At 63.6% G+C, this 110,779-nt stretch carries 107 protein-coding genes and 2 riboswitches (1 of these 109 cut by a window edge); of the genes, 36 read left to right on the top strand and 71 right to left on the bottom strand.

The genetic code is table 11. The features are described from left to right. The first annotated feature begins 121 nt into the window (after positions 1–121). From J1C52_RS03635 to J1C52_RS03620, 4 genes are all read left to right on the top strand, one after another. The gene (locus J1C52_RS03635) at positions 122–661 is read left to right on the top strand and encodes a hypothetical protein (protein WP_255618362.1); all 540 of its coding nucleotides are present in this window, start codon (positions 122–124) and stop codon (positions 659–661) included. Positions 662–753: 92 nt separating this feature from the next. Then, positions 754–1,932 carry a 23S rRNA (adenine(2503)-C(2))-methyltransferase RlmN gene (gene rlmN / locus J1C52_RS03630; protein ID WP_227426564.1) on the top strand — a complete coding sequence of 393 codons (1,179 nt, stop codon included), beginning with the start codon at positions 754–756 and terminating at the stop codon, positions 1,930–1,932. Beyond that, positions 1,933–2,172, top strand: coding sequence for a GlsB/YeaQ/YmgE family stress response membrane protein (locus J1C52_RS03625; protein WP_227426563.1), 240 nt, complete (start codon positions 1,933–1,935; stop codon positions 2,170–2,172). It abuts the gene before it with no gap. Positions 2,173–2,242: 70 nt separating this feature from the next. After that, positions 2,243–2,482: a YdcH family protein gene (locus tag J1C52_RS03620; RefSeq protein WP_227426562.1), complete on the top strand. Its 240-nt coding sequence runs from the start codon at positions 2,243–2,245 to the stop codon at positions 2,480–2,482. Between the two features lie 18 nt (positions 2,483–2,500). Here the strand turns inward: J1C52_RS03620 and J1C52_RS03615 are convergent, their stop codons facing one another. Together J1C52_RS03615 and J1C52_RS03610 are read right to left on the bottom strand one after the other, a co-directional pair. Further along, positions 2,501–3,343, bottom strand: a complete 843-nt coding sequence (locus J1C52_RS03615) for a fumarylacetoacetate hydrolase family protein (protein ID WP_227426561.1) — start codon at positions 3,341–3,343, stop codon at positions 2,501–2,503. A 70-nt stretch (positions 3,344–3,413) separates the two neighbouring features. Beyond that, a complete protein-coding gene (locus J1C52_RS03610; protein WP_227426560.1) occupies positions 3,414–3,875 on the bottom strand; it encodes a universal stress protein in 462 nt (153 codons plus the stop codon). A 150-nt stretch (positions 3,876–4,025) separates the two neighbouring features. Here J1C52_RS03610 and J1C52_RS03605 point away from each other — a divergent pair, with 150 nt between their 5' ends. From J1C52_RS03605 to J1C52_RS03585, 5 genes are all read left to right on the top strand, one after another. Then, positions 4,026–4,511, top strand: coding sequence for a (2Fe-2S)-binding protein (locus J1C52_RS03605; RefSeq protein ID WP_227426559.1), 486 nt, complete (start codon positions 4,026–4,028; stop codon positions 4,509–4,511). A 26-nt stretch (positions 4,512–4,537) separates the two neighbouring features. Continuing rightward, complete coding sequence (locus J1C52_RS03600; protein ID WP_227426558.1) at positions 4,538–6,910, top strand: xanthine dehydrogenase family protein molybdopterin-binding subunit; 2,373 nt, start codon at positions 4,538–4,540, stop codon at positions 6,908–6,910. A 13-nt stretch (positions 6,911–6,923) separates the two neighbouring features. Beyond that, entirely contained in the window at positions 6,924–7,712 is a 789-nt protein-coding gene (locus J1C52_RS03595; RefSeq protein WP_227426557.1) for an FAD binding domain-containing protein, read from the top strand. A gap of 98 nt (positions 7,713–7,810) precedes the next feature. Beyond that, the gene (locus tag J1C52_RS03590; RefSeq protein ID WP_227426556.1) at positions 7,811–8,443 is read left to right on the top strand and encodes a DUF2726 domain-containing protein; all 633 of its coding nucleotides are present in this window, start codon (positions 7,811–7,813) and stop codon (positions 8,441–8,443) included. 109 nt (positions 8,444–8,552) lie between these two features. Beyond that, the gene (locus J1C52_RS03585; RefSeq protein ID WP_227426555.1) at positions 8,553–9,254 is read left to right on the top strand and encodes a glutathione S-transferase N-terminal domain-containing protein; all 702 of its coding nucleotides are present in this window, start codon (positions 8,553–8,555) and stop codon (positions 9,252–9,254) included. Here the strand turns inward: J1C52_RS03585 and J1C52_RS03580 are convergent. The 7 genes from J1C52_RS03580 to guaA form a co-directional block, all read right to left on the bottom strand. Further along, complete coding sequence (locus J1C52_RS03580) at positions 9,251–9,832, bottom strand: nucleotidyltransferase family protein (RefSeq protein WP_227426554.1); 582 nt, start codon at positions 9,830–9,832, stop codon at positions 9,251–9,253. The genes J1C52_RS03585 and J1C52_RS03580 overlap by 4 nt on opposite strands. After that, positions 9,829–11,127 carry a branched-chain amino acid ABC transporter permease gene (locus J1C52_RS03575; RefSeq protein WP_227426553.1) on the bottom strand — a complete coding sequence of 433 codons (1,299 nt, stop codon included), beginning with the start codon at positions 11,125–11,127 and terminating at the stop codon, positions 9,829–9,831. The genes J1C52_RS03580 and J1C52_RS03575 overlap by 4 nt, the downstream gene beginning before the upstream one ends. Continuing rightward, positions 11,124–12,134 (bottom strand): branched-chain amino acid ABC transporter permease, encoded by a 1,011-nt coding sequence (locus J1C52_RS03570; protein ID WP_227426552.1) that lies wholly within the window; start codon positions 12,132–12,134, stop codon positions 11,124–11,126. The genes J1C52_RS03575 and J1C52_RS03570 overlap by 4 nt, the downstream gene beginning before the upstream one ends. Positions 12,135–12,137: 3 nt before the next feature. Continuing rightward, positions 12,138–12,848 (bottom strand): ABC transporter ATP-binding protein, encoded by a 711-nt coding sequence (locus tag J1C52_RS03565; protein ID WP_227426551.1) that lies wholly within the window; start codon positions 12,846–12,848, stop codon positions 12,138–12,140. 69 nt (positions 12,849–12,917) lie between these two features. Beyond that, the gene (locus J1C52_RS03560; RefSeq protein ID WP_227426666.1) at positions 12,918–13,703 is read right to left on the bottom strand and encodes an ABC transporter ATP-binding protein; all 786 of its coding nucleotides are present in this window, start codon (positions 13,701–13,703) and stop codon (positions 12,918–12,920) included. A gap of 96 nt (positions 13,704–13,799) precedes the next feature. Further along, positions 13,800–14,981 carry an ABC transporter substrate-binding protein gene (locus J1C52_RS03555; RefSeq protein ID WP_227426550.1) on the bottom strand — a complete coding sequence of 394 codons (1,182 nt, stop codon included), beginning with the start codon at positions 14,979–14,981 and terminating at the stop codon, positions 13,800–13,802. A gap of 254 nt (positions 14,982–15,235) precedes the next feature. Beyond that, positions 15,236–16,795 (bottom strand): glutamine-hydrolyzing GMP synthase, encoded by a 1,560-nt coding sequence (gene guaA / locus J1C52_RS03550; protein ID WP_227426549.1) that lies wholly within the window; start codon positions 16,793–16,795, stop codon positions 15,236–15,238. 205 nt (positions 16,796–17,000) lie between these two features. On the opposite strand from guaA, the gene J1C52_RS03545 reads away from it, so the two are divergent. Then, positions 17,001–17,375, top strand: coding sequence for a DUF4189 domain-containing protein (locus J1C52_RS03545; protein ID WP_227426548.1), 375 nt, complete (start codon positions 17,001–17,003; stop codon positions 17,373–17,375). Here the strand turns inward: J1C52_RS03545 and J1C52_RS03540 are convergent. Continuing rightward, the gene (locus J1C52_RS03540; protein ID WP_227426547.1) at positions 17,368–18,597 is read right to left on the bottom strand and encodes a glycerate kinase type-2 family protein; all 1,230 of its coding nucleotides are present in this window, start codon (positions 18,595–18,597) and stop codon (positions 17,368–17,370) included. The two genes, J1C52_RS03545 and J1C52_RS03540, sit on opposite strands and share 8 nt — an antisense overlap. A gap of 92 nt (positions 18,598–18,689) precedes the next feature. Here J1C52_RS03540 and fabG point away from each other — a divergent pair, with 92 nt between their 5' ends. Continuing rightward, positions 18,690–19,427, top strand: coding sequence for a 3-oxoacyl-[acyl-carrier-protein] reductase (gene fabG / locus J1C52_RS03535; protein ID WP_227426546.1), 738 nt, complete (start codon positions 18,690–18,692; stop codon positions 19,425–19,427). Between the two features lie 118 nt (positions 19,428–19,545). Continuing rightward, the gene (locus tag J1C52_RS03530) at positions 19,546–19,779 is read left to right on the top strand and encodes an acyl carrier protein (RefSeq protein ID WP_072245938.1); all 234 of its coding nucleotides are present in this window, start codon (positions 19,546–19,548) and stop codon (positions 19,777–19,779) included. A gap of 92 nt (positions 19,780–19,871) precedes the next feature. Here the strand turns inward: J1C52_RS03530 and J1C52_RS03525 are convergent, their stop codons facing one another. From J1C52_RS03525 to J1C52_RS03510, 4 genes are all read right to left on the bottom strand, one after another. Further along, on the bottom strand, positions 19,872–20,405 hold the full coding sequence (locus J1C52_RS03525; RefSeq protein ID WP_227426545.1) for a cytochrome b: 534 nt from the start codon (positions 20,403–20,405) through the stop codon (positions 19,872–19,874). Positions 20,406–20,511: 106 nt separating this feature from the next. Next, the gene (locus tag J1C52_RS03520; protein ID WP_227426544.1) at positions 20,512–22,275 is read right to left on the bottom strand and encodes a SulP family inorganic anion transporter; all 1,764 of its coding nucleotides are present in this window, start codon (positions 22,273–22,275) and stop codon (positions 20,512–20,514) included. A gap of 125 nt (positions 22,276–22,400) precedes the next feature. Then, complete coding sequence (locus tag J1C52_RS03515) at positions 22,401–23,171, bottom strand: polysaccharide deacetylase family protein (protein WP_227426543.1); 771 nt, start codon at positions 23,169–23,171, stop codon at positions 22,401–22,403. After that, the gene (locus J1C52_RS03510; protein ID WP_227426542.1) at positions 23,158–24,102 is read right to left on the bottom strand and encodes a glycosyltransferase family 2 protein; all 945 of its coding nucleotides are present in this window, start codon (positions 24,100–24,102) and stop codon (positions 23,158–23,160) included. Before J1C52_RS03510 ends, J1C52_RS03515 begins: the two co-directional genes overlap by 14 nt. Positions 24,103–24,281: 179 nt before the next feature. Between J1C52_RS03510 and purB the strand changes: the two genes are divergently transcribed. The 3 genes from purB (at position 24,282) to J1C52_RS03495 (ending at position 27,032) form a co-directional block, all read left to right on the top strand. Next, positions 24,282–25,586 carry an adenylosuccinate lyase gene (purB, locus tag J1C52_RS03505; RefSeq protein ID WP_227426541.1) on the top strand — a complete coding sequence of 435 codons (1,305 nt, stop codon included), beginning with the start codon at positions 24,282–24,284 and terminating at the stop codon, positions 25,584–25,586. Positions 25,587–25,655: 69 nt separating this feature from the next. Then, the gene (locus tag J1C52_RS03500) at positions 25,656–25,820 is read left to right on the top strand and encodes a hypothetical protein (protein WP_227426540.1); all 165 of its coding nucleotides are present in this window, start codon (positions 25,656–25,658) and stop codon (positions 25,818–25,820) included. 102 nt (positions 25,821–25,922) lie between these two features. After that, on the top strand, positions 25,923–27,032 hold the full coding sequence (locus tag J1C52_RS03495) for a FliG C-terminal domain-containing protein (RefSeq protein WP_227426539.1): 1,110 nt from the start codon (positions 25,923–25,925) through the stop codon (positions 27,030–27,032). Here the strand turns inward: J1C52_RS03495 and J1C52_RS03490 are convergent. From J1C52_RS03490 to J1C52_RS03440, 11 genes are all read right to left on the bottom strand, one after another. Further along, positions 27,029–28,738 carry a peptidoglycan -binding protein gene (locus J1C52_RS03490; RefSeq protein ID WP_227426538.1) on the bottom strand — a complete coding sequence of 570 codons (1,710 nt, stop codon included), beginning with the start codon at positions 28,736–28,738 and terminating at the stop codon, positions 27,029–27,031. The two genes, J1C52_RS03495 and J1C52_RS03490, sit on opposite strands and share 4 nt — an antisense overlap. A 2-nt stretch (positions 28,739–28,740) precedes the next feature. After that, positions 28,741–29,943 (bottom strand): biopolymer transporter ExbB, encoded by a 1,203-nt coding sequence (locus J1C52_RS03485; protein WP_227426537.1) that lies wholly within the window; start codon positions 29,941–29,943, stop codon positions 28,741–28,743. Positions 29,944–30,108: 165 nt separating this feature from the next. Then, positions 30,109–30,513: a DUF2852 domain-containing protein gene (locus tag J1C52_RS03480; RefSeq protein WP_227426536.1), complete on the bottom strand. Its 405-nt coding sequence runs from the start codon at positions 30,511–30,513 to the stop codon at positions 30,109–30,111. 405 nt (positions 30,514–30,918) lie between these two features. Beyond that, on the bottom strand, positions 30,919–33,642 hold the full coding sequence (metH, locus tag J1C52_RS03475; protein WP_227426535.1) for a methionine synthase: 2,724 nt from the start codon (positions 33,640–33,642) through the stop codon (positions 30,919–30,921). Further along, complete coding sequence (locus tag J1C52_RS03470; protein WP_227426534.1) at positions 33,639–34,688, bottom strand: homocysteine S-methyltransferase family protein; 1,050 nt, start codon at positions 34,686–34,688, stop codon at positions 33,639–33,641. Before J1C52_RS03470 ends, metH begins: the two co-directional genes overlap by 4 nt. Before the next feature lie 139 nt (positions 34,689–34,827). Further along, positions 34,828–35,514: an ABC transporter ATP-binding protein gene (locus J1C52_RS03465; RefSeq protein WP_227426533.1), complete on the bottom strand. Its 687-nt coding sequence runs from the start codon at positions 35,512–35,514 to the stop codon at positions 34,828–34,830. After that, on the bottom strand, positions 35,511–36,260 hold the full coding sequence (locus J1C52_RS03460; RefSeq protein WP_227426532.1) for an ABC transporter ATP-binding protein: 750 nt from the start codon (positions 36,258–36,260) through the stop codon (positions 35,511–35,513). Before J1C52_RS03460 ends, J1C52_RS03465 begins: the two co-directional genes overlap by 4 nt. Next, the gene (locus tag J1C52_RS03455) at positions 36,257–37,237 is read right to left on the bottom strand and encodes a branched-chain amino acid ABC transporter permease (RefSeq protein ID WP_227426531.1); all 981 of its coding nucleotides are present in this window, start codon (positions 37,235–37,237) and stop codon (positions 36,257–36,259) included. Before J1C52_RS03455 ends, J1C52_RS03460 begins: the two co-directional genes overlap by 4 nt. Further along, entirely contained in the window at positions 37,234–38,154 is a 921-nt protein-coding gene (locus tag J1C52_RS03450; RefSeq protein WP_227426530.1) for a branched-chain amino acid ABC transporter permease, read from the bottom strand. Before J1C52_RS03450 ends, J1C52_RS03455 begins: the two co-directional genes overlap by 4 nt. Before the next feature lie 99 nt (positions 38,155–38,253). After that, on the bottom strand, positions 38,254–39,384 hold the full coding sequence (locus J1C52_RS03445; protein WP_227426529.1) for an ABC transporter substrate-binding protein: 1,131 nt from the start codon (positions 39,382–39,384) through the stop codon (positions 38,254–38,256). Positions 39,385–39,437: 53 nt separating this feature from the next. Continuing rightward, positions 39,438–40,526, bottom strand: coding sequence for an anhydro-N-acetylmuramic acid kinase (locus J1C52_RS03440; protein WP_227426528.1), 1,089 nt, complete (start codon positions 40,524–40,526; stop codon positions 39,438–39,440). Between the two features lie 65 nt (positions 40,527–40,591). Between J1C52_RS03440 and tyrS the strand changes: the two genes are divergently transcribed. Further along, on the top strand, positions 40,592–41,842 hold the full coding sequence (gene tyrS / locus J1C52_RS03435) for a tyrosine--tRNA ligase (protein ID WP_227426527.1): 1,251 nt from the start codon (positions 40,592–40,594) through the stop codon (positions 41,840–41,842). Between the two features lie 268 nt (positions 41,843–42,110). On the opposite strand, the gene J1C52_RS03430 is transcribed toward tyrS, so the two are convergent. From J1C52_RS03430 to J1C52_RS03405, 6 genes are all read right to left on the bottom strand, one after another. Further along, on the bottom strand, positions 42,111–42,506 hold the full coding sequence (locus tag J1C52_RS03430; RefSeq protein ID WP_227426526.1) for a F0F1 ATP synthase subunit epsilon: 396 nt from the start codon (positions 42,504–42,506) through the stop codon (positions 42,111–42,113). A gap of 57 nt (positions 42,507–42,563) precedes the next feature. Next, complete coding sequence (atpD, locus tag J1C52_RS03425) at positions 42,564–43,982, bottom strand: F0F1 ATP synthase subunit beta (RefSeq protein ID WP_227426525.1); 1,419 nt, start codon at positions 43,980–43,982, stop codon at positions 42,564–42,566. A gap of 20 nt (positions 43,983–44,002) precedes the next feature. Further along, positions 44,003–44,872: a F0F1 ATP synthase subunit gamma gene (locus tag J1C52_RS03420; protein WP_227426524.1), complete on the bottom strand. Its 870-nt coding sequence runs from the start codon at positions 44,870–44,872 to the stop codon at positions 44,003–44,005. Between the two features lie 21 nt (positions 44,873–44,893). Then, positions 44,894–46,432, bottom strand: coding sequence for a F0F1 ATP synthase subunit alpha (gene atpA, locus J1C52_RS03415; RefSeq protein ID WP_227426523.1), 1,539 nt, complete (start codon positions 46,430–46,432; stop codon positions 44,894–44,896). Further along, positions 46,433–46,999, bottom strand: a complete 567-nt coding sequence (locus J1C52_RS03410; protein WP_227426522.1) for a F0F1 ATP synthase subunit delta — start codon at positions 46,997–46,999, stop codon at positions 46,433–46,435. Positions 47,000–47,257: 258 nt separating this feature from the next. Then, positions 47,258–48,019, bottom strand: a complete 762-nt coding sequence (locus tag J1C52_RS03405; RefSeq protein WP_227426665.1) for a methyltransferase domain-containing protein — start codon at positions 48,017–48,019, stop codon at positions 47,258–47,260. Between the two features lie 85 nt (positions 48,020–48,104). On the opposite strand from J1C52_RS03405, the gene gloB reads away from it, so the two are divergent. The 3 genes from gloB to J1C52_RS03390 all read left to right on the top strand — a co-directional run bounded on the left by gloB (position 48,105) and on the right by J1C52_RS03390 (position 52,166). Further along, positions 48,105–48,872, top strand: coding sequence for a hydroxyacylglutathione hydrolase (gene gloB, locus J1C52_RS03400; protein ID WP_227426521.1), 768 nt, complete (start codon positions 48,105–48,107; stop codon positions 48,870–48,872). Positions 48,873–49,021: 149 nt separating this feature from the next. Beyond that, positions 49,022–51,340, top strand: coding sequence for an ATP-dependent Clp protease ATP-binding subunit ClpA (gene clpA / locus J1C52_RS03395; RefSeq protein WP_227426520.1), 2,319 nt, complete (start codon positions 49,022–49,024; stop codon positions 51,338–51,340). Positions 51,341–51,401: 61 nt separating this feature from the next. Next, complete coding sequence (locus J1C52_RS03390; protein WP_227426519.1) at positions 51,402–52,166, top strand: rhomboid family intramembrane serine protease; 765 nt, start codon at positions 51,402–51,404, stop codon at positions 52,164–52,166. On the opposite strand, the gene J1C52_RS03385 is transcribed toward J1C52_RS03390, so the two are convergent. From J1C52_RS03385 to J1C52_RS03350, 8 genes are all read right to left on the bottom strand, one after another. Beyond that, positions 52,163–54,643: a DUF3772 domain-containing protein gene (locus J1C52_RS03385; RefSeq protein ID WP_227426518.1), complete on the bottom strand. Its 2,481-nt coding sequence runs from the start codon at positions 54,641–54,643 to the stop codon at positions 52,163–52,165. The genes J1C52_RS03390 and J1C52_RS03385 overlap by 4 nt on opposite strands. Positions 54,644–54,645: 2 nt before the next feature. After that, positions 54,646–55,680, bottom strand: a complete 1,035-nt coding sequence (locus J1C52_RS03380; RefSeq protein ID WP_227426517.1) for a cysteine synthase A — start codon at positions 55,678–55,680, stop codon at positions 54,646–54,648. An 81-nt stretch (positions 55,681–55,761) separates the two neighbouring features. Next, complete coding sequence (locus tag J1C52_RS03375; RefSeq protein ID WP_227426516.1) at positions 55,762–56,202, bottom strand: hypothetical protein; 441 nt, start codon at positions 56,200–56,202, stop codon at positions 55,762–55,764. A gap of 146 nt (positions 56,203–56,348) precedes the next feature. After that, complete coding sequence (locus tag J1C52_RS03370; RefSeq protein WP_227426515.1) at positions 56,349–57,437, bottom strand: Hint domain-containing protein; 1,089 nt, start codon at positions 57,435–57,437, stop codon at positions 56,349–56,351. A 255-nt stretch (positions 57,438–57,692) separates the two neighbouring features. After that, positions 57,693–58,475: a DUF2189 domain-containing protein gene (locus J1C52_RS03365; protein ID WP_227426514.1), complete on the bottom strand. Its 783-nt coding sequence runs from the start codon at positions 58,473–58,475 to the stop codon at positions 57,693–57,695. Positions 58,476–58,570: 95 nt separating this feature from the next. Further along, positions 58,571–59,341, bottom strand: a complete 771-nt coding sequence (locus J1C52_RS03360) for a DUF2189 domain-containing protein (protein WP_227426513.1) — start codon at positions 59,339–59,341, stop codon at positions 58,571–58,573. 51 nt (positions 59,342–59,392) lie between these two features. After that, the gene (prfB, locus tag J1C52_RS03355) at positions 59,393–60,520 is read right to left on the bottom strand and encodes a peptide chain release factor 2 (RefSeq protein WP_227426512.1); all 1,128 of its coding nucleotides are present in this window, start codon (positions 60,518–60,520) and stop codon (positions 59,393–59,395) included. Positions 60,521–60,604: 84 nt separating this feature from the next. Beyond that, positions 60,605–63,124 carry a penicillin-binding protein 1A gene (locus tag J1C52_RS03350; RefSeq protein ID WP_227426511.1) on the bottom strand — a complete coding sequence of 840 codons (2,520 nt, stop codon included), beginning with the start codon at positions 63,122–63,124 and terminating at the stop codon, positions 60,605–60,607. A gap of 261 nt (positions 63,125–63,385) precedes the next feature. Here J1C52_RS03350 and J1C52_RS03345 point away from each other — a divergent pair, with 261 nt between their 5' ends. Together J1C52_RS03345 and J1C52_RS03340 are read left to right on the top strand one after the other, a co-directional pair. Continuing rightward, positions 63,386–63,550, top strand: a complete 165-nt coding sequence (locus J1C52_RS03345; RefSeq protein WP_227426510.1) for a hypothetical protein — start codon at positions 63,386–63,388, stop codon at positions 63,548–63,550. Between the two features lie 176 nt (positions 63,551–63,726). After that, a complete protein-coding gene (locus tag J1C52_RS03340) occupies positions 63,727–63,960 on the top strand; it encodes a hypothetical protein (RefSeq protein WP_227426509.1) in 234 nt (77 codons plus the stop codon). A 52-nt stretch (positions 63,961–64,012) separates the two neighbouring features. Here the strand turns inward: J1C52_RS03340 and J1C52_RS03335 are convergent, their stop codons facing one another. Further along, a complete protein-coding gene (locus J1C52_RS03335) occupies positions 64,013–65,236 on the bottom strand; it encodes an N-acetylmuramoyl-L-alanine amidase (protein ID WP_227426508.1) in 1,224 nt (407 codons plus the stop codon). Between the two features lie 207 nt (positions 65,237–65,443). Between J1C52_RS03335 and J1C52_RS03330 the strand changes: the two genes are divergently transcribed. Next, on the top strand, positions 65,444–66,283 hold the full coding sequence (locus tag J1C52_RS03330) for a DsbA family protein (protein ID WP_227426507.1): 840 nt from the start codon (positions 65,444–65,446) through the stop codon (positions 66,281–66,283). A gap of 57 nt (positions 66,284–66,340) precedes the next feature. On the opposite strand, the gene J1C52_RS03325 is transcribed toward J1C52_RS03330, so the two are convergent. From J1C52_RS03325 to J1C52_RS03315, 3 genes are all read right to left on the bottom strand, one after another. After that, a complete protein-coding gene (locus tag J1C52_RS03325) occupies positions 66,341–66,763 on the bottom strand; it encodes a GlcG/HbpS family heme-binding protein (protein WP_227426506.1) in 423 nt (140 codons plus the stop codon). Positions 66,764–66,810: 47 nt separating this feature from the next. After that, positions 66,811–67,968: an acetyl-CoA C-acyltransferase gene (locus J1C52_RS03320; protein ID WP_227426505.1), complete on the bottom strand. Its 1,158-nt coding sequence runs from the start codon at positions 67,966–67,968 to the stop codon at positions 66,811–66,813. A gap of 104 nt (positions 67,969–68,072) precedes the next feature. After that, positions 68,073–69,107, bottom strand: coding sequence for a patatin-like phospholipase family protein (locus tag J1C52_RS03315; protein ID WP_227426504.1), 1,035 nt, complete (start codon positions 69,105–69,107; stop codon positions 68,073–68,075). A gap of 448 nt (positions 69,108–69,555) precedes the next feature. Here J1C52_RS03315 and J1C52_RS03310 point away from each other — a divergent pair, with 448 nt between their 5' ends. Next, positions 69,556–69,792, top strand: coding sequence for a hypothetical protein (locus tag J1C52_RS03310; protein WP_227426503.1), 237 nt, complete (start codon positions 69,556–69,558; stop codon positions 69,790–69,792). A gap of 65 nt (positions 69,793–69,857) precedes the next feature. On the opposite strand, the gene J1C52_RS03305 is transcribed toward J1C52_RS03310, so the two are convergent. Next, positions 69,858–70,631, bottom strand: a complete 774-nt coding sequence (locus J1C52_RS03305; RefSeq protein WP_227426502.1) for a 3-hydroxybutyrate dehydrogenase — start codon at positions 70,629–70,631, stop codon at positions 69,858–69,860. Between the two features lie 285 nt (positions 70,632–70,916). On the opposite strand from J1C52_RS03305, the gene J1C52_RS03300 reads away from it, so the two are divergent. Both J1C52_RS03300 and J1C52_RS03295 read left to right on the top strand, forming a co-directional pair. Continuing rightward, a complete protein-coding gene (locus J1C52_RS03300; RefSeq protein WP_227426664.1) occupies positions 70,917–72,734 on the top strand; it encodes an extracellular solute-binding protein in 1,818 nt (605 codons plus the stop codon). Positions 72,735–72,839: 105 nt separating this feature from the next. Next, complete coding sequence (locus tag J1C52_RS03295; RefSeq protein WP_227426501.1) at positions 72,840–73,280, top strand: DsrE family protein; 441 nt, start codon at positions 72,840–72,842, stop codon at positions 73,278–73,280. Between the two features lie 182 nt (positions 73,281–73,462). On the opposite strand, the gene J1C52_RS03290 is transcribed toward J1C52_RS03295, so the two are convergent. From J1C52_RS03290 to serS, 4 genes are all read right to left on the bottom strand, one after another. Continuing rightward, positions 73,463–73,951, bottom strand: a complete 489-nt coding sequence (locus J1C52_RS03290; RefSeq protein WP_227426500.1) for a transglycosylase SLT domain-containing protein — start codon at positions 73,949–73,951, stop codon at positions 73,463–73,465. Beyond that, a complete protein-coding gene (locus tag J1C52_RS03285; protein WP_227426499.1) occupies positions 73,948–74,289 on the bottom strand; it encodes a TfoX/Sxy family protein in 342 nt (113 codons plus the stop codon). The genes J1C52_RS03290 and J1C52_RS03285 overlap by 4 nt, the downstream gene beginning before the upstream one ends. Before the next feature lie 38 nt (positions 74,290–74,327). Beyond that, the gene (locus tag J1C52_RS03280) at positions 74,328–74,480 is read right to left on the bottom strand and encodes a hypothetical protein (protein WP_227426498.1); all 153 of its coding nucleotides are present in this window, start codon (positions 74,478–74,480) and stop codon (positions 74,328–74,330) included. Positions 74,481–74,598: 118 nt separating this feature from the next. Next, positions 74,599–75,891 carry a serine--tRNA ligase gene (gene serS / locus J1C52_RS03275; RefSeq protein ID WP_227426497.1) on the bottom strand — a complete coding sequence of 431 codons (1,293 nt, stop codon included), beginning with the start codon at positions 75,889–75,891 and terminating at the stop codon, positions 74,599–74,601. A gap of 153 nt (positions 75,892–76,044) precedes the next feature. Between serS and J1C52_RS03270 the strand changes: the two genes are divergently transcribed. After that, the gene (locus J1C52_RS03270) at positions 76,045–77,685 is read left to right on the top strand and encodes a Ppx/GppA family phosphatase (protein WP_370633222.1); all 1,641 of its coding nucleotides are present in this window, start codon (positions 76,045–76,047) and stop codon (positions 77,683–77,685) included. On the opposite strand, the gene J1C52_RS03265 is transcribed toward J1C52_RS03270, so the two are convergent. The 3 genes from J1C52_RS03265 to J1C52_RS03255 are packed head-to-tail and all read right to left on the bottom strand — an operon-like array spanning position 77,601 to position 79,239. After that, the gene (locus J1C52_RS03265) at positions 77,601–77,957 is read right to left on the bottom strand and encodes an AAA+ family ATPase (protein ID WP_227426495.1); all 357 of its coding nucleotides are present in this window, start codon (positions 77,955–77,957) and stop codon (positions 77,601–77,603) included. The genes J1C52_RS03270 and J1C52_RS03265 overlap by 85 nt on opposite strands. 32 nt (positions 77,958–77,989) lie before the next feature. Continuing rightward, positions 77,990–78,673 (bottom strand): molecular chaperone DjiA, encoded by a 684-nt coding sequence (locus J1C52_RS03260; RefSeq protein ID WP_227426494.1) that lies wholly within the window; start codon positions 78,671–78,673, stop codon positions 77,990–77,992. 32 nt (positions 78,674–78,705) lie between these two features. Then, positions 78,706–79,239, bottom strand: a complete 534-nt coding sequence (locus tag J1C52_RS03255; protein WP_227426493.1) for a GNAT family N-acetyltransferase — start codon at positions 79,237–79,239, stop codon at positions 78,706–78,708. Between the two features lie 133 nt (positions 79,240–79,372). Between J1C52_RS03255 and J1C52_RS03250 the strand changes: the two genes are divergently transcribed. Continuing rightward, the gene (locus J1C52_RS03250; RefSeq protein WP_227426492.1) at positions 79,373–79,768 is read left to right on the top strand and encodes a DoxX family protein; all 396 of its coding nucleotides are present in this window, start codon (positions 79,373–79,375) and stop codon (positions 79,766–79,768) included. An 81-nt stretch (positions 79,769–79,849) separates the two neighbouring features. Here the strand turns inward: J1C52_RS03250 and scpA are convergent, their stop codons facing one another. Next, positions 79,850–81,985 carry a methylmalonyl-CoA mutase gene (scpA, locus tag J1C52_RS03245; protein ID WP_227426491.1) on the bottom strand — a complete coding sequence of 712 codons (2,136 nt, stop codon included), beginning with the start codon at positions 81,983–81,985 and terminating at the stop codon, positions 79,850–79,852. A 105-nt stretch (positions 81,986–82,090) separates the two neighbouring features. Between scpA and J1C52_RS03240 the strand changes: the two genes are divergently transcribed. Continuing rightward, positions 82,091–82,612 (top strand): DUF4174 domain-containing protein, encoded by a 522-nt coding sequence (locus J1C52_RS03240; protein WP_227426490.1) that lies wholly within the window; start codon positions 82,091–82,093, stop codon positions 82,610–82,612. A gap of 64 nt (positions 82,613–82,676) precedes the next feature. On the opposite strand, the gene J1C52_RS03235 is transcribed toward J1C52_RS03240, so the two are convergent. The 7 genes from J1C52_RS03235 to J1C52_RS03210 form a co-directional block, all read right to left on the bottom strand. Further along, positions 82,677–83,054 (bottom strand): hypothetical protein, encoded by a 378-nt coding sequence (locus J1C52_RS03235; protein ID WP_227426489.1) that lies wholly within the window; start codon positions 83,052–83,054, stop codon positions 82,677–82,679. Continuing rightward, positions 83,051–85,051, bottom strand: a complete 2,001-nt coding sequence (locus J1C52_RS03230) for an acetyl-CoA carboxylase biotin carboxylase subunit (protein ID WP_227426488.1) — start codon at positions 85,049–85,051, stop codon at positions 83,051–83,053. The genes J1C52_RS03235 and J1C52_RS03230 overlap by 4 nt, the downstream gene beginning before the upstream one ends. Before the next feature lie 41 nt (positions 85,052–85,092). Beyond that, positions 85,093–85,473, bottom strand: coding sequence for a hypothetical protein (locus J1C52_RS03225; protein WP_227426487.1), 381 nt, complete (start codon positions 85,471–85,473; stop codon positions 85,093–85,095). 75 nt (positions 85,474–85,548) lie between these two features. Next, positions 85,549–85,680 carry a hypothetical protein gene (locus tag J1C52_RS15075; RefSeq protein ID WP_255618359.1) on the bottom strand — a complete coding sequence of 44 codons (132 nt, stop codon included), beginning with the start codon at positions 85,678–85,680 and terminating at the stop codon, positions 85,549–85,551. A 231-nt stretch (positions 85,681–85,911) separates the two neighbouring features. Next, entirely contained in the window at positions 85,912–86,058 is a 147-nt protein-coding gene (locus J1C52_RS03220; protein ID WP_227426486.1) for a hypothetical protein, read from the bottom strand. A 189-nt stretch (positions 86,059–86,247) separates the two neighbouring features. Continuing rightward, positions 86,248–86,634, bottom strand: a complete 387-nt coding sequence (locus J1C52_RS03215; protein WP_227426485.1) for a DUF6497 family protein — start codon at positions 86,632–86,634, stop codon at positions 86,248–86,250. 10 nt (positions 86,635–86,644) lie between these two features. After that, on the bottom strand, positions 86,645–88,177 hold the full coding sequence (locus J1C52_RS03210; protein ID WP_227426484.1) for an acyl-CoA carboxylase subunit beta: 1,533 nt from the start codon (positions 88,175–88,177) through the stop codon (positions 86,645–86,647). 199 nt (positions 88,178–88,376) lie between these two features. Here J1C52_RS03210 and J1C52_RS03205 point away from each other — a divergent pair, with 199 nt between their 5' ends. Both J1C52_RS03205 and J1C52_RS03200 read left to right on the top strand, forming a co-directional pair. Next, the gene (locus J1C52_RS03205) at positions 88,377–89,588 is read left to right on the top strand and encodes a multidrug effflux MFS transporter (RefSeq protein ID WP_227426483.1); all 1,212 of its coding nucleotides are present in this window, start codon (positions 88,377–88,379) and stop codon (positions 89,586–89,588) included. A gap of 53 nt (positions 89,589–89,641) precedes the next feature. Further along, positions 89,642–91,036, top strand: coding sequence for a helix-turn-helix transcriptional regulator (locus J1C52_RS03200; RefSeq protein WP_227426482.1), 1,395 nt, complete (start codon positions 89,642–89,644; stop codon positions 91,034–91,036). Between the two features lie 27 nt (positions 91,037–91,063). On the opposite strand, the gene lysM is transcribed toward J1C52_RS03200, so the two are convergent. The 4 genes from lysM to gcvT all read right to left on the bottom strand — a co-directional run bounded on the left by lysM (position 91,064) and on the right by gcvT (position 95,982). Then, positions 91,064–91,492, bottom strand: a complete 429-nt coding sequence (lysM, locus tag J1C52_RS03195; RefSeq protein WP_227426481.1) for a peptidoglycan-binding protein LysM — start codon at positions 91,490–91,492, stop codon at positions 91,064–91,066. A gap of 107 nt (positions 91,493–91,599) precedes the next feature. Continuing rightward, on the bottom strand, positions 91,600–94,440 hold the full coding sequence (gene gcvP, locus J1C52_RS03190) for an aminomethyl-transferring glycine dehydrogenase (protein ID WP_227426480.1): 2,841 nt from the start codon (positions 94,438–94,440) through the stop codon (positions 91,600–91,602). 54 nt (positions 94,441–94,494) lie between these two features. Continuing rightward, the gene (gene gcvH / locus J1C52_RS03185) at positions 94,495–94,854 is read right to left on the bottom strand and encodes a glycine cleavage system protein GcvH (protein ID WP_227426479.1); all 360 of its coding nucleotides are present in this window, start codon (positions 94,852–94,854) and stop codon (positions 94,495–94,497) included. A gap of 12 nt (positions 94,855–94,866) precedes the next feature. After that, positions 94,867–95,982, bottom strand: a complete 1,116-nt coding sequence (gcvT, locus tag J1C52_RS03180) for a glycine cleavage system aminomethyltransferase GcvT (RefSeq protein ID WP_227426478.1) — start codon at positions 95,980–95,982, stop codon at positions 94,867–94,869. Between the two features lie 34 nt (positions 95,983–96,016). Next, a riboswitch (glycine riboswitch) is annotated at positions 96,017–96,093 on the bottom strand. Continuing rightward, a riboswitch (glycine riboswitch) is annotated at positions 96,094–96,183 on the bottom strand. Positions 96,184–96,267: 84 nt separating this feature from the next. On the opposite strand from gcvT, the gene J1C52_RS03175 reads away from it, so the two are divergent. Next, positions 96,268–96,855 carry a gamma-glutamylcyclotransferase family protein gene (locus J1C52_RS03175; protein WP_227426477.1) on the top strand — a complete coding sequence of 196 codons (588 nt, stop codon included), beginning with the start codon at positions 96,268–96,270 and terminating at the stop codon, positions 96,853–96,855. Here J1C52_RS03175 and glmM read toward each other — a convergent pair. The 8 genes from glmM to deoD all read right to left on the bottom strand — a co-directional run bounded on the left by glmM (position 96,824) and on the right by deoD (position 106,336). Continuing rightward, positions 96,824–98,170, bottom strand: coding sequence for a phosphoglucosamine mutase (gene glmM / locus J1C52_RS03170; protein ID WP_227426476.1), 1,347 nt, complete (start codon positions 98,168–98,170; stop codon positions 96,824–96,826). The genes J1C52_RS03175 and glmM overlap by 32 nt on opposite strands. Next, complete coding sequence (folP, locus tag J1C52_RS03165) at positions 98,167–99,183, bottom strand: dihydropteroate synthase (RefSeq protein WP_227426475.1); 1,017 nt, start codon at positions 99,181–99,183, stop codon at positions 98,167–98,169. Before folP ends, glmM begins: the two co-directional genes overlap by 4 nt. Before the next feature lie 41 nt (positions 99,184–99,224). Then, positions 99,225–100,139 (bottom strand): dihydroneopterin aldolase, encoded by a 915-nt coding sequence (locus J1C52_RS03160; protein ID WP_227426474.1) that lies wholly within the window; start codon positions 100,137–100,139, stop codon positions 99,225–99,227. Positions 100,140–100,277: 138 nt separating this feature from the next. Beyond that, on the bottom strand, positions 100,278–101,285 hold the full coding sequence (locus J1C52_RS03155) for a cell wall hydrolase (protein WP_227426473.1): 1,008 nt from the start codon (positions 101,283–101,285) through the stop codon (positions 100,278–100,280). 219 nt (positions 101,286–101,504) lie between these two features. Beyond that, entirely contained in the window at positions 101,505–104,033 is a 2,529-nt protein-coding gene (locus tag J1C52_RS03150; RefSeq protein ID WP_227426472.1) for a putative PEP-binding protein, read from the bottom strand. 68 nt (positions 104,034–104,101) lie between these two features. Further along, a complete protein-coding gene (locus J1C52_RS03145) occupies positions 104,102–104,734 on the bottom strand; it encodes a L,D-transpeptidase (protein WP_227426471.1) in 633 nt (210 codons plus the stop codon). 44 nt (positions 104,735–104,778) lie between these two features. After that, on the bottom strand, positions 104,779–105,486 hold the full coding sequence (locus J1C52_RS03140; protein ID WP_227426470.1) for a L,D-transpeptidase: 708 nt from the start codon (positions 105,484–105,486) through the stop codon (positions 104,779–104,781). A 142-nt stretch (positions 105,487–105,628) separates the two neighbouring features. Next, on the bottom strand, positions 105,629–106,336 hold the full coding sequence (gene deoD, locus J1C52_RS03135; RefSeq protein ID WP_227426469.1) for a purine-nucleoside phosphorylase: 708 nt from the start codon (positions 106,334–106,336) through the stop codon (positions 105,629–105,631). A gap of 96 nt (positions 106,337–106,432) precedes the next feature. Between deoD and hisB the strand changes: the two genes are divergently transcribed. From hisB to J1C52_RS03110, 5 genes are all read left to right on the top strand, one after another. Continuing rightward, entirely contained in the window at positions 106,433–107,020 is a 588-nt protein-coding gene (gene hisB / locus J1C52_RS03130) for an imidazoleglycerol-phosphate dehydratase HisB (protein ID WP_227426468.1), read from the top strand. Positions 107,021–107,027: 7 nt separating this feature from the next. Beyond that, the gene (hisH, locus tag J1C52_RS03125) at positions 107,028–107,666 is read left to right on the top strand and encodes an imidazole glycerol phosphate synthase subunit HisH (protein ID WP_227426467.1); all 639 of its coding nucleotides are present in this window, start codon (positions 107,028–107,030) and stop codon (positions 107,664–107,666) included. A gap of 85 nt (positions 107,667–107,751) precedes the next feature. Further along, the gene (locus J1C52_RS03120) at positions 107,752–108,642 is read left to right on the top strand and encodes a pseudouridine synthase (protein ID WP_227426466.1); all 891 of its coding nucleotides are present in this window, start codon (positions 107,752–107,754) and stop codon (positions 108,640–108,642) included. A gap of 200 nt (positions 108,643–108,842) precedes the next feature. Next, positions 108,843–109,727: a 5-bromo-4-chloroindolyl phosphate hydrolysis family protein gene (locus J1C52_RS03115; protein WP_227426465.1), complete on the top strand. Its 885-nt coding sequence runs from the start codon at positions 108,843–108,845 to the stop codon at positions 109,725–109,727. Between the two features lie 48 nt (positions 109,728–109,775). Continuing rightward, positions 109,776–110,779, top strand: the 5' portion of a protein-coding gene (locus tag J1C52_RS03110; protein WP_227426464.1) for a toxic anion resistance protein. It continues 178 nt past the right edge of the window; the window shows 1,004 of its 1,182 coding nt (coding positions 1–1,004); it begins with the start codon at positions 109,776–109,778; the stop codon falls past the right edge of the window.

Here is a 110,779-nt window from a genome sequence, read left to right as displayed (position 1 = left end):
GGCTTTGAACTTTGGGCCGGTAAGGGTTAGAAAACCCGTGAAAAGTAAAAGCCTTGCGCGACAGCAGGGCAAGTGTCAGGCATGATCTAGAAGATCATTCAGTTCGGAGGCAAGCGACCAGATGGTGTTTCACGCAAGAAACCGGGCGGTAATGGCGGCAGGGGCGGTTCTGGCCGCGGTCGTCGCAGGTGGCGCGGCACAGGCGCAGGAATCGACCAACCGGGTCGCGGCCGACACGGCCTGGAGCGTGTTTGTCGAACCCAGCCCCAAGGAATGCTGGGCCGTGTCCGCCCCGCGCGAGACGGTCAACACCCGTGGCGGCAACCCTGTGCAGGTGCGGCGCGGCGACATCCTGTTGTTCGCCACCTATCGCCCCGGACAAACCACGCCCGAAATTTCGTTCACGGGCGGTTATCCATTCGCGCCGGATTCGACCGTTGGTCTGACCGTCGGCACAACCGAATACCAGTTGTTCGTCGATGGCGAATGGGCATGGTCGGGCTCGGCCGAGGATGACGCGCGCATCTTCGCCACGCTGCGCGCCGGGGCCGAAGCGGTGCTGACCGCCCGTTCGTCGCGCGGGACCGATACGCGTGATACCTTCTCGCTGTTCGGCTTTACCGCCGCCACGGAAGAAGCGCAGCGCCAATGCGCTGAGTAACGCTGCCACGTTCCACGATTGACGCCGCCCGGACTGTCCTTTCCGGGCGGTTTTGCTATATTACGGACCAGATTTATCCGGAAAGCCCCGCCATGAGCCCGCACGCCCCCATCACCCAAGATGTTCTGACCATCCCGCGCAAACTGCCAGAGGGCGGCAAGCGCAACCTTGTGGGGCTGACCCGCGCGCAACTGGCCGATGCGCTGACCGAGATCGGCACGCCCGAGCGGCAGGTCAAGATGCGCGTGGGGCAGATCTGGCAATGGATCTACCATTGGGGCGTGCAGGATTTCGCGGCCATGACCAATTTGGCCAAAGCCTACCGCGAGCAACTGGATGCCGCTTTCACCATCGCCCGGCCCGAAATCGTGACGCGGCAGATTTCCGAGGACGGCACGCGTAAATACCTGTTGCGCATTGCCGGCGGGCACGAGGTGGAAGCGGTCTACATACCTGAAGAAAATCGTGGAACCCTTTGTATTTCCAGCCAAGTTGGCTGCACGCTGACCTGCTCTTTCTGCCACACTGGCACGCAAAAACTGGTGCGCAATCTGACCGCGGCGGAAATCGTGGGGCAGGTTCTGGTCGCGCGCGACGATCTGAACGAATGGCCCGAACCCGGCCAGCCCAAGGATGAAACCCGCCTTGTCAGCAACGTGGTGCTGATGGGCATGGGAGAGCCGCTGTACAATTTCGACAATGTCCGCGATGCGATGAAGGTCGTGATGGATGGCGAGGGGCTGTCGATCTCGCGCCGCCGGATCACGCTGTCCACATCGGGCGTTGTGCCAGAGATCGCACGCACCGCCGAAGAAATCGGTTGCCTTCTGGCGATCAGCTTTCACGCCACCACGGACGAGGTGCGCGACAAGCTGGTGCCTATCAACAAACGCTGGAATATCAAGACATTGCTGGACGCATTGCGCGATTATCCACGGCTGTCGAATTCCGAGCGGATCACGTTCGAATATGTCATGCTGAAGGATGTGAACGATACCGATGCCGATGCGCGCCGCCTTGTGCGGCTGATCGCGGGCATTCCGGCCAAGATCAACCTGATCCCGTTCAACGAATGGCCCGGCGCGCCGTATCAGCGTTCTGACTGGGCGCGGATAGAGGCCTTTGCCGATATCGTCCACAAGGCGGGCTATGCCAGCCCCATCCGCACCCCGCGCGGCGAAGACATCATGGCCGCTTGCGGGCAGTTGAAATCCGCGACCGAACGCGGCCGCCAGACCCGCGCAGAGATCGCCGCGCAGACGGGCGCCTAGATGCCTGTCGTGCTGCTTATTGTCGTGGGGGCGCTGGCAGGTGTGCTGGCCACGCGGCTGATGCGGATGAATACCGATTTGCCCACCGCGATGGTGATCGGCGTTCTGGGCGCGGTTATCGGCGGATTGGGCTTTCGCTTCCTGATGACCTCGGCTGGGTGGATCGGTGGCTTCGTTCTGGCGCTTTTGGGGTCATTGGCGCTTCTGTGGCTCTACCAGGTCTGGCAAGGCCGCCGCTGATTGCGCCAGATCAAGGCACGGGTAGGAGCATGCGTTAGATTCCTCTTGTAACATATAGAGGAGAGCGAACATGTCCCACACCCCGCATGAATTGGCAGAGGAGTTCCCGACCCAGACCGATGCGCTGCACCGTCTGAAACAGGAAAACCCGCATTTCGCCAAGCTGTGTGACAGCTATCACGAGGTGAACCGCGCGATTCACCGCGCTGAAACCAATGTAGAGCCGGTGGCGGAAGCGACAGAATCGCAGATGCGCCGCGAGCGTCTGGCGCTCAAGGATGAAATCGCGCAGATGCTCAGCGCGGCCTGACGCAGGGCGGCGGCCGTTTCAGGCCGCCACCACGTTCGATGATTGCCGCCCAAGGCCCGCGACCTCTAGCGTCACTCTTTCGCCCGGTGCTAGGTATTGCGGCGGCGTCATGCCCAGACCCACACCAGAGGGCGTGCCCGTCGCGATCACATCGCCGGGCATCAGGCGCATGAAGGTCGACATGTAAGCCACTATTTCCGCTACAGAAAAAATCATGTCGCTGGTGTTCGACGCCTGCCGCACCGCGCCGCTTACCGACAGAGACAGGTCGAGGTTTTGCGGGTCCGCAACTGCGTCGCGTGTCACGAACCACGGCCCGATCTTGCCGAAAGAGGGCGCGGATTTGCCCTTTATCCACTGGCCCCCACGCTCTTTCTGAAAGCTGCGCTCTGACACGTCATTGACCGCGACATAGCCCGCCACATGGTCGAGCGCGTCGGCCGCCGCGATGTTTAGCGCGGGCGCGCCGATCACGACGCCCAGTTCCACCTCCCAATCCACGCAGGCCGCGCCCTTGGGGATGAGGATGTCATCTTCCGGCCCGGCGAGCGAGGATGTGGCCTTGGAGAAGACCACCGGCTCGGTCGGTGTTGCCGCGCCGGTTTCTGCCGCGTGCGCGGCATAGTTCAGCCCGATGCAGTAGAAATTCGGCACCCATGCCAAGGGCGGGCCAAGACGCGGAGTGCCCTCGACCACGGGGGCGGTAGTCAGATCGCGCGCGGCCAGCGCGGCCAAGGCCGGGATCGACACCGCGTCGCCTGCGAAATCGGGCACCAGCCCCGACAGGTCGCGCAGCGTGCCGTCTTGTGCCAAAAGCCCCGGCTTTTCTTGCCCGGCAGGGCCGAACCGCACCAATCTCATGGGCTGCTCCTTGTTACTTTCATCTTGCTAGAAATACTCATGGCGCTTGTTGCGCCGCTTGCGCGCCGCGTCAGCTTTTGCAGATCGCTTCCAGCCGGTCGCGGGTCAACTCGCCGGGCACGATGGTAATCGGCACCGGCAGCGTCCCGGAGGACCGGGTCAATTGCGTGACCAGCGGGCCGGGATTGTTGCCCTCGCTTCCCGCGCCAAGGACCAGAATGCCGATTTCGGGGTCGTCATGGATCTGCGCAAGGATCTCGGCCACGGCCTCGCCCTCGCGGATGACCAGTTCGGGGTCCACGCCCTGACGGTCGCGCATCCATTTGGCAAAGACCTCGTAATGCGCCTCGATCCGCTCGCGGGTTTCTGCGCGCATCACGTCGGCCACCCCCATGAAGCCCTTGAACTCCTCGGGAGAGATGATCGACAGGATTTGCACTTGGCCATGCGTGTTCGCGGCCCGCATCGCGGCGAAGCGCATGGCATTCAGGCATTCGCGGCTGTCATCAAGGATGACAAGGAACTTGCGCATGGCGCCCCCGGCTGTTGCTGCAACCCGCGCATATTGGCCGAGCGGCGGGGCAGAGTAAAGCGCGAGGGTCAGGCTACACCCAAGGTCGTATAGGCGCGGGCGCGGGTTTCATGGTTCACTCTGCCCAAAGCCAAGGATGGGAGGAACCAGATGGGCAAGGTAACGATGACGGTGAACGGTCGTGCAAGATCGGCCGAGGTGGAAGGGCGCACACTTTTGTCGAGCTTCCTGCGCGACGGGCTGGAGCTGACCGGCACGCATGTCGGCTGTGACACCAGCCAATGCGGTGCCTGCGTGGTGCTGGTGAACGGGCAGGCGGTGAAATCCTGCACGGCATTCGCCGCCGATCTGGACGGGGCCGAGGTGACGACCGTCGAAGGCATGGCCAACCCGGATGGCAGCCTTGGCCGCATCCAGCAGGCGTTTCAGGACTATCACGGGCTGCAATGCGGCTATTGCACACCGGGCATGGTGATGAGCACGGCCGCACTTCTGGCCGAGAACCCGAAACCCACCGAGGAAGAGGTGCGCCATTACCTGGAGGGCAATATCTGCCGCTGCACCGGGTATCAGAACATTGTCCGCGCGGTGATGGCCGCGTCGGGTCAGGATGTGGGCGCGCTGGCCGCCGAATAAGATCACGCATTTTCAGGGAGAGAGACATGCCAAAGGATGACGGCATCGGCGCCAGCGTGAAGCGGCGCGAGGACACGCGGTTCCTGACGGGGAACGGCAAATACACCGACGACATCAACTTGCGCGGCCAGACCTATGTGCATTTCCTGCGCTCGGACGTGGCGCATGGGCGGATCAAGGGGATCGACGCCTCTGCCGCCGAGGCGATGGATGGCGTGCTCAAGGTCTTTACTGCCGCCGATTTTGCAAGTGCGGGGGGCATTCCCTGCGGCTGGCAAGTGACGGACCGCTTCGGGAACCCCATGCAAGAGCCCAAGCACCCGATTCTGGCCGAGGGCAAGGTGCGCCATGTGGGCGACCCGATCTGTGCGGTCGTGGCCGAAACCTACGCGCAGGCCCGCGACGCGGCTGAAGCGATCGAGGTGGACATTGAAGAGCTTGAGCCGGTCGTCGACATGGTCCGCGCGCTGGAGCCGGACGCGCCCAAGGTGCATGACGATCTGACCTCGAACCTCTGCTATGATTGGGGTTTTGTCGAGGACAACAAGGCCGCCGTGAACGAAGCCTTCGAGAAGGCCGCGCATGTCGTCAGCCTGGAGTTGACCAACAACCGCCTTGTTGCCAACCCGATGGAGCCGCGCGTCGCCGTCGGCGATTACGACCCATGGGGCGACAGTCACACGCTTTATACCACCAGCCAGAACCCGCATGTCATCCGCCTGCTGATGGGCGCGTTCGTGCTGAACATTCCCGAACACAAGCTGCGCGTTGTCGCGCCCGATGTGGGCGGGGGCTTTGGGTCCAAGATCTACCATTACGCGGAAGAGGCGTTTTGCACCTATGCCGCCAAGGTCTTGAAGCGGCCGGTGAAATGGACCTCGTCGCGGTCCGAGGCGTTTATCTCTGACGCGCATGGCCGCGATCACAAGACCAAGATCGAACTGGCGCTGGATGCGGACCATAACTTTATCGCGCTGCGCACGGAAACCTATGCCAATATGGGCGCGTATCTGTCCACCTTCGCGCCGTCCATCCCCACGTGGCTGCATGGCACGCTGATGGCCGGGAACTACAAGACCCCGCTGATCTATGTGAACGTCAAGGCCGTGTTCACCAACACTGTCCCGGTCGATGCCTATCGCGGGGCCGGGCGGCCAGAGGCGACATTCCAAATCGAGCGGCTTGTCGACAAGGCCGCGCGCGAGTTGGGCGTGGACCCGATCGAGCTGCGCCGCAAGAACTTCATCAAGCCAGAGGAGTTTCCGTATCAGACCCCGGTCGCCGTGGTCTATGACACGGGCAATTACCACGCCACCCTGGACAAGATGCTGGAGCTTGCCGATTGCGCAGGCTTTGAAGCGCGGCGCGCGGAAAGTGCGGCGCGTGGCAAGCTGCGGGGCTTTGGCATCGCGCATTACATCGAGGCTTGCGGCATCGCGCCCTCGAACCTTGTCGGCCAATTGGGCGCGCGCGCGGGGCTATACGAATCGGCCTCTGTTCGGGTCAATGCCACCGGGTCGATCAGCGTCTATACCGGCAGCCACAGCCACGGGCAGGGGCATGAAACGACCTTTGCGCAGGTCGTGGCGGATATGATCGGGGTGGATGCGAACAGTATCGAAATCCACCATGGCGACACCTCGAACACGCCGATGGGCATGGGCACCTATGGCTCTCGGTCCTTGGCGGTCGGTGGCTCTGCCATTGTCAAAGCCACGAACAAGGTGATCGACAAGGCCAAGAAGATCGCCGCCCACCTGCTGGAAGCCGCGCCTGAAGATATCGAGCTGAAAGACGGCAAGTTCAGCGTGGCAGGCACCGACAAATCGGTCGATTGGTCGGGTGTCACCTTGGCGGCCTATGTGCCGCACAACTACCCGCTGGAAGATCTGGAACCGGGGCTGGAGGAAACGGCGTTTTACGACCCGTCGAACTTCACCTACCCCTCGGGCGCCTATGGCTGCGAGATCGAACTGGACCCGGAGACCGGGAAGATCGACATCCTGCGCTTCATCGCGGCTGACGATTTCGGCAATATCGTGAACCCGATGATCGTCGAGGGGCAGGTGCATGGGGGCTTGGCCCAAGGCATCGGTCAGGCGCTCTTGGAAAACTGCGTCTATGACGATCAGGGTCAGCTTCTGTCGGGCAGCTACATGGATTACGCCATGCCGCGTGCCGATGACGTGCGGGGCTTCACGGTGGATCATAGCTGCATCACGCCCTGCACCCATAACCCGCTGGGTGTGAAAGGCTGTGGCGAGGCCGGGGCCATCGGCAGCCCACCTGCCGTGGTCAATGCCGCGATAGATGCGCTGCACCGCGCGGGCCACACCCATGTGAAGCATATAGACATGCCGCTGACGCCCTCGCGCGTCTGGGCCGCGATGAACGGTTGAGGGAGAGCACACCATGTATAATTTCGACTTCGTAAAACCGTCGAGCATTGCCGATGCCGTCGCGGCCCTAGCGGGCGAGGATGCGCAGCCCCTGTCGGGCGGGCAAACCCTTATTCCGTCGATGAAGGCGCGGCTGAACGCGCCCGGAACGCTGGTCAGCCTGACGGGTATTCCCGAACTGGTCGGCGTCTGCCGGGAAGGCGACATGCTGGTCATCGGCGCGGCCACGACCCACGCGCAGGTTGCCCGCGATGCGGCTGCCGATTTCCCCGGTCTGGCAGCCCTTGCCGGCCAGATCGGCGATCCGGCGGTGCGCAACCGGGGCACCATCGGCGGCAGTCTGGCGAATAACGACCCGTCGGCCTGCTACCCGGCGGCGGCGCTCGGCACGGGGGCGACCATCGTGACCGACCGGCGCGAGATTGGCGCGGATGATTACTTCCAGGGCATGTTCACCACCGCGCTGGAGGAAGGCGAGATCATCACCGCCGTGCGCTTCCCGATCCCGCAAGCCTCGGCCTATGCCAAATTCGTGCAACCCGCGTCACGCTTCGCCCTGACCGCTGCTTTTGTGGCGCGCTTTGAGAGCGGCGTGCGGGTGGCGATCACGGGCGCGTCGGAAAACGGCGTCTTCCGCTGGGCAGAGGCAGAGGCGGCGCTGTCGTCAGATTTCAGCGCCGATGCCATCGCGGGGCTGGCCTGTTCCCCGGACGAGATGATAGCCGACCTGCACGGGACAGCCGCCTACCGCGCGCATCTGGTTGGTGTGATGACCCGGCGGGCTGTGGCGGCGGCTGGTTGATCTGACCGGCCCCAAGGTTACAAAAACGCCCCGCCATTGTGGTCGGGGCGTTTTTTTCGTGCCGCATTTCCGCCTAGTTCTCAGGCTATCATGTGGCGATGAAATGGATTGATACACAAACCGCCGATATTCCCGGCAGCGACCTGTTTGGCCTTCTTTGGGCCGAGTATTGGTTCATTCTGCCGATTCTGGTATTCTCACTGGTTGCCACACCGCTGTTTCGCAAGCGCAGGTATCGGCGCAGTTTCGGCAACAAGGTCAGCCATAGCGGCAACCTTCACGACCCCGCAGAACAGCTGCGCGCGATCACCAGCGCCAAGTTCCAACGCAAGCGTTTGATGAATCAGACAGAATTCACCGTGTTTCGGGCGGTGGAATCCGTTTTGCCTTTTGGATACCGCCTTATGGCCCAGACAAGCCTTGGCGAGGTTCTGGGTGCGACCAAAACCAGCGATCCGATTGCAGACCGGCGCGCCCATGCCTCGATCAATTCCAAGCGGCTGGACATTGCGGTCATAGACCGGGCAGGGTTTGTTGCACTGGCTATAGAGGTGCAGGGGGCTGGCCACTATGGCAAGCACACGACTTTTATTCGGGACGCGGTCAAACGCGAAGCGCTGCGCCGTGCGGGTATCCCGATGCTAGAGGTTTATCCAGACTGGAATGATGCGCGCATCCAAGCAGAGGTCAGCCGACACTTATCTCCCAGATCAGAGTTGCGTTCCGCCTGATATGTGCGTGCGCGCACATGGCAGGCGCGTGACAAATTTCTTGGTAACACTTGGACAGCCCGCCCCGAACCCTTAGCTTGTGAACCAACGCTATAGCAAAGGACGGATCATGACCATCAAGTTGCACTATTGGCCCACGCCGAACGGTTGGAAAATCTCCATCGCGCTGGAAGAGATGGGACTGCCCTATAACACCCATTTCGTGAATATCGGCGCGGGCGACCAGTTCAAGCCAGAGTTCCTGAAGATCGCACCGAACAACCGGATGCCCGCGATCGTGGATCCGGACGGGCCGGATGGCAAGCCGATCTCTATTTTCGAATCCGGCGCGATCCTGCAATATCTGGCGCGCAAGACAGGGCAGTTCTACGGGTCGACAGAGCGCGACCGAATCGCGGTCGATCAATGGTTGATGTGGCAGATGGGCGGGCTTGGCCCGATGGCGGGGCAGGCGCATCACTTCCTGAAATACGCCCCCGCGATGGAGCCGCCGAACGATCTGCCCTATGCCAAGGACCGCTACCGCAACGAGGTCGCGCGGCTTTACAAGGTGCTGGACAAGCAACTGGCAGATAACCGGTATGTCGCGGGCGATTTCTACTCGATTGCCGATATGGCGATCTGGGGCTGGGCGTCGCTCTGGGAAGGGCAGGCGCAGACACTTGACGACAAGCCGAACCTGAAACGCTGGCTGGATGAGGTCGGTGCGCGCCCGGCAGTCCAGAAAGGCCGCGCGCTGGCGGCGGATCAGCGCAGCGATGTGACCAGCGATAAAGAGGCACAGAAAGTGCTGTTCGGCAAACGCGATTAAGACTGTTCGCGCCACGCCGTCCAGGCCTCTGGCGTGTCCAGATCGGTCAGGGCGCGCTGGCCGGGCAAAGAGTGCAGGCGCGGCGGGAGATCGGCCAGGATCGCCCGCGCGCCTTGGTCGCCGGACAAGCGTTGCACCGCCGGGAACACTGCTTGCGGCAGGATGACCGGGTGGCCGGGACGGCCATCTTCGGTGGTGGCGCGCAGCGGGGTGGCTGGGGCCAAATCATGCGCCGCGAAAAGAGCGGTCATGTCATCGGTGGTAATATCGGGCATATCGGGCAGGGCGATCATCAGCGCGCTTGTCCCCAGCCCCTCTGCCCAAGCGCCCCCCGCGCGCAGGCTTGCGGCCATGCCTTCGGTCGCGTCTATGTCAAGAAGTGTCAGGCGCAGGCCATCCAGCGCCGCTATGCGCGCGCTGGCAAGGGGCAGGGTCACGGCCACAGCCGCACCTGTCGCCAAGGCCCGCATGGCAGAGCGGCGCAAGAGCGCCACACCGTCCACCTCTTTCAGCAGCTTGTCACGCCCCCGCATCCGCGAAGACGCGCCCGCCGCCGGAAGCAGGATCGCGCGGCTCATCTCTCCGGGATCAAACCGCGCGGCGCGAAGCGCAGCATCAACAGAAGCGCCACGCCCATGGTCAGAAGCCGCATGTAGCTGGCAGAGGCGAGCAGGTGATCCTTCAGGTCCGACCCGTCGGCCATGCCCGATGTGACCAGTTCCATGAACCAGCGGCCTGCCGGTTCGACCTGCACCCAAAGGAACCAGATGACGAAACCGCCCAGCACCGCGCCCCAGTTATTGCCGGACCCGCCGACGATGACCATGACCCAGATCAGGAAGGTAAAGCGCAAGGGTTCATAGCTGCCTGGCGTCAGCTGGCCGTCCATCGACACCATCATCGCGCCCGCCAGACCGCAGACGGCAGAGCCGAGCACGAAAATGGCCAGATGGCGCTGTTTCACATCCTTGCCCATCGCGCGGGCCGACACTTCATTGTCGCGGATCGCGCGCATCATCCGGCCCCAAGGCGAATTCCACGCGCGTTCCGACAGCCAGATCAACGCGCCCAAGACCAGCGCGAACAGGCCCGCATAGCCAAGGCCAGACACGACCGATGCGGTTTGCTGCACGTCCCAGCCAAGGCTGTCGGCCAGCGATTGAACCCAGGGCGCCGTTTGCAGGTCCACGGGCCGCGCGACGGGGCGGTCAATGCCGGTCACGTTGTTCACGCCGCGCGACATCCACCCCTCGAATTTCAGCACGGCGATCACGATTTCCGAGATGCCGAGCGTGGCGATAGCCAAGTAATCCGAACGCAGGCCAAGGCTGACCTTGCCGACCATCCACGCGACACCGGCGGCGAACAGCGCACCCACGGGCCATGCCAGAACGACCGGCAGGCCAAGCCCGCCCAAGTAGCCCTCGGAGGCGGGGTTCACCGCCTCGATCGCCTGCGTGGCGGGGCCGAAGACGGCAGAGGTGATGAAATACCCGACTGCCAGAACGGCGAACACGGCCAGACCGCGCATCCGCCCTTTGGGCAGGCGCTGATAGACGACAATCGCCGCCAAGATCGTCGCCACGCCCAAAAGCAAGCCCAAGAGCGCGCCTGCACCCCCGGCGGCCCATGCCTCTGGCACCGGGGGTTGGGCGACCAGCACCACGGCCAGACCGCCCACGGCGGTAAAGCCCATGACACCCACGTTGAACAGGCCCGCATAGCCCCATTGCATGTTCACGCCCAAGGCCATGATGGCCGAGATCAGGCTCATGTTCAGGATGGTGATCGCCAATTGCCAGCTTTGGAACAGGCCCACACAGGCCAAGGCCAGCCCCATCAGGGCGAACAGAAGCGGTCCGCGCGCACTCATAGCACTTTCCCCTTGAAGATACCCGTGGGCCGGAACAGCAGCACGATGACCAGAATGGCGAAGGTCACGGCGAATTTGTAATCGACCGGCAAAAGCTGGACCATGCCGCTGGGCTCAATCCCATCCGGCAGCATGTAGCTAACCACGCGCCGCCATGCGAAGGTCACGCCCATTTCCGCGAATGCCACGACATAAGCGCCGACGATGGCCCCCAAGGGGTTGCCCAGCCCGCCAAGGATGGCGGCGGCGAACATCGGCAGCAGCAGTTGGAAATAGTTGAAGGCGCGGAAGCCCTTGTCCAGCCCGTAAAGCGTGCCTGCCAGAACCAGCAGGATCGCGGTGATGACCCATGTGATCGTGACCACGCGCTCGGGGTTGATGCCCGACAGAAGCGCCAGATCCTCGTTATCGGAATAGGCGCGCATGGATTTGCCCGCGCGGGTGCGGTTCAGGAACCAGAACAGCGCAACCATCACGATCAACGCGGTCACGATGGTGATGAATTGCGCATTGCGCAGCGCAAGCCCTTCAGCCAGCCCGGTGAAATCGCGGAACTCGCGCACGCTGAAGACGAAACGCTCGCCATCCTCGAACCGGGTTTCGCCCACACCCATGAAAAGGCGGGTGATGCCGTTTGTCACGAACATGACACCGAGCGAGGCCATCACGAAAATCATCGGCTTCGCGCGCACGCGGCGATAGTAGCGATAGACCAAGCGGTCAGCGGCCAGCAGATACAGCACCATCGCCACCACGCCAAAGGGCACGGCCAGAAGCGCGGTCGGCAAGGGCGCGATGTTGACGCCCGCGCTTTGCAGCGCAAAGGTGCCGCCGATCACGGCCGCCGTGCCCAATGCCATGGTGTCGCCATGGGCGAAATGGGCAAAGCGCAGGATGGAATAGACCAGCGTGATGCCCAGCGCGCCCAGCGCCAACTGGCTGCCATAGGCCAGCGCCGGGATCAGCATGAAGTTCGACAGGCTGACGAGTGCGTTCAGGAAATCCATGTCTCAGCCCCCCAAGAAGGATTTGCGCACATCCGGGTCGGCCAGCAGCGCTTGGCCCGTGTCGGTGTAGCGGTTGGCGCCTTGCACCAGAACATAGCCTTTATCAGCGATTTCAAGCGCTTGACGGGCGTTCTGTTCCACCATCAGGATGGAAATCCCGGTGCGGGAAATCTCGATGATGCGGTCGAACAGCTCGTCCATAACGATGGGGCTGACGCCGGCGGTCGGCTCATCCAGCATCAGAACCTTCGGCTTGGTCATCAGCGCGCGGCCCACGGCGACCTGTTGGCGCTGCCCGCCCGACAACTCCCCCGCCGCCTGAGCACGCTTGTCGCGCAGGATGGGGAAGAGGTCATAGACCTGCTCCATCGTGGCGCGAATGTCGTCGCGGCGGATGAAGGCGCCCATTTCAAGGTTCTCTTCCACGCTCATAGAGGGGAAGATGTTGCTCGTTTGCGGCACGAAGCCCATGCCCTTGGCCACGCGCGCCTGGGGGCTGAGGGCGGTGATATCCTCGCCCTCCAGCCGCACCGCGCCCTCGCGCAGCTTCAGCATACCGAAGACGGCCTTCATCGCGGTCGATTTGCCCGCGCCATTGGGGCCGACGATGACGGCAATCTCGCCCTTTTCCACGGCGATGGTGCAGGAATGCAGGATATCCGCGCCGCCATAGCCGCCGGTCATGGCGTCACCGATCAGGAAAGGCTCAGCCATGAGTTACCTCGTCGCATTTCATCTTGCCCCAAATACTCAAATCCGCCGCTTGGCCACAGGCGCGCGCTCTCATGCCGCGCCTTCCTTGGTCTTGTTCTTCAGGCCGGTGCCCAGATAGGCCTCGATCACCTGCTCGTTGGCCTTGATCTCGTCCAGCGTGCCCTCTGCCAGCACCTTGCCTTCGGCCATGCAGATGACCGGATCGCAAATGCGGCCGATGAAATCCATGTCATGTTCGATCACGACAAAGGTGTAGCCCTGTTCCTTGTTCAGCCGCACGATGGCATCGGCGATGGTGTTCAAAAGCGTGCGGTTCACGCCTGCGCCGACCTCGTCCAGGAACACGATCTTGGCGTCTGTCATCATGGTGCGGCCCAGTTCCAGCAGCTTTTTCTGCCCGCCCGAAATCTGGCCTGCCTTTTCATCGGCGATGTGGTCGATGGTCAGGAATTCCAGCACCTCGTTCGCGCGCTGCCGAATGGCTTCCTCTTCCTGCGCCACTTTCGCACCGCGAAACCAAGCATCCCACAGGTTTTCGCCCGATTGGCGCGGCGGCACCATCATCAGGTTCTCGCGCACGGTCATGGAATGGAATTCATGCGCGATCTGGAAGGTGCGAAGCAGTCCCTTGTGGAACAATTCATGCGGGGGCAGGCCGGTAATGTCCTCTCCCTGCATGATGACCTTGCCCGATGTGGGCGGCAGCACGCCCGCGATCACGTTGAACAGCGTCGTCTTGCCCGCGCCATTGGGCCCGATCAGCCCTGTGATGGAGCGCTCGGCAATTTCCAGCGTTGCGCCATCGACCGCGTGAAAGCCGCCGAAATGCTTGTGCAGGTTTTCCACCCGTATCATGGACATGGATACACTGGTCCTGTTTGTGGCCCCGATTTAAGGGATGCGGCCCAAGGGTTTCCCCAAGGGCCGCAAAACCGGGTCTGTGTCAGAAGCTTAGTGGAACTTCACGGTGTTGTATTCGCCATTTTCGACGACATACTCGCGGAAGCTGCCCGCGGCTTCGCCGGGGCCGACCAGTTCCACATTGGTTGCGCCGACATAGTCGATCTCGCCACCATTTGCGAGGATTTCCAGACCCTTGGCCAGCTCACCCGGCAGGATCGGCTCGCCCGGTGCGTTGGCAACGGCCAGAATGTTGGCGGCAATGCCCGCAGGGGTTGCTTCGCCAGCGGCCTGTGCGGCAAGGGCCAGAAGGGCCGCCGCGTCATAGCTTTCGCGGGTGTAGCTGCTGTCAGCGCGCACGCCAGCGGCTTCGGCCACGGTGTTGAAGGCTTCTGCGCCATCGCCCTGTGCCCACGGAATGGTGCCAACGGTGCCTTCCAGCGCCTCGCCGGTATTGGCGATCAGCGCGTCGCCATACATGCCGTCACCCATGAAGAACTGGTCGAACGCGCCCAACTCGTAAGCCGTGCGCAGGGTCGAGCCGCCGCCATCGGTGTAGCCCAGGATCACCAGCGCGTCGCCGCCAGCAGCCGCCAGCGCGCCCACTTCGGCCGAGTAGTCGCCCTTGGCTTCTTCATGCGGCACGGTGGTGGTGATGGTGCCGCCGCCTGCGGTGTAAGCTTCGGCAAAGGCGGTCGCAAAGCCAGAGCCGTAGTCGTTGTTGGTGTGGGTCAGAGCCACGCTGGTCAGGCCGCGTTCCAGCACGATCCCGGCCAGGATTTCGCCTTGGCGCGCGTCAGAAGGCGCGGTGCGGAAGAACAGACCGTTCGAGTCGGTCGTGGTAAAGGCGGGCGAGGTCGCCGAGGGCGAGATCATCGGCACGCCGGCCGACATGGCCACGTTTTGCAGCACGGCCATGGTCACGCCAGAGCAATCCGCGCCGACCATTGCGACAATGCCTTCGGACGAGATCAGACGCTCGGCGGCGGCTTGCGCGGCAGAGCTGTCCACGCAGGTCGAATCGGCGCGCACGGGCGTGATGGTGGCCCCGCCAAGGAACAGGCCGCTGTCACTGACCTCTTTCATGGCCAGTTCGGCGCTGTCGGCCATGTAGGGGGTGATGTCTTCGATCGGGCCGGTATAGCCCAGCAGCACGCCCATCTTGACCTCTTGGGCCGAGGCGATGCCTGCGGAAAGCGCCAGCGCGGTGCTGGCGAGAAGCAGTTTCTTCATTGGTAATCTCCCTAAGTGTTCTTGATTATGTTCTGCAATCAGCCGAACCGGCGGTTCATCCGCCCTGTCCACCTGCGTAGCATGTCGTTTTGGCTTGGAAAAGCCCATTTGCCGCGGGTCAAGGGACGGCTAACCTAGCGTCAGCGTTGCAAGCCGGATGAAGCGCCGTGACATGCAAACGCCCGCGCGGGTGCGCGGGCGTCCAAGAGGGGATGAAGGGCGCAACAGCGCGTCCCGGTCCCGAAGTGATGCGGTTATTCCAGTTCGATCGTGCCGGGCGGTTTGCTGGTGCAATCGTAGAAGACCCGGTTGATCCCGCGCACCTCGTTGATGATGCGGGTCGCGGTTTCACCCAGAAATTCGTGGGTGAACGGGTAATAATCCGCCGTCATCCCATCCACGGAAGTCACCGCGCGCAGCGCCAGCGCGTAATCATAGGTCCGCCCGTCGCCCATCACGCCCACGGTGCGCATGGGCAGGATCGCGGCGAAAGCCTGCCAGATCTCGTCATAAAGCCCATGTTTGCGGATCTGGTCGATATAGACCGCGTCGGCGCGGCGCAGGATATCCAGCTTCTCGCGCGTGATCTCTCCGGGGCAACGGATGGCCAGACCGGGACCGGGGAAGGGGTGGCGGCCGATGAAACTGGCGGGCAAGCCCAACTCGCGGCCAAGCGCGCGCACTTCGTCCTTGAACAACTCGCGCAGCGGTTCGACCAGTTTCAGCCCCATCTTTTCGGGCAGACCGCCGACATTGTGGTGCGATTTGATCGTGACGGACGGCCCGCCCGAGAAGCTGACCGATTCGATCACATCAGGATAAAGCGTGCCTTGGGCGAGGAATTCCGCGCCCTCGATGGCCCCGGCGTATTTCTGGAACACGTCGATGAACAGCCGCCCGATGATCTTGCGCTTGGTTTCAGGGTCGCTCACACCCTCCAACTCGCCAAGGAACAGGTCGGATTCGTCGGCATGGATGAGCGGGATGTTGTAATTATCGCGGAACATTGCGACGACTTGTTCCGCCTCGTTCAGGCGCAACAGGCCGTGATCGACGAAAACACAGGTCAACTGGTCGCCGATCGCTTCGTGGATCAGCACGGCGGCGACAGAGCTGTCGACCCCGCCCGACAACCCGCAGATGACGCGTTTGTCGCCCACCTGTTCGCGGATCTTGGCAATCGCCTCGGCGCGGTAAGCGCCCATCGTCCAATCGCCGGTGAACCCTGCAAGCGTCAGGAAATTGCCCAGCATCTGCGCGCCTTTGGGCGTGTGGTGCACTTCCGGGTGGAACTGCACGGCGTAGAAGCGGCGCGCCGGGTCGCCCACGATGGCGAAGGGCGCATTGGGCGAGGTCGCGATCACGTCAAAGCCGGGGGCAAGGGCGGTTACGCGGTCGCCATGGCTCATCCAGACCTGTTCGCGGCCCGCGTCGAACAGACCCTTGAAGATCGTATCTCCCGCATGGCCGGACGCCGGTTCGATATAGGCGCGGCCAAATTCGGCATGATGACCGGATTCGACGCGCCCGCCCAACTGCTCCATCATCACCTGCTGGCCGTAGCAGATGCCGAAGACGGGCACGCCCATCTCGAACACCTTTTGCGGCGCGCGGGGGCTGCCGGGTTCGGGCACGGAACCGGGGCCGCCCGACAGGATGATCGCCTTGGGCGCGCGGGCGGTCAGGAAGGCGTCATCAACCGTGTTGAACGGGTGAATTTCGCAATAGACATTCCACTCGCGCAAGCGCCGCGCAATCAGCTGCGTGACCTGAGAGCCGAAGTCGATGATGAGGCAGAAATCATGCTGTGTCATGGCCAAAGCGCATAGGGCAAAGCCTGCAAGGCGGCAAGAGGCTAGGCGCGCGATGCACGGCCCATGCTTGCAATATCCGCACTCAACCCCACGCTGCAATGGCCCGCCATTGGCCGATTTTTCTTGATCGGGTGCCGCAACGGGCGCAGGCTTTTGCAACGATTACGGAAATTTGGAAGGTGGCCCGGACGAAAGGACTGACACGATGGCACGGATAACTCTGACGGTTTCGGCGCTTGTGGCGCTGATCGGGCTACAGGCGGTGCCTGTGGCGGCAGGCGAATGCGGGTATGATTACTGTTGGGGGGCTGTCGGTATCGGGCCTTCGGGCGAATGGGGCTATTCCTATGGCAAATGGTCCGAGGAAGACGCCTATAACACCGCCCAGGACGGCTGCCGCTGGGGCTGCACAATCGTCAAGACCTTCTACAATTCCTGCGGGGCGATTGCGGTGGCCGATAACGGCGCATGGGGCTTTGGCCGCGAATGGAACCGCGAATTGGCCGAAAGCACCGCCGTGAACTGGTGCATGGATAATGGCCGCAACTGCCGCACGCGGGTTTGGGCGTGTTCTAAGTAACGGCAAGGATTTGCAGGTCGGCCACATTGGTGCCGGTCCCGCCCGTGACCAGCAGATCGCCAGCGAGCCTGAGCGCGGCGTGGCTGTCATTATTGGCCAAAAGCGCGTCGGGATCGCCGCCCGCGTCGCGTATGCGCCGGATCGTGGCGCCATCGACCAGCGCCCCCGCCGCCTCGGTCGGCCCGTCACGCCCATCGGTGCCGGCGGATAGAAACCGCCACCCCTCGCGGCCCGCCAAGGCCTGCGCCACGCGCAGCGCCAGTTCCTGGTTGCGCCCGCCTAGGCCCGTGCCGCGCAGGGTGACGGTGGTTTCCCCGCCCAGCACGGTCACGCCGGGGCGGTCCGCCATTGCAATGATGCGCGCAGCGGCCTCTGCCACGTCGCCCTCTAGCGGAGTGGGGTCGGCCTGTGCGCCGGGCAAAGCCGCCGCCGCCGCCGCGACAGATTGCGCGTTCGACCCGATCAGGTGGTTCGCGGCTTGGGGCAGGGGGCTGTCATCCCCCTCGCGGCGCAGCACGGCGCGCACCGTGTCGGGCAGCTTCGGCCACAGCCCGTGATCTTCCAGCAGGCGCATCGCCTCTGCCCGCGTGCAGATGGGCGCGACCGTGGGGCCAGAGGCGATGACGCGCAGATCGTCGCCGATCACGTCCGACAGGATCAGCGCGGTCACGGGCGCGGGCGCGGCTTGCCGGAGCAGCCCGCCGCCTTTCAGCCGCGACAGGTGCTGACGCACCATGTTCATCTGGGTGATGTCCAGACCCGCGCCCAGCAGCAGGCGGTTGACCTCTGCCTTGTCCTCCAGCGTCAGGCCCGTCACGGGCGCAGGCACCAATGCCGAGCCGCCGCCAGAGACCAGCACCAGCACCGCGTCATCCGCCGTGGTCCGCGCCAGCAGCTTTTGCACCGCAAGCCCCGCTTGCAGCCCGTTCTCATCTGGCACCGGGTGGCCCGCCGCCATGACCCGCGCGCCGGGCACGGGGTCCGCGTTCTCGTAATTGGTCACGACCAGCGCGGCATGGGGCGCGGGCAGATGCGCCAGCGCCGCCCCCATCATCGCGCCTGCCGCCTTGCCGATGGCCACAAGGAACAGACGCCCCTTGGGCGGCAGGAACAGCCCTTGTTGCAGCGCGCGCGTCACGCCCGCGCCGGGATCAGCCGCCGCGACACCGGCCATGAAGGCCGCGCGCAATGCGTCGGGCGTGGGAAGGGGCAGAGTGCTCATGTCATGTGCTTTCGCCTTGGCCTGCCGCACATTGGCTTGCTATAGGGGCAAATGACAAGACCAAGACATCGCAGCACAGGGAAAGGCCCGCCATGTTCGACCTGACAGGAAAACGCGCACTCATCACCGGGGCATCGGGCGGGATCGGCGCGGCCATCGCGCGGGCGCTGCACGGGGCAGGGGCCACGGTGGCGCTGTCGGGCACCCGCGAGGCACCGCTGGCCGCGCTGGCGTCCGAGCTGGGCGAACGGGCGCATGTTGTCCCCTGCAACCTGTCCGACCCCGCTGCCGTGGCCGATCTGGTCAAACAGGCAGGCGACGCGATGGGCGGCGTGGATATTCTGGTCAACAATGCCGGTATCACCCGCGACAACCTTGCCATGCGCATGTCCGATGCGGAATGGCAGGACGTGATCGACGTGAACCTGAGCGCGTCTGCCAAGCTGATGCGCGCGGCCATGCGCGGCATGATGAAGGCGCGCTGGGGGCGGGTGGTGAATATCACCTCTGTCGTGGGAGCAACCGGCAATCCGGGGCAGATGAACTATGCCGCGGCCAAGGCCGGGCTTGTGGGCGCCAGCAAGGCGCTGGCGCAGGAAGTGGCGTCGCGCGGGATCACGGTCAATTGCGTGGCCCCCGGTTTCATCGCCACCCCCATGACCGACGCGCTGAGCGACGACCAGAAGGCCGCGATCAATAGCCGCATCCCCACCGGGCGCATGGGCACCCCCGAAGAGATTGCGGGCGCTGTGCTTTACCTGGCAAGCCCGGAAGCGGGTTATGTGACGGGCGCGGTGCTGCATGTGAATGGCGGTATGGCGATGGTCTAGGCCACACGGGACTTGACGTAAGGCCGCATTGCCCCTATTCGGCGCGGCACGCAGGCCCGTGGGGGCGGGCGAGGGACATTTCAGGGCCAGCCTTGGCCGCAACAACACGAGGACTATCATGAGCGATATCGCGGATCGGGTGAAGAAAATCGTCGTCGAGCACCTGGGTGTGGACGAAGCCAAGATCACGGAAGGCGCATCCTTCATCGACGATCTGGGCGCAGACAGCCTGGACACGGTGGAACTGGTCATGGCCTTTGAAGAAGAATTCGGCATCGAGATCCCCGATGACGCCGCCGAGAACATCCAGACCTTCGGCGATGCGGTGAAATTCATCACCGAGGCCGCGTAAGCGACCGCTGAGAGTTTCGGGCGCAAGCCCTTGAACTGAAAACGCCACTCCGGATTGGAGTGGCGTTTTTGCTTGGGCGCGCGGCGCGGGGCTCAGGACCGTTCGGGCAAGATGCGCGTCATGGCCCCGTCGCGCTTGAAACGCTGGTGCCAGATGGCGGCGGCGATATGCAGCCCCACGAGCGCGATCATCAGCTTCGACCCCAGCCCGTGCGGGATGCGCGGCAGGTAATCGCCGAAATCGGGCAAGGGCGCGGTGCTGCCGAAGAACACGACCTCTCCGGCCCCTGACAGCGCCATAAGCGCGATGCCCGACAGGGTCATGACCAGAAGCAGCACGTAAAGCGCCGCATGGCCTGCTTTCGCGGCCAAGGCCTGCGTGCCCGTGCCCAAGGGGTCGGGGTGGCGGTCTGCGATGACCCACCACAGAATGCGTGCCAGCGTCAGCGCCAGCACGGCCAGCCCGATGGGCACATGCCATTGCAGAATGGCGATCTGGCGGGCGTCCTCTATGGGGCCGTCCATCATCTGGCCTGTCACCATCAGGGCCAGAATGGCCAAGGCGGTCAGCCAGTGAATGGCCATGGCAATGCTGCCATAGCGGGTTGGGGTGCTTTTCAGCGGCATCTGGGGCGTCCTTTGGTCTACCGGATTCGCGCGTGTTCCCTGCCAACGCGGCAGGGCCGGGTTTCCGTCGCGGCGCGGGGCGCTGCGCTATAAAAAATTTTCCGCCTTATGCCGTGCGCAACAAGGTGTCGCAGCGGTCCTCGCTGCGGCACGCCTGCGTCAGCTCGGGCGAGAGTTTGGCCATCGCGTCGAATTGCGTCAGGAACACCTCGCCCGTCAGGTCGGCCAAGAAATGGCCGCGCGATAGCTGGTCCATGACCGGGCCTTTCACCTCTGACAGGTGGAAGGTCACGCCGCCATCCTTCAGCCGGGTGTTGATTGCTTCAAGGCTCTCCAGCGCCGAGGCGTCGATATAATTGACCGCCGTGCATTGCAGCACCACATGGCGCAGGCCGGGCTGCTCGGAGAGCGCTTTCACGATCCGATCTTCCAGCGCGCGCGCGTTCGGGAAATAGAGCGATTCATCCACGCGAATGGCAAAGACCTCTGGGTCGGTCACAACGCGGTGACGCTCGACATTGCGGAAATGCTCGGTCCCGGCCACTTGCCCGACCACCGCCATATGCGGGCGCGAGGTGCGGAACAGGAACAGGCCCAGCGACAGGCCGACACCGGCCAGCAAGCCTTGCTCGACCCCCATGGTCAGCGTGACCAGCATGGTTGCCGCCATCGCCGCGCCATCGGCGCGCGAATAGGACCATGTGCGGGGCAGGGCGCGGAAATCGAGCAGGCTCAGCACCGCCACGATGATGATCGCGGCCAGAGTGGCGCTTGGCAGGTAATACATCAGCGGCGTCAGCACCATGATCGCCGCGCCGATGGACAGCGCCGTCATCGCGCCCGCCGCAGGGGTGGATACGCCCGCGTCATAGTTGACGATTGTGCGCGACAAACCGCCCGTCACCGGCATGGCGTTCGAGATGCCTGCGCCCAGATTGGCCAGCCCCAGCGCGATCAGCTCATTATCGGGGTTCACCGACTGGCGCTTTTTCGCGGCCAGCGTCTGCGCGATGGAGATACTTTCCACATAACCCACGATGGCGATCATCACGGCGGGCACCAGCAACAGCTGGATCAGCCCCATATCCATCGGCGGCAGGCCGAATTCGGGCAGACCGCGCGGAATATCCCCCACGATCGCCACGCCGCCCCAGTTGCTCAGGCCAAAGATCCATGTCAGCAGGGTCGAGACGACGACCGCCACCAGAAGCGCGGTTTTCGCCAGCAGTTTCGCCATGTCGGGCTGGATACCGTAGCGCTGTAACAGGGGTGCGGCCCCTTTGCGCGACCAGAACAGGAAGGTCAGAAGCGCTGCCGACAAGATGACCGTCACGGGGTTGATGCTGGTCAGGTTGGCGAAAATGGACGGGATCACCTCTGGCAGGGTCTTGCCCTTGATCGGTGCGCCAAGGATATGGCGCAATTGGCTGGCAGCAATCAGGATGCCCGCTGCCGTGATGAAGCCAGAGATCACCGGGTGCGACAGGAAATTCGCTACAAAGCCCAGCCGGAACACGCCCATCGCCAGCATCAGCGCGCCCGAGATCAGCGCAAGCCAGAGGGCGGCATAGTGAAATTCCGCGCTGCCCGCCGTCGCCACCGCGCCCGCAGAGGCCGCCGTCATCAGCGCGACCACGGCCACCGGACCAACCGCCAAGGGGCGCGAGGTGCCAAAGACCGCGTAGATCAGCAAGGGCAGGATCGCGCCGTAAAGCCCGGCTTGCGGCGGCAGGCCCGCGAGCATGGCATAGGCCATGCCCTGCGGAATCAGCATGATCGTGACCACGGCGGCGGCGATCGCGTCATTTGTCAGATCGTCGCGCGAATAGCCGGGCAACCATGTCAGGATGGGAAGATAGTGCTTGAGCATCGGGGCGAACCTGTGTCTTGGGCCGGGGAAACCCGCGTGCAGGCGGGCAGGGCGGCTGGGATTTGGCCCCTATATAGCCGAGCATGTTCATATTGCAAGTTTTGAATATTACTTACACATGCAAGTTACGCGTCAGAAAGCTGCGACCAAACTGCGCCCACCGGGCGCGGGGTTGCGCCAAGGGCGATGGCCTGTTGCAACAGCGCGTCCAGATCCCGCGGGGCAATGCCGTAGGGGCTGGGGTCATCCTGCACATCATGCGTGAACAAAACGACCCAACCACCTGTTGTTGCAGCATTTTCCATAAGTCGCTGCGCCGCGCCCAGATTGTCGGGCCGGTGACTGCCCAGATCGCAGGCGTAAAGCTGCATCCGGTCGGCAAAGGCGCGGTTCACCCCGCCACGCACCCCGCGCGCGGTGGCCACATGCCCCATCAGCGCGCGTTTCAGGGGCAGGGTGGTTTCGCCATAGGGATAGGCGAAATGCGGGCTGGGGTTCGCGCCAAGAATATCCTGTAACGCGCTGATATTGGTCTGAATATCCGCCAAGGCCTGTGCCGGGCCGAGCGTTGTCAGATCGGCATGGGAATGGGTGTGCAGCGCGATCTCGTGGCCGTCGCTTGCCAATGTCCGCAGGCGCGCGGGCGTCGTGATCGGCCCGGATACCCCGTCTTGGCCCAGCAGGCCCGTGGCAATGTAGAAGGTGGCGTGCAGCCCGTGGGGTTGCAGCACCTCCAGCCCGCGCGTGCACGCGCTGTCAGGGCAGTCGTCAAAGGCCACCGACAGGTGAAACCCGGCCCCCACGGGCCGCATCGGCGCCACGCGCACCATGCCCGTCAGCCGCCGCGCCACGCGCCGCGAGAGGGTCATCCGCTGGTGGCCGTCATCCTCTGTCATGATAGGCCACCGCGTAATGCGATGCGCGATAGAGCTTCAGCGCGTAAAGCCGCAATTTGACGGGCAGGGCCGGCACAAGTGCCAGCGATCTGAACAGGCTGGCCAGCCGGTCGGTAAAGGGTAGGAAAGAGACGGCACGCGCGACCCGCGCAATCGGCATCCGGGCCACGTCGCGCGGGTATAACCCCTTGATATGCCGAAAACTCGCGACCGAATCCTGATATTTGGCAATCAGCACCAGATCGGGTTCCAGCCCGCGATGCCGGGCCTGGTTGTCGATGTGAAGGACCGGGAAATCGCGCGAGATGCGCCAGCCCCATTCCACGTCTTCCCAGCCCCAGGCCTGGAATTGCGGATCGAACAGGTTTTGCGCGACCACATCGCGATGCACGAAAATCGACGAGCTGTAGACATGGCGGCCCGGATCGCGCGCGCGCTCGGACGCCGGTTTGCATTCGGATTTCATGGATTGCGCGGCGTGCAGCCGGGTTTCGGGGCGGATGTCGGATTTATCGACCCGGAAGCCGCCGACAATGCAACAGGGCTGCGCGTAGCGGTCTGCCGCGTCTTGGTAGATCGCGACGAAATCGGTTCGGTCCAGCCCCATATCGGCATCCAGCATCAGCACCCACGGGGCGTGCAGGTTGCGCAGCATGACGTTGCGCGCATTGGCGCGGCCCGTGTTGCGGCTAAGGGTGTGCAGCACTGCGGGGCCGGGGAAGCTGTCCAGCGCCTGGCAGACGCGGGCCGTCAGATCGGGCACTTGCGTGCCATCGTCACACAGCTGGACACGAAAGCTCTGCGCATCGGCCTGTTGGGCCAGTTCCGTGATCAGGGGCACCGGGTCGTCCTTGAAGAACGGGATGCAAATATCCACGCTCGCAGGCATATCGGCGCGCCAGACCTGTTGTGACGCAGAAACTGAAGTCACGATACCCCCGGAAGCTTCGTTAACCAGATGTTAACAAAACACGGGGGGCATGGCGACCGATCAAATATACCCATAATCAGTATTATGTTAAATAAACCTGTGCGACCCTGCGTTACTTGCGGTAATCCTGTCGAGCGGCTATCAGGCGCGCAACGTCGTATCTCGAAAGGCTTGCCCGCATGATCCCGCGCTATTCCCGCCCCGATATGGTTGCCATCTGGTCGCCGGAAACCAAGTTCCGCATCTGGTACGAGATTGAGGCCCATGCCTGCGATGCGCAAGCAAAACTGGGTGTGATCCCGGCAGAAAGCGCAGCTGCGGTCTGGAAAGCCAAGGATGTAGACTTCGACGTGGCCCGCATCGACGAGATCGAGGCCGTCACGAAGCATGACGTCATCGCCTTCCTGACACATCTGGCAGAGATCATCGGCAATGACGAAGCGCGTTTCGTGCATCAGGGCATGACCAGCTCGGACGTGCTGGACACCACGTTCAACGTGCAGCTTGTGCGCGCGGCCGATCTGCTTCTGGCCGATATGGATGCGCTGCTGGATGCGCTCAAGCGCCGCGCGATGGAGCATAAATTCACCATCCGCATGGGCCGCAGCCATGGCATTCATGCCGAACCGACGACCATGGGCCTGACCCTGGCGCGCTTCTATGCCGAGATGAAGCGCAACCGGGACCGTCTGGCCGCTGCCCGCGCAGAGGTCGCCACGGGTGCGATTTCCGGCGCGGTGGGCACTTTCGCCAATATCGACCCCGCGGTCGAGGCGCATGTCTGCGAACAGATGGGCCTGTCCCCCGAACCCATCAGCACGCAGGTCATCCCCCGCGACCGTCACGCCATGTTCTTTGCCACGCTGGGTGTGATCGCCAGCAGCATCGAAAACGTCGCCATCGAAATCCGCCACATGCAGCGCACCGAAGTGCTTGAAGCGGAAGAGTTTTTCAGCAAGGGCCAAAAGGGTTCCTCGGCCATGCCGCACAAGCGCAACCCGGTCCTGACAGAGAACCTGACGGGTCTGGCCCGACTGGTGCGCATGGCAGTCATCCCGGCCATGGAAAACGTGGCGCTCTGGCACGAGCGCGACATCTCGCACAGCTCTGTCGAGCGCATGATCGGCCCGGATGCGACCGTCACGCTCGATTTCGCCCTCGCCCGTCTGACCGGCGTGATCGACAAGCTGGTGGTCTACCCCGACAACATGATCGCGAACATGAACAAGTTTCGCGGACTGATCCACAGCCAGCGCGTGCTCTTGGCGCTGACCCAAGCCGGTGTCAGCCGCGAAACCGCCTATACGCTTGTGCAGCGCAACGCGATGAAGGTCTGGGAGGAAGGCAAGGATTTCCTGGAGGAACTGCTGGCCGATGCAGATGTTCGCGCCGCGCTTAGCGAAGAGGCGATCCGGTCAAAATTCGATCTGGATTACCACACGAAACATGTGGAAACCATCTTCGCGCGCGTCTTTGCCGAGTAATTCGGAAACATGTATTGAAAACGCAAGATTCGTGCTAGGCTTTCTCTTACCCAAGATGAAAGGTGACGCATGAAACTGAAGATGACTCTTGCAGCCCTCACTCTCGGCTTTCTTCCGGGGATGGCCCTTGCCAGCGGGTGCAGCTGGCAAAAAGAAGCGACCGCGAATGCTTGCGCCGAAGGCCAAGTCTATGACAGCGAAAGCGGCAGCTGCATCACACCCGCCACCAGCTAATTCCAGCGCCCCTCTCCGAGGGGCGTTTTTTGTTGGGCGCGTCAACGAATTCTTCAGGGGTTCGGGCCTAGGGTCGGTCTGTAGCTTTGCAACAGGCTTGTCATGTCCGGATCGAATATCGCGCTGGCGACCGGGGGGGTGGCCCCCGGTATCTCTGCGCAGCCCCCTACGGCGCGCCCTGCCCCGCAGCCCAAGCCACGGGCGCGCACCGACCATCTGACGGGCACGCAGAAAGCCGCGATCATCGTGCGGGTTCTGCTGGCCGAAGGGGTTGATTTTCCTTTCGGGGCCATCCCGTCGCAGGACCAGACAGAAATGACGCGCGCGCTGGCGTCCTTGCGGCTGATCGACCGGCCCACCATGTGCGCGGTGGTCGAGGAATTCGTCGAGATGCTGGAACAGGTCGGGCTGTCCTTTCCCGACAGTTTGGAAGAGGCGTTGAAACTGCTGGATGGCAAGCTGGATGCGCAGGCCACCAAGCAGTTACGTGCGCTCGCGCGCGGCGGCGATGGGGCCGACCCCTGGACCGATATCGAATTGGCCGATGATGCAGAGCTGTTGCGCATCCTTCAGCAGGAAAGCACGGTCGTGGGAGCGGTCGTTCTGTCGAAGCTGAGCACCGAAAAGGCGGCGGGCCTTCTGGCCGCGCTGCCCGGCGATCTGGCGCAAGTGCTGGCGCTGGCGGTCGCGCGCACTGAAACCATCGCGCCCGATGCCGTGGCGCGCATTGGCGCGGCGCTGGCCGAACAGCTGCGTGACAAACCCGCGCGCGCCTTTGCCACCCCCTCGACCCGGCGTGTGGGCGAAATTCTGAACTCTACCGCCGCCGGTTTGCGCGACGAACTGCTGCAAGGGTTGGAGCGGTCGGATGCGGCCTTCGCCACCGGCGTGCGCAAGGCGATCTTCACCTTTCAGGACATCCCGGCGCGGGTCAATCCGCGCGATGTGGCCAGTGTCGTGCGCGCGGTGGCCGAGGATGATCTGCGCCTGATCCTTGCCGCGCAAGACCCCGGCTGCACCCCGACGATGGAATTCTTGCTGTCCAACATGAGCAAACGTCTGGCCGAAGGGCTGCGTGAAGATGCGGCCACCCTGCCCCGCCCGACGGCCAAGGCGCTCGACGCCGCGCAATCCCGCGTCGCGGGCGCGGTGCGCGCGATGGCGGATGCGGGCACGATCACGCTAATCAAGCACGAGGAAGAGGAGGATTAACGCTCGGTCAGCTTCAACTCGATCCGGCGGTTCTGCGCCCGCGCCTCTGGCGTGTTGGCCGTGTTCACGGGACGGTATTCGCCAAAACCGGTGGCCGCCAACCGTTCCGGCGGAAAGCCAAGGCTTTCTGTCATGAAGCGCACGACCGACAGCGCGCGGGCTTGGCTCAGCTCCCAGTTGTCGGCAAATTCGGCCCCCGGTGCCAGCGCCAGATTGTCGGTATGCCCATCGACCCGCAAAATCCAGTCGATGTCGTCGGGGATGCGGTCAGACACCTCGCGCAGGATATTCACCACATTGGTGATCTGCGCGCGGCCCTCGGCGGCCAGATCGGCAGAACCGAGTTCGAACAGCACCTCTGACGAAAACACGAAACGGTCGCCCACGATCTGGATCTCGTCGCGCCCTTCCAGCACATCGCGCAGCCGCCCGAAAAATTCCGACTGGAAGCGCTCCAGCCGCGCGCGCTCTGCCGCTTCCAGATCGGCACGGGCCTTTTGCTCGGCGGCCAGTTCCGCCAACGCAAGGTTCAGATCGGCGCCAAGCGCCTCGATCTGCGTATTCGCCGCATCCTCGCGCGCACGGGCCTCGCCCAGCAGGTCTTGCAAGCCGCCAACCTGACCGCGCAGCGCCGCGACCTGCTGGTTCAGCAATTCCAACCGCCGCGCATCGTCAGCGCTGGCGGCGTCCTGCTCGGCCAAGGTCTGGCGCGCCATGGCCAAAAGCGCCGCCTCGCGGTCGCGGGCGGTGGTCTCGGCCTGCAGATCGGCCTCCAGCTCTGCCTGCGCCGCGCGGGCGGCGGCCAGAAGCGTCAGCGTTTCCTCGGCGCGCGCGCGCTCGGCTTCCAGCGCCAAGGTCAGCGCGGTCAATTCGGTATCGGCCTCTTCCAGACGTGCACGCAGGGCTTCGGCAGCGGCGGCCTCTGCCAGCCGGGTCTGTTCTTCGTCACTGAGCGCGGTTTCCACATCGGCCAAGCGCGCGCGCAGGGCTTCCGCCGCCGCCGCTTCGGCCAGACGCGCGGCTTCGGCCTCGTCCAGAAGGTTGGCCATTTGCGCCAGCGTCGCATCGCGCCCGGCGGCTTCGGCCTGCGCATCTGCGAGCGCCGCTTCGACCGCATCGGCGCGGGCCGCGGCCAAGCGCGCGGCCTCTGCCTCTGCGTCCAGTTCGGTGCGCAGATTGGCCAGTGCCAGTTGCAGCGCCTCTTGCTCGTCGATCAGCACCGCTTGCGCCGCTTCCAACTCGGCCAGGTCCGCGCGCAAGGCCTGCCCTTCGGCCAAGGCGCTGTCACGCGCCCCGATCAGGGCGGCGACCTGCGCTTCGAAATCGGTGATCTGCGCGCGCGCACTCGCCAAGTCGTCCTCGCTTGCCGCAAGATCGCGGGTCAAGCCCGCGATGGTTGCAAGCTGTGCCGAGATCTGCGCCTCTGCCCCGCCAAGGTCCGCGCGCAACCCCGACACTTCGCTTTCCAGATTGGCCACGCGCGCCCGCGACAGGCCCAAGGCATTCGCCAGTTGCGCGACCTCTGCGCTCAGCCCTTCCAGTTGCGTGTCCTGCGCGCTGATCGTGTCGCGCAGCACGAATTGCACGATCATGAAGATCGAGAGCACGAACATCAGCACCAGCAAAAGGGCCGTCATCGCATCGACAAAGCCCGGCCAGATCGCGCCGCTGACATCGCGTTGGCTGCCCCTGCGTGACAGCGCCATGCCTAGCCCCCGTCCTTGCGCGGCGCGCCAAAGCCACCGCGCGACAATTGCCGCACCGCCAAGGTCAGAGTCGAGAGGTCAGAGCGCAAATCGGCCGTGGTTTCCAGCCGTCCCGCCGAGAGTTCTTCGGCGATGCGCAGAAGCTGGCTGTCGATATTGCGCAGCCGCAGTCGGATCTCGGCATCTGAATGCGGGCCGCCTTGCGCGTCCTCGCGCTGGTAATAGGACAGGATCTGTTCCTGGCTGGCGGCGATACGCTCCAGCGTCGGTTCGGCCCCGCCCATGCCACCCGCGGCAAGGCGGTCGATCGCTTCGACCAGCAGGCCAAGCGCCTGATCGAGTTGCGCGCGCTCTGTATCGGCCTGAAGCTGCTGGCGGCGCATTGCCTCCATCTGCTCGGCCATGGAATCGAGCACCTGCACGATGGCACCAAGTTCTTGCCCCTGCTCGACCTCGCCACCGGCAAAGCCAAGCCGGGTGATCGAGGACAGCCATTCTTCCAGCTGACGGTAAAAGCGGTTCTGGCCATGGCCTGCGAACAACTCCAGCAAGCCCACGACCAGCGACCCCGCAAGCCCCAGAAGCGACGAGGAAAACGCCGTGCCCATGCCGCCCAGCTGTGCCTCTAGCCCCGACATGAGGTTGGCGAAGACCTCGATCCCGGTTTGCGAGTCGTCCGGGGCAAGCGAGCGGATGGTTTCCACCACCGCCGGCACGGTCGTGGCCAGCCCGTAGAACGTGCCCAGAAGGCCCAGGAAAATCAGCAGGCTGATGATGTAGCGCGTGATGTCGCGCAATTCGTCCAGCCGTGTGGCGACCGACTCAAGAATGGATTGCGCCGAGGCAGAGCCGATCTGCGCCCCCCTGCCCCGCCCGCGCAGCAATGCCGCCAGCGGCACCAGCAAGCCCGGCGGCACCGTCGCCTCATGGCCCACGCGTTCGGCGGCGAAGCCCTCGATCCAGACGATCGAGCGGTTCAGCTGGATAACTTGCCAGATGGTCGCCAGAACGCCGATGATGAAGACGAGGAAAATCACCCCGTTGAGCCAGACATTCGCAAGGAAAATGCCAGAGACGCGCGGGAAGGCGAAATAAGATCCGATGGCCACCAAAGCGATGACAAGAAGCATCAGGGTGATCTGCCGCACGGGCCTGGAAAACTGCGTTTTTGCCCCAAACTGGGCCCCAAACTGGGATCGGGCCATTGGTCTTGCCTTGGTCCATTGCTTTGCGCTGACCATAAAGGCGAAAGAAATACCTGCCAATGCCGATTTCCGGGGCGGGCCGCAAAATATTGTGTGTCGCGGCAGCTTGGGCACAAAATTGAACCGCCCCCTTGGGGGCGGCTTGAAGGGCGCGATCCGTCAGGATCAGGCGTCTTGCGTGACCTCTGCCGTCTCGGTCTCGCGGCGTTTGCGGTTCTCGGCCATGAAGGCGTCGAACTCGGCCTTGTCCTTGGCGTCGCGCAGGCGGGTCAGGAAGGCGTCGAAGGCGGCCTGCTCGTCTTCCAGACGGCGCAGGGTTTCGGCCTTGTAGGCGTCGAAGGCGCTGTTGCCCGACGATCCGTAGACGGTTTTCATGCGGCTGGATTTGCGGCAGGACGATTTGAACATGGATTTCCCCCAGATCATGTAAGCAAGAAGTGCAAGGCCCACGGGCCAAAAGACGATGAAGCCAAGGACCATCGCGGCGATCCAGGCTGGTTTTCCATAGCCGTCAAGCCAGTATTCGGCGCGGCGAAACCAGTTCGACGGGGCGGCGGCAAGCGTTGTCATGGTATCCCTTTCATATGTTGCGTCACGTTACATTGTGAATGTTATTCACATTTACATATCTGGGAGGAAGATTCCCGCGCTTCAAGAGCCAATCGTATCTTTTTTGAAATTTCAGGATACGCCCCAGCCCGGCGCTATCGCGGGATGGCTGACATGCGCCTCCGGCGGGGATATTTGGGCAAGGATGAATGGCATATGTCGGCACCGCGCCCTGGTCCGATCGCTCGGGGAGGACGCGGTGCTTTCACCCTTGGCGGCCATCGGGATCCCTCCCTGTGCCGCGGCATCAGAGTGGCGCGAAAAGGTAAAGAAACCCTTTTCATCCTTGCAAAAATATCCCGGGGGAGTCGCGCGGCACGCGCGACGGGGGCAGCGCCCCCGGCGACCTGCGCCAGAAGCGCGCGCTTATTCCGCTGCGACCTTGGCTTTCGCCGCCGGGTCGTAATTCAGCACCGGGGCCAGCCAGCGTTCAGCCTCGGACAGGTCCATGCCCTTGCGTGCCGCGTAATCCGCAACCTGGTCGCGTTCAACCTTTGCCACGCCGAAATAATAGCTGTCCGGATGCCCGATATAGAGGCCGGAGACCGACGATCCCGGCCACATCGCCATGCTTTCGGTCAGGGTGACGCCGGTGGTTGCCTCTGCATCCAACAGCTTGAACAGCGTGCGTTTTTCAGTGTGGTCGGGCTGGGCCGGGTAGCCCGGCGCGGGGCGGATGCCGGCATAGGGTTCGCCGATCAGCTCTTGCGGGGTGAAGCTTTCATCCGGGGCGTAGCCCCAATAGTCGCGGCGCACGCGGGCGTGGAGCGCTTCGGCCATTGCCTCGGCGATACGGTCCGCCAGCGCCTTGACCATGATGGCGCTGTAATTGTCGTTCTCGCGGTCGAAGCGGGCGGCGATCTCGGTTTCTTCGGGGCCGGCCGTGACGACAAAGCCGCCGATATGGTCGGCCACGCCCTGAGGTGCCACGAAATCGGCCAGTGCCAGATTGGGCCGCCCTGCCCGTTTGCTGTGTTGCTGGCGCAGCGTGTGCAGCGTGGCCAGTTCCGTGCCGCGTGCCGCATCGGTGAACAGGCGGATATCGTCGCCGACCGCATTGGCGGGCCAGAAGCCCAGCACGGCGCGGGGGGTAAACCAGCGCTCGTCGATGATGCGTTTCAGCATCGCTTGCGCATCGGTCAGCAGCGCGCGTGCGGCTTCGCCCTGTTTCGGGTCATCGAGGATTTTCGGGTAGACGCCTTTCATTTCCCATGTCTGGAAGAAGGGGGTCCAGTCGATATACTCGGCCAGATCGGCCAAGTCCCAATCGTCGATCACGCGGGTGCCGGTGAATTTGGGCGCGGTGGGCGTGTAGCTGTCCCAGTCGAGCGTCAGCGCATTCTCGCGCGCCTTGGCCAGCGGCAGGCGGTCCTTGGCGGCTTCGGCACGGGCGTGGCGGGCGCTGACTTCGGCATAGTCCGCTTTCAGGCCTGCGATGAAATCGGCCTTGTTCGCGGGTGACAAAAGGTTGCTGACCACGCCCACGGCGCGGCTGGCATCCAGCACATAGACGGCAGGCCCGGAATAGCGCGGGGCGATCTTGACCGCCGTGTGCACTTTTGACGTGGTCGCGCCCCCGATCAGCAGCGGCAGGTCCATGCCTTCGCGTTCCATCTCGGACGCCAGATGCACCATTTCGTCCAGGGACGGTGTAATCAGACCCGACAGGCCAATCGCATCGACCTGTTCGTCCTTGGCCACCTGCAAGATCTTTTGCGGCGGGACCATGACGCCCAGGTCGATCACTTCGAAATTGTTGCAGGCCAGAACGACGCCGACGATATTCTTGCCGATGTCATGCACATCGCCCTTGACGGTGGCCATCAGGATCTTGCCCGCCGACTGGCGCCCCTCGCCGCCGTTCAGGCGTTTTTCTTCTTCCATATAGGGCAGCAGCACCGCCACGGCCTGTTTCATCACGCGGGCCGATTTCACCACTTGCGGCAGGAACATCTTGCCCGCGCCGAACAGGTCGCCCACCACGTTCATGCCGGCCATGAGCGGCCCCTCGATCACGTCGAGCGGGCGTTCGGCGGCAAGACGCGCTTCTTCGGTATCGGCGTCGATGAATTCGGTGATACCGTTGACCAGCGCGTGTTCCAGCCGCTTTTCGATGGGCCAGTCGCGCCACGCGAGGTCGCGCACGCGTTCCTCGCGCTTGCCGCCCTTGAAGCGGTCGGCAAGGTCCAGCAGGTTCTCGGTGGCCGTGCCGCCGGATTTGGGCTTGCGGTTCAGAACGACGTCCTCGCAGGCCTCGCGCAGGTCCGGGTCGATCTGGTCATAGACCGCCAATTGCCCCGCGTTGACGATCCCCATATCCATACCCGCCTTGATGGCGTGATAGAGGAACACCGCGTGCATCGCTTCGCGCACGGTATCATTGCCGCGAAAGCTGAAGGACAGGTTCGACACGCCGCCCGAGACATGCGCATGGGGCAGGTTCTGGCGTATCCAGCGCGTGGCCTCGATGAAATCGACGCCGTAATTGTCATGCTCTTCGATGCCGGTGGCGACGGCAAAGATATTCGGGTCGAAGATGATGTCTTCGGGCGGAAAGCCCACCTCTTCGGTCAGGATGCGGTAGGCGCGAGCGCAGATTTCGGTCTTGCGCGCGAACGTGTCGGCCTGCCCCTTCTCGTCAAAGGCCATGACCACGACCGCCGCGCCATAGGCCATGCACAGCCGCGCCTGTTCGCGGAACTGGTCCTCGCCTTCTTTCATGGAGATCGAGTTCACGACTGATTTGCCCTGCACGCATTGCAGGCCGGCCTCGATCACCTCCCATTTGGAGCTGTCGATCATGATCGGCACGCGGGCGATATCGGGTTCTGCGGCGACAAGGTTCAGGAATTCGACCATCGCCTTTTTGCTGTCGATCAGCCCTTCGTCCATGTTCACGTCGATGATCTGCGCGCCGTTTTCGACCTGCTCGCGCGCGACATCCAGCGCGGTCGCATAGTCGCGGTTGACGATCAGCTTGCGGAACTTGGCGCTTCCGGTGACATTCGTGCGCTCGCCCACGTTCACGAAGGGAATGTCGGGCGTCAGGACAAAAGGTTCCAGACCGGAGAGGCGAAGATAACGGGTCATGCGGGAACCTTTCGCGGAGCAAAGGGAGCAACGGCTTCGGCAATGGCGCGGATATGGTCGGGCGTGGTGCCGCAGCAGCCGCCGACCACGTTCACCAACCCGTCGCGGGCAAAGCCGCCGACTTGGGCGGCGGTCTGCTCTGGCGTTTCGTCATAGCCGCCAAAGGCATTGGGCAGGCCCGCATTCGGATAGGCGCAGGTGAAGGTGTCGGCAACACCGGCAATTTCGGCGATATGGGGGCGCATCGCCTCTGCCCCCAGCGCGCAATTCAGCCCCACGGTGAAGGGCCGTGCATGGGCGACCGAATGCCAGAACGCGGTCGGTGTCTGGCCCGACAGCGTGCGGCCAGATGCGTCGGTAATGGTGCCCGAAATCATCAGCGGCAGGCGGTGGCCGATCTTCTCGAACGCTTCATTCGCGGCAAAGATCGCGGCCTTGGCGTTGAGCGTGTCGAAAATGGTCTCGATCAGGATGATGTCGGCCCCGCCTTCGATCAGACCGTCGATCTGTTGGCCATAGGCGCGGCGCAACTGGTCGAAGGTGACGGCACGAAAGCCGGGATCGTTCACATCTGGGCTGATGCTGGCGGTGCGGTTCGTCGGCCCCACGGCCCCGGCCACGAAGCGGCGCTTGCCGTCCGCGGCCTGCGCGCGCTCGGCGGCGCGTCGGGCGACTTGCGCACCGGCCACGCTCAGGTCATGGATCGCGTCTTCCAGCCCGTAATCGGCCTGCGCGATGGTCGTGCCGGAAAACGTGTTGGTTTCCAGAATATCCGCGCCCGCCATGGCGAATTGATAATGAATATCCTCGATCGCGTCGGGTTTGGTCAGCACCAGCAGGTCGTTATTGCCCTTTTGCGGGTGGTCGGTGTGGTGATGACGGCAGCTTGGGCCGTGGATATGGCCACCACCGGAATAATCCTCTTCCGACAGGCCAAGCGTCTGGATCATGGTGCCCATCGCGCCGTCAAGGATCAGGATACGCTCGGCGGCCAGTTTGCGCAGCTCGTCATAGACCGGGGCTTCGGGCAGAACCATGTCTTTCATCTTGGGCGTTTTCCATCATTGCGGGTTGTGCAGCATATAGCCCCCCGCGATCTGATAAAAAACCCCATGTTCTTCACGCTGAATATGAAAATCATTCATAAAGGACATGTGGCAGACGACAGGCGCACGCCCTGCCCTGCTAGACGCCGATATACGCTTCCGACACATCGGCGCTCAGATCCTCCATAGCGCCCGACCACACGGTTTTGCCGCGTGCCAAGATGACCGCGCTATCGGCCACTTGCCCCAGTTCCCGCAGTGATTTGTCGATGACAAGGATCGACATGCCGCTGTCGTGTTTCAATTGGGCAATGGTGGCCCAGATCTCGGCGCGGATCAGTGGGGCCAGCCCTTCGGTCGCTTCATCCAAGATCAGCAAGCGTGGGTTGGTCATCAGCGCGCGGCCAATGGCCAGCATCTGCTGCTCGCCCCCCGACAGCGAGGCCGCGCGCTGGCCCGTCCGCTCGCCCAAGCGCGGCAACAGCTCTGTCACCCGCGCCATGGTCCAATGGCCGGGCCGCGCGGCGGCGATCAGGTTCTCGGCCACGGTCAGGCTGGCAAAACAGCGCCGCCCTTCTGGCACCAGCCCCAGCCCAAAGCGGGCCGCGCGAAAGCTGGGCAGGTGATGCAGGTTCTGGCCCGCGAAATGCAGCCCGCCTTGCGACGGGATCATGCGGCAGATGGCCTTGACGGTGGTGGTTTTGCCCATGCCGTTGCGGCCCATCAGCGCCAGAACCTCGCCCTCTGCCAGCGTGAAATCCACCCCGAACAGCGCCTGTGACGCGCCATAGCTGGCGGTCAGATTTTCGACACGCAGAAGCGTCATGCCCCGTCCCCCAGATAGGCTTCGCGCACCTCGGGGTTGGCGCGAATGTCGTCAACGCTGCCGGTGGCGATGATGCGACCGTAAACCAGCACGCTGATGCGGTCCGCAAGCGCGAAAACCGCGTCCATGTCATGCTCTACCAGAAGGATCGGCGCTTCGGCCCGCAGCCCGTCCAGAAAGCCCGTGAGCGTCTTCGACCCTTCGGCACCCAGCCCCGCCATGGGTTCGTCCATGACAAAGGCGCGCGGGCGCAGGGTCAGCGCCACCGCGACCTCTAGCTGCCGCCGCTGGCCATGGCTGAGCGCCGAGGTCCGGGTGTGCATCTGCTCGCTCAGGCCCACACGCGCGAGCGCCGCCTCTGCCCGCTCGCGCAAGGCGCGGTCCGCCATGACCTGCGACCAGAACCGCCACACCCGCCCGCTGGCCCCCAATGCGCCCAGAAGCACGTTTTCCAGCACCGTGTCTTCCATCGCCAGCGCCGAAATCTGGAATGTGCGCCCCAGCCCAAGCCGCGCGCGGGCGGGCGTGGCCAAGGCGGTCACATCGCGCCCATTCAGCCAGACCTGCCCCGCATCGGGCCGCAACCCGCCGCTGATCTGGTGAATGAGTGTCGATTTGCCCGCCCCGTTCGGCCCGATCACGGCATGGATTTCGCCCGCGCGCAGGTCGATGGAAATGCCGTCGCTGGCCCGCAGATTGCCGAAGGACTTGGTGATGCCACAGGTTTCCAGAACAATTTCGCTCATGCCTGCCCCTTTGGCCCGCACAAAAGCCCGATCACACCGCCGCGCGCGAACAGCACCACGCCCAGAAGGATCGCCCCCAGCGCGATATGCCAATGCGTGGTCCAGCCGCCAAGGATATGGTCAAGCGCCACGAACAGGATTGCGCCAATGACCGGCCCCATCAACCGCCCGACACCGCCCAAGATAATCAGCACGATCAATTCGCCCGACAGGTGCCAGCTGAACATGGACGGGCTGACAAAGCGGTTCAGGTCGGCAAACAGCGCGCCCGCCAGCCCCGTGATCGCGCCGGAGATGACAAAGGCCACCAGCTTCAGCCGGGTTGGGTCCAGCCCCACGGTTTGCACCCGCACCGGCACTTGGCGCGCCGCGTTCAGCGCCAGCCCGAAGGGCGAGGCCACAAGCCGCGCGTTCAGCCACAGCGCCAGCAGAAGCGCCGCGAAACACAGGCCGAAGAACTGGATGGGCGCGAGCGTGTTCAGCCCCGGAAACTCATTTCGGACATAGATGGAAATCCCGTCCTCTCCGCCATAGCGCGACCAAGAGATCGCGAAGTAATAAAACATCTGCGCGAAGGCGAGGGTTATCATGATGAAATAGACCCCGCTCGTGCGCAGGCTGAGCGCCCCGATGGCAAGCGCGGCAAGGGCCGAGGTGAGGGTCGCCACCAGCCAGATAACCGGCATGGATTTCGTGCCCTCCAGCACCGCGAAGCCCAGATCGAGCGGCATGTAATTCTGCGCATGAAAGGCCAGAATGCCCATGCTGTAGCCGCCGATCCCGAAAAACGCGGCATGGCCGAAGCTGACCAGCCCGCCCCAGCCAAGCGCGATGTTCAGCCCCACAGCAGCAAGCGCCAGGATTGCGGCGCGGGTGGCGAGCGTGATGGTAAACGGCTCATCGACCGCAAGCGCATAGAGCGGCACGGCCAAAAACCCGGCCAGCAGCAGGATGTTCAGATGGCGCTCGCGGATCATGCGCGCGCGCCCATCAGGCCGGTGGGGCGGAAGATCAGCACAAGGCTCATCAGGATATAGACCGCCATGTTGGCGAGCGACGATCCCACCGACATGGCCGTGGCGGGGTCCAGAAACAGGCGGAAGAAGGCGGGCAGAAAGACGCTGCCAAGGGTTTGCGTCAGCCCCACAAGGAGAGCGCCCACAAACGCCCCCTTGATCGACCCGATGCCGCCGATGACGATGGTGACGAAGGCCAAGATCAGCACCGGCTCTCCCATGCCGACCTGCACCGACTGGATCGCGCCCACTAGGGCCCCGGCCAGCCCGGCAAGCGCGGCACCCAAGGCGAAGATCAGCGTGTAAAGCCTTGATATATCAACACCAAGAGCCGCGATCATCTCGCGGTCATTCTCGCCCGCACGGATCTGGATGCCGATGCGCGTGCGCTCGATCAGCGCCCAAAGCGTCAGCGCCACCGCCAGCCCCGCGCCGATCAGCGCCAGCCGGTAAAGCGGGTATTGAATGCCGCCCGGCAGCGTGACGGGGCCGGACAGCCAGTCGGGGATGTCCAGATAAAGCGGGAACGACCCGAAAATCAGCCGCGTGCCTTCGGAAAAAATCAGGATCAGCGCGAAGGTCGCGAGCACCTGGTCCAGATGGTCGGCGGCATAAAGGCGGCGGATGACCAGCATTTCCACCAGAACGCCCGCGACGGCGGCGGCCACAAGCGCGCCTAGAAGCGCCAGCAGGAACGATCCCGTGGCCCCCGCAACGGCGGCCGCTGCAAACGCGCCCACCATGTAAAGCGAGCCATGGGCGAGGTTTATCAACCCCATGACGCCGAAAATCAGCGTCAGGCCCGCTGCCATCAGGAACAGCATGACGCCGGATTGCAGGCCGTTCAGAACCTGTTCGATGATGAGGATCGTTGACATGACAGGGCTTCCCGTCCCGGGCTTGATCCGGGACCTTGCGGACCTCGCACCGACCGCGCGGCCGGCAAGGCCCCGGCTCAAGGCCGGGGCGCCTGGGGCTTAATCCATCTGGCACTCTGCCGCATAGGCGTCGGCATGATCTTCCAGCGCGACCCCGATGATGCGGTTGGTGAAGACATCGCCTTCGCGGATGACCTCGCGCGCGTAGATGGTCTGGATCGGGTGCTGGTTCGGCCCGAAGCGGAATTCGCCGCGGGTGCTGTCGAAATCCGCCTCGCGCAGCGCGGCGCGGAAGGCGGCGTTATCCGACGGGTCGGCCTTTTCCAGCGCCGAGATCAGCAGGTTCGCCGTGTCGAACCCTTGGCTGGCATAAAGCGAGGGCAGCCGCCCGTATTCGGCCTGAAAGCTTTCGACAAAGGCCGCGTTCACCGGAATGTCGATGTCTTTCGACCATTGCGAGGTGTTGACAACCCCCAGCGCCGCTTCGCCCACCGCTTGTAGAATGCCTTGGTCAAAGCTGAAGGCGGGCCCTACCACCGGAATATCCACCCCGCTATCGGCATATTGTTTCAGGAACGAAATGCCCATGCCGCCGGGCAGGAAGAAGAAAACGCTATCGGCGCCCGACGCGCGGATCTGCGCAATTTCGGCCGCGTAATCGGTCTGGCCCAGTTGCGTGTAGATCTCGCCCGCAAGCGCGCCTTCATACATGCGCTTGTAGCCTGTCAGCGCGTCTTGGCCCGCCGGGTAATTCGGCGCAAGGATGAAGCTGTTGGCATAGCCCGCCGTATTGGCATAGGCACCCGCCGCTTCGTGCAGGTTGTCATTCTGCCATGCGACGTTGAAATAATTCGGATGACAGCCGCGCCCGGCCAGTTGCGACGGGCCCGCATTGGGCGACAGATAAACCACGCCCTGATTGACCGCCGCCGGGATCACGGCCATGGCGAGGTTCGAGAAGATGATGCCCGTCATCACATCCACGCGGTCGGACTGGATCATCTTGTCGGCCAGTTGCACGGCGATGTCGGGCTTTTGCTGGTCATCCTCGACCACCAGCTCGATATCGTCGCGGCCCGATTGCGCCAGCGCCAGCAAGAAGCCGTCGCGCACGTCAATCCCCAGACCCGCGCCGCCGCCCGAGAGCGTGGTAATCATGCCGACCTTCACCTCGGCCTGCGCCGTGCTGGCCAGCGCCAGAAGCGCGGTCGTCATCAGCAGTTTTTTCATTTCGTTACTCCCTGTAGGTTTTATTCTTTGATGGACGTTTTGCGCGTGCTTCGTCAAGGATGGCTGATCTGTCCGCCCCCCACTGCCGCCGCCACGCCCGTGGTGCCGGGGCAGGATGTAGGCAAGCCGCGTGCGACCCGCACCGCCAGATGGGCGAAGGCTTGCGCTTCCAGCATGTCGCCACTCAGGCCCAGATCATCGACCGAGACAACGTCTGACGGCACCAGCGCCGCGATCCGGCGCATCAGGTCCGGGTTGTGCCGCCCGCCGCCGCAGACCAACAGGCGCGAAGGGGCGTCAGGCAAGTGTTCAAAGCCCGCCGCCACCGCGCCCGCCGCGCAGGCTGATAGCGTGGCCAGCGCATCGGGCGTGTCCAGATGGGCCACGCGGGTCACAAGGTCCGTCGCGCGGTCCAGCGATTTGGGCGGGATGCGCCGGAAATACCCCTCGGCCAGGTATCCCGCGACAATGGCGTCATCCGTCGTGCCTTGGGCCGCCAGCGCGCCGCCCGTGTCGCGCGGCTGGCCAAGGCGGGTCTGGCAAAGGTCGTCCATGGGCGCGTTTGCGACGCCCGTGTCAAAAGCCAGCAGCGCGCCGGGGTCTTCGGGCCGGTCAAAGCTTGGGTCCACATAAGTCAGGTTGCCGACACCGCCCAAGTTCAGAAAGGCGACCGGCGCGTCGGCCTTCAGATACTTGGCCAATGCGAAATGGTAGAACGGGGCCAAGGGTGCCCCCTGCCCGCCCAGTTGCATGTCGGAGCTGCGGAAATCCCACACGACCGGCAGGCCAGACACCAGCGCCAGAACCGCGCCCGACCCGGCCTGATGCGTGCGCCGCCCGGCCGGGTCATGCGCCAGGGTCTGGCCGTGAAAGCCTACGATCTGGATGCCGGAAAACCGCGCCATCACCTCGGCATGGGCGGTCTCGATCAGTTCAGCAACCGGCTCGACCCCCGGATCGCCGGGCCAAAGCCCTTGGGCCGCGAAGAGCGCCGCGCGCTCGTCTGGCCTGTAGGGACGGAACGCGGTCGGGCCGAAGCCGTGGATCACCTCTCCATCCGTGTCCAGCACCGCGGCATCGACCCCGTCCAGCGATGTGCCCGACATCAGCCCCAAGGCCCGCGTGACCTGTTGTTTCAACATGGGCTTTCCCTTGTCCGCCGCCACGCGTATAGAAACGCGCAATCTGTTGTCCGGGACAAGCGAAAATGACCTACAAGCCGAAATCGGATTTCCTGATAACCCTGATCGAGCGCGGCTTTCTGGCCGATTGCACCGATCTGCAAGGGCTGGACGAAGCGCTTTTGAAAGGCGTCGTGCCCGCCTATATCGGCTATGACGCGACGGCGAAATCGCTGCATGTGGGGCATTTGCTGAACATCATGCTGCTGCGCTGGTTGCAGAAAACCGGGCACAAGCCGATCACGCTGATGGGCGGCGGCACGACCAAGGTGGGCGACCCTTCGTTTCGGTCGGAAGAACGCCCGCTTCTGGACGCGGCCGCGATTGACAGCAATATCAAGGGGATGCAGGCGGTTTTTGCCAAGTATCTGCGCTATGACGATGCGCCCGATGGCGCGATCATGCTCAATAACGCCGAATGGCTGGACGGGTTGAACTACCTCGATTTCCTTCGCGATGTGGGGCGGCATTTCTCTGTCAACCGGATGCTGAGCTTCGAGAGCGTGAAATCGCGGCTGGACCGCGAGCAGTCGCTGAGCTTTCTCGAATTCAACTACATGATCCTGCAAGCCTATGATTTCGTTGAAATCAATCGCCGCCATGGCTGCCTGTTGCAGATGGGCGGGTCGGACCAGTGGGGTAATATCGTGAACGGGATCGACCTTGCCCGGCGCATGGCCGATACCCAGATTTTCGGGCTGACCACGCCTTTGCTGACGACCTCGGACGGGCGCAAGATGGGCAAGTCCCAAGGCGGTGCGATCTGGCTGAATGCCGATATGCTGAGCCCTTATGAATTCTGGCAATTCTGGCGCAACACGACCGATGCCGATGTGGGCCGATTCCTGAAGCTTTACACCGAATTGCCGGTTGCGGAATGCGACCGTCTGGGTGCGCTGGAAGGGTCCGAGATCAACGCGGCGAAGATCATCCTTGCCAACGAGGTGACGACGCTCTGCCACGGCGCCGAGGCCGCGGCGGCGGCAGAGGCAACCGCGCGCGAGGTGTTCGAGAAGGGCGGCGCGGGCGACGATTTGCCGACGCTGACCCTCTCGCCCGCCGATCTGGGCGACGGGGTGTCGATGGCGCAGCTTTTCGTGCGCGCGGGGCTCGCCTCTTCGGGCAAAGAGGCAAAACGCTTGATTGCCGAGGGCGGAGCAAAAGCCAATGACGTCGCCGTCAGCGATGCGGGCCAGATGGTCGATGCGGCAGCACTGGCGGAACCGATGAAGCTGTCGGCGGGCAAGAAGCGGCACGCGTTGGTCGTTCTGGGCTAAGGCAGGTGCGTCACAAACAAAACCGGCCCGCGCCGCGCCGTCGGCGGGCCGGGGACTGCCGATCCTGCCTTCGAGCCTGTGCGCTTTATGGCTGCCATGTCCGTCGAACGCCATAGCTACGCGTATTGATCAACCAATCGGCAGGCCGCGGGACGGCCCGCCGATGGCGCGGCGCGCTTCGCGCTTGATTCCGCGCCAGTTCCAGCGACAAAACAAAAACCCCGGACCTTTCGGACCGGGGTTTTCAAATGCAAATGCTATACTCGGCTTACAGCCCGTCGATGACCCGCATCAGATCATCGGCGGCCTTGTCGAGCGCGTCCTTATCCTCGCCCGAAGCGGAGCCGGCTTTGCCGCGCACCTCTTCAAGGATGCCCTGCAGTGCCGTGCGGGCTTCTTCGCCAGCCGCCGGGAAAGCGCGTTCGGCCAGAACCGTCGTGGCTTCCGGGCTGATCTCGGCGAAACCGCCAGTCACAACGAAACGCTCTTCGCCATTGGCCCCTTCGACCACCAGCACGCCGGGGCGCAGAGTGGTGATGGTGGGCGCGTGGTCGGGCATGGCGGTCAGGTCGCCATCGGCACCGGGGATCTGCACGGCCCGCGCCTGACCCGAGGCCAGCTTGCGCTCTGGGCTGACCAGATCGAATTGCAACATATCAGCCATACGGCCCTCCATTTGGCAGGATCGGGGCGGCGGACCGCCCCATATCCAAGACCCGTCTTAGGCCGCTGCGGCCATCTTCTCTGCCTTGGCGATCACATCGTCGATGTCACCGACCATGTAGAACGCACCTTCCGGCAGGTGGTCATATTCGCCGGCGACAACGGCCTTGAAGGACGCGATCGTCTTCTCCAACGGCACCTGGATGCCGTCAGAGCCGGTGAACACTTTCGCCACGTCGAAGGGCTGCGACAGGAAGCGCTGGATTTTCCGGGCGCGGGCCACTGTCAGCTTGTCCTCTTCCGACAGTTCGTCCATGCCAAGGATGGCGATGATGTCCTGAAGCGACTTGTAGCGCTGCAAGATACCCTGAACGTCGCGGGCCACCTGGTAATGCTCTTCGCCCACGATCTGCGGGTCGAGGATACGCGAGTTGGAATCGAGCGGGTCCACAGCCGGGTAGATGCCCAGTTCGGAAATCGCGCGCGACAACACGGTGGTTGCGTCGAGGTGAGCAAACGAGGTCGCCGGTGCAGGGTCGGTCAAGTCGTCCGCAGGCACGTAGATAGCCTGCACCGAGGTGATGGACCCGGCTTTGGTCGAGGTGATGCGTTCCTGAAGCGCGCCCATGTCGGTGGCCAGCGTCGGCTGGTAGCCCACGGCGGACGGGATACGACCCAGAAGTGCCGACACCTCGGAGCCTGCCTGCGTGAAGCGGAAGATGTTGTCCACGAAGAACAACACGTCGGTGCCCGACTGGTCGCGGAACTGTTCTGCCAGCGTCAGACCGGTCAAGGCCACACGCGCACGCGCACCCGGCGGTTCGTTCATCTGGCCGTAAACCAGCGCCACTTTCGATTCCGACAGGTTGTCGATGTTGATAACGCCGGATTCGATCATCTCGTGATACAGGTCGTTCCCTTCACGGGTCCGTTCACCCACACCCGCGAACACCGAGAAACCCGAGTGCACTTTCGCAATGTTGTTGATGAGTTCCATGATGAGCACGGTCTTGCCCACACCAGCACCACCGAACAGGCCGATCTTGCCGCCCTTCGAGTAAGGGGCCAGCAGGTCGATCACCTTGATGCCGGTGACGAGGATTTCCGACTCGGTCGATTGCGCGTCGAAACCGGGGGCGGGCTGGTGGATGGCGCGCTTTTCAGCGGCTTCCAGCGGTGCGCCTTCGTCCACCGGCTCGCCGACCACGTTCAGGATGCGGCCCAGGGTTGCGTCGCCCACGGGAACCATGATCGGTTCGCCCGAGTCGGTCACGGCCTGACCACGGACCAGTCCTTCGGTCGCGTCCATGGCGATGGTGCGCACGGTGCTTTCGCCCAAGTGCTGGGCAACTTCCAGCACAAGGCGTTTGCCGTTATTGTCGGTTTCCAGCGCGTTCAGGATGGGCGGCAGATCGCCGTCGAACTGCACGTCGACGACGGCGCCGATGACCTGCACAATTTTGCCGTTTGAAGCCATTGTCTTTTTCTCCGGGTTCGTCAGAGCGCTTCGGCGCCCGAAATGATCTCGATAAGCTCTTTGGTGATCGCGGCCTGACGCGAGCGGTTATACTCGGTGGTCAAGCGGTCGATCATGTCGCCAGCGTTGCGGGTCGCGTTGTCCATAGCGGACATCCGCGCGCCCTGCTCGGAGGCGCCGTTTTCCAGAAGAGCGGTGAAGATCTGGGTGGTCACTGCGCGGGGCAGCAGGTCCGCAAGGATCGCTTCTTCGGACGGTTCGTAGTCGTAAAGCGCACCGGCCTCTGCCTCTTCGTCGATCACGGCAGGAATGACCTGCGTGGCCGTCGGGATCTGGCTGATGACCGATTCAAACCGGTTGAAGAAGATGGTCGCGACGTCGAACTCGCCCGCGTCGAACATGTCGAACACCTTGTTCGCCACATCCGCCGCGTTCTGGTAGCCCACGCGCTTGACCTCGCTCAGGTCGATATGGGCGACCAGATGCGCCCCCAGGTCGCGCTTGAGCTGTTCACGGCCCTTCTTGCCGACCGTCAGGATCTTGACGGTCTTGCCCTCTGCGAGAAGCTTGTTGGCCCGTGCGCGCGCCAGCTTCACGATGGACGAGTTGAAGCCACCGCACAGACCCCGCTCTGCGGTCATGACAACCAGCAGATGGGTGTTGTCGCTGCCGGTGCCCGCCAGCAGTTTCGGCGCCGTGTCCGACCCTGCAACAGACGCTGCAAGGCCGTTGACGACCGTGGCCATCTTGTCGGCATAGGGCCGCGCGGCTTCTGCCGCATCCTGGGCGCGGCGAAGTTTCGCCGCCGCGACCATCTGCATGGCTTTGGTGATCTTGCGCGTCGATTTAACGCTCTCGATCCTGTTTTTTAGGTCCTTGAGGCTAGGCATACGCTTGTCCTCTCACCGCCCTCAGGCGAAATCTTTCGCGAATTCGTCGAGTGCTGCGCGGATCTTGTCTTCCAACTCGCCTTTCACCTTGCGGTCATTGACGGTCATGTCGTCCAGAAGCGCCTTGTGCTTACCGCGCAGATGCGCCAGCAGGCCAGCCTCGTAGCGACCCACGTCCTTGACGGCGATCTTGTCCAGATAGCCCTGCGTGCCCGCATAGATGACGCAGACAATTTCCGCGTTGGTCATCGGCGAATACTGGCCTTGCTTCATCAGCTCGGTCAGGCGTGCGCCACGGTTCAGCAGTTTCTGGGTCGACGCATCCAGGTCGGAACCGAACTGCGCAAAGGCCGCCATTTCGCGATACTGCGCCAGTTCCAGCTTCACCGGGCCTGCGACCGACTTCATGGCATTGGTCTGTGCGGACGAGCCCACACGAGACACCGACAGACCGGTGTTCACAGCCGGACGAATACCCTGATAGAACAGTTCCGTTTCAAGGAAGATCTGGCCGTCGGTGATCGAGATCACGTTGGTCGGAATGAAGGCCGACACGTCGCCGCCCTGCGTTTCGATGATCGGCAACGCGGTCAGCGAACCTGCGCCGTGATCTTCGTTCAGCTTGGCCGAACGCTCCAGCAGGCGGGAGTGCAGGTAGAACACGTCGCCGGGGTAAGCTTCGCGGCCCGGCGGACGGCGCAGCAGCAGCGACATCTGGCGATAAGCCACGGCCTGCTTAGAGAGGTCATCATAGATGATCAGCGCGTGGCGGCCGTTGTCGCGGAAATGCTCGGCCATTGCGGTTGCGGCATAGGGCGCGAGGAACTGCATCGGTGCAGGGTCGGATGCGGTTGCAGCCACCACGATCGTGTAGTCGATCGCGCCGGTTTCTTCCAGCTTCTTCACCAGCTGTGCCACGGTCGAGCGCTTCTGACCGATCGCGACATAGACGCAATAGAGCTTCTTGCTCTCGTCGTCGCCAGCGGCTTCGTTGTAGGATTTCTGGTTCAGGATCGTATCGAGCGCCACGGCGGTTTTGCCGGTCTGACGGTCACCAATGATCAATTCGCGCTGGCCACGGCCAACCGGGATCATTGCGTCCACGGATTTCAGACCGGTTGCCATCGGCTCATGCACCGATTTACGCGGGATGATGCCGGGGGCTTTCACGTCCGCGACCGAACGCTTGGTGGTCTTGATTTCGCCCTTGCCGTCGATGGGGTTGCCAAGGCCGTCGACAACGCGGCCCAGCAGCTCGTCGCCGACCGGCACGTCCACGATGGACTTGGTGCGCTTGACGGTGTCGCCTTCCTTGATTCCGCGGTCGTCGCCGAAGATAACGATACCCACGTTGTCGGCTTCGAGGTTGAGCGCCATGCCGCGCACACCGCCGGGGAATTCGACCATCTCGCCGGCCTGAACATTGTCCAGACCATGCACACGGGCGATACCGTCACCGACCGAGAGCACACGGCCCACTTCGGCGACTTCGACATCCTGACCGAAGTTCTTGATCTGCTCCTTCAGGATGGCAGAAATCTCAGCAGCTTGGATACCCATTTATCCGACCTCTTTCATGCTGTTCTTGAGGGCCGCGAGCTGCGCGCGGATCGACGTGTCGATCATTTGCGAGCCCACCTTGATGACAAGACCGCCGATGAGCGATTCATCGACGACCAGTTTCAGTTTGATCTCTTTGCCAACACGCGCTTTCAGCGTCTTGACCAGTTCGGCTTCCTGCGCCTTGCTCAGCGCCTTGGCAGAGGTCACTTCGGCTGTGACTTCGCCCTTTTCTTCCGCGATCATGGCGCGCAAGGCAGCCAGAACCTGCGGCAAGGCAAACATGCGGCGCTTGCTGGCCATCAGGCCAAGCCCGCCCGCCACGGCTTGCGACAGTTTCATCTTCGCACCCAGCGCGGTGATCGCGCGGGTCACGTCGTCGCGGGAATAGATCGGCGAGGAAATCAGGTCGCGCAGCTCTGCGCTGTCGGTCAGCGCGCCATCCAGCGCGTCAACATCGTTTTCCAGCGCCTTCAGCGCCTTGGCTTCCTTCGACAGCTCGAAAATGGCTGTGGCATAGCGCTGTGCGATGCCGGAGGAGATCGAAGCTGGTTCGGACACGTCCACCCTTCCATCTGGTTGCACCGCACCCTGCGCCCTGGCCCGATGCCAGAAGTGCAACGCTGTCGCGGCATGTGAAATCGGCGCGGGTTTAGCAGAGCCCTTTTGATGCTGCAACCGCCAAGGCCACATGTTGGGCCCAAAGCGTGACGAAAACTGCATGTTGGCTGCGCCATTGCATCTTGCGCTTGCGCTATCATGCCCTGGAGCGCCGAAAAACCGCGCATCGGGCCTGTCCGCGGAAACGATTCTTTGCCGCGGTTCCTAGCGTTGGTCGCGCCAGGCCGGACGTGTGCCTGCCGGTTGCGCCACCCCGTCGAGGATTCGCAGCGGGCGGCGGTCCTTCACGGCCAGCCCGCTTGTCGGCGTATCGGCCACGCGGCGCGCGCGCACCACCAGAACGCCGCCTGCCCGCAGCCGCACCATGCGGCTGCCAAGTCGCTCCAGCCACATCGCCCATCGCAGCCAGCGGCGGGTGTCGCGCGGCGGAAAGAACAGCGCGCCGCCCGTGTCGGAAATCTGGAAGCCGTGATCGCGCAAGAGCGTCGCGATCTGGCCGCTGGAATAAGGCCGCCCCAGCGCGAATGGCGTGCCATCCATCCGCGCCCACAGACCCGACCGGTTGGGCAGGATGAACAGCGCCTCGCCGCCCACGCGCAGCACGCGCGCGGCTTCTTCCAGCAGCGCCGCAGGCCGGTCGCTGGTTTCCAGCCCGTGCAGCATCACCAGCCGGTCGATGCTATCGGTCGCAAGCGGCCAGCTGGTTTCCTCAGTCAGGACGGAATGGTTCGCGGCCTCTGCCGGCCAATGCATGACGCCTTGCTGCGCGGGCATCAGCGCGATCACGCGCCGCGCGGGCGCAAGCCACGGGCGCAACAGCGGCACCGCAAAGCCGAACCCCGCCACATCCTTGCCCGCAAGGTCGGGCCAATGCAGCAAACACTGGTCGCGCAACGCCTTTTGCGCCGCCCGCCCCAAGGACGTGGTATAATAGAAATCGCGCAGGGCGATCACGTCATGGTGCATATCGGTCCTCTTGGCCGCGCGTTTGATCTGGCGGCAGGGTCGCGCTAGCTTGGGGTCGACCATACCCCAAGCGATGGAAAACGCCATGCCCCTTGAACTGCTTGCCCTGCGCTGCCTGAGCGACAATTACGCCTACCTGCTGCATGACGCGGTCAGCGGCCAGACCGCCGTGGTCGATGTGCCCGAAGCCGGCCCGGTCTTTGCCGCCTTGGCCGACACGGGCTGGGCGCTGTCGCATATCCTGATTACCCATCACCACAACGACCATATCGGCGGCGTGGAAGAGTTGCGCGCGGCCACCGGGGCCGAGGTCTGGGGTGCCAAGGCCGATGCCCACCGCCTGCCCCCGCTTGACCTCGCGCTGGCAGAGGGCGACCGCGTGGCCTTTGGCGGCGAAGAGGCCGAAATCCTCGACGTGTCGGGCCACACGATCGGCCATATCGCCTTTCACTTCCCGCAAAGCGCGCTTGTCTTTACGGCCGACAGCCTGATGGCGCTTGGCTGCGGGCGGCTGTTCGAGGGGACGGCCGACCAGATGTGGACGAGCCTATCCAAGCTGACTGCCCTGCCCGACCAGACCCGCGTCTGCTCTGGCCATGACTACCTTGCCGGCAACGCGGCCTTCGCGCAAAGCGTCGATGCCGCGAACCCGGCGCTGGCCGCACGCATGGACAAGCTGGACGAGATGCGCGCCAAGGGCGAACCGATGGCCATCGCGACCATCGCCGAGGAAAAGGCCACGAACCCTTTCCTGCGCGCCAGCGATCCGCAGATGAAAGCCGCGCTTGGCATGGCCGGGGCCAGCGATGCCAAAGCCTTTGCCGAATTGCGCGCGCGCAAGGACCGTTTCTAATCACTTTTCCCGACAAGACGGCCCGCAAGCCCGCTTTCCCCAAAAAAACACTTGAAGGAAGAGGAATAAAACCGAAGTTTAACACTATGAGGCGAACATGGTGATGCGAGGCTCGGCCCCGCCGCCATCCAGAAACAGGAGCGTCTGACGTGCCATCTTTCTCAACCACCCTGGAGCAATCCATCCACGGAGCCCTGGCTTTGGCCAATGCCCGGCGGCACGAATTCGCAACGCTGGAACATTTGCTGCTGTCGCTGATCGACGAGCCGGACGCGAAACGTGTCATGCAGGCCTGCAATGTCGATCTGGACACGCTGCGCGCGACCCTGCTGGAATTCATCGAGGATGAGCTGTCATCCCTCGTGACCGACATCGAAGGGTCCGAAGCGGTGCCGACGGCGGCCTTCCAGCGCGTTATCCAGCGCGCGGCCATCCATGTGCAAAGCTCTGGCCGCAACGAAGTGACCGGCGCGAATGTGCTGGTCGCGATCTTTGCCGAACGCGAATCCAACGCGGCCTATTTCCTGCAAGAACAGGACATGACCCGCTATGACGCGGTGAATTTCATCGCCCATGGCGTGGCCAAGAACAGCCAGTTCAGCGAAGAGCGCCCGGTGACGGGGGCCGAAGAAGAACAGGCGGAACAAGCCAAGGCAGAGGACAAGGCGAAGGAAACCGCGCTTGGCAAATATTGCGTGGACCTGAACGCCAAGGCGCGCGAGGGCGATGTGGACCCGCTGATCGGCCGTGCCGCCGAGGTGGAGCGCTGCATCCAGGTGCTGTGCCGCCGCCGCAAGAACAACCCGCTGCTGGTGGGTGATCCTGGCGTGGGCAAAACCGCGATTGCCGAAGGTCTGGCCAAGAAGATCGTCGAAGGGGAAACCCCGGACGTGCTCTCCGGCTCGACCATCTACTCGCTCGACATGGGCGCGCTGCTGGCGGGCACCCGCTACCGGGGCGATTTCGAGGAGCGGCTGAAAGCCGTTGTGCAAGAGCTGGAGGATCATCCCGACGCGGTGCTGTTCATCGACGAAATCCACACGGTCATCGGGGCAGGTGCCACATCCGGCGGCGCGATGGATGCGTCGAACCTGCTGAAACCCGCGCTGCAAGGCGGCAAGCTGCGCTGCATGGGGTCTACGACCTACAAGGAATTCCGCCAGCATTTCGAGAAGGACCGCGCCCTGTCGCGGCGCTTCCAGAAGATTGACGTGAACGAGCCGACGGTCGAGGACAGCATCAAGATCCTGATGGGTCTGAAGCCCTATTTCGAAGAACATCACGACATTCGTTATACGAATGACGCGATCAAGACCGCCGTGGAACTGGCCGCGCGCTACATCAACGACCGCAAGCTGCCCGACAAGGCGATCGACGTGATCGACGAGGCGGGAGCAGCGCAGCACCTGCTGCCCGAGTCGAAGCGCCGCAAGACGATCTCTCCGAAAGAGATCGAGGCGGTGGTGGCCAAGATCGCCCGCATCCCGCCGAAGAACGTCACCAAGGACGACGCGGAACTGCTGCGCGATCTGGAACGCTCGCTGAAGCGGGTTGTGTTCGGGCAGGACGGGGCCATCGACGCGCTGGCATCTGCCATCAAACTGTCGCGCGCGGGCCTGCGCGAGCCGGAGAAACCCATCGGCAACTACCTGTTCGCGGGTCCGACCGGCGTGGGCAAGACCGAGGTCGCCAAGCAATTGGCCGACATCCTTGGCGTGGAACTGCTGCGGTTCGACATGTCGGAATACATGGAGAAACACGCCGTCAGCCGCCTGATCGGCGCGCCTCCGGGGTATGTGGGTTTCGACCAGGGCGGTCTGCTGACCGATGGTGTCGACCAGCACCCGCATTGCGTGCTGCTCTTGGACGAGATCGAGAAGGCGCATCCGGATGTCTACAACATCCTGTTGCAGGTCATGGACCACGGGCAGTTGACCGACCATAACGGTCGCACGGTCAATTTCCGCAACGTGATCCTCATCATGACCTCGAACGCGGGCGCGGCAGAGCAGGCCAAGGCCGCCATCGGCTTTGCCCGTGACCGCCGCGAGGGTGAGGATACCGCCGCGATCGAGCGCACCTTCACGCCCGAATTCCGCAACCGTCTGGATGCGGTCATCAGCTTCGCGCCGCTTGGCCGCAGCATCATCATGCAGGTGGTCGAGAAATTCGTGCTGCAACTGGAAGCGCAACTTCTGGACCGCAATGTCACGATCGACCTGTCGGAAGAGGCCGCGCATTGGCTGGGCGAGAAGGGCTATGATGACAAGATGGGCGCGCGGCCGCTGGGCCGCGTGATCCAGGAACACATCAAGAAGCCCTTGGCCGAAGAACTGCTGTTCGGCAAGCTGACCAAGGGCGGTGTCGTCCATGTGCGCGTGCGCGATGGCGAGTTGGTGCTGGACCTGGAAGGCCCGGACGCCAAGCGCATCACCGGCAACAAGCCGCCCTTGCTGACGGCGGATTAAGCAACACAGGCCCGCGCCCCCACAGGCGCGGGCCAAATCGTTCCGCCCGGAGGGTGTGAGAATGCTCATCCCGATCCGGGACCATAACCCCAGCCAACGCATCCCGTATGTGACCTATGCGCTGCTGGCCGCCAATATCCTGATTTTTCTCGGCTATTACAGCCTGTTCAGCAACGAGGCGGCGCTTATGCGCTTCTTCATGCAATGGGGCATGGTGCCCGCGGCCATTGATGCGGGGCTTGGGCTTGATACGCTGCTGACGCATCAATTCCTGCATGGCGGCATCGCGCATCTGGCCTTCAACATGCTGTTTCTGTGGATATACGGCGACAACATGGAAGAGGCGTGGGGCCACCTGCCCTTTCTGGCCTTCTACCTGGCTTGCGGCATAGCCGCCGGTCTTGCGCAATACCTGTCAGAGCCGCAGAGTTATATCCCCATGGTCGGCGCATCCGGCGCGATTGCGGGCGTGCTGGGGGGCTACCTCCTGCTTTACCCGCGCGCGCGAATCGACATGTTCCTGTTCCTGCTGGTCTATTTCCGCATCATCCCTATCCCGGCCTGGCTGGTGCTGGGCGGCTGGTTCGGGATGCAGGTCTTCGCCGGGCTTGGCCCCAGCGCCGCAGAGGATGGCGTGGCCTACTGGGCGCATATCGGCGGATTCATAGCCGGTGTGGTTATCGCTCTGCCCCTGTGGCTGCGCCAAGGCGGGCGGGCGCTATGGGCCAAGACCCACGGTCACCCGCCCCATCCCGATGCGCGCTATCGCATTGGCCGCACGGATATTCCGCGCGCGGGCAAGCTGCGCAACCCGTGGCTGCGCTAGCGGCTCTCGCCGCCTTCGTCCTGATAGCCGGTGTCGATCTCGTCGCGGCGCATCTCGACCGGGCGACGTTCGATAGCGATCGGTTCGGCAGGCTCTGGTGCCTTATAGTCCGGGCGCAAGACCTCGGGGTTGCGTAGCCAGATGTCGCGCTGCGCGAAGGGGATCTCGATACCCTCCTCCTTGAAGCGCTCGGCAATCTGGTGGCGCAATTCGGTGCGCACCGACAGGCCAAGGCTGATGTCGCTGAGCATCATCCGCAACTCGAACATCAGCGCATCGGCGCCGAAATCGGTAAACACGACCGACGGGGCCGGGTCGAGCAGCGCCAAGGGTTGCGCATCACCGATCTCTTGCAAGATCTCTTGCACGCGGCGGGTGTCGCTGCCATAGGCCACGCCCACCGGCACGATGATGCGGCCGGTCTTGTTGTAGCGGGTCCAGTTGGTAACGGATTGCGCGATCAGGTCGGCATTGGGCACGATCACGTCGGTGCGGTCGAAGGTCTCTATCCGGGTCGAGCGCACGGAGATGGATTTCACCGTGCCCATGGTCGGGCCGACCTCGATCCAGTCGCCTTCGGCAATGGGCCGCTCAATCAGCAGGATCAGCCCCGAGATGAAGTTCGACACGATGTTTTGCAGGCCAAAACCAATGCCGACCGACAGCGCACCGGCAACTATGGCAAGGCCCGACAGGTCAATGCCCGCGGTCGAGATCGCGATCAAGGCGGCGGCGAAAATCCCGACATAGCCGGTGCCAGAGATGATGGCCTTTTGCCCGCCCTTGTCGATCTTGGTCTTGGGCAGCACCGTCGAGCCGAGCGCGCCTTGCAACAGCCGGGTCGCGTAATAGCCCAAAGTGAAGACTAACAGCAGCACCAGAAGTGCGCTTGGCGCGATGCGCGTCTCGCCGATCTGGAAGCCCGACATCACGGTGCTGAAGACTTCGCCCAGATCGGTCGCACGCACGCCCCAGACCAGCGCGAACAGCGGAAGCGACGCCAGCGACAGCACGAAGCCGAAAAGCGCGGGCAACAGCGGCTCTGGCGCGTCATCCGGGCGCTTGGTGACAAGATCGTAAATATCGGCCACGATGCGCTGGATCAGCAGCAGCACCGCGAACAGCGCGAAAGAGGCGATGGTCGGGAACAAGAGCGCCTCTGCGGCGTTCAGATAGCCCAAGCCCGCCAGAACCGGCGATGCAAAGGCAATCGCCATGCCCGCGCGCCCCACAAGCCCGATGGCGCGGTCCTTGAACAAGGTGTCCTGCTCTGACGCGGCATTGGCGCGCGCATGTTTCAGGAACAGTTGCGACAGGCGGAACAGCGCGAGCGCGGTCAGGATGATGACCGGAAAGGCCACGACCGACACGGCGGCGCGGTCGGCTTCGCCGTCGCGGATGAAGATCAGAACCACCTCGTAAAGGCCCATGAACAGGCCCAGCAGATTCACGAAAACACGGCCTTGGCGGCGTTGGCCATCGGTCAACATGAGCGGTGCGCGCAAATCGGCAGAGGCCGGGAACAGCCATTGCCCGACCCAGCGCGCGATGAAATAGATCACGCCCATGACCGCCACGCCGCGCGCCAACTCGTCACCGCGCACGCCCAGCATGGAGGACGCGAGCGCCGCGTTATAGAGCGCGAGCACCGCAAGGCTGGGCACGATGACCTGGCTGAAGGACAGGATCAGCCCCAGCAGCCCCTGCCCTTTGGGAGAGTTGCTGAGCACGCTCATCCCGATGCGACCGCTGCGCATCCGCAACACGAAGCTTTCGATCCAGCTACGACCGCGCAGCAGCACGAAGCCGCCAAAGGCCAGAAGTCCGACAATTAGCGGCAGGTTCTCGCGCAACTGGCGCAGCCGCAATTGGCTGGTGCGGATATTGTTTCCTTCGCGCACCAGCGCGGCAGAGGAATCGAACACCGCCGTCAGCGCCGTGACCCAGTTCGCCGGGTTCCATGGATAGGGTTCGACCGCCAGAAGCATGTCGGTCTGGCGGGCGCGCAGCGTCGTGTCGATCTGTGCGATCAGGGCGTCGGCGCGGCTGAAGGCCTCTTGGGCGGCGACGCGCGGGGCTTGCAGCGTGGCCAGTTCCGTGTTGAGCACCGCGCGGCGCTCGGCCACTTCCGGCGCTTCTGTCGCGGTGTCCTCGGGCGGCGGGCCCAGCGCTTCAAGCTGTTGGCGGATCGAATCTATGCGCGGACCATTCACCGATTGCGCGGCCTGGAATTGCGTGCGGAACGCGACCAACTCGCCGCGCAGCCGTTCCAGCCGGTCGATGCTGGTGTCTTCGGCTGCGATCTCTGCCTCGATCGCGTCGGCGCGGGTATTCCACGCCGCGTAATCGGGGGTGGCGTTGGCCGCGGGTGCAGAAGCTGCGGGCGCGGGCGTTGCTGGCGGTTCGGTCTGCGCGAACGCGCCCAGCGGCAGCACCAATCCAAGGCAGAGCGCAAGAATGGCTTTGCGAAGTGTCATAGTCAGTCAGTGTCCTTTTGGAAAACATCCGGCAGCGCGGCGGCGGGGCGGGTCAGCCATGACGGCACAGGCAGCCCCTTGGCGCGCAGGAATTCCGGATTGTAGAGTTTGGATTGATACCGGGTGCCATAGTCGCACAGGATGGTCACGATGGTGTGGCCCGGCCCCATTTCCTGGGCCATGCGCACGGCACCGGCAATATTCACGCCCGATGACCCGCCAAGGCACAAGCCTTCCTCGGCCAGCAGGTCGAACGTGTAGGGAAGCGCTTCGGCATCGGGGATACGGACGCAGAAATCGGGCGTAAACCCTTCCAGATTAGCGGTAATCCGCCCCTGCCCGATCCCTTCGGTGATAGAGTCGCCGGGATTGTCCTGCCCGGTATAGAGCTTGAACAGACCCGCGCCTTCGGGGTCGGCCAGACCGACCTTCACGCCCTTGGGTTGAAGATAGGCGCCCATCCCGGCCAAGGTGCCGCCAGAGCCGACAGCGCAGATAAAGCCGTCGACGCGGCCTTCGGTCTGTGCCCAGACCTCTGGGCCGGTGGTCTCTATATGCGCCTGACGGTTGGCGGTGTTGTCGAACTGGTTGGCCCAGATCGCACCATTGGGTTCGGTTTTCGCAAGCTCTGCGGCCAGACGCCCGGAATATTTCACGTAATTATTCGGGTTCTTGTAGGGAACCGCCGGCACCTCGACCAGTTGCGCGCCGGCAAGGCGCAGCATGTCCTTCTTTTCCTGGCTTTGGGTTTCGGGAATGACGATGACGGTGCGAAACCCCATCGACGCGCCGACCAGCGCAAGCCCGATACCGGTGTTTCCGGCGGTGCCCTCGACAATCGTGCCACCCGGTTTCAGCGCGCCCCGCGCCACCGCGTCGCGAATGATATAGAGCGCCGCGCGGTCCTTGACCGATTGACCGGGGTTCAGGAACTCGGCCTTGCCAAGGATCGTGCAGCCTGTGGCCGCGCTGACCTTGTTCAGCTTGATCAGCGGTGTGTTTCCGACGGCGTCGGCAAGGTTGGTCCGAATTGACATGAACGCTCTCCATGCAAGAAGGGTAGTGCGCTGGTTCACGCGAACCAGCGCAGGCGTGCCACCCCGGTGTCAAAGCTTGTGTTACAGGGTGCCGCTGCGCTTTGCGACGCGCGCGTATAGCCAGCAGCCCCCCGACACCGCGGCAAGGGCGGCGGCGAACTGGACGACATTCACCCCGCCCAAGATCAGCAGGCCATCGGCCATGGCCATGACCGACCACACCAACGCCACGAGCGAGGCCAGAAAGGTCAGCGACAGAACCAGCACCGCCGCGCGATCTTGCAACAGAAGCAGGACAGAGCCAAGCAGACCCAGCCAGACCGTGGCCCCGATCGCGCCCGATGCCCAGGCCGGGACCGACTGGATCAGCGACGACAGGCCATAGCCCTCTGGCAGCGACAGCAGGCTGCCGATGGGTTCATAGCGTGCCGCGACATATTCGGCGGCGTGCAGGCCGAACCAAAGGCAACCGACCACGGCGAACAGCGTAATCATGACACTGCGGTTGCTTTGAACTGGCATAGCGGAATCCTTCCCCGGTTTGGTCCAGATTGCCTTGGCAGCTTCCGAGTGTCCAGCCCTTGATCGGTTCCGGCTTTGACGGGCAGAAACGCAAAACCCCGCCAGATTGGCGGGGTCAAGCAGTCAGTAACCAGCCTTTGGGCAGATCAGGCGCCCAGAAGCGCGCGCGCCTCGTGTTCTTTCAAAGACAGACGCGCAGCGACATAGCCATCCTGTCCAGATTTCATAGCCAGTTCCGGGAACAGGGCGAAGATTTCAGCGCGCTGCTCGTCGCCCATACCGGCAAGGGTTTTCACACCCGGCTGGAAGCTTTCGCTCCAAGCGCCATCGGCGCGGATAATCTGGTGCTCATCGAACATCAGGTGGATATAGGTCTGGGGGGCGGTTTCGCGCTCGATTCCGGGCTGGCCGACAAGATGGACAGCCGGCACAAGCACTTCATATTCACCGAACAATAACTCGGCACGTTGACCACAGATAAGCAGGCGATGCCATGGCGAGACGCGCATGTCGCGCAACGGCAACCCAGCCCCAAGGGCCCCTTGACGCACGATAACAGACGCAAGGTCCGGGCGTGCAGCAAATGAAGCTTGAGTCTGGACGTGGCGTCCGACCCATCTCACTTCGCAATAGCCGTTATCGCGGGTTAGTACGTAATCACCAGGTCTGATATGTTCCACAGGTACGGTGCCCGTGCTAGTATCAACATATGCACCAACAACAAAACAGCTGAGTTCGATGTCTGTTATCAGCGAAATTTTTACTTCGCCATCGATACCAGACGTAACCGCGGGTGCTAAAAACGGTTCCGAAGCAATCTCGACCGAAGTGAGCGCAAAACCATCAGATGGAAAATCCGGGTCGCGAATAACATCGTCACTAGGGCGCACGTAAGAAAGCGTGCTGCCATCCGCTGCGGTTACTGTTAGTGCAACTGACTGGCCGCTATATTCAACGAGTTCGCCTGTTTCCGTGTCGATAAAAGTGTAGGTGCCCCAGAAACTATAGACCTCCGTTAGCTCGTAGGTGACCCCATCAACGACTACATCAGCTCCATAATTTATAGTTCCCTCAGCAGTGCCCTCGGGCACGTCAAACACAAGACCATTCACAACAGAGTCTAGTTCACGGGTTGGATCAGTGCAGCCACAGGTGTAAACTTCACCAAGGCTTTCGGAGTCAACCGCTGCACCTTCACCAAGCAATAACAATCCGTTCGCGATAACTTCAGGCATCTTCCCACCTCAAAATCGGCTGCGCGACATTCGCACATAAAAACCCAGTAATCTGGCCCACCGCACCCTGCACGCGGACACAATCACCCACGCACACGTAACGTTCCATATCACAATCGAGTTTCAAGTTGCCAATAAAAAAGGGCGAAAATATGGCCTTACCCGGTTTTTCAAACACTCACCCCAGTTACTGTTGCAAAGGCAAGGCCAATCTGGGGTCCAGTGGTAGGATTGTTCGCGAAGACGCCAAGATCATCACGGCAAAACGCGACGATACAAATGCCATGTCGTATGCCCTAGCACCGGCAGAACCAGAAACAGCCCAAGAAATGCCGGCAGCATAGCCACGAAGAGCAGCCCGGAAATGACCAGCGCCCAAAGGGACATGGGCACAAGGCTCGACATAACTACCCGCACCGACGTAATCATCGCGGTGATGAAATCGACCTCGCGGTGCAGCAGAAGCGGCAGGCTGATGACCGTCAGCGAGAACATGATCGCCGCCATGGCCCCGCCGATCGCCCCGCCCACGGCCAACATGCTCAGGCCCGTGGGGCTAAGCAGCATCGCGGTGGTGGATGTGGTGATCGGTTGCAGGCCGAAGAACAGCGCAAAGACCGTATGCGCCACGAAAACCCAGAACATGAAGGCCAGCATGATGACCATCGCCATGGACGGCACTTGCCGGTCTTTCTGGGCCAGAACGCAGCTCATGATCCCGGACCAATCCAGCGCCTCGCCCTCTTCCAGGCGGCGGCTGACCTCATAGAGGCCGGTGGCGGCGAAAGGTGCCAGAAGCGGGAAGCCCACGGCGACCGGGATGAACCACCAGCTTTGGCCAGAGGCCATGAAAACGGCATAGAGGATGATCCCGCCTACCACGTAGACAAGCGAAAACGCCAAGCCGTAAAGCGGTGCGCGCTTGAAATCGGCGATGCCGGCGCGCAGGGCGTCGAACAGGTCGCTGATCGCAATTGATTGCGGTTCGGGAATGGCGGATGGTGGCAGATGCGCGGGTGCGGCTGGGTTATCGGTCATGACGGTTCCTCCCTTTGAGAAAAGGATAGGGCTGCGACATATTGTCATGCAAGATAAATAATACGGCAGGCCTATTGACCTGCCGTCCTTCGTGCTTAAGCGACCGCCCGCCGATACAGGTGCCATGTCGCGTGGCCCAGCACCGGCAGCACCACGAACAGGCCCAGGAATGCCGGGATCATCGCCGCGAAAATCAGGCCTGCGATCACTGCCGCCCAGACCAGCATGACATGCAGGTTCTGGCGCACGGCCTCGACGCTGGTGATGATCGCGGTCACGAAATCCACCTCGCGGTCCAGCAACATGGGCAGCGACATGACCGTCACCGCGAAGAGCGCGAAGGCCAGCGCCGCACCCACCGCGCCGCCAAGCATCAACATGCTGACGCCATCGGCGCTAAGCAGCAGACCAAGGCTGTCGAAACCGATACCGCTGCGGGCCATGAATATCGCGAAAATGCTGCGCGCAAGAACGATCCAGAAGCCGAAAGCCAGCAAAACACCCACTGCCACAAGGGCCAACTGCCCGTCACCGCGTCCGCGTAACGCGCCAAGGATCGGCGACCATGAGAGCGGCGCGCCCTGCTCCAGGCGGCGGCTGACCTCGTAGAGGCCTATGGCGGCGAAGGGTGCAAAAAGCGGGAACCCGGCGGCGATGGGCACGAACCAGACGGGCTGGCCCATGGCACCCAGACCGAACCACAAGGCAAGGCCCCCGGCCACATAGACCAGCGCGAAGAACAGCCCGTAGGCCGGCGCGCGTCGGAAGTCGGCCCAACCTGCGGCAAGCGCGGCGCGCAGGTCATCGGTGCTTAGCTGGTGAACCTGGGGGCGATGGGACGTATTGGAAAATTCTGTCGTCGTCATGGCACTCTCCCTTGTTAGGAAGAGGACATGATACCTGCGACAATTTGTCCGTCAATCGGTTGCGTTCGCCTCTGCGCGTGACTTGCCTGCCACGTCCATTGCGAGCGTCGCGCCCATGAACCCGTCCAGCGCGCCATCCAGCACGCCTTGGGTGTCCGATGTCTCGAAACTGGTGCGCAGGTCTTTCACCATCTGGTAGGGGTGAAGCACATAGGACCGGATCTGGTTGCCCCAGCCCGCCTCGCCCTTGGCGTCATGCGCGGCCTCGATCGCTTCGGTCCGCTTGCGCAGTTCCAGCTCATACAGCCGCGATTTCAACGCGTTCATGGCGATTTCGCGGTTCTGGTGCTGCGATTTCTGGCTGGAGGTGGTCACGATCCCGGTCGGAATATGCGTGATCCGCACGGCAGAGTCGGTGGTGTTCACATGCTGCCCGCCCGCGCCGGATGAGCGGTAGGTGTCGATGCGGATGTCGGACGGGTTGATCTCGATCTCGATATTGTCGTCGACGACCGGGTAGACCCAGACAGAGCTGAAAGACGTGTGCCGCCGCGCAGAGCTGTCATAGGGCGAGATGCGCACAAGGCGGTGCACGCCCGATTCCGATTTCAGCCAGCCATAGGCGTTATGCCCGCTGATCTTGTAGGCGACGGACCGGATGCCCGCTTCTTCGCCGGGGCTTTCCGACATCAATTCGACCGTGTAGCCCTTTTTCTCGGCCCAGCGCACATACATCCGCGCCAGCATCGACGCCCAGTCGCAGCTTTCCGTGCCGCCCGCGCCCGCGTTGATCTCAAGGAAGGTGTCGTTGGCGTCGGCCTCGCCATTCAGCAGCGCTTCCAATTCCTTTTCGCCCGCGGTCTTGGCCAGCTTGCGCAGCTCTTCCTCGGCCTCTGCCACCACATCGGCATCGCCCTCGGCCTCGCCCAGTTCGATCAGGCCGATCTGGTCTTCCAGCTCTTGCGAGATGGAGCGGTAGGTTTCCAGCGAATCCGACAACATGCGGCGGTCGCGCATAAGCGCCTGCGCGCGGGCCGGGTCGTTCCAGAGCTCGGGGTTCTCCGTCATGGCGTCGAACTCTTCCAGCCGGTGGGGCGCGGTCTCTATGTCCATGCGCTGCCCCAACAGGGCCAGGGATTTGCGGATCTGCTCGATCAGGCCAAGCGTTTCAGAGCGCATTGCGACGGTCCATGTTCCAGAAAAGATGTTGGTCCCGGTGCATAGCTTGGCGCATCGGGTTGGGCAAGGGTGCGGGGCGAATGGTCAGTAAAGCCCACCCGTGGTGACGGTGCCGAAACTGGCGGGGGGCGGGGTGCCACGGCCTGCGTCTTCACGCTCGAGCGCCTCGTATTCCTCGCCCGGTGCGAACATGGGCAGATCGCCCCCCATCGCAAAGCCACCGTCAATGATGGCGGCCAGACCGAAGATCGGCTCTTCGCCCTCGCGGAAGAATTCGGCCACGACATTGGGGCCGGAGGCGTCATCGGGCAGTCGCGCGCCGGTATTGCGGTCGATTTTCAGGAAATAGCCGCCTTCGGGCACGCGGAAACGCCCGCCGCCGTATTTCTTGACGGCTTCGAGCATGAATTCGTTGAAGACCGGGCCACACATGGTGCCGCCCCCTGCCCCTTGGCCCAAGGGTCGCGGCTGGTCATAGCCCAGATAGCAGCCCGCCACGATGTTCGATGTGTAGCCCACGAACCAGACATCGCGCGCCTCGTTCGTGGTGCCGGTCTTGCCGGCAGTGGGCACCGGCAGGTTGACGGTGCGCGCCGCCGTCCCGCGTTCGACCACACCCTGCATCATAGAGGTCAGCTGATACGCCGTGACCGCATCCATTACCCGCGCACGGTCGGACGTGATCCATGGCTTGCGCCCCTCGGCCAGCCCTGCCTCGTCACAATCGACGCAGTTGCGTTGGTCATGGCGGTAGATGGTGCGCCCGTAACGGTCCTGCACGCGGTCCACCAGCGTCGGCTCCACCCGCTCGCCGCCATTGGCGAACATGGCATAGGCCGCGACCATGCGGAACAGCGTGGTTTCCTGTGACCCGAGCGCGTTGGCCAGGAATTGCTGCGCCCGGTCATAAACGCCGAAGCGTTCGGCATAACCGCCCACGACATCCATGCCCACTTCCTGCGCAAGGCGAATGGTCATCAGGTTGCGCGACATCTCGATCCCGCGCCGCACCGGGGTCGGGCCGTAGAACTGGTTGCTGGCATTGGTCGGGCGCCACACGCCTTGGGGCGTGTTGATCTCAATGGGCGCGTCGATCACGATGGTCGCGGGGGTAAAGCCGCTATCCAAGGCCGCCGCATAGACAAAGGGCTTGAAGGCAGAACCGGGCTGGCGCTGCGCCTGCGTCGCGCGGTTGAACACCGAATGCTGGTAGGAAAAGCCGCCCTGCATGGCGATGACGCGGCCATTATTGACGTCCATCGCCATGAAGCCGCCTTGGATCTCGGGGATCTGGCGCAAGGACCAGCGCTGGAAGCTGCCATCGCTGTCCGAGGTGATGGCGCGCACATAGACGACATCGCCGACATTCAGATTGTCCGACAGCGACCCGCGCGCCCAAGAGATATCGGGGCGGTCCACCACATGCGGAGCGTTCACGTCCGAGGGCACGTCTTCGATACCCAGCCGCGCGCGGTCGGGTGACACCTCGAGCACGACAGCAGGATACCAGCGATTGCCCAAGGTCACGTCACGCGCCAGTTCCAGTTCTGCAAGCGCGGCGCGCCAGTCTTCTTCATTGCCAAGCAATTCTGGCGCAATGGTCTGGCCCGTCGTGCGCAGGCGGCCAAGGCCACGGTCATACTGCTCCAACGCGCGTTGCAGCGCATGGGCGGCTTCGCGCTGCATCTCGGGATCGACGGTTGCGCGAATGCTCAAGCCTCCGCCGAAGAATTCATCCTCGCCAAAGGTGCCGGACAACTGGCGGCGCACCTCGTCGGTGAAATAGTCGCGCGGCGGCATCGCGTCGCGCGGGGACGGGAAATCGCCCGATTGCACGGTGCGCAAGGGCAGCGCCTTGGCCGCGTCATGCGTGGGGCGGTCGATATAGCCGTTGCGCAGCATCTCGCCCAGCACATAGTCGCGCCGCGCCACAACGCGGTCGTAATTGCGCACCGGGTGGTAGTTGGACGGCGCTTGCGGCAGGGCGGCCAGAAACGCCGCTTCCTCCAGCGTCAGGTCGTCCAGCGTCTTGTTGAAATAGGTCTGCGCGGCGGCGGTCACGCCATAGCTGTTCTGGCCGAGGAAAATCTCGTTCAGGTAAAGCTCCAGAATCTGGTCCTTTGTCAGCGTCCCTTCGACCCGGCTGGCAAGGATCAACTCCTTGATCTTGCGCTCGCCCGTCCGGTCGCCCGACAGAAGGAAGTTCTTCATCACCTGCTGCGTAATGGTGGACGCGCCGCGCACATTACGCCCGCGCGATTCAATTGCCTGATAGGCGGCCACGCCGATGGCGCGCAGGTCGAACCCGCCATGGACGTAGAAATTTCGGTCCTCGGCAGAGATGAATGCGTGTTTGACCAGATCGGGAATATCCTCGATCGGGGTGAACAGGCGGCGTTCCTGCGCGAATTCGTCGATCAGACGCCCCTCGCCCGAATAGATGCGGCTGATCGAGGGGGGCGCATAATTGGCAAGCTGTTCATGGCTGGGCAGGTCTTGGGCATAATACCAGAACACACCGGCAATCAGCAGCGCAGCCGCAAGCATCCCCGTGATGAGGAAGCTGAAGATACCGCCAAAGAAAGAGAAAAACGCGCGCAGCACACTCGGACCCTGTTTTGCTTATAGCCGCTTATAGGCAGATCGCGCGGTCAGGTCAAAGCATCGCCGCCTTTCGTGACGGGGCATTTTTCTTCACGTTTTCTTAATTTCGTCGCGCTTCTGCCATGAATGGGCCGGGATTGCCGCGTTCTGATGGAGCGTTGTCTGTTCCAGTGCCTGCATCCGTGTGGATGCGCCACCATCGGGGCCGCGCCCGCGCGCCCCTTGCCTGTCCACCTTGCGCCCTGCGGGACCGAACGCACCATGACCGAATCCGTCATTCTGGCTTCTGCGCTGAGCGGTTTGTGCCTTGCGGTTTTCGTGGCTGTCTGGACCGGGGTCGAGCCGTTGCGCTCTGATCTGCAAAACTCGCTGACAGATGCCGATGTCGTGGCCTTGGGCGAATTGGGCGCGGGCCAGGCTGAGTGATCGCCCGACCGCGGACGACCGCTGGATCCTGACACGACCGCAACAGCGCGTTAAGAATGGTTAACACACTGTTTCCATTTCAGCGCCGCGTTTCGATCTCAATTAGACAGCACGATTGCGCGTGTGAGTGCGGGTTTTCTGCGTAACCGAGTTGTGGGTCAAACCAACGGTGTCACATGAAAAGAGCACGCAAAAACGCTATCGTCTTGCCATTGGCAAGGTTTCTACTTTCAGAACGCGGCGCAATAACCACTGAATCGATCATTGTCGGCGCAGCAATCCTCGGCACGGCCATTGCCACCATGAGCCAAGTGCACAACGGGGTAGAACCACTTGGGGTTGAGGTGCAGACAACACTCAGCAACGCGCAGGTCGCTACGCTCGGCACGCTCGGGACCGCTCCGGAATAGGCGGCAAACTGGCAACTCGACAAACCGCTCACCTTTTGATGGTTTCGGGTGTTTACCTGTCCAAAAGCGCGCGCCGTTCGCGGTCGCGCGCGGCCCAGATTTCCAGCCCGTCGGCCACCGCCGCCGCCATGGTCGCGCGCCATTCCGGGTCGCGCAGCCGGGCCAGATCGCGCGGGCTGGACATGAAACCCAGCTCCAGCAAGGCGGACGGCATGTCTGGCGCGCGCAGGACCGAAAACGCGCCCGATTGCTCGGGCCGCGAATGCAGCCGCAGCCCCGCGGCCCCGATCCCGTCGATCAACGCGTCGGCAAGGGCCGCGTTGCGCAGCTTGGTATCTTGCCACGCGACCGACATCAGCACAGAGGCTATCTCGTCGGTGTTGCGCGACAGGTCCACCCCCGCCAGCAGGTCGTCGCGGTCATGGCGCTCTGCCAGAAGGGCGGCGGTTTCGTCGCTGGCCTCTTCCGACAGCGTGTAGACGGCAGCACCCGTGGCCAGACCTTCGGGCAACGCGTCGGCATGGATGGACAGGAACAGGTCAGCCCGCACCGCACGCGCGGCCCGCAACCGCCCATCGAGCGAGACGAAACTGTCATCCTCGCGGCTGAGATAGACATCGAAGCCTGTGCGCCGCGCCAGTTCTTCCTGCAAGACCTTGGCGAAGGCCAGCACGATCTCGGCCTCTGTCACGCCGTCGCGCACGGCACCCGGATCGACCCCGCCATGGCCGGGGTCCAGCAAGACACGCAACGGCGCGGGGCCGGTGTCGGTGCGGGGCGGCGCGGTGTCGGGGTGCAGCAGGTAATCGGAATAGCTTTGGGCGAAAGCGGCCTCGTCCACCGTGCGGGCCTCGAACGCGTCCAGCTCGGCGCGGCGCAAATTCAGCGTGATCACGGCTTGGCCTGTGTCCGGGTCAACCACCTGCTCCACCTGCTCCGGCAGCATGGGATAGGCTAGGTCCAGCACCAGCCGCGTCCAGCCATCGCCGCGCGTGCCGGTGCGCAGGCCGCGCAGGGCGTCGATCTCTGGCCAGTCCATCGCGCGAAAGTCGAGCGTGTTGAACTCCAGCACCGCGCGGGGCGGCGCGGGCAACAGGCGCAGGCGGTAGGGGACAGGCTGGCTGAGCGCCAAGTGCAGCGACACACCATCGCGCGTGCCTTGCAGCCGCGTGTCCTCTGGCACAAGCCGCGCTTGCACGCTGCCTTGGGCCATGGCCCCGGTGCAGGCCAGCCCCGACAGGCAAAGCGCCAATACCATGTGCAAAAAGCGTGTCATCTGCTGCGGTGCCCCTTTGGCGGGCACAATAGGGTGACAGCGCCGGGCGGGCAAAGCCCAACCGCGCCGGGCACACGGGAATTTGTGCAACTTGATGCAAACAAGCCGAAATCGCCCGTCGCGCAGGGTTGATTCCGGGGGGCTGGCGTTATTTAACTAGGGCCGTTGCGCATCATGGCGCCCCCAATGGTCTGACAGGAGCAAGACATGTCCCTACCCCTTAGCGATTCCGGCCTGATTGGCACCTGCCTTGCAGCTTCCGCGCTGGGGCTGGTCGTGCTGACCAGCGGCGGCGGGAGTGGGGCCGCACCTGCAAGCGACGCACCCGCCGAGGCGCATGAGACCGCCGAAGCCCTGCCACTGGGTGCAACGCCCGCGACTGGCGGCGCGGTCGATCCCGAATTCGGCGCGCAGGTCCGCGCCTACCTGTTGCAAAACCCCGAAGTGATTTTCGAGGCGGTGGCCGAGTTCGAGCGCCGCAATGCCCAAAGCCAGGCCGATATGGACGTGGCGCTGGTGCAGGCAAATGCCGATGCGCTGTTCAATGATCCCATGTCATGGGTCGGCGGCAACCCCGAAGGCGATGTCACGCTGGTCGAGTTTCTGGATTACAAATGCGGTTTCTGCAAACGCGCCATGCCCGAGGTGGACGCGCTGCTGGAAGCGGATGGCAATGTCCGCGTGATCGTCAAGGAATTGCCGATCCTTGGGCCGGAATCCGACCTGGCCGCGCGTTTCGCCATCTCGGTTCTGGATCTGGCCGGGCCAGAGGCCTATGACGCCGTGCATGTGGAACTGATGGGCTATGACGGCGCGATCACGCCCGAATACCTCGAAGAGGTGGCGGGCGATCTGGACCTCGCCCTCGATGAGATCGTGGCGCATATGGATAGCGACACCGTGACCGGCGTGATCGACAACAACCGCGCGCTGGCGCAACGTTTGCAGATCTCGGGCACACCGACCTTCGTGATGGGCGAGACGATGATCCGCGGCTTCGTGCCCGCCGATGCGCTGATCGAGGCGGCTGCGGCAGAACGCCAATAACCCTTGCGACAAGCCATGCAAGGGGTCGCGCCCGGCGCGGCCCCTTTTTGCGTGGCGCTATTCCTCGCCGACGAACCCCGCCGCCGCGATCCCGGCAAGGGCGGCTTCGGCGTCATTGTCGGACGTGTCGCCCGTGACCCCGACCGCGCCGATCACGCGGCCTTTGTCCCGCACCAGCACACCCCCCGGCACCGGCACCACTTGCCCGCCATAGACCCCGTTCACGGCGGCCATGAAATAGCCCTGCGCCTCGGCGCGCGCCATTTGTGCGCGGCCCGCCATACCCAGCATGACCGCGCCATAGGCTTTGCCATGGGCAATGGCAAAGCGGCCCGGTGCTGCGTCATCCTCGCGCTCGAAGGCCACGACATGGCCGCCCGCATCCAGCACAACGACGGAAAGCGGCTTCAGCTCCATCTCGCGGCCCTTGGCGCGGGTGGCGGCGATGATGGTGCGGGCGTGATCCAGCGTCAGTGTCATGGGATATGTCCTTTGCTTGGGGTGCGCGGGCAGTAAAGCCTGCTTTCTCAGACCGCTTCAAGCGAAACCGCAATCCCCTGCCCGCCGCCCACGCACATCGCGACCAGCGCGCGGCCCCGGCCCATCCGGGCCAGCCCATGCGCGGCCTTCACGGTCAGGATGGCCCCCGTGGCCCCGACCGGGTGGCCATGCGCAATTGCGCCGCCATCGGGGTTGGCGCGGGCGTGGTCAAAGCCCAATTCCTGCGCCACGACAAGGGCTTGGGCGGCAAAAGCCTCGTTCGATTCGATCAGGTCGAAATCGTCGATGGACAGGCCCGTCTGCGCCAAAAGCTTGCGCACCGCCAGCACCGGGCCGTAGCCCATGCGCGCGGGGTCGACGCCGCTTTGGGCAAAGCCCGTGATCCGCGCCAAGGGCGTGCGACCTGCCGGCACCGCCCGCGCCAGCACCAAGGCCGCCGCCGCATCACCCAACGCCCCGGAATTGCCCGCCGTGACCGTGCCATCCGCGACGAAAGCCGCAGGCAAGCGGCCCAACAGCTTGGCAGAGGTCGCGCGCGGCCCTTCGTCATGCGCGATCACCCGGCCATCGGGCAGCGCGATCGGGACGATCTGCGCGTCGAGCCGCCCCTCCTCTATCGCGGCGCTGGCTCGGGTATGGCTTTCCAGCGCGCAAGCATCTTGTGCTTCGCGGCTGATCCCGAACTCTTGGGCCAGTGTTTCGGCAGTGACACCCAGCTTGTAGCGGCCAAAGGGGCAGGTCAGCGCGGCATCCAGCAGGTCCACCACGGGCGTGTCGCCCATGCGTTTGCCAAAGCGCACCGCCGGGAACAGATGCGTTGTGCGGCTGATGGTTTCCACGCCCCCCACCAGCGCCACCTGCGCCTGCCCAAGCGCAAGCGCCTGCGCGCCCTGCACCACCGCTTGCAGGCCAGAGCCGCAGAGCATGTTCACATTCACCCCGCTGACCGTGTCGGGCGCGCCCGCGCCCATGGCCACGATGCGCGACAGGTAGAGGTCATTCGGCTCTGTCAGGCTGACCATGCCGAAAGCGCTATGCTCGATCTGCGCGGGATCAACCCCTGATTGCAGAATGCTTTCCCGCGCGACCCATGTGCCAAGCTCCAACGCGGAAACGCCCAACAATCCACCGCCAAACATGCCGATGGGCGTGCGCAGCCCGGATAAAATAAACAAATCTTTCATGCACCTACGCCCAAAGGTTTACCCAAGGGCATAAGAAGGGGCATCCACCGGCCGATCAACCCCTGATTTACCAAAATGGAAACAACAACCAAGGATTGTTGCAATCAGTCGAACATCGCCTCCAGATCCAGCGAGGCGCGGGTGTTCAGATCGCCCTTGTGGCGGGACAGGAACGCATCGCAGGCCTTGCGCCCGGCCTCTTTCAGGCTGTGCAGCAGATAAGGCGTGGGGGTCAGCTTGGTGTTGACCGACAGGCTGGTCATCAGCGCGTCATCCGCGATCATGTGCATCAGCACGTCTTTCATCGCCCCACGTTCGACCCGGCTTTCGGCGATCAGGCGTTTGACGAAGCGAATGGCGCGCAATTCGCGCAAGAGCGACGAGTTGAAGCTGATCTCGTTGATACGGTTCTGGATGTCTTGCGGGGTGGTCGGCACATCGTCGCGGTAAAGCGGGTTCAGGCTGACGACCAGAATGTCATCGGGCAGATCGGGCGCGAAAAGCGGAAACAGCGCAGGATTGCCGGTATAGCCACCGTCCCAATAGGCGTCGGTTTCGCCGGTGTCGGGGTCGGTGATCTCGACCGCCTGAAACAGGGTCGGCAGGCAGGCGCTGGCCAGAATGACCTCTGGCGCGATGCGCGCGCCGGAAAACACCTTGATCTTGCCGCTGCGCACATTGGTGGCGGCGATGTGCAGCTCTGGCCCCTCGCCCGCGCAGACACGGTCATAGGACAGCCCTTCGACAATGGATTGCAGCGGGTTGCGATAAAGCGGGCCCAGCGCGTAGGGACTGGCCACAAGCGACGCCGCATCGGCGGCAGAGACGGGCATAAGCCGTTCGGCCCACGCGTTCAGAACACCCACGGGCGGCAAGGCCTGCGCAATCCAGCCGGTCAGCCGCAGGTCATGCACCGCGCCAACCTTGTGCCAAAGCGTGTCGAGCGCGGCGCGCGCGCCCTTGGCCCCACCTTGCACCATGCCTGCTTTCAGCGCCGCCGCATTCAACGCGCCCGCCGATGTGCCCGAAATGGCCGCGATCTCGATGTCTTGCTCTTGTAGCAGCCGGTCCAGAACGCCCCAAGTAAAAGCGCCATGCGCGCCACCGCCTTGCAATGCCAGATTGATCCGAATGCTCATGCCCTACCCTTTCGCGCTTTTCCGTGACTTAGCGACCTCGTGGCAACTCGCCAAGGCGGATTGGCTTGGGGTATGGCGGGCGGCAGGTCTGCGCATCTAATGCCCAAAAACGCGCTTAGTTTGCCGCCAAAGCGCTCAATGTCAGCGCTCTGCGAGCATATTTAACGCGTGCACAATTTGTTGAACCGGGCTATTCGGGGGCAAGCAAGCCCGCCCAGTCGCGCGGCTGTGAGCGCTAAAACACCATGAAATCAGTGTTTTGAGCGGCTCTCTACGCATAACACGCGCTTTGGTTTCACTCACGCAGGGTCACATCCGGGAGAGCGTATCGCGAGCGATGCGTGACTTCACAAACCGGGCCTGCGACCCAATTTGGTTTGGCATGAAGCGCGACGCTTCACCGGGCCAACACCCGGACAAAAAAGAAGAAATGAAAAGGAGTTTCCTTATGAAACGTACGATCGCAACCATCGCACTGGCCACCGCAACCGCCACCAGCTTTGCCGCGCCGAGCTTTGCGGCCTTCCTCAGCGATGCCGACATCCAGCGCGTCGAGCGGCTGACGGGTGTCGAGGCCTCTGACCTGACCGTCTCGCAGGAAGCGTTCATCCATGCACTGATCGCATCGGGTGACATTAAAGATACGGATGCCGCGCAGCGCATCCGCACCGTCATCGAAGGGTAAACCACCTTTCGCCTCGCAAGCGCCCCGGCAGCCCTTGGCCGCCGGGGCGTTTTGCTGTCCGGCTCCTAAAGCGCGGTCCAGCCGCCATCGACGGAAATGGTCGTGCCGGTGATCTGCGCCGCCGCGTCAGAGCACAGGAACACCGCCGTGCCGCCCATCTGCTCGACGGTGGCGAATTCCTTCGAGGGCTGGCGCGACAGCATGACTTCCTTGATGACCGTTTCGCGGTCCATCCCATGCGTTTTCATCTGGTCGGGGATCTGGTTTTCCACGATTGGCGTCAGCACATAGCCGGGGCATATGGCGTTGCAGGTCACGCCCTTGCCCGCCGCTTCCAGCGCGGTGGTCTTGGTCAGGCCCACAATACCATGCTTGGCCGCAACATAGGCCGATTTATAGGGGCTGGCGGTCAGCCCATGCGCAGAGGAGATATTCACGATCCGCCCCCAGCCCTGCGCATACATGCCCGGCAGCGCCGCCGCCGTGGTGTGAAACGCCGAACTCAGGTTGATCGCGATAATCGCATCCCATTTCTCTGTCGGGAACTCTTCCAGCTTGGCGACATGCTGAATGCCTGCGTTATTCACCAGAATATCGCAGCCCCCCGCCTTGGCGATCAGCGCGCGGCAGTCGTCGGGCTTGGACATGTCGGCTTGGATATAGCGCACCGAAACGCCGGTTTCCTCTGCCATCCTCGCGGCAAGGGCGTGGTCATCGGCACTGTCGGTGAAAGAGTTCAGAACCACCTCTGCCCCGGCGCGCGCCAATTCCCACGCGATCCCCAGACCAATGCCCGAATTCGACCCGGTGACGATGGCGCGTTTTCCCGAAAGCTGCATGTCTTTCCCCTATGCCTTGTGCGTGTTCGCTGTCATGCAGCATAGCAAACCGCGTTGGGGATGAAAGCGGCGCGATGGATCGCACGCGCCAAGGCCAAAAAAAGCGCCCGCACAAGGCGGGCGCAAGTCATTGAGGCAGGTTTCATACAGGCAAGAAACCTATCGAGCAGTGCGTAATATATAACCCTGTTACGCGAAGGTTCCAAGCTAAAAGTTTGAAAAGCCATGGAACGCACTGTAGCGTTGCGCGAAACGATGCCCCGGTATGACCTTGGAGTTTCCGCCATGCAAACCCCGTTCCGCCCCGTTCTTGCCGCGCTTGCCGTGGTTGCGCTTTGGGCCGTGCTGCCCGCAAGCGCGGCGGCGCAGCCCGCGCATGGCATAGCTATGTATGGCGAGCCTGCCCTGCCGCAAGATTTTGCGCATTTGCCGCATGTGAACCCCGACGCCCCCAAGGGCGGGCGCATCGTGCAGGGAGAGGTCGGCAGTTTCGACTCTCTCAACCCGCATATCCTGAAGGGCAATGCGCCTTGGCAGCTGCAATACCTTGCTTATGAGGGGCTGATGGGCCGCTCTTGGGACGAGCCGTTTACGCTTTACGGGCTATTGGCCGAATCGGTAGAGGTGGACAAAGACCGCTCTTGGGTCGAATTCACGCTGAACCCGGCAGCCCGATTCTCGGATGGCAGCCCCGTCACGGTCGAAGATGTGCTGTGGTCCTTCGAGACGCTGGGCACCCAGGGCCACCCGCGCTATCACGGCACCTGGAACCGCGTGGCCCGCGCCGAAGCGGTGGGCGAGCGAGGTATTCGCTTCACATTCACCGAACCCGACCGCGAATTGCCGCTGATCCTTGGCCTGCGCCCAATTTTGAAGAAGGCGCAATGGGATGGCATTGATTTCGCCGAATCGGGCACCTCGGTCATTCCCATTACTTCAGCCCCCTATGTGGTTGACCGGTTCGAGGCCGGGCGCTCTGTCGTGTTGCGCCGCAATCCCGACTATTGGGGCCGAGACCTGCCTTTCATGCGCGGTCAGGCCAATCTGGACGAAATCCGCATGGAATTCTTCGGCGACGCGACCGCCATGTTCGAAGCCTTTACCGCAGGGCTATTGACCACCATGCGCGAAACAAGCGCCAATGCATGGAACAGCCGCTACGACTTTCCGGCGGTGCAATCGGGCGAAGTGGTGAAATCCGAAATCCCGCATCGCCGCCCTTCTGGCATGGCGGGCTTCGTGATGAACCAGCGCAACCCGCTTTTCGCAGATTGGCGCGTGCGCGAGGCGATGATCCATGCCTTCAATTTCGAATATATCTCGCAGGTGGTGAATGACGGTGTGGACCCGCGCATCACCTCTTATTTCTCGAATTCGGACCTGGCCATGCGGCCCGGTCCCGCCCAAGGCCGCGTGGCCGAGCTGCTGGCACCTTTTGCCGACAGCCTGACCCCCGGCACGCTGGAGGGCTATACCCTGCCCGTTTCTGACGGGTCTGTCGCCAATCGCGGCAATATGCGCGCGGCCACCCGCCTGCTGGCAGAGGCCGGCTGGCAGGCCGATGACGCGGGCGTGCTGCGCAACGCGGCGGGCGAGGCGTTCGAATTCACCCTGCTGTTGCGTCAGGGCGCGGCGGATCTGCAAGCGATTGCCGAGATTTATCGCGGCGCGCTGGAACGGCTGGGCATTACGGTGACGGTCACGGAAATCGACGCGGCCCAGTATACCGAACGCACCAACGCCTTCGATTTCGACATGACCTATTACATCCGTGGCCTGTCGCTTAGCCCCGGTGCCGAACAGCGGCTTTACTGGGGGTCCGAGGCTGCCGAAACCCCTGGCTCGCGCAACTGGATGGGGGTGCAGAACCCGGCGGTCGATGCGCTGGTGGCCCGGCTTCTGACTTCCGAGGACCGCGACGATTTCGTCGCGGCCACCCGCGCGCTGGACCGGGTGCTGACCGCCGGACGCCATGTGGTGCCGTTCTGGTTTTCCGACCGCGCGCGCATCGCCCATGTTGCAGAACTGCGCTACCCCGCCACCCTGCCCGCTTATGGCGACTGGATCGGCTTCCAGCCCGATGTCTGGTGGTACGAGGACTAAACCACAGGCTGCGTCAGATCGTCATGTTTGAATTCTTGCATGGGTAAGGCAAACCAAAGTCGAACCGGATATACCGGTTTGATTTCTGGATAAAGGATGCCTTCCATGTCGATCACCCGCTCGCTTTTCGCAGCCGCTGCCGTCGCCCTTGCCAGCTCGGGCGCGGCCTATGCCGACCCGGCTGAAAAGCTCGTCACCATCGTGACCAGCGACAACGCCCAGACCCAGCTCATGTCCATGGTGCTGACCGCGCAGGCGGTCGAGCAAGGGGCAGAGGCGCGCATCCTGCTGTGCGGCGCAGGTGGTGACATCGCGCTGGCCGATGCGCCCGAAAGCGCGACCGCCCCCCAGCCGCCGCGCGATGCCTCGCCCCAAGGCCTGATGAAAATGCTGATGTCGCGCGGCGTCACGGTCGAGGTGTGCGCCATCTACCTGCCCGGTCTGGGCGCGGATCAATCTGTCCTGCTCGAAGGTGTGGGCGTCGCTGCCCCGCCCGCCATGGCCGGTGCCATGCTCGATGCAGGCACCCAAGTCTGGTCCTTCTGACCTTTCATCCTTGCAAAAATATCCAAAAGGGGGCGAGCGCATTGGCATGCGCCCGCCCCCTTTCCCTTTTGGGACGCATGTCTTTTGAGCAAAACCGCGAACCACTTTTGCGCGCCATGCTTGTGCGGGGTGAGCCAGCCCCCCTTGGGCTGGCGAGGGGGGCGCGAGCGCCCCCCTTTTTCCTATCCCCGGCACTCGCGCCGAACTTCACGGTCGCGCAAGCCCGTTTCCACAAGCAGGCAGCGGTCGCGCGCCTCGTAATAATAGCCGCGCGCATACCACATAACGGCCTCGTCCAGATCGCCATCCGCGACCAGATAGGCGCCTTTCAGGTAGCGGCCGGCATATTCCAGATTGACCTCGGCGCGCAGCAGGTCTTCGGGCGGGCCTTGGTGGCCCATCTGGCGGGCGGTTTGCGGCAGGATTTGCATCAGCCCCCAATAGGGACCATTGCGCGCTTCAGCCCGGTAATCGCTTTCGCGCTGGATGACCTTGTGCAGCAGCGCCTCTGGTATCTGGTGGCGCGCGGCGTATTGCCGGATCAGCGCGCGCATTTGCGGGGTTTCACCGGGATAAAGGTTTGCCACGGGCGCAGGCGCGCGCGACACGTCCGGGCCGCCACCACAGGCGGCAAGCGATGCCACCAACACCAAGGCCAGCGCCGCTTTCATGGCTGCACCTGTGCCGCCGGGATTACACCGATCGTGTTCAAGATAGCCTCCATGCCATCAGATTTACTGGGTGTTTGCGCCTTCAGCGCGTCGAAGCGCGCGCGCAGCGCGTCCTTCTCGGCGCCTTTGCAATCGTTCCAAGGCCGCCCTTGCAGCGCCATTTCCAGAACGTAATAGCTGATGAAATGCGGTTTCGTGCCGCTGGCCAGCAATCTGGCATAGGCGGCATCGGTGCCAAGCGCGCGCAGGGTTTCGGCGTCAGGGATACCGGCACGGATGCACTCGGCCTCTGTCGCGGGGCCAAGATTGCGAATGCTGGATATGGGCGTGCCTGACATGGGCCATAGCGTTACAGCCGCATAAGGCCCCCGCCAAGTCAGATAATCGCCCAGTCGGTGATCGGCGCGGGCGTCTCGGCGGTATTTCGCGGATGGCCGGGGCGGCTATCGGCGCTGAGCGCGGGCACAGGACCGGGGCGGCGCGGGTCGCGGGGGGTGCGGATCTTGAATTGCTCTGGATCGGGGCGCATGGGAAACACTCCTGTTACAAAAACCATTCCCCATTGCGCCACGCGAATGTGGCAAGTTTCGGGCAGTAAACAGGTATTTAACCAAGTTTAACGCCCGCGTTGCCGAAATGCCCTCCCTTTAGGCAAGTGCGCCCTCTGGCGTGATCCGCGTCTTGCCGCCCAAGTAAGGGTGCAGCGCGCCCGGCAGGTCCACCCCGCCATCGGCGGTTTGGCCGTTTTCCAGCACCGCGATCAGGCAGCGCCCCACCGCGACGCCCGACCCGTTCAACGTGTGGACGAAGTCGGGCTTTGCGCCCGGCTCTGGGCGGAAGCGCGCATTCATGCGCCGCGCCTGAAAATCGCCGCAGGTCGAAACGCTGGAAATCTCGCGATAGGTGTTCTGTCCCGGCAGCCACACCTCGATGTCATGCGTTTTCTGCGCGCCAAAGCCCATGTCCCCGGTGCACAGCGCGATGGTGCGGTAAGGCAGGTTCAACGCTTCCAGCACCTCTTCGGCGCAGCGCACCATGCGGGCGTGCTCTGCAAGGCTCTCCTCGGGGCGGGTGATCGACACCATCTCGACCTTCTCGAACTGGTGCTGGCGCAACATGCCCGTGGTATCCTTGCCCGCGCTTCCCGCTTCAGACCGGAAACAGAGCGTATGCGAGCAGAAGCGCAAGGGCAGCGCGCTGCCATCGAGCACTTCGCCGGCGGCGAAATTGGTCAGCGTCACCTCGGATGTGGGGATCAGCCACCAGCCATTGGTGGTCTGATAGCTGTCCTCGGCGAATTTGGGCAATTGGCCCGTGCCGAACATGGCGTCATCGCGGACCAGAACGGGGCTGTTGACCTCTGTCAGGCCGTGGCTGTCCACATGCAGATCGGTCATGAATTGCGCCAGTGCCCGGTGCACACGGGCCACCGCGCCACGCAGCACCACGAAGCGCGAGCCGGAGAGCTTCGCCGCCAGTTGGAAATCCATGTCGCGCGAAATGCCCGCGATTTCGAAATGCTCTTTCGGGGCGAAATCGAAGCTGCGGGGAGTGCCCCAGCGGTGCAATTCCACATTGTCCGCCTCATCCGCGCCTTCGGGCACATCCGCCAGCGGCAGGTTCGGGATCGTGGCCAGAAGGTCAGACAGGTCCGCATCCTTGGTGCGCGCAACCTCGTCCAGCCGGGCCAGTTCGGCCTTTTTCTCGGCCACCAAAGCGCGCAGGCGCTCAAACTCGGCCTCGTCCCCCTTGGCCTTGGCTGCGCCCACCTGCTTCGATGCCGCGTTCTGCGCCGCTTTCTCGGTTTCCGCCTGCGCAATTGCCGCGCGGCGATCCGCATCTATCTGCAACACCTGCGCCGCCATGGGTGCCAGACCCCGCCGGGCCAAGCCCGCATCAAAGGCGTCGGGATTGTCACGAATGGCGCGAATATCGTGCATGGGAACTCTCTTGGCTTTGGGTCGAATCAGTTCGCGCCCGTTATGCCGCAATGGCGCGGCGCACGGAAGGGCGCGTGCATCTGTCATTGACCGCCCCCGCGCCAAGCCGTTAAAAGCGGTCTGAAGAACTGTCAGACAGGATGTGCGCCCCTTATGGATGGCAACTCCCCCCCGCAGACAGAAACCCTTCGCCCAACGGGCGGCGGTTTGTTCGATGAACCCCTGTTTCACAACGCCAGCGACCGCGACCTGAATCAGGTCGGGGTGATCGACGTGGGGTCGAACTCTGTCCGACTGGTCGTGTTCGACGGCGCGGCGCGCAGCCCGGCCTATTTCTTCAACGAAAAGGTGCTCTGCGGGCTGGGACGCGGCTTTGTCGAAAGCGGGCGGCTGAACCCCGACGGGCGCGAGCGTGCGCGCGCGACGATCAAGCGATTCGCGCTGCTTGCGCAGGGGATGCGCATGTCCAACCTGACCATGGTCGCCACCGCCGCCATGCGAGAGGCCGAGGACGGTGCCGAATTCCGCGCGCAGGTCGAACATGACACGGGCCTGCGGATGCGCGTCATCGACGGCGCGGAAGAGGCACGGCTGTCGGCGCAAGGCGTGCTGACCGGCTGGCCGGGGGCCAAAGGGCTGGTCTGCGACATCGGCGGCTCGTCCATGGAGCTGGCGGTCATCGGCGATGGGCAGGTGCATAACACCGTCACCTCGCCCTTGGGACCGTTCCGTCTGCAACAGGTTCCGGGCGGCAAGAAGGGCTTGCACAAGCATATCGGCAGCATCCTGAAAGACCTGCGCGCGCAGATCGGCAAACACCATGACGCGCTCTATCTGGTCGGCGGGTCATGGCGGGCGATCGCCCGGCTGGACATGGAGCGGCGCGACTACCCGCTGAAAGTGCTGCACGAATACGAGATGACGCCCAAATCCGTGCGCAAGACACTGGAATGGATCGAAGAAAACTCGATCCAAGAACTGCGCAGTCAGACGGGCATTTCCAACGAGCGGATGAGCCTTGTGCCCTTGGCCAGCCAAGTCTTGCGGCAATTGGTGCATATCTTCGGGCCGAAGAAGATCTACATCTCCAGCTACGGCATTCGCGAGGGCATCCTCTACGAACAAATGCCCCCTGCCCTGCGCGCCCGCGATCCGCTGATAGAGGCGTGCAGCTTCATGGAAAAGTCGAGCGCGCGCATCCCCGGTTTCGGCGCCCAGCTCTACGCGTTTTTGCGCCCGCTGTTCCGCTCGCGGCCGGCAGAGCGGCGGCGGCTGATCCGCGCGGCCTGCTTGCTGCATGACGTGAACTGGCGCGCGCACCCGGATTATCGGGCCGATGCCTGTTTCGACACCGCGACCCGCGCGAACCTTGGCGGCTTGTCCCATGCCGGGCGCGTGTTCTTGGGCATTGCGCTGATGTATCGCTACAAGACCGGCGGATTGCGCCCTCGCATCAAGGATGTGGCGGGGCTGTTGTCAGAGGCCGATCTGGAAGAGGCCAAGACACTGGGCCGCGCGCTGCGTTTCGGGGCCATGTTGACCATGGACCACCTGTCGCGCACCGCAGAGCTGCGGTATTTCCCGAAAAAGGCAGAGGTCGAGCTGATCCTGTCGCGCCAGATGGCGGGGCTTTACACAGAAGTGGCCGAACAGCGCTTCCGCTCTTTGGCCAACCAGTTGCGCGCGACACCGAAGGTGCGCGTGTTGCGTCACAGCTCGAACGGTTCCTCGCCGTCGGGGGCCGCATCGGGCGATGCGTCTGGCGAAGGGTCCGGCGCATCTTCGCCGGGTTGACGGCGGCGGATCAGGATATCGCCATTGGGCAGCACTTCGGGCGGGTAATATTGCGTCGCGTCGCGCATCCGCTCCATCAGGCGTTCCATTTCCGGCGTGATCGCGTTCAGCCCGCGTTCCAGCTCGCGCAGTTGCGGCTCTGCCTCTGTCATGAAATCGCGCAGCATCCGCTCCATGAAGTTGAACAGCCCCTCGCCCGCGGGCGGGTCATCCTGCGCATGGACGGGCAGCGCAAGACAAAGGGCAAGGGCTATCGGCGCGATACGTTTCATGGGGCGACGATACCACGCAGGCACAGCCCCGCTCAAGCGGCGCGGGCGGCCTGAATGTCTTCCCATGCGCGGTTGATGTCGCGCAGGCGGTTTTCAGCCAAGCGCACGGCCTCTGCGGGCACGCCGCGCGCGGCCATGCGGTCGGGGTGGCTGTCGCGGACGGCGGCGCGATAGGCGGCCTTGATCTGGTCCAAGGGCGCATCCTGCGGCACGGCCAGAACCGCGTAGGGGTCGGGCGCGATATCGCCCACGATCCGAGCGCGCAGGCAGTTGAAACAGCGCTCATCCAGCCCGAAAATTTGCGCCACTTCGGTCAGGAAGGCTTCTTCGGCGGGGTGAAAATTGCCGTCGGCAAAGGCCACTTCGAACAGCCCTTCCAGCACATCGACCAGAACCTTGTCGCCTTGGGTAAACATATCGGCGATTTTGCGGGCATATTGGTCGAACCCGGCCACATCCTGCCGCGCAAGGTTGAAGACGCGCGCGGCATTCGCCTCTTCCTCGGGCGGGATGGTAAAGACGCGCCGGAACGCCGCCACCTCGCCGCGCGTGACCTGTCCATCGGCCTTGGCAAGCTTCGCCCCCAAGGCGATGACCGCGATGGTAAAGCCCACGCTGCGCTCTGGCGGGGTGCGCAGGCGTTCGAACACGGCAGAAAGCGGCTCTCCGGCGCGGAGGGCGGCAAGAATTTCGGCAATGCGGGTCCAGATCGACATGGGGCGCAGGTTACGCGAAAGCACGGCCCGCGTCACAGGATTTTCTGCATCAGCACAAGGTCGTGGTATTGGCCGAATTTCCAGCCCACCTGGGGCATGGTGCCGACATGCACATAACCAAGCGCTGCATGAAAGCGCACCGATCCGTCATTCGACCCGGTGATCGCCGCGACCATCACATGATGCCCCGCTTGCCGCGCGTGATCTTCAAGTGCTGCCATCAGGCGCGGGCCCAAGCCCTGCCCGCGCGCCTCTGGGGCAAGGTTGATCGAATGCTCCATGCAGCGGCCATAGCCCAGCCCCGCGCGAAACTGGCCATAGGTCGCGAATCCCAGCATGGTGCCCGCCGCTTCGGCCACGAAAAACGCGCCCGGCCCGGCCTGACGGGTGGCGATCATGTCGGCAATGTCCTCGGGCGTGCGCTCGACCGGGTTGAAGGTCACGACCGTGTCGCGGATGATCGGGTTCCACAGCGCGCAAATCGCGGGGGCGTCTTGGGCGGTGGCGGGGCGGATCGTGACCATGGACTGCTCCGAAACTGGGTCTGGCGCGGCTTCCTGAGCCATGGCCCGCGCGCCGTCAAGCCCGGATTGCCCCCTGCACAGATGCACAGGGCTTGCGCATGTTTCGGGAATGGCCGCACCCCCTGTCCCCGCCCTATGTTGCACCGCAGCAAAGCAAGCGCGAAAGGATTAAACAATGACCAATACCCAACTTCTCGTGGCCCGTATCCTGATGGGTCTTCTGTTCGTCATGGCCGGTTTCGGCAAACTAGGCGATGTGGCCGGCTTCGGCGGTTACATGGCATCGGGCGGCATTCCTGCCTTCCTGGCATGGCCGGTGGTGCTGTTCGAGATCATCTTTGGCCTGGCGCTGATCGTGGGCTTCCAGACCAAGATCGTGGCCTATGCACTGGGCGCGTTCTGTGTCGTCTCTGGCCTGCTCTATCACTTTGATCTGGCCAACCAGATGCAGGTGACGCAACTGCTGAAGAACCTTGCTCTGGCCGGTGGTTACGTTGCCATCGCCGCTGCTGGTGCCGGCGCCTATTCGGTCGATGCGAAACTGGGTCAAGGCACTCTGCGCACCGCTTGAGCGCCATCACATACCTGAAAAGCGAAACGGCAGGCCCATCGGCCTGCCGTTTTTGTTTCATATCTGAGCGGACGCTCGGGCTTACCCGTGCCCGCGCGCTTGGCGCACAAGATCGAGGATCTTTTTCGCCGCCTCGGGAATATTGGTGCCGGGGCCGAAAATGGCTTTCACGCCCGCGTCGAACAGGAATTTGTAATCCTGCTGCGGGATCACGCCGCCGCAGATGACTAGAATATCCTCGGCCCCTGCCGCTTTCAGCTCTTTCACCAGTTCCGGCGCAAGCGTCTTGTGCCCCGCCGCCTGTGACGAGATGCCGATGATATGCACATCATTGTCGATCGCGTCCTGCGCGGCCTCGGCAGGCGTCTGGAACAAGGGGCCGACATCCACGTCAAAGCCGATATCGGCAAAGGCGGTGGCGATGACCTTCGCGCCCCGGTCATGCCCGTCTTGCCCCATCTTCACCACCAGCATACGCGGGCGGCGGCCCTCTGCCTCGGCGAAAGCCTCGACATCGGCCTGAATGGCAGCAAAGCCGTCATCGCCCTCATAGGCCGCGCCATAGACCCCGGCGAGGGTTTTCACCTCTGCGCGGTGACGCCCGAACACTTTTTCCATCGCCATGCTGATTTCCCCTACAGAGGCCCGTGCGCGGGCGGCTTCGACCGCGGCTTCCAACAGGTTGCCGCCCTCGGTGGCGCGGCGGGTCACTTCCGCCAATGCCGCATCGCAGGCGGATTGGTCGCGGCTGGCGCGGATACGTTCCAGCCGCGCGATCTGCGCATCGCGCACCGCTACGTTGTCGATATCCAGAATATCGAGCGGGTCTTCCTTGTCCTTACGATACTTGTTGACGCCGACGATTACCTCGTCGCCCCGGTCGATATCGGCCTGACGGCGCGCGGCGGTTTCCTCTATCCGCAGCTTGGGCATACCCGAGGCCACGGCCTTGGTCATGCCGCCCAACTCCTCGACCTCTTGCATCAGCGCCCAGGCGGCTTCTGCCAGATCATGCGTCAGCTTCTCGATGTAATAGCTGCCCGCCAGCGGGTCGACGACCTTGGTGACGCCCGTTTCCTCTTGCAAAACAAGCTGTGTGTTGCGGGCGATGCGGGCGCTGAAATCGGTGGGCAGGGCGATGGCCTCGTCCAGCGCATTGGTGTGCAGCGATTGCGTGCCGCCCAAGACCGCCGACATCGCCTCGTAAGCGGTGCGGATGACGTTGTTATAGGGGTCTTGTTCTTGCAAGGACACGCCAGAGGTCTGGCAATGCGTGCGCAACATGCTGGACTTGGGGTCTTTGGGGTTGAATTCTTCCATCACCCGTGACCACAGCAACCGCGCGGCGCGCAGCTTGGCGATTTCCATGAAGAAATTCATGCCGATGGCGAAGAAGAAGCTCAGCCGCCCCGCGAATGCGTCCACATCCATACCCCGCGCAATGGCGGTGCGGACATATTCGCGCCCATCGGCCAAGGTGAAGGCCAGTTCCTGCACCAAATTCGCGCCCGCTTCCTGCATGTGATAGCCGGAGATAGAGATCGAGTTGAACTTGGGCATCTCCGCCGAGGTGTACTCGATGATATCCGCGATGATCCGCATCGACGGCTCTGGCGGGTAGATATAGGTGTTGCGCACCATGAATTCTTTCAGAATGTCATTCTGAATGGTGCCCGACAAAAGCTTGCGGTCGACGCCTTGCTCTTCGCCCGTCACGATGAAATTCGCCAAGATCGGGATGACCGCGCCGTTCATGGTCATTGACACAGACACCTTGTCGAGCGGGATACCGTCGAACAGGATTTTCATATCCTCGACGCTATCAATGGCCACACCCGCCTTGCCCACATCGCCCAGCACGCGCGGATGGTCGCTGTCATAGCCGCGATGCGTGGCCAGATCGAAAGCGACGGACACGCCCTGCTGCCCGGCGGCAAGGTTGCGGCGGTAAAAAGCGTTCGACTCTTCGGCGGTGGAAAAGCCCGCATATTGCCGGATGGTCCAGGGGCGGCCTGCATACATCGTGGCCTTTACCCCGCGCGTGTAGGGCGCAAAGCCCGGCATATTGCCCAGATGCGGCAGGTTCGCGATGTCCTCTTCGGTGTAGAGCGGCTGCACGGGAATGCCTTCGAGCGTGTCCCATGTCAGGCTGTCAAGCGGGCGGCCCCGCAATTCCTTTGCGGCAAGCGCGGCCCAAGCGTCTTTGGCATCGCTCATGGCTGGTCCTTTCTGAGGTCTTGGGCACGCAAAGGCGCAAAAAGCGCGCGCGCCATGGTGTTTTCAAACGAAAAACGCCTATATGTCTGCCAAGCAGGAGGCGTTATGAAACCGATCTTTACCCTTGTTTTCGCGGGTCTTTTCGCAGCGACCACGGGTGCTGCGCAAAGCATTGCTGCCGATGGCACCGCAGCCCCCGCCGTCGCAACCGATGCGCCCTTGGCCGATGTGCAGGAAGCTGCACCCATGCCAGAGGACGAGCTGCTGTTTCTGGACGCGCGCGAGATCGACGTGCGCGAATATGTCTGGAACCACCGGCTGATCGTGGTCATGGCCGATACGCCTGACAACCCGCAATTCAGCCGCCAGTTGGACGAATTGCGCGAACGGGCCGACGAGATGGTCATCCGCGACGTGGTCGTGATTTTCGACGCGAACCCGGAAGATCGCAGCCCTTTGCGCCAGGTGTTGCGGCCCAACGGCTTCATGACCGCGATCATCGACAAGGATGGCGAGGTGAAGGCACGCCGCCCCGCCGTCCGCTCTGGCCGCGAATTGATGGCGGTGATCGACAAATTCCCGCTGCGCCGCCAAGAGATATTGGAACGCAACCCCGCCGGACGCTGACCCGGACGGGCACCGGGGGCGCTGCCCTCGGTCCCGCGCGGGCATGTCTGGCCGGGAAACGCGGTCACTGGTAGTAGCCTATCTTCTCGGCGCGTTGCGAAATCAGCCACCAGCCAGGGCCGAACACGCCCACCAGCCAGATGACCAGCGCAGCGCTTGGGCTGATAAGCCCGGCCCAAGCCGCAAGCGCCACAGCACCCCCCAAGCCAAAGACCAGCCCGCCGCCCACGCTAAGATATTCCAGCCCCAGCCGAATGCGGCTGAGCAGCGGGAACAGGCCGTGAAACACCGCCATCCCGCCCAAGGGCGGCAGCAACAGAAGCACGTAATGCCCCTTTTGCAGGCCCGGCGCGATGCGGGTCAGGATGATATAGGCCAGCACAAGCGCTGCCACGAAAGACAGCATATAGGTCAGGAACAGGCGCAGCGGGCTGCGTTTCATCCCTCGAACTCCATGATGATTTCATCCACCGCCAAGCTGTCGCCTGCCGCCACGTTGATCTTGGCGACCTTGCCCTTGCGCTCTGCGCGCAGGATGTTTTCCATCTTCATGGCCTCTATGGTGGCCAGCGCCTGCCCTTCATAAACCTCTTGCCCCTCTTCCACGGCGATGGACACGACCATCCCCGGCATCGGGCACAAAAGCAGCTTCGACGTGTCGGGCGGCAGTTTTTCGGGCATGAGCGCTGCCAGTTCCGCCTGACGCGGCGAGAAAACGCGCACTTTCAGATCGGCCCCGCGCAGGCGCAGGCGGTAGCCGCCGGGCTGGCGGGCGACCTTCATCACCAAGGGCGTGCCATTGACCGTCAGGCGCGCAAGCGGCTGACCCGGCAGCCAGTCGGACGTCACCCGGTAGTCGCTGCCATCCAGCGTCACGGTCGCGCCTTCGCGGTCGGCCTTGATGCTGGCGGAATAGCTGTTGCCGCCCAAGTTGACGACCCAATCGGTGCCGACAACGCGCTCGTGGTTGTCCATCCGCCCCGAGACCCGCGCGCGGCGAATTTCGGCTACGCGGTTCATGGCGCAGGCGCAGGCGGCCACGCGCTTCAACAGGTCTTCGGGCAGCGCGGCCCCCTCGAACCCTTCGGGATATTCTTCGGCAATGAACGCCGTGGTGATGTTTCCGGACGCGAAACGCGGATGGTCCATGACCGCCGACAGGAAGGGCAGGTTGTGGCCGATGCCCTCAACCTCGAATTCATCCAAAGCCAGACGCATCTCTTCCACCGCGGTGTCGCGCGTGGGTGCCCATGTGCAGAGCTTGGCGATCATCGGGTCGTAATACATGCTGATCTCGCCGCCTTCATAGACGCCGGTATCGTTGCGCACCGCGCGGGTTGCCTCTGCAATCTCGGCCGGCGGACGGTAGCGGGTCAGACGCCCGATCGAGGGCAGGAAGTTGCGATACGGGTCTTCGGCATAAAGCCGCGATTCAATCGCCCAGCCGTTGATCTTCAGGTCGGACTGGGTGAAGGGCAGCTTCTCACCCGCGGCAACCCGGATCATCTGCTCGACCAGATCGACCCCGGTAATCAACTCGGTCACAGGGTGTTCCACCTGCAAGCGCGTGTTCATTTCTAGGAAGTAGAAATTGCGCTCGCCATCGACGATGAACTCGACCGTGCCCGCGCTGGTATAACCCACGGCGGCTGCAAGCGCACAAGCCTGCTCGCCCATGGCCTTGCGGGTGGCCTCATCAAGAAACGGCGACGGCGCTTCTTCGATGACCTTTTGGTTGCGGCGCTGGATAGAGCATTCGCGCTCGTGCAGATAGACCGTGTTGCCGTGGCTGTCGGCCAGAACCTGGATTTCAATGTGGCGCGGTTGCGTCACGAATTTCTCGATGAAGATGCGGTCATCGCCAAAGCTACTAGCCGCCTCGTTCTTGGATGACTGGAACCCCTCGCGCGCCTCATCGTCATTCCACGCGATGCGCATCCCCTTGCCGCCGCCCCCGGCGCTGGCCTTGATCATGACCGGATAGCCAATCTCGGCCGAGATCTTGACGGCTTCATCGGCGTCGGAAATCAGGCCCATATAGCCCGGAACCGTGCTGACACCCGCTTCCTGCGCCAGCTTCTTCGACGTGATCTTATCGCCCATCGCCTCGATCGCGCCAGCGGGCGGGCCGATGAAGGCGACGCCCTCTTTCGCCAAAGCCTCTGCGAATTTCATGTTCTCGGACAGAAACCCGTAGCCCGGATGCACGGCTTCGGCCCCCGATTGGCGGATCGCGTCCATGATCTTGTCGATCACGATATAGGACTGGTTCGCGGGCGCGGGCCCGATATGGATCGCCTCATCCGCCATCTGCACATGCAGCGCATGGCGGTCGGCGTCGGAATAGACCGCAACCGTCGCGATCCCCATCTTGCGGGCGGTCTTGATGACGCGGCAGGCGATTTCACCCCGGTTGGCGATCAGGATCTTTTTGAACATGCGGTCCTCGTTGCATTGGAATTGGGGAACGACGGCATGGTTCACTCCTCCCATGTGTCGAAGGCGAATTCGCTCGACCCGTCGAAAAGCTGCGGAAAACTGGCTTGCGCGGCGCGCATATCGACCCGCAGCAGCGCGTCGTAACTGGCCGGGTCGAACGGGTCTTCGGCGGGCACGACTTCACGGCCAAACAGCCATGACAGGCGGCCTGCATCCAGATTGCCACGCTCGAAGGGGGCGTCGCCGAAATGGGCGATCAGCGCGCCCAGAAACGCCTCATCGGCGCGGCGGTCGGGCGCGCGACGGTCGGCAAAGCGCTTGCGCGCCGTGATGGGCGTCACCCCCTTGGGGTTCGCGCGGCGAATGGTGAATTGGTAATCGGTGCTGGGAAGGCGACCGGGAAAGCCGCGATGCTTCAGCATGGTGCCCCCTTTCGTGTTGCAACGGGGGCAAGGGCCACCGGCGCGACATGCGCCGGGGCCGTGATCTGTGTCAGATCAGTATTTCTTGGTTGCGACCGGTTCCACCATGACCGGGGCCGGAACCGGCTCGGGTGCGGCGCGGTGCTTCGAGCAGGCACCAAGAACGAGGGTTGCACCGAAAGCGGTGAGGATAACAAATTTCGACATGCGCATCTCCTGTCGTGTCGATCGACCGGGCAAACTCCCCCCGGTGCATGAAGGACGAGGGCGCGGCAGCGACCCCTCACACGCAGGTTAGACGACAAATAGCCACTTGGCCACAGGGTTTTGCAAACAACAAACTTCTCCGGCGCAGATGCTGCGCGGGGTGCTACAAAACCAAGCGGCGCCGAAGCAAGGGCACGCCCCCGCTTCGGGCCACGATACGCTACCGAAAGATCAGTATTTCTTGGTCGCGACCGGCTCGACATAAACCGGGGCCGGGATCGGCTCGGCATAGACGGTTTCGGTTTTGCCGGAATGCTTTGCGCAAGCGCCCAGCGAGACGACTGCCACCATGCCAGCGGCCAGAACGAGTTTGGACATGAATTTCTCCTGCTCATGTATGCGTGGCGCGGCTTCTTGTCTTGGCGTGGCCACGCTTGTTGCTTCGCTGCCCCATAACCGGGAAACAGCCCCGCAACCATATCGCGAAACCGATTCGCTGGCCATGAAAATTCAACGGCTGCGGGCGCTTGTGGCGCAACTGCATCAATATCGCGTTGGACAGGCATGTCAGTGCAGGAACTCTGCATCGTCCAGCGTGCACAAGCCGTCACGGATGATGAAGGATTCGAAATACTGGATCGCGGTCGGATCGCTCAGCCCGAACTGCACTTCCTTGTCCATGATCGTGACCACGACATTCGTGCCCTCGGGCACCGCCGAAGACGCCACATGCCGGGTGCAGATGTCTTGCATGTCGCCGAACAGGCGTTGCGGGTCGCGTTGGTAGCCCGCCACATCCTGCGCCAGCCCCTGGCCGATCATCCGCACCCGCTGGACCCCCTCCTCCACGATCAGGTCCAGCGGGATGGCGCTTGCCCCGGAAGGCAGGCGCAACCATTGCTCGGGCGCGCCCGAGTCGGTGATGAAAGCAAGACAGGCCAGGGGCAGCAGCATGGCGCGTTCCTTACAGGGGGATGTTGTCGTGTTTCTTCCAAGGCATCTTGTCGGACTTGTTACGCAGAGATGCGAAAGCCCGCGCTACCCGCTTGCGCGTGGATTGTGGCATGATGACCTCGTCGATAAAGCCTTTTTCCGCGGCCACGAAAGGGTTTGCGAAGCGTTCTTCATATTCCGCGATCCGCGCGGCGGTCTTTTCCGCATCGCCCAGTTCTGAACGATAGAGGATCTCGACCGCGCCCTTCGCGCCCATCACGGCAATCTCTGCGGTGGGCCAAGCATAGTTGAAATCCGACCGCAGATGCTTGGACGCCATCACCACATAAGCGCCACCATAGGCCTTGCGGGTAATCACGGTCACTTTCGGCACGGTCGCTTCGCCATAGGCGTAAAGCAGTTTCGCGCCGTGTTTGATGACGCCCGCATATTCCTGCCCGGTGCCCGGCAGGAAGCCCGGCACGTCAACCAGCGTCAGAATCGGGATTTCGAACGCATCGCAGAAGCGCACGAAACGCGCGCCCTTGCGCGAGCTGTCGATGTCCAGACACCCCGCCAGCACCATCGGCTGGTTGGCGACCACGCCCACGGTGCGCCCTTCCAGACGGATGAAGCCGGTGATGATGTTCTTGGCGAATTCTTCCTGAAGCTCGTAGAAATCCCCCTCATCCGCGATTTTCAGGATTAACTCCTTCATATCGTAGGGGGTGTTGGGGTTGTCGGGGATCAGCGTGTCAAGGCTTGGCTCCAGCCGGGCCGGATCATCAAAGAACGGCCGCACGGGCGGCTTTTCGCGGTTGTTGAGCGGCAACAGGTCCACCAGACGGCGCACTTCGATCAGCGCTTCCACGTCATTCTCGAACGCCGCATCGGCGACCGAGGATTTGCGCGTATGCGTGAGCGCGCCGCCCAGCTCTTCTGCCGTCACCTGCTCATTCGTCACGGTTTTCACCACATCGGGGCCGGTGACGAACATGTAAGAGCTGTCTTTCACCATGAAGATGAAATCGGTCATGGCAGGGCTGTAGACCGCGCCGCCTGCGCATGGCCCCATGATGACGCTGATCTGCGGCACCACGCCAGAGGCGGTGATGTTGCGCTGGAACACCTCGCCATAGGCGGCAAGGCTGGCCACCCCTTCCTGAATGCGCGCACCGCCCGAATCGTTCAGGCCGATGACCGGCGCGCCGTTCTGGATGGCCATATCCATGATCTTGCAGATCTTGGCGGCATGGGTTTCGGACACAGACCCGCCCATGACGGTGAAATCCTGACTGAACACATAGACCACGCGGCCATTGATCGTACCCCAGCCGGTGACGACGCCATCCCCCATGGGGCGGCTGGCCTGCATCCCGAAATCGACACAGCGATGGGCGACGAACATGTCGAATTCCTCGAAGCTGCCTTCGTCCAGCAACAGCTCTATGCGTTCGCGGGCGGTCAGCTTGCCCTTGGAATGCTGCGCCGCGATGCGCTTTTCGCCCCCGCCCATGCGGGCTTCCTGACGCTGCGCTTCTAGCTGTTGCAGGATGTCCTTCATGCGCTCCCCCTCCTTGGCGGCAGATCGGTTTGGCGCAACATACTTGCGCAAACCGGGGTTGAAAAGGACAGTTTTGATAATTTGCAAAACCGTCTGCAAATCGGCTGGCTAATTTGCAAACACGCGCCCGAAAGCGGCGCACTTGAATTCCCGCGCCGGCGCGCTTAGTGAACATGTTCAACACTAGCACAGGTGCGCCATGCCCAGCCCCGAGGCCCGCTTTCTGGACGCAACAACACCGCCCCATGTGGCGACTCTGGTCGCCCAAGCTTCTGTCGCGGCGCTGGCGATGAATGTCTTCCTGCCATCGCTGCCCAGCATGGCGGCCTATTTCCAGACCGATTACGCGGTGGTGCAATTGTCGGTCTCGCTTTATCTGGCGGTCAACGCGCTGTTGCAGGTGTTCATCGGCGCGCTGTCGGACCGCTACGGGCGCCGCCCGGTCATGCTGGCGGCACTTTGGGTTTTCGTTCTGGCCACGCTCGGCACGCTTCTGGCCACGAATGTGGTGGTGTTCCTGTTGTTTCGGATGCTGCAAGCCGCGGTCGTCACGGGCGTCGTTCTGTCGCGCACGGCGATCCGCGATGTCATGGGCGCGGATGAGGCCGCCTCGCGCATCGGCTATGTGACCATGGGCATGGCCGTCGTGCCCATGCTGGCCCCGGCCCTGGGTGGACTGCTGGACGAAGCTTTCGGCTGGCGCGGCAGCTTCGCGCTGATGCTGGGCGTGGGCGCGCTGGTGCTGACCCTCAGCTGGCGCGACATGGGAGAGACGCGCCAAGGCGGCGGGGGATCGTTCCGGGCGCAGGCTGCGGAAATGCCCGAACTCATGCGCTCGCGCCGCTTCTGGGGCTATGTGGCGACCTCGTCCTTCGCCTCTGGCGCGTTCTTTGCTTACCTTGGCGGCGCGCCCTTCGTCGGGGCGCAGATTTTCGAGATGTCGCCCTCGGTGTTGGGCCTGTTCTTCGGCGCGCCCGCCTTGGGCTACGCGGCGGGCAATTTCCTGTCGGGACGCTTTGCCGCGCGCGTGGGCATCGACCGCATGATCCTGACCGGCGCCTTGATAAATTTCAGCGGCATGGCGCTGCTTGGCCTGTTATTCGCCCTTGGGCTGCGCAGCGAATGGGTGTTTTTCGGCTGTTTCGTCTTCGTGGGCCTTGGCAATGGCATGATCCTGCCCTCGGCCACGTCAGGCATGATGTCGGTGCGCCCGCATCTGGCGGGCACCGCCAGCGGTATCGGCGGCGCGATCATGATCGGGGCGGGCGCGGCGCTGTCAGCGCTTGCCGGGGTCATGTTGACGCCAGAAACCGGGGCCGACCCGCTGATCGCGATGCTGTTCATCACCACGGGGCTGGCGGTCGGCAGTATTCTGTATGTCATGGCCCGCGCCCGCGCGATTGGGGCTTGACCGGCGGGCATGGCTTTGCAAACCATGCGAAACTGGTTTGCAAAGGGTGCCCCATGGCGCAACAAAAGCTTTATTCCGGTGCGAAACTGCGCGAGATTCGCAACCAGATCGGCCTGACGCAAAAGGATTTCGCCGCGCGGCTGGGCGTGTCGCTGCCTTATCTGAACCAGATGGAGAATAATAACCGCCCGCTGTCCACCTCGGTCGTGCTGGCACTGGCGCGCGAGTTCGGGCTGGATGTGACAGAGCTGTCGGCGGGCGATAGCGAGCGCCTGGTCTCGGACCTGCGCGAGGCTTTGGCCGACCCGCTTTTCGCCAATGCCACGCCATCCCTGCCCGATCTGCGGCTGGTGGGCGCGAATGCGTCCAGCTTCGCCCGCGCGTTTCTGGACCTGCACCGCGCCTATCGGCAAGCGCAGGAACAGCTTGGCGCGCTGGATGAAGCACTCGGGCGCGAGGACAGCTCGCTGCGGCTTAGCCCGTGGGAAGAGGTGCGCGATTTCTTCCACTATTGCGACAATTACATAGATGCCGTGGACCGCGCCGCCGAACATTTCGCCGCCCAAGCGGGTGCGGGGCAGGATGTGACCGACCACGCCATCGCAACGCTGGCACGCCAGAAGATCACCGTGCGCATGGTGCGCGGTGCGCCCTTGCGGCGGTTCGATCCCGCCAGTGGCATTCTGGAAATCTCGGCCAAGGCCAGCCCTGCGACGCAGGCCTTTCAACTGCTGCACCAGGTGGCGCTGCTGACGCAATCCGACCTTCTGGAGGCCACGCTCGATCTGGCGCGCTTCCAGTCGGACGAATCCCGTGCGATTGCGAAGATCGGCCTTGCCAATTACTTCGCGGGCGCGGCGCTTCTGCCCTATAGGCGCTTTTTGTCCGCCGCGACCGCCAGCCGTCACGATCTGGAAACCTTGGCCGACCAGTTCGGTGCCTCGCTGGAGCAGGTGGCGCACAGGCTGTCAACCTTGCAGCGCCCCGGTGCCAAGGGCGTGCCATTCTTCTTCGTGCGGGTGGATCAGGCGGGCACGATCACCAAGCGCCACTCGGCCACGCGGCTGCAATTCGCGCGCTTCGGGGGTGCATGTCCCTTGTGGAACGTGCATCGCGCGTTCGAGACACCGGGCCGCTTCCTGCGCCAGATGGCCGAAACGCCCGATGGCGTGCGCTATTTCTGCTTGTCGATTGCCATTTCCAAGGGCGGCGGGTCGTTCCACGCACCGGTGCGCCGCTACGCGCTGGGTCTGGGCTGCGAGGTCGATCACGCCGATGCGCTGGTCTATGCCGACGGGATGGACCGCACGGGCGGGTTCGACCCGATCGGCATTTCCTGCCGCATCTGCGAGCGCGAGGATTGCCACCAGCGCAGCGTGCCGCCGCTGGAACGCCGGCTGCGGGTGGACCATGACCACCGCCATGTCCTGCCCTACAGCATGGAATAAAGGCCCGGACGAACCGGGCCTTGCCACTTATTGCGGAATGCGCAGAACCTGACCGGGATAGATCTTGTCCGGGTGGGTCAGCATGGGGCGGTTCGCCTCGAAAATCTCTGGGTAGCGGTTGGCATTGCCCAAGGTTTTCTTGGCGATGGCCGACAGCGTGTCGCCCTTGACCACGGTGTGGAACACGGGGGCGACTTCGTCATCTTCGGCCTCGACCTCTGCCACGCCTTCGACATTGCCGACGGCGAGGATGATTTTTTCTTTCATCTCGGGGCTGACCGCCTTGCCCTCGACCACGACCTTTTCACCTTCGACCTTGATTTCGACGCCCGTGGCATCCAGCCCCAGATCGGCCAATTCGGCCTTCAACGCTTCGGGTTCCGGTGTCGCAGCTTCTGCGGCACCGACGCCGAACAGTTTCTTGCCGGCGGATTTTGCAAAGGACCAAAGCCCCATCTGTCATACTCCAACTAAGTGATACGCGATTGACGCAGCTTATCTGTGCCCGCATGGCCGCCGCAGGGCAAGAAAAAAGCCCCGGCGCATGGGCCGGGGCTTTGGGGTCATTCCGCCGCTTCGGCGTAGCTTTCGACCGGCGGGCAGGTGCAGACAAGGTTGCGGTCGCCGAATACGTTGTCCACGCGGCCCACGGGTGGCCAATACTTGTCGCCGCGGAAGCTGGCGGGCGGGAAGCACCCCGCTTCGCGCGTGTAGGCGCGGTCCCAATCGGCGATCAGGTCTTCGACCGTGTGCGGCGCGTGGTGCAGCGGGCTGTCTTCGGCGGCGATCTCGCCGCGTTCCACCGCCGCGATTTCCTCGCGGATGGCCAGAAGCGCCGTGATGAAGCGGTCGATCTCGGCCTTGGTTTCCGATTCCGTCGGTTCCACCATCAGGGTGCCCGCGACAGGCCAGCTCATCGTCGGCGCGTGGAAGCCGTTGTCGATCAGCCGTTTGGCGATGTCATCGACCGTGACACCCACATCGGCAAAGGGCCGCGTGTCGAGGATGCACTCATGCGCGATACGCCCCTTGTTGCCCATGAACAGGATGTCATAGGCCCCGCGCAACCGCGCCGCGATGTAATTGGCGTTCAGGATGGCCACCCGCGTGGCCTGCGTCAGCCCTGCCCCGCCCATCATCAGGCAATAGGCCCAGCTAATCAGCAGGATCGACGCCGACCCATAGGGCGCGGCGGAAACCGGCCCCTCGGCCCCGCCGGTTTCGGGATGGCCGGGCAGGAAGGGTGCCAGATGCGCCTTCACGCCGATCGGGCCCATGCCGGGGCCGCCGCCGCCATGCGGGATGGCGAAGGTCTTGTGCAGGTTCAGGTGGCTGACATCGCCGCCAATCTCGCCCGGTTTCACAAGACCGACCATCGCGTTCAGGTTCGCCCCGTCGATATAGACCTGACCGCCGTGGTCATGGGTGATCTTGCACACTTCGCGCACGGTTTCCTCGAACACGCCATGGGTCGAGGGGTAGGTAATCATGCACGCCGCCAGACGGTCGCCCGCCTTGGCAGCCTTTTCGCGGAAATCGTCCAGATCGACATCGCCATTGGGTGCGGATTTCACCACAACGACCGTCATCCCGCACATATGTGCGCTGGCGGGGTTGGTGCCATGCGCGGACATCGGGATCAGGCAGATGTCGCGATGCGTGTCGCCCCGCGCGCGGTGATAGGCCTGGATGGTCAAGAGCCCCGCATATTCGCCCTGCGCGCCGGAATTGGGCTGCATCGACATGTCGTCATAGCCGGTGATTTCGCACAATTTTGCCTTCAGGTCGAAAATCGCCTCTGCGTAGCCGGTGGCTTGGTCGGGCGGGCAGAACGGGTGCAGGCTTGCGAATTCGGGCCATGACAGCGGGATCATCTCTGCCGCCGCGTTCAGCTTCATGGTGCAAGACCCAAGCGGGATCATGGCGCGGTCGAGCGCCAGATCACGGTCCGCCAAGCGGCGCATGTAGCGCATCATCTCGGTCTCTGCCCGGTTCATGTGGAAGATGGGGTGCGTCAGGTAGTCCGACTGGCGCAGGAAGCTTTCGGCAAAGCCCAAGCCACCGCGCCCTTCGGGAAGCCCGTCAATGCCGAACACGCGCAGCACCCGCAGCAACACATCGTCATTGCTGGTTTCATCCAGCGAGATGCCGACATGGCGCGCGCCGATCTTGCGCAGGTTCAGCCCTTCGGCGCGGGCGGCGGCCAGAATGCCCGCCTGCCCCACGCCCACCTCTACCGTGATCGTATCGAAGAAATCCTTGACCACGACACGCGCGCCCGCCTCTTGCAGGGCGCGATACAGACGCTCGGTCAGCCCATGCACGCGCTCTGCGATGGCGCGCAACCCTTGAGGGCCGTGGAACACCGCATACATGGACGCCATGACAGCCAGAAGCGCCTGCGCGGTGCAGACGTTCGACGTGGCCTTTTCGCGGCGGATATGCTGCTCGCGGGTTTGCAGCGACAAGCGATAGGCCTTGTTGCCATGCGAGTCCACGCTCACGCCCACGATGCGGCCGGGCATGGAGCGTTTGTATTCATCGCGGCAGGACAAGAACGCCGCATGCGGCCCGCCATACCCCATGGGCACGCCGAAGCGCTGGGCGCTGCCCACGGCGATATCCGCGCCCAAGGCACCCGGTTCCACGATCATGGTCAGCGCCAGCAGGTCGGTCGCCATGATGGCCAGTGCCTTGGCGGCGTGCAGCGCGTCGATCTGTGGGCGGAAGTCACGGATATTGCCATAGGTGCCCGGATACTGGAACAACGCGCCGAACACGCGGTCCGCCGGGCAGTCTTCGGGCGCGCCGACGATCACCTCTATCCCCAAGGGCGCGGCACGGGTCTGCACCACGGCAATATTCTGGGGGTGGCAGTTTTCGTCCACGAAAAACGCCGTCGCTTTGGATTTGGCCACACGCTGCGCCATGACCATCGCCTCGGCACAGGCGGTGGATTCGTCCAGAAGCGACGCATTGGCCACCGGCAGGCCCGTCAGGTCCGAGATCATTGTCTGGAAGTTCAGAAGCGCTTCCAGACGCCCTTGGGCGATCTCTGGCTGGTAGGGCGTATAAGCCGTATACCATGCCGGGTTTTCAAAGATGTTGCGCAGGATCGCGGGCGGCGTGACCGTGCCGTAATAGCCCTGCCCGATCAGGCTGGTCATGACCTTGTTCTTGGCACCCACCTTGCGCATCTTTTCCAGCAGCTCGCCCTCGGAGAGGGCGGGCCATGTCAGCGGGTCGGACTGGCGCAGATTGGCCGGAATGGTCTGGTCGATCAGCTGGTCCAGCGTGTCACACCCCACGGCCTGCAACATGGCGGCCATTTCATCGGGGGTTGGCCCGATATGGCGGCGATTGGCGAAATCATAGGGGTTATAGTCGGTGGGCGTGTAGGTCATGAAAAAATGGCCTTTGGGGTTCGGGGGCAAGCTGGGGGATCGCGTCGAAAGCGGTCAGCCCAGGAAATCCTTGTATTCGTCTTCGGTCATCAGATCGTCGAGCACCGACATGTCGTCGAGCTTCATCTTGAAGAACCACGCATCGCCCAGCGGGTCTTCGTTGACCAGACCGGGATTGTCGACCAGCGCTTCGTTCACCTCGGTGATCTCGCCATCGACGGGGGCAAGGATGTCTGATGCCGCCTTGACCGACTCGATCACGCAGACCTCATCCCCCTTGGCGACCACGGCCTCGACCTCTGGCAGTTCGACGAACACCACGTCGCCAAGCTGTTCAGCGGCGTGTTCGGTAATGCCCACGACCACGACATCGCCTTCGACGCGCAGCCATTCATGTTCTTCGGTGTATTTCATGGGAAACGCTCCTCAGCGCTTGTAGGTGGATGGACGAAACGGAAGGTCAGAGACCGTGACAGGCAGGCGCTTGCCGCGCACATCGCCCCAGAGCGCGGTGCCGGAAGTGGCAAGTGCCGCGGGCACATAACCCATGGCGATGGGCGCGCCGATGCTGGGGCCGAAACCGCCAGAGGTGACTTTGCCGATGGCAGCACCCCCTTCGGGCGCGTCCCACAGCACGGTGCCTTCGCGCATGGGCGCGCGGCCCTCGGGGCGCAGGCCCACGCGCAGGGTGGTCGCGCCCTCGGTCAGTTCGCGCAGGATGGTTTCCGCACCCGGAAAGCCGCCCGCGCGCGCGCCGCCTGAACGGCGGGCTTTCTGGATGGCCCATGTCAGGTTCGCAGCCACGGGCGTTGTCGTCGTGTCAATGTCATGGCCATAAAGGCACAGGCCCGCTTCCAGCCGAAGACTGTCGCGCGCACCAAGGCCGATGGGGGCGACACCGGGCTGGTCCAGCAGCGCTTGCGCGAAATCCACGGCTTGCGCGGCGGGGACCGAAATCTCATACCCGTCCTCGCCCGTATAGCCAGAGCGCGAGACCCAAAGCGCGTGGCCCTGCCAGTCGAAATTGCCCACATCCATGAAGCGCATCGCAGCCACGCCGGGCACAAGCGCCTGAAGCGCGGCCTCTGCCCCCGGCCCTTGCAGCGCCAGAAGCGCGCGGTCGGTGATCTCAATCACCTCCAGCTCGGGCAGGCCCGCGCGCAGATGCGCCACGTCTTGCGCCTTGCACGCGGCATTCACGACCAGAAACAGGTGATCGCCGCGATTGGCGACCATAAGGTCATCCAGAATGCCGCCCGCGTCATTGGTGAACATCGCGTAGCGCTGCCGCCCTTCGCCCAAGCCCGCCACATCGACCGGCACAAGCCGTTCCAGCGCCAGCGCCGCATCGGGCCCGCGCAAGATGACCTGCCCCATATGGCTGACATCGAACAGGCCCGCGGCGCTGCGCGTGTGGTTATGTTCGCCCATCACGCCCATCGGGTATTGCACCGGCATCTCGTAGCCCGCGAAAGGCACCATCTTGGCGCCAAGCTGCACATGCAGATCGTAAAGCGGCGTGCGGCGCAAACTGTCAGTCATTCAAAGCCCCTTTTGGTTCGCGCGACAACCGCGCCCTACCCCCTCTGTCCTTGCGCCTGAGATCGTTATCCCGTCGGCGGGTGCGGCAGGCTGCACCACTCTCCAGAGTGTTCATGCAAACCGGTCCTTTTGCCTGAGAGTTTACCGGGGCGGTTGCTCCTTCGGCCTTGGGCATGGCCCAATGTCTCCCGTATTTGCCCGCACCTCGTAGCGGATAGCGGGTCGCGATTGCAAGCATTTTCGCGCGCACTTGCCAAGCTGCGACACATGGCACAGATAAGCGACATGACAGATGCTTTCTTCTTTGGTTACGGGTCGTTGGTGAACCGCCTGACCCATGATTACCCCGATGCCCAGCCGGTCACGATTCGCGGCTGGCGGCGCGAATGGCGCATGGCGCATCGCTTGCGCCGCACCTTTCTGAGCGTGGTGCCCGATGCAAGCGTGCAGATCGACGGGCTTGTGGCGCGGGTGCCGGGGCAGGATTGGGCGGCGCTGGATGTTCGGGAAACCGGATATGCCCGCCATCCGCTGGGTGCCGAGGCTTTCGCGCGTGGTCCGGCGCGGCCCGCGCAGATCTACGCCATCGACCCCGCGCAATCCGAGCTGCCCAGCCACGCAGCCCCCATCAAGCTAAGCTACCTGGACGTGGTCGCCGAAGGTTTCGCGCAGGAATTCGGGCAGGACGGCGTGGCGCGGTTTTTGAGACGACCACGGGCTGGGGGCCGGTGCTGGATGACCGCGCTGCGCCCCTTTACCCGCGCGCGCGGCCCGTTGCCCCTGCCCTGCGCCGCTTGGTCGATGACCATCTGGATGCCTTGGCGGTGCCGAAACTGGCGCTTTAGGCGGCGACCGCTTCCATTTCGGCGATGATGTCGCCCACGACCTGCACCATCAGCCCCTCATCCTCGCATTCCGCCATGACGCGGACCAAGGGTTCGGTGCCGGATTTGCGGATCAGAAGCCGCCCGCGCCCGGCCAGCAAATCTCGGCCCGATTCGATCGCGGCCATGACCTTGGCCTCTGCCAGCAGGTCCACGCCGGGCGTGTAGCGCAAGTTGCGCAAGAGTTGCGGCACAGGGTCGAAGCAGCGCGTCAGCATGGAAGCGGGTTTGCCCGTCTCGCTCAGGATGGCCATGAATTGCAGCGCCGCGATCAGCCCGTCGCCGGTGGTGGCGTAATCGGTCATCACGATATGGCCCGATTGCTCGCCGCCAAGGTTCCAGCCGCCTTGGCGCATCCGCTCGACCACATAGCGGTCACCCACCGAGGTGCGCTCCAGCCGCAACCCGTGGCCTTCCAGAAAACGCTCCAGCCCCAGGTTGCTCATGACCGTGGCCACAAGCACCCCGTCTTGCAGGCGTTGTTCGGCGGCCCAGCGTTCGGCGAAGAGCGCCATGATCTGGTCGCCATCGGCGATTTGGCCGCGCTCGTCGATCAGGATCAGACGGTCGGCATCGCCATCGAGCGTGATGCCCAGATCGGCCCCGGTTTCCAGAACCTTGGCCGCGCAGACACGCGGATGGGTCGATCCGCAATCAAGGTTGATGTTCTTGCCGTTCGGGTTGACGCCGATCTCGATGACCTCGGCCCCAAGCTCCCACAAGACTTGGGGGGCAACCTGATAGGCCGCGCCATTGGCGCAATCGACCACCACTTTCAGGCCGGAAAACAGCTTGCCCTTGGGCAGCGTGGTCTTGGCATATTCCACGTAGCGCCCGCGCGCATCCTCGATGCGCTTGGCGCGGCCGATATTGGCGGGCTGTGCCAGCGGGATCTCGCCCGCGATGATGGCCTCTATCTCTGCCTCTGCCTCGTCCGACAGTTTGAACCCGTCGGGGCCGAAAAACTTGATGCCGTTGTCCTGATGGCCGTTATGGCTGGCCGAGATCATGATCCCCAGATCGGCGCGCATGGACCGCGTCAGGAACCCCACGGCGGGCGTGGGCACCGGGCCAAGCAGCAGCACGTTCATGCCGGTGCTGGTCAGGCCAGCGGTCAGCGCCGTTTCCAGCATGTAACCCGACAGGCGCGTATCCTTGCCGATGACCACGCGGTGACCGTTGTGACCATCGCGCCGGAAATACCGCCCCGCCGCCGCGCCGATACGCAGCGCGTTTTCCGCAGTCATGGGAAAGGTATTGGCCGTGCCGCGAATGCCGTCGGTTCCGAAAAGCTTTTTTGTCATGTCCCGCCAAGTTCCGTTTTTTCACTCATTGCCCGCCACAGCGCCAGCGCTTGACGGGTTTCGCCCACATCATGCACGCGCAAGATCTGCGCGCCCTGCGCCGCGCCTTGCAACGCGACCGCCAGCGATCCGGGCAGCCGCGCGTCGGCCTGTTCAGCCGCGCCCAGCACCCCGATGAACCGCTTGCGCGATGCCCCTAGCAAGATAGCACAGCCCAACCCGTGCAGCAGCGCCAGATGTGACAGCAGCGCAAGATTATGCGCAACCGTCTTGCCAAAGCCAATGCCGGGGTCAAGGATAAGCCGCGCGGGGTCGATGCCAGCCGCCAGCGCGCGGTCCATCGCCGCGGCCAGCCAATCGTGAACATCGAAGCGCACGTCCTTGTATTTCGGGTCTTTTTGCATGGTCTGGGGGGTGCCTTGGGCGTGCATCAGGCAGATGGGGACGCCCGCATCCGCGACCACGCGCGCCATGTCACGATCCCATGTCAGGGCTGAAACATCGTTCACGATATCGGCGCCGGCGTGCAGCGCGGCCTCGGCCACCCGTGCCTTGCGCGTGTCGATGGAGATGGCGGCCGTGACGCCCGCCGCGCGCAAGCCTGCGATCACCGGCGCGGTGCGGGCGATCTCGTCCTCGACCGCGACCTCTGCCGCGCCGGGGCGGGTGGATTCGCCGCCAATGTCCAGAATATCGGCCCCCTCGGCCAGCAAGCGCTGGGCATGGGCCACGGCACGATCCTGTGTCGCAAACCGCCCACCATCGGAAAAGCTGTCGGGCGTGACATTGACGATGCCCATGAGCGCGGGCCGCGTCAGCGATAGCCCGGCAATGGGTGCGGGCGGGTCCAGAAAGATGCTGTCGCTCATCGGGTCAACAGCGCGCTCGGTCAGCGCGCCATCGCGGCCCAGCTCTTGCATACACACCAAGCGCAAGGCCGACTGGCCGCGCAAGGCAGGGGCATCGGTCGGGGCCAAAGACGCGGGGCGGAGGATGGGTAACAGGTAGCTCATATCACCCTGTTGCCGCAGCGCAGACGCAAGGGCAAGTGCGTTCAGAACCGTTCCACCGGCATGTGGCTGCCCGGTGGCACGCTCAGCCCCTCGGGGGCCAGAAAGCGGTCGGCGGCCATATGTTCGGCCAGCCACAGGGCCAAGGCCGCGCCATCGCGCGGGCTGCAATCGGGGCTGTCGGTGGAATCGAGGATCAGTTTCGACGGGGCCCAGACAATCATCTGCCCCTGCTTGATCGCCCAGTCGATTTCCGTGCGGCTGGCCACGACCACGCAACGCGCATCGCGCGCGGCCAAACGCCATGCGTTCTGTTCAATGGCCAGCAGGTCGATACGGCGCTGCACGGCGCGAGGGGCGACCTCTGGCGCGCCCTCTGGCGGCATCCCGACACAAAGGATAACGGGCAGACCACGGGCGACCAGCGCATCGAGCCGCGCGCCCAGATCCGCGCCCGCGATCATGTCATTATCCAGATATACGACCAGCGGATGCACGGCCTGCTCTTGCCCCGTGGTATTCACCTCGCGCAAGGGCACGGCGGCTCGGGTGCGCACGATCTCGACCCCCAAGGCACCGGGGCCACGGTCCAGCTTTTCGATCCGCACGAAGGCGCGCATGGCCTGCGGCTCTTGCAGCACGCGGGCGGCGACGCGTTCGGCCAAGGTTTCCAGCAGGTTCAGCCGTTCTTCGGCCAGCGATGCCGAAATCGCCTCTGTGATGCGGTCATAGGACAGGATGCGGTCCACATCGTCGCGCAGCGGTTCGGGATGGGGCCGCACCTCGACCACCACGTTGAAGCGCAGGCGCTGGCGCACGCCGCGTTCGGCCTGAAAAGCACCGATCTCGACCTCTACCATGTGGTCGCGCAGCGAAATGCGGTCGCGCGGGTCCGCCGGGGCCGAGGCCTCTGCGCGGGCTTCGGGATGGGCGAAGGCCAGTCGGATATCGGTGGTCATATCGGTCTTTCCAGATCAGTGCTGCCCGCAGTCTTACCCGCCAGCGCCCCGTGGGCAAACCGCAATAACGCCGCATATCGGCTGTGCGGCGACACCAAACGCGGCGAAATCAGGGAAATGGCAGGAAAAAACTAGGGATCAGCCGCGATAGAACAGATGCGCGCCGATCTGCGTGGTCTGGGTAAAGCGGCGCGACCAGGACGGGTTGACGGCCGTGGTGTGGAAATACAGCGCGCCAGAGGTCAGCCCGCGATGCCCGCCATCGGCCATGACCTGCGCGATGCGGCGCGCCAGATCGGCCGAGGCGCGATTGCGCAACTCGTCCGATTTGCGGTCGCAGGCAAAGCTGAACTGGCACCCGCCATAACGCCCGGCTTTCACGCCCTGGAACACGACCCCGCAAATGGTGTTGGGGAATTTGCGCGATGCCACGCGGTTCAGGATCACCTCTGCCACGGCGAACTGGCCTTTCAGCGTTTCGCCGCGCGCTTCGTGGTAAATTGCGGTGGCAAGGCAGGCTTCTTCCTGCGAGGGTGCGCGCAGGTCGATGCGGCGCAGCCAGTCGCGCGAATACTGGATCGCGCGACGCGACAGGCCTTCGGGGCGCGAAACCGGCAAAAGGCTGCGCAAGGGGGCTGTGAGCGCTGGGTCAATCGCCTCTGGGGCGAGTGATGCGGGCGCGGCGATCGCGCCACTGGTGGACAGATTCGCCGACGCCTTGGGCGCGACGCGCAGCGCCGGACGCGGGCTGACGCGCGGCGCGTAAGAGGCCAGCCATTGCGCGTGCAGACGGCTCAGGTCCACCTCGACCGGCGCTTCGTCGCGCAGGTTGCCTTGCTGCAAGCCGTCCTCCAGCCACATGATGGCAGCGGGCGCACCGCCCACGGTATAGGACAGGTCGGGGTTTTCCAGCCGCACCATCCGCACCAAGGGCGCGGTTTCTGGCGCAATGCTGGTCATGATCCGCTGGGACGGCGGTGTGTTCTGGATCGAAGAGAGGACAAGCGCGCTGCGGGTCTGGTCGGTCAACGTGGCATCGGCCACGGACGACCCCATCCCCGGCAAGGCCGCGAGCATGGACATGGACCACACACCGACCAGAACCGGGCTGCGATACCAGCGCCGATGAACGACCTTGCTCGCCATATCGCGCGCACGATCACACTGCACAACAGCCCCGCCTGAGCCCCGCCCAGAGGCAGACCCCAGCACCGCGCCACGCAAGCCGGTTTGCAGGTTTTTCAACAGTGATCGAACCATAAAACAACCAAGCGCACCGGATGTGCGCGTCCCGCCCAAGATCATGCAGCTTCACATTTCGGTGACGTTCTAGCGAAAAACGCCCCGAAAGTCCAGCCCGCGCGGCTATTCCTGGTCTGCAATCGCAAGTTGAGCTGCCGCCAAGCGCGCGACAGGCACCCGGAAGGGCGAGCAAGAGACGTAATCAAAGCCCAGATCGCGGCAGAAGCGGATCGCCTCAGGGCTGCCGCCATGCTCGCCGCAGATGGACAAGGTCAGGTCTTCGCGCGCGGCGCGACCACGGGCCGCACCCAGCCGCAACAGCTCGCCCACCCCGTCCTCGTCCAGTGTGTGAAACGGGTCTTCGACAAAGACGCCCTGCTGCACATAGTCGGACATGAAACGCCCGGCATCGTCGCGCGACAGCCCGTAGGTCATCTGTGTCAGGTCATTGGTGCCGAAGGACAGGAACGCCGAATGCGGCGCGATATCGCCCGCCCGCAAGGCCGCGCGCGGTGTTTCGACCATGACGCCCAGCTTGTAGTCGAACATGACACCGGCCTGCCCGCGCACCTGCGCCGCGCAGGCGTCGATGCGGGATTTCACCAGTTCCACCTCGCGCTTGGCAGAGACTAGCGGAATCATGATTTCCGGCACGATCGGCGCGCCGCGACGGGTGACGTCGATCGTCGCCTCGAAAATGGCGCGGGCTTGCATTTCATAGATTTCGGGGATGGTGATCCCCAGACGCACCCCACGCATCCCCAGCATGGGGTTGAATTCGGCCAAGGCCTCTGCCCGGCGGGTGATTTCGGACAAGGGTTTGTCCAGCGCGTCGGCCAGAAAGCGCATCCCCTCGCGCGAATGCGGCAGGAATTCGTGCAAGGGCGGGTCGAACAGGCGGATGCACACCGGCTGGCCCTGCATGATCTCGAACAGTTCGATGAAATCGGCGCGCTGCATGGGCAGTAGACGGTCCAGCGCGTCGCGCCGGTCCTCTGACGTGTCGGCAAAGATCATCTCGCGCATCAGCGTCAGGCGATCTTCTTCGAAGAACATGTGCTCGGTCCGGCACAGCCCGATGCCCTGCGCCTGGAACTCGCGCGCGATGCGCGCATCGGCGGGCGTGTCGGCATTGGCGCGGATGCCGATGTCGCGCCGCGCATCCGCCCAGTCCAGAAGCGTGGTGAAGCGCTCGTCCAGCGCCGGTTCCAGCAGCGGCACCTCGCCCATCAGGGCAAGCCCATTGGTGCCGTCGATGGTAATCATGTCGCCTTCGTTCAGCGTGTGGCCGTTCGCCGTCAGCGTCTTGCGCCGCGCGTCGATGGTGATGTTCGACGCCCCCACCACGCAAGGCACGCCCAAGCCGCGCCCGATCACGGCGGCGTGGCTGGTCATGCCGCCGCGTTCTGTCAGCACCGCGCGGGCCGAGTGCATCCCCCGAATATCCTCGGGCGTGGTTTCGCGCCGCGCAAGGATGCACGGCTCGTCGCGCGCGGCGCTGGCAAGGGCCGCGGCAGAGCTGAACACCAGCCGCCCCACGGCGGCACCGGGGCTGGCGGCGATGCCGCGCCCCAGCACGGTCGGGCGCGCGGCCGGGTCCACCTGCCGGTGCAGCAATTCGCCAAGCGCCTTGGGCGCGATGCGGGTGATCGCCTCGTCCCGCAGGATAACGCCGTCATTGGCCAGATCGACCACCACGCGCACGGCGGCACGCGACGAACGCGGCACGGTCACGGCGTCGAGGATCCACAGCTTCCCGTCTTCCAGCGTGAATTCGATCTCCATCTCTTCGCGCAGGCGTTTGCGGGCATTGGCCCCATAGGCCAGAAGCTGGGCAAAGGCCTCTGGGCTGCGATCCTCCAGCGCAGGGCCGCGCGCATCCTTGGCGATGAACAAGACTTCGTCGGTGCGGTCGGGGCGGAAACGGCCCATCACCTTGGGCGCGCCGGTCGCGTCGTCGATGAAGCGGATCGTGCCCACGCCGCAGGCATCGGTCGTGCCATAGCCCACGCCCATGCCCCCCGCCATGGCCTGCACCACAAGCCCAAGCCCCGCATCGACCGGCGCGCCCTTGGCTTGGCGCAATAGCCGCGCAGAGGTGCCCTCCCACGCCCGCGCCATGGAGCGCAGCACATCGGCCAATTGCTGCGCCATGGATTGCGGGAACGGGTCTTCCATCTCGTCTTCATAGGCGCGCAAGGCGGCATCCAAAGCGGCACGCGACGGCGCTTCCACCTCGAACATGTCCGGGTCCAGCCGCGCGACATGCTGGGCGAAGGATTGCACGAAATTCAGATAGAGCGCCGTCGCCACCTCTTCGCCATGTGACGCGCAAAGCTTTTCATGCATCGCGTCATTCATCCCGATATTCAGGATCGCCGCGGGCCCGCCCCATTGCGGATGCTCGGCACTGGGGCGCACCGACAAAAGCTGACCTTCGGGGAAATGGCCCAGCAGGTGGCGCAGGTTCATCTGCGCGCCGGTCGCGATTTCGCGCACCACGGCAAATGACAGCGCGATGGTCACGGGCACCGGCATGTCCAGCCGCACCAGGCGTTGCAGGCATTTCGCCCGCCAGCCATGGGTCTGCCGCTTGATCGGGGCCGAATTGGTAATCAAGGCGTAGTCGGTGAGGGTCAGGTATTTCGGCATGAGCGCCCCTTTATGCTGCGCCGCAGGATAGGCGAGGCCACACGGAACTCAAGCGAATGTTGCGCCCCTTAGACGACCGTCACAGGCGTGCCGACCGGAACGCGGTCGTAAAGGTCGATGACATCCTGTTGCAGCATCCGGAAACAGCCGGAAGAGGCAAACCGCCCGATGGACCGCCATTCGGGCGTGCCGTGGATGCGGTAGCCTTGGTCCCGCCCGTCGGTCAGCAGGTATAGCGCCCGCGCGCCCAGCGGGTTGCGCGGCCCGCCCGGTTGGCCATCTTTCCAGCGCTCCAGCTTCGGGTCGCGTTCGATCATCTCTGGCGGCGGGGTCCATGTCGGCCATTGGGCCTTGCGGTAGACAGTCGAGGTGCCCGTCCAGTCGAACCCCTCGCGCCCCACCGAAATACCGTAGCGCAGCGCATACCCGTCGGCCAGCACCAGATACAGCAGACGATTGCTGTTCTCGATCACGATGGCGCCCACGGGCTGGTCGGTCACATAAGGCACGACCTGCCGTTGAAAGGCCGGATGCACCTGCGCCATGTCGATGGCGGCAAGGTTATGCGGCCCGTCGCGGCGGCTGGCATAGTCGATGGGCGGAAATTCGGGCGGGGGTGCGGGAATGGGCGCGCAGGCCGTGGCCGCAAGCGCCGCAGCACTTGTGCCCAGAAATCCACGCCGAGAAATGCCATTTGTCATATCCGCACCCTGCCCCGCACTCATTAAGAACCCGTCACCACGCCCTAGATGGTGATGACGCGCGTGCCGTTGGGCACCCGCTCATACAGGTCCGCCACATCTTGGTTGACCATGCGGATACAGCCCGAGGACACGTATTGCCCGATCAGCCACCATTCCGGCGTGCCATGGATGCGGTAGCCGCGATCCGCGCCGCCGGTCATCAGGTAAAGCGCGCGCGCGCCCAAGGGGTTCGACGGGCCACCCGGATAGCCGCCCGCATATTCGCGCAAGGCAGGGTCGCGGCGGATCATGCTGGCGGTGGGCGTCCATGTCGGCCAATGCGCGCGGCGGTAGATGGTGCCGGTGCCGCGCCATGTAAAGCCCTCGCGCCCAACGGAAATACCGTAGCGCAGCGCATGCCCGCCTTCGAGGATGAGGAACAACTGCCGCGCGCCATTGTCGATGACAATGGTGCCGGGGCGATGCGGGCCGGTATAGGGCACAACCTGGCGGTGATGCTCTGGCTTCAGAATGCTGACACCCGCCGCCTGCATTTCATGCGGACCATCGGGGCGCGCGGCGTAATCCAGCGGCACGATGCCATATTGCGCGGCGACCGCGTTCAGCGGCTCTGCCCGCGTGGTTGCGATCGGCCGCCCATCGGCGGTGGTGCGCGTGGCGGTCCCGGATTGGGTCGTGGTCTGGCAGCCCGCAAGGGCCAAAGCGGAAGTAGCAGACGCGATAAACCCGCGCCGAGAGATGAAGTTCATGGTGCAACCTATTGTGGTTGCCTGTTTTTACCTGCCTCTTGTCAGTGATAGCGCAAACCCTCCGCGCTTATCCAGCGCCATGAATGCACTTCAAGTATGTAACAGCGGGCGTGTGGCGCTTGTGCCACCCAAAGGAGATTGCCTAGCCAGCAAACGCCGCGTTCAACGCGATCTCGATCATCTGGCCGAAGCTTTGCTCGCGCTCCGACGATGGCAGCGCGTCGCCGGTCAGCAGGTGGTCGGAAATCGTCAGGACCGCCAAGGCCTGCACACCATGGCGCGCGGCGACGGTGTAAAGCTCTGCCGCTTCCATCTCGACACACAGAACGCCATGGCGCTGCATGATCTCGTTCAGGTCGGGGCGTTCGTCATAGAACACGTCGGATGAATAGATATTGCCCACATGCACCCGCGCGCCGGTGGCTTGCGCCGCCTTGTGTGCGGCCAAAAGCAGGTTGAAATCGGCCAAGGGGGCAAGGTTCACCTCGCGCAAGATCCCGCGCGAGGGGGTGGAGAGCGCCGTGCAGCCCTGCGCCAGAACGATGTCGCGCACCCGGACCTCGGGCTGCATGGCCCCTGCCGAGCCCACGCGTATCAGCCGCTTCGCGCCATAGTCGCGGACCAATTCGTTGGCATAGATCGACAGCGACGGCATCCCCATGCCAGAGCCGTGGATCGTGACCCGGTGGCCCCGCCATGTGCCGGTATAGCCCAGCATTCCGCGCACCTTGTTCACGCATTCCGGCGCCTCCAGAAAGGTCTCTGCCGCCCATTTCGCGCGCAACGGGTCGCCCGGCATCAAGACGGTTTCGGCAATTTGTCCCGGTTTGGCCCCGATATGGATGGTCATGCGCGCACTCCTTGCAGATCTAGCGCAAGATTGCCCCCTTCCCCCGTCCCGCGCAAGCGCCTATACCCTTGGCCAAGACGACAGACAGGTGAGACGATGCGCAAAGCCGAGATTTCCCGCAACACGACCGAGACCGAGATCGCGGTCGCCGTCGCTCTGGACGGCACGGGCAGCTATGACTGCCAGACCGGCGTCGGGTTCTTCGACCATATGCTGGAACAACTGGCGCGACATTCGATGATCGACCTGACCGTCCGTGCGAAGGGCGACCTGCATATCGACGACCACCACACGGTCGAAGACGTGGGCATCGCGCTGGGGCAGGCCTTGGCGCGCGCGCTTGGCGACAAGCGCGGCATCCGGCGCTATGGCGAATGCCGGCTGGCGATGGATGACGCGCAGCTTGTCTGCGCGCTGGACCTGTCGGGGCGGCCCTTCCTTGTGTGGAATGTCGCGTTTCCGACCGCGAAAATCGGCACGTTCGACACAGAACTGGTGCGCGAGTTCTTCCAGGCGATCAGCACGCATGGCGGCATCACGCTGCATATGGACCGGGTGCACGGGTTCAACAGCCACCACATCGCCGAGGCCGCGTTCAAGGCGCTGGCCCGCGCGCTGCGCATGGCGGTCGAGGGCGACCCCCGGCAGGCGGATGTGATCCCCTCCACCAAGGGCGCGTTGTGAGGCGGCAATGCTGACGGTTCTGGTCGATTACGACAGCGGAAACCTGCATTCCGCGCAAAAAGCGTTCGAGCGCATGGCTACCGAGGTTGGCGGTGGCGAGGTGATCGTGTCGTCGCGTGCTGAAGATGTCGCGCGCGCCGACCGCGTGGTTTTGCCCGGCGATGGCGCGTTCCCGGCCTGCCGTCGCGCCTTGGGCGCGGTGGACGGCATGGTCGAGGCGCTGACCGACGCGGTCGAGCACCGCGCCGTGCCCTTCATGGGCATTTGCGTCGGCATGCAGATGCTGGCAAGCTTGGGCCGCGAATACGAGGATGTGCCCGGTCTGGACTGGATCGGCGGCGAGGTCGTACGCATCACGCCCGACGATCCGGCGCTGAAAGTGCCGCATATGGGCTGGAACGACCTAGTTCTTGATGGCACGCACCCGGTGCTGGAGGGCGTGGCAACCGGCGATCACGCCTATTTCGTGCATGGCTACCATTTTCAGGTCGCCAACCCCGCGCATCGCTTGGCGCATGTCGTCTATGGCGGCGATGTGACGGCGATCGTGGCCAAGGGCAATGTCATCGGCACGCAGTTCCACCCCGAGAAATCGCAGGCGACGGGTCTGCGGATGATCGCGAATTTCCTGCGCTGGCGGCCTTGACGGGCGCTGATCGAGGGGCGTTGCCCCTCTGGTCCCTGCGGGACCATTCACCCCAGGATATTTTTGCAAGGATGAAGGACAGGCCATGGCGGAAGACGCGAAACCGGGCGAGCGGATTGCCAAGGTTCTGGCGCGGGCGGGCGTGGCCTCTCGGCGCGGCGCAGAGATCCTGATCGTCGAGGGGCGCGTTAAGGTTAATGGGCGGGTGATCGACAGCCCCGCGCTGAATATCGGCCCGCGCGACCGGGTGCAGGTCGATGGCAAACCCCTGCCCGAGATGGAGCCGACGAAGCTGTGGCTTTATCACAAGCCCTTGGGCCTGGTGACGACAGAGCGGGATGAACAGGGCCGCCCGACGGTGTTTCAGGCGCTGCCGCCGGAATTGGGACGGGTTCTGTCGGTGGGGCGGTTGGACCTGAATTCCGAAGGTCTGCTGCTATTGACCAATGATGGCGCGTTGAAACGCCGGTTGGAGCTGCCCAGCACAGGCTGGCTGCGGCGCTATCGCGCGCGGGTCAACGGCACCCCGACGCCGGCCATGCTGGAGCCTTTGCGCCAAGGCATTACGCTGGATGGTGAGCGGTTTCAGCCGATGGAAGTGAGCATCGACCGCCAGCAAGGCGCGAATGCGTGGCTGACTGTGGGCATTCGCGAGGGGCGCAACCGTGAAATTCGCCGCGCGCTGGACCATGTCGGGCTGAGCGTGAACCGCTTGATTCGCATCAGCTACGGCCCGTTCCAGCTGGGCACGCTGAAACGTGGCGAGGTGGAACAGGTCAAGGGCAAGGTGCTGCGCGAGCAGTTGGGCGAGGATGGGCCGGGCCCTGCGAACAAGCCCGCGAAACCTGCACGGTCGGCGCGCGGTACGGTCCCATCCAAACCCGCTGGCAAGCCAGCGACCAAAGCGCCGCGTCTCGCTGGTAGCAAGCGGCCCGCGCCAACCGCAGCCAAGAAAAACTCCCGCCGCACAAGCTGACGGCAGGCGCCAGACCGACCCGGCCGTTTTTCGCGAATGAGGCCGGGCTTTGTCTTTCAATATCGACGGCAATCTCATATACCTGAGGATGTTAACGATCACGGGGCGTAACCGACATGACCGGGACCGGGTTGCAAAAGACCTCTTACGCGCTTCTGGCGGCCTTGGTGCTTTATGTCGCCCTGGTAGGAGGGTGACGCATGGCGCAGCGTTATGGCGGCCGTTTCAGCCCCGGCGCTTCGGGCGAGATGAGCACGGACGTGCCCATAGCCGCCCCGTCCATGGCGCGCCGCCACCCGGTGGGCGCACGGGTCAACCTGCTTTTCGTGCTGCCCTTCGCCTTTGCGGTGAAGGCGTTTTTCAGCGACCCGTCTGGGCTTGCGCTGAACCTGGGCGCGTTTGGCGCGCTGATGCTGGCGGCATGGCTGACGCGTGAAGGCACGCTGGCGCAGGCCGCTTACGACGCGCGCAAGGTCGCGCGCCGTCCCGCCATTCCGCGCAAGATATTCGGGTCTGTCCTGACGGGCCTTGGCCTTGGGTTGGCGGGGCTTGCCGGTGGCGTGCCAGAGGCCGTGATCTTCGGCGTCTTGGGCGCGGGGCTGCATTTCGGCGCGTTCGGGGCCGACCCGCTGACCGACAAGGGCATGGAGGGGATTGATGCCCACCAGACCGACCGCGCCGCCCGCGCCGTGGAAGAGGCCGAGGAAACGCTTGCCGAGATGGCCGATGCCATTCGCCGCGCGGGCGACCGCCAGCTTGTGGACCGCGTGGCGCGCTTTGCCGACACCATCCGCCCGCTGTTTCGCGCGGTCCAGGACGACCCGCGCACGCTGAGCGCGGCGCGCCGTTACTTGGGCGTGTATCTGACCGGGGCGCGCGACGCGACGGTGAAATTTGCCGATTTCTACGCGCGGGGCCGCGACGCGCAGGCACGCGCCGATTACGAGGCGTTGCTGGACGACCTGGAAGGCCAGTTCACCCTGCGCCGCGCGGCGCTGCTAGAAGATAACCGCACCGAATTGGACATTGAAATCGAAGTGCTCCGCGAGCGGCTGGAGCGGGAAGGCATACGCCGCGAGGTATGAACCGCGCGGCCAAGAGTGAACAGTAACACGACAAAAACGAGGGAACCCATGTCCGACACCATCCGCGCCAAGGCCGAGAGCCTGACCAAGGAAATCGACGATCTTGTCGCGCAGCCGCTGGCAGAGCCTGCGAATGCGCTTGTCACCATCGACGACGCCCCTGCCCCCGATGCGGACGCGATCCGCGCGCGCATGGGCGAGATCGACATGGGAGAGACGTCGACCATCATCGGGTTCGGGTCACGCGCGCAGATGGAATTGCAGCAGATCAGCCAGTCGATGCTGGCAGATGTGAAGAACAAGGATCTAGGCCCGGCCGGCGACGGGTTGCGCGCCATGGTCACGACGCTGCGGGGCTTTTCCGTGTCCGAGCTGGACATGCGCCGCAAGCGCAGCTGGTGGGAAAAACTTCTGGGCCGTGCCGCGCCCATCGTGAAGTTCCAAGAGCGCTACAGCAATGTGCAGGACCAGATCGACCGGATCAGCGACAACCTGTTGGAGCACGAGACGACGCTTCTGAAAGACATCAAGTCGCTTGACAAGCTGTATGAAAAGACGCTCGATTTCTATCACGAGCTGGCGCTTTACATCGCGGCGGGCGAAGCCAAGTTGCGCGATCTGGACGCCACTGACATTCCTGCGAAAGAGGCCGAGGTCGAAGCCGCGCCAGAATCTGACAAGATCCTGAAAGCGCAGGAATTGCGCGATCTGCGCGCCGCGCGCGACGATCTGGAGCGCCGGGTGCATGACCTGAAGCTGACGCGGCAGGTGACGATGCAGTCCCTGCCCTCGATCCGGCTGGTGCAGGAAAATGACAAATCGCTCGTGACCAAGATCAACTCGACCTTGGTCAACACCGTGCCGCTGTGGGAAACCCAGCTGGCGCAGGCGCTGACCATCCAGCGCTCGCGCGAGGCGGCGGCATCGGTGCGGGCTGCCAATGACCTGACGAACGAGCTGCTGAACGCCAATGCCGAGAACCTGCGCCAAGCCAACCGCGAAGTGCGCGAGGAAATCGAGCGTGGCGTGTTCGACATTGAAGCGGTGAAGAA

Origin of the sequence: Roseibaca sp. Y0-43 (genome assembly GCF_020667835.1) — a bacterium.
Lineage (GTDB): Bacteria > Pseudomonadota > Alphaproteobacteria > Rhodobacterales > Rhodobacteraceae > Roseinatronobacter.
The sequence above is the reverse complement of the archived record's forward strand: the minus strand, read 5'-3'. Positions and strand labels throughout refer to the sequence as shown.

What these genes read in the sequence shown, in the direction of transcription:
- J1C52_RS03240 (WP_227426490.1), top strand. Translation starts at nt 82,091, where the DNA reads ATGAAACCGATCTTTACCCTTGTTTTCGCGGGTCTTTTCGCAGCGACC.
- J1C52_RS03605 (WP_227426559.1), top strand. Translation starts at nt 4,026, where the DNA reads ATGGGCAAGGTAACGATGACGGTGAACGGTCGTGCAAGATCGGCCGAG.
- J1C52_RS03205 (WP_227426483.1), top strand. Translation starts at nt 88,377, where the DNA reads ATGCCCAGCCCCGAGGCCCGCTTTCTGGACGCAACAACACCGCCCCAT.
- rlmN (WP_227426564.1), top strand. Translation starts at nt 754, where the DNA reads ATGAGCCCGCACGCCCCCATCACCCAAGATGTTCTGACCATCCCGCGC.
- J1C52_RS03200 (WP_227426482.1), top strand. Translation starts at nt 89,642, where the DNA reads ATGGCGCAACAAAAGCTTTATTCCGGTGCGAAACTGCGCGAGATTCGC.
- J1C52_RS03360 (WP_227426513.1), bottom strand. Translation starts at nt 59,341, where the DNA reads ATGACGACGACAGAATTTTCCAATACGTCCCATCGCCCCCAGGTTCAC.
- deoD (WP_227426469.1), bottom strand. Translation starts at nt 106,336, where the DNA reads ATGACCATCCATATCGGGGCCAAACCGGGACAAATTGCCGAAACCGTC.
- J1C52_RS03225 (WP_227426487.1), bottom strand. Translation starts at nt 85,473, where the DNA reads ATGCTGAAGCATCGCGGCTTTCCCGGTCGCCTTCCCAGCACCGATTAC.
- fabG (WP_227426546.1), top strand. Translation starts at nt 18,690, where the DNA reads ATGTTCGACCTGACAGGAAAACGCGCACTCATCACCGGGGCATCGGGC.
- scpA (WP_227426491.1), bottom strand. Translation starts at nt 81,985, where the DNA reads ATGAGCGATGCCAAAGACGCTTGGGCCGCGCTTGCCGCAAAGGAATTG.
- J1C52_RS03140 (WP_227426470.1), bottom strand. Translation starts at nt 105,486, where the DNA reads ATGAACTTCATCTCTCGGCGCGGGTTTATCGCGTCTGCTACTTCCGCT.
- J1C52_RS03305 (WP_227426502.1), bottom strand. Translation starts at nt 70,631, where the DNA reads ATGCAGCTTTCGGGAAAACGCGCCATCGTCACCGGGTCGAATTCGGGC.
- glmM (WP_227426476.1), bottom strand. Translation starts at nt 98,170, where the DNA reads ATGACAAAAAAGCTTTTCGGAACCGACGGCATTCGCGGCACGGCCAAT.
- J1C52_RS03525 (WP_227426545.1), bottom strand. Translation starts at nt 20,405, where the DNA reads ATGCCGCTGAAAAGCACCCCAACCCGCTATGGCAGCATTGCCATGGCC.
- J1C52_RS03620 (WP_227426562.1), top strand. Translation starts at nt 2,243, where the DNA reads ATGTCCCACACCCCGCATGAATTGGCAGAGGAGTTCCCGACCCAGACC.
- J1C52_RS03585 (WP_227426555.1), top strand. Translation starts at nt 8,553, where the DNA reads ATGACCATCAAGTTGCACTATTGGCCCACGCCGAACGGTTGGAAAATC.
- J1C52_RS03175 (WP_227426477.1), top strand. Translation starts at nt 96,268, where the DNA reads ATGACAGATGCTTTCTTCTTTGGTTACGGGTCGTTGGTGAACCGCCTG.
- J1C52_RS03450 (WP_227426530.1), bottom strand. Translation starts at nt 38,154, where the DNA reads ATGTCAACGATCCTCATCATCGAACAGGTTCTGAACGGCCTGCAATCC.
- J1C52_RS03330 (WP_227426507.1), top strand. Translation starts at nt 65,444, where the DNA reads ATGTCCCTACCCCTTAGCGATTCCGGCCTGATTGGCACCTGCCTTGCA.
- J1C52_RS03220 (WP_227426486.1), bottom strand. Translation starts at nt 86,058, where the DNA reads ATGTCCAAACTCGTTCTGGCCGCTGGCATGGTGGCAGTCGTCTCGCTG.
- J1C52_RS03580 (WP_227426554.1), bottom strand. Translation starts at nt 9,832, where the DNA reads ATGAGCCGCGCGATCCTGCTTCCGGCGGCGGGCGCGTCTTCGCGGATG.
- hisH (WP_227426467.1), top strand. Translation starts at nt 107,028, where the DNA reads ATGCTGACGGTTCTGGTCGATTACGACAGCGGAAACCTGCATTCCGCG.
- J1C52_RS03290 (WP_227426500.1), bottom strand. Translation starts at nt 73,951, where the DNA reads ATGAAAGCGGCGCTGGCCTTGGTGTTGGTGGCATCGCTTGCCGCCTGT.
- J1C52_RS03285 (WP_227426499.1), bottom strand. Translation starts at nt 74,289, where the DNA reads ATGTCAGGCACGCCCATATCCAGCATTCGCAATCTTGGCCCCGCGACA.
- folP (WP_227426475.1), bottom strand. Translation starts at nt 99,183, where the DNA reads ATGAGCTACCTGTTACCCATCCTCCGCCCCGCGTCTTTGGCCCCGACC.
- guaA (WP_227426549.1), bottom strand. Translation starts at nt 16,795, where the DNA reads ATGACACAGCATGATTTCTGCCTCATCATCGACTTCGGCTCTCAGGTC.
- J1C52_RS03560 (WP_227426666.1), bottom strand. Translation starts at nt 13,703, where the DNA reads ATGATACGGGTGGAAAACCTGCACAAGCATTTCGGCGGCTTTCACGCG.
- J1C52_RS03445 (WP_227426529.1), bottom strand. Translation starts at nt 39,384, where the DNA reads ATGAAAAAACTGCTGATGACGACCGCGCTTCTGGCGCTGGCCAGCACG.
- J1C52_RS03570 (WP_227426552.1), bottom strand. Translation starts at nt 12,134, where the DNA reads ATGGATTTCCTGAACGCACTCGTCAGCCTGTCGAACTTCATGCTGATC.
- J1C52_RS03255 (WP_227426493.1), bottom strand. Translation starts at nt 79,239, where the DNA reads ATGGCTCAGGAAGCCGCGCCAGACCCAGTTTCGGAGCAGTCCATGGTC.
- gloB (WP_227426521.1), top strand. Translation starts at nt 48,105, where the DNA reads ATGCCCCTTGAACTGCTTGCCCTGCGCTGCCTGAGCGACAATTACGCC.
- serS (WP_227426497.1), bottom strand. Translation starts at nt 75,891, where the DNA reads ATGCACGATATTCGCGCCATTCGTGACAATCCCGACGCCTTTGATGCG.
- lysM (WP_227426481.1), bottom strand. Translation starts at nt 91,492, where the DNA reads ATGGGGCTTTGGTCCTTTGCAAAATCCGCCGGCAAGAAACTGTTCGGC.
- J1C52_RS03615 (WP_227426561.1), bottom strand. Translation starts at nt 3,343, where the DNA reads ATGAGATTGGTGCGGTTCGGCCCTGCCGGGCAAGAAAAGCCGGGGCTT.
- J1C52_RS03315 (WP_227426504.1), bottom strand. Translation starts at nt 69,107, where the DNA reads ATGAGCATTCGGATCAATCTGGCATTGCAAGGCGGTGGCGCGCATGGC.
- J1C52_RS03625 (WP_227426563.1), top strand. Translation starts at nt 1,933, where the DNA reads ATGCCTGTCGTGCTGCTTATTGTCGTGGGGGCGCTGGCAGGTGTGCTG.
- prfB (WP_227426512.1), bottom strand. Translation starts at nt 60,520, where the DNA reads ATGCGCTCTGAAACGCTTGGCCTGATCGAGCAGATCCGCAAATCCCTG.
- J1C52_RS03390 (WP_227426519.1), top strand. Translation starts at nt 51,402, where the DNA reads ATGCTCATCCCGATCCGGGACCATAACCCCAGCCAACGCATCCCGTAT.
- purB (WP_227426541.1), top strand. Translation starts at nt 24,282, where the DNA reads ATGATCCCGCGCTATTCCCGCCCCGATATGGTTGCCATCTGGTCGCCG.
- J1C52_RS03420 (WP_227426524.1), bottom strand. Translation starts at nt 44,872, where the DNA reads ATGCCTAGCCTCAAGGACCTAAAAAACAGGATCGAGAGCGTTAAATCG.
- J1C52_RS03295 (WP_227426501.1), top strand. Translation starts at nt 72,840, where the DNA reads ATGTCGATCACCCGCTCGCTTTTCGCAGCCGCTGCCGTCGCCCTTGCC.
- gcvT (WP_227426478.1), bottom strand. Translation starts at nt 95,982, where the DNA reads ATGACTGACAGTTTGCGCCGCACGCCGCTTTACGATCTGCATGTGCAG.
- J1C52_RS03635 (WP_255618362.1), top strand. Translation starts at nt 122, where the DNA reads ATGGTGTTTCACGCAAGAAACCGGGCGGTAATGGCGGCAGGGGCGGTT.
- J1C52_RS03375 (WP_227426516.1), bottom strand. Translation starts at nt 56,202, where the DNA reads ATGCCAGTTCAAAGCAACCGCAGTGTCATGATTACGCTGTTCGCCGTG.
- hisB (WP_227426468.1), top strand. Translation starts at nt 106,433, where the DNA reads ATGCGCAAAGCCGAGATTTCCCGCAACACGACCGAGACCGAGATCGCG.
- J1C52_RS03545 (WP_227426548.1), top strand. Translation starts at nt 17,001, where the DNA reads ATGGCACGGATAACTCTGACGGTTTCGGCGCTTGTGGCGCTGATCGGG.
- J1C52_RS03405 (WP_227426665.1), bottom strand. Translation starts at nt 48,019, where the DNA reads ATGCACCATGACGTGATCGCCCTGCGCGATTTCTATTATACCACGTCC.
- J1C52_RS03540 (WP_227426547.1), bottom strand. Translation starts at nt 18,597, where the DNA reads ATGAGCACTCTGCCCCTTCCCACGCCCGACGCATTGCGCGCGGCCTTC.
- J1C52_RS03235 (WP_227426489.1), bottom strand. Translation starts at nt 83,054, where the DNA reads ATGAAACGCAGCCCGCTGCGCCTGTTCCTGACCTATATGCTGTCTTTC.
- J1C52_RS03500 (WP_227426540.1), top strand. Translation starts at nt 25,656, where the DNA reads ATGAAACTGAAGATGACTCTTGCAGCCCTCACTCTCGGCTTTCTTCCG.
- J1C52_RS03325 (WP_227426506.1), bottom strand. Translation starts at nt 66,763, where the DNA reads ATGACACTGACGCTGGATCACGCCCGCACCATCATCGCCGCCACCCGC.
- J1C52_RS03430 (WP_227426526.1), bottom strand. Translation starts at nt 42,506, where the DNA reads ATGGCTGATATGTTGCAATTCGATCTGGTCAGCCCAGAGCGCAAGCTG.
- J1C52_RS03340 (WP_227426509.1), top strand. Translation starts at nt 63,727, where the DNA reads ATGAAAAGAGCACGCAAAAACGCTATCGTCTTGCCATTGGCAAGGTTT.
- J1C52_RS03595 (WP_227426557.1), top strand. Translation starts at nt 6,924, where the DNA reads ATGTATAATTTCGACTTCGTAAAACCGTCGAGCATTGCCGATGCCGTC.
- J1C52_RS03265 (WP_227426495.1), bottom strand. Translation starts at nt 77,957, where the DNA reads ATGAAACGTATCGCGCCGATAGCCCTTGCCCTTTGTCTTGCGCTGCCC.
- J1C52_RS03590 (WP_227426556.1), top strand. Translation starts at nt 7,811, where the DNA reads ATGAAATGGATTGATACACAAACCGCCGATATTCCCGGCAGCGACCTG.
- J1C52_RS03520 (WP_227426544.1), bottom strand. Translation starts at nt 22,275, where the DNA reads ATGCTCAAGCACTATCTTCCCATCCTGACATGGTTGCCCGGCTATTCG.
- J1C52_RS03380 (WP_227426517.1), bottom strand. Translation starts at nt 55,680, where the DNA reads ATGTCAATTCGGACCAACCTTGCCGACGCCGTCGGAAACACACCGCTG.
- atpA (WP_227426523.1), bottom strand. Translation starts at nt 46,432, where the DNA reads ATGGGTATCCAAGCTGCTGAGATTTCTGCCATCCTGAAGGAGCAGATC.
- J1C52_RS03575 (WP_227426553.1), bottom strand. Translation starts at nt 11,127, where the DNA reads ATGAGTGCGCGCGGACCGCTTCTGTTCGCCCTGATGGGGCTGGCCTTG.
- J1C52_RS03455 (WP_227426531.1), bottom strand. Translation starts at nt 37,237, where the DNA reads ATGATCCGCGAGCGCCATCTGAACATCCTGCTGCTGGCCGGGTTTTTG.
- J1C52_RS03280 (WP_227426498.1), bottom strand. Translation starts at nt 74,480, where the DNA reads ATGCGCCCCGATCCAGAGCAATTCAAGATCCGCACCCCCCGCGACCCG.
- J1C52_RS03490 (WP_227426538.1), bottom strand. Translation starts at nt 28,738, where the DNA reads ATGGCGCTGTCACGCAGGGGCAGCCAACGCGATGTCAGCGGCGCGATC.
- J1C52_RS03440 (WP_227426528.1), bottom strand. Translation starts at nt 40,526, where the DNA reads ATGTTGAAACAACAGGTCACGCGGGCCTTGGGGCTGATGTCGGGCACA.
- J1C52_RS03215 (WP_227426485.1), bottom strand. Translation starts at nt 86,634, where the DNA reads ATGCTGCTGCCCCTGGCCTGTCTTGCTTTCATCACCGACTCGGGCGCG.
- J1C52_RS03155 (WP_227426473.1), bottom strand. Translation starts at nt 101,285, where the DNA reads ATGGCGAGCAAGGTCGTTCATCGGCGCTGGTATCGCAGCCCGGTTCTG.
- J1C52_RS03270 (WP_370633222.1), top strand. Translation starts at nt 76,045, where the DNA reads ATGGATGGCAACTCCCCCCCGCAGACAGAAACCCTTCGCCCAACGGGC.
- J1C52_RS03555 (WP_227426550.1), bottom strand. Translation starts at nt 14,981, where the DNA reads ATGAAGAAACTGCTTCTCGCCAGCACCGCGCTGGCGCTTTCCGCAGGC.
- J1C52_RS03485 (WP_227426537.1), bottom strand. Translation starts at nt 29,943, where the DNA reads ATGGCCCGATCCCAGTTTGGGGCCCAGTTTGGGGCAAAAACGCAGTTT.
- J1C52_RS03470 (WP_227426534.1), bottom strand. Translation starts at nt 34,688, where the DNA reads ATGAAAGACATGGTTCTGCCCGAAGCCCCGGTCTATGACGAGCTGCGC.
- J1C52_RS03145 (WP_227426471.1), bottom strand. Translation starts at nt 104,734, where the DNA reads ATGACAAATGGCATTTCTCGGCGTGGATTTCTGGGCACAAGTGCTGCG.
- atpD (WP_227426525.1), bottom strand. Translation starts at nt 43,982, where the DNA reads ATGGCTTCAAACGGCAAAATTGTGCAGGTCATCGGCGCCGTCGTCGAC.
- J1C52_RS03465 (WP_227426533.1), bottom strand. Translation starts at nt 35,514, where the DNA reads ATGACGCTTCTGCGTGTCGAAAATCTGACCGCCAGCTATGGCGCGTCA.
- J1C52_RS03150 (WP_227426472.1), bottom strand. Translation starts at nt 104,033, where the DNA reads ATGCCGAAATACCTGACCCTCACCGACTACGCCTTGATTACCAATTCG.
- J1C52_RS03515 (WP_227426543.1), bottom strand. Translation starts at nt 23,171, where the DNA reads ATGACAGAGGATGACGGCCACCAGCGGATGACCCTCTCGCGGCGCGTG.
- J1C52_RS03210 (WP_227426484.1), bottom strand. Translation starts at nt 88,177, where the DNA reads ATGAAGGACATCCTGCAACAGCTAGAAGCGCAGCGTCAGGAAGCCCGC.
- J1C52_RS03250 (WP_227426492.1), top strand. Translation starts at nt 79,373, where the DNA reads ATGACCAATACCCAACTTCTCGTGGCCCGTATCCTGATGGGTCTTCTG.
- J1C52_RS03160 (WP_227426474.1), bottom strand. Translation starts at nt 100,139, where the DNA reads ATGACCACCGATATCCGACTGGCCTTCGCCCATCCCGAAGCCCGCGCA.
- J1C52_RS03120 (WP_227426466.1), top strand. Translation starts at nt 107,752, where the DNA reads ATGGCGGAAGACGCGAAACCGGGCGAGCGGATTGCCAAGGTTCTGGCG.
- J1C52_RS03115 (WP_227426465.1), top strand. Translation starts at nt 108,843, where the DNA reads ATGGCGCAGCGTTATGGCGGCCGTTTCAGCCCCGGCGCTTCGGGCGAG.
- J1C52_RS03335 (WP_227426508.1), bottom strand. Translation starts at nt 65,236, where the DNA reads ATGACACGCTTTTTGCACATGGTATTGGCGCTTTGCCTGTCGGGGCTG.
- J1C52_RS03345 (WP_227426510.1), top strand. Translation starts at nt 63,386, where the DNA reads ATGACCGAATCCGTCATTCTGGCTTCTGCGCTGAGCGGTTTGTGCCTT.
- J1C52_RS03480 (WP_227426536.1), bottom strand. Translation starts at nt 30,513, where the DNA reads ATGACAACGCTTGCCGCCGCCCCGTCGAACTGGTTTCGCCGCGCCGAA.
- J1C52_RS03260 (WP_227426494.1), bottom strand. Translation starts at nt 78,673, where the DNA reads ATGTCGATCTGGACCCGCATTGCCGAAATTCTTGCCGCCCTCCGCGCC.
- J1C52_RS03310 (WP_227426503.1), top strand. Translation starts at nt 69,556, where the DNA reads ATGAAACGTACGATCGCAACCATCGCACTGGCCACCGCAACCGCCACC.
- J1C52_RS03495 (WP_227426539.1), top strand. Translation starts at nt 25,923, where the DNA reads ATGTCCGGATCGAATATCGCGCTGGCGACCGGGGGGGTGGCCCCCGGT.
- J1C52_RS03600 (WP_227426558.1), top strand. Translation starts at nt 4,538, where the DNA reads ATGCCAAAGGATGACGGCATCGGCGCCAGCGTGAAGCGGCGCGAGGAC.
- J1C52_RS03365 (WP_227426514.1), bottom strand. Translation starts at nt 58,475, where the DNA reads ATGACCGATAACCCAGCCGCACCCGCGCATCTGCCACCATCCGCCATT.
- J1C52_RS03460 (WP_227426532.1), bottom strand. Translation starts at nt 36,260, where the DNA reads ATGAGCGAAATTGTTCTGGAAACCTGTGGCATCACCAAGTCCTTCGGC.
- gcvH (WP_227426479.1), bottom strand. Translation starts at nt 94,854, where the DNA reads ATGAAATACACCGAAGAACATGAATGGCTGCGCGTCGAAGGCGATGTC.
- J1C52_RS03320 (WP_227426505.1), bottom strand. Translation starts at nt 67,968, where the DNA reads ATGAAAGATTTGTTTATTTTATCCGGGCTGCGCACGCCCATCGGCATG.
- J1C52_RS15075 (WP_255618359.1), bottom strand. Translation starts at nt 85,680, where the DNA reads ATGTCGAAATTTGTTATCCTCACCGCTTTCGGTGCAACCCTCGTTCTT.
- gcvP (WP_227426480.1), bottom strand. Translation starts at nt 94,440, where the DNA reads ATGACCTACACGCCCACCGACTATAACCCCTATGATTTCGCCAATCGC.
- J1C52_RS03370 (WP_227426515.1), bottom strand. Translation starts at nt 57,437, where the DNA reads ATGCCTGAAGTTATCGCGAACGGATTGTTATTGCTTGGTGAAGGTGCA.
- J1C52_RS03230 (WP_227426488.1), bottom strand. Translation starts at nt 85,051, where the DNA reads ATGTTCAAAAAGATCCTGATCGCCAACCGGGGTGAAATCGCCTGCCGC.
- tyrS (WP_227426527.1), top strand. Translation starts at nt 40,592, where the DNA reads ATGACCTACAAGCCGAAATCGGATTTCCTGATAACCCTGATCGAGCGC.
- J1C52_RS03385 (WP_227426518.1), bottom strand. Translation starts at nt 54,643, where the DNA reads ATGACACTTCGCAAAGCCATTCTTGCGCTCTGCCTTGGATTGGTGCTG.
- J1C52_RS03300 (WP_227426664.1), top strand. Translation starts at nt 70,917, where the DNA reads ATGCAAACCCCGTTCCGCCCCGTTCTTGCCGCGCTTGCCGTGGTTGCG.
- J1C52_RS03610 (WP_227426560.1), bottom strand. Translation starts at nt 3,875, where the DNA reads ATGCGCAAGTTCCTTGTCATCCTTGATGACAGCCGCGAATGCCTGAAT.
- J1C52_RS03565 (WP_227426551.1), bottom strand. Translation starts at nt 12,848, where the DNA reads ATGGCTGAGCCTTTCCTGATCGGTGACGCCATGACCGGCGGCTATGGC.
- metH (WP_227426535.1), bottom strand. Translation starts at nt 33,642, where the DNA reads ATGACCCGTTATCTTCGCCTCTCCGGTCTGGAACCTTTTGTCCTGACG.
- J1C52_RS03530 (WP_072245938.1), top strand. Translation starts at nt 19,546, where the DNA reads ATGAGCGATATCGCGGATCGGGTGAAGAAAATCGTCGTCGAGCACCTG.